Source organism: Paenibacillus harenae (assembly GCF_030812415.1).
Lineage (GTDB): Bacteria > Bacillota > Bacilli > Paenibacillales > Paenibacillaceae > Pristimantibacillus > Pristimantibacillus harenae_A.
This window is the reverse complement of record NZ_JAUSST010000006.1, coordinates 517,763-631,244: the sequence shown is the minus strand read 5'-3', so window position 1 is coordinate 631,244 and position 113,482 is coordinate 517,763. Positions and strand designations below refer to the sequence as shown.

The following is a 113,482-nucleotide window of genomic DNA, read 5'->3' as shown; positions in this document are numbered from 1 at the left end:
TGGGGATTTAATGGTGGTGGCCAACTGGGCGATGGAAGCACGACCAACAGATCTTCCCCCGTTCAAGTAACCGAGCTCGATTCGGTGTCCGCCATAGCTGCGGGCTCTTCGCATACTTTGGCGCTCAAAAGCGATGGAACCATCTGGGCGTGGGGATTTAATGGTGGTGGCCAACTGGGCGATGGAAGCACGACCAACAGATCTTCCCCCGTTCAAGTAACCGAGCTCGATTCGGTGTCCGCCATCGCGGCGAATGGTAACAGTTTTGCGGTGAAAAGCGACGGAACCGTTTGGGCGTGGGGGAATAATTCGATTGGCCAACTCGGAGACGGAACCACAACAGACCGTTATACTCCCGTACAAGTTGCCAATCCTGAAGCGCCACAGTGGCCTGCGGGCGACGTGCTGACGGTTACCGATGTGACCTATAACAGCGTACAGCTGAATTGGCAGCCGGCTACGGATGAAACGGGCGTAGACAAGTACAAGGTATACCAAGACAACACGCTGCTGGCTACCCTGAACGGGGATGTGAACAGCTATGAAGTGAAGGGGCTTTCTCCAAACACGTCCTACTTCTTTTCATTGGTCGCCGTCGATGCCGATGGCAATCAAAGTGTGAAAAAAGAAGTAAAGGTCGGCTCTTTTCAGCTTTCCGATTCCAAAACTTATTCATACGGCGGATCCAGTTATGAGTTTTTGTTATATTACGGGTACATTTCGTCTCCAGGCCAAGTATTGAGTGGATCTTGGAGCCCCCCTGAGGGTTATCATGGGGTCGTTAATGTCTCCATGGGTTCTCCGTATGGAGAAAATTATGACCTTAGTCTGGAGACCGTGGGCGAGGGTAACCGATTGCCGGAAGATACGACGTTACTTACAAATGGTACTGAGTACAGTGCTACCGAGGTGCCCAGTGGTTACAGAGCGGAGTGGAGAGTTAAGGGACATACGGGCAATGATTTTAGTCCGGATAAGAAAGTTTTCGTCTATGTAAGCATCAAATACGACAATCACTGAAGATATTGCTATGTTCTCAGCATGGTAACAGGAGCACGTAAATTAATGTCTTAGCGTGGGTTTTAAGTCATTTGGTTGCGGGACCTCTTGAGGGAAGGGAAACGATAGAACAATAAAAGCAGCGGCAGTCTAGGCCATTTGGGCACCTAGTCCGTCGCTGCTTTTTTTTTTAACGAAAAAAGGCTAATAAATGGAATTTAATATTCGGCTTATCCGGGTGATCGTACCGGATTAGCTTAGAGTAAGAAAAAACACCAATCACGACATGACAAAGGCTTAGCGTATATATTCGATAAAATGTTGGCAGGACCCCATGCCCATCAAGCTAAAGGAAAATACTACCTCCTCAAAACGAAAAAACGTTATTCTTTCGGTAGACTGACTAATGAAAGGATAACGTTTTATGATGAATCTTGGTATTTCAGACGACCTTCATTTGTTTTCACAAGAACTGGAACGACATTTGTCTCCTCTTGCTCTCACCCAACTAGCCAAAGAAACAGGATTCGTCACACGAACCAGTAAATATCGTGCGCAAGATTTAGTCGCCTTATGTGTATGGGTGAGTCAACGAATAGCTACGACCTCTCTCAACCAGCTTTGTAGTACGTTAGAGGCAACGACAGGGATTCTTATGAGTCCAGAAGGACTGAATCAGCGTTTTAATTCAGCTGCTGTACGTTTTCTACAGTAGATCGTTTCGCTTTTACTCCAGCAAACACGCTATTCGTCTCCCGGACAGCTTCGCTCCGTCCTATCAGGGTACAGGAGGATGCAGTCACACCGCTGGTGTTAAAATCCAACTAGAATATGATCTGCAAAGTGGACAGTTCATCCATCTGCATACGAGTCACGAAAAGGAAAATGATAAAATCCCCATTTTCCAAATCGATCATTCTCGCTCATCCTCCACTACGGTTTATTCTATCCCCATAGGTTCATTTACCCCGTTAACCATTATTCGCGCTAACTATTCATTATCCTTTTAATATAACTCGAGCTTGCACACACTCTCTCTCACCCACCTCCGTTACGGACACCAGCGACGCTAAAACGCCAAATTAACCTTCGTTTTGCGAGGTTGCGAACCAAGGTGACCTTATTGGCTCCTATTCCTAACAAACCAGTGCAGCATGTCGCAGATAGAGTCCAGCGTGTCCGTAAGAGATAGGCTCAGCGGGTAAAACAACAATTAAGGTCTCTGCTGTCCGCAGCTTCGATTAGGCAAATGCAAATCTAAAATCAACATCAGACGATAGCCAAAACAAAAAGATAACCCGGTCCCCTTCCCTATCGGAAGACAACCAGGTTATCTACGGCCTTGCCTTTGCTTTTAAGCTTAACAAGCTCAGCTACGCTTTCTTACCCTTTAACCGAGCCGGCAGCCATGCCTTCAACGATGCGGTCGCTCAGGAACAGGAATGCGACCAGGATCGGCAAAATGCTGATCATGAGCGTAGCGCCAATCGCGCCCCAATCGGTTGTATACTGGCCGATGAAGTTTTGCACGCCGACCGTAAGAGTCTTGAAGGAATCCGAGCTAATGAACGTATTGACGAAAATAAACTCGTTCCAGTTGTAAATCATGTTAATAATCGAAGTTGTTGCAATCACGGAGCCGGTCATCGGCAATACGATCTGGAAGAACATCCGGTTGACCGAGCATCCGTCAATGATCGCCGCCTCCTCGACCTCGCGCGGCAGCGCATAATAGAATCCGAGCAGAATCATAATGGTGATCGGCATATTGAATGCGACGTACGTTAAAATGAGCGACAGCGGATGATCGATCAACCCCGCCTTATTGAACATGCTGAACAGCGGGATGAGCGTCGAATGGACAGGGATCATCATTGCCACCATGAACAGGCCAAGGACAAGCGAGCTGCCCTTCCATTTCATCCGGGTGATGGCATACGTCACGAGACTGCCAAGGACGACGGTAAGCGCAGTAGCGACGACCGTAATCCATACGCTATTCAGAAAATAAGTGTCGATATTGCCTGCGCTCCATACCTTGCCGTAGTTCTCCCATCGAGGGTTGGTCGGCAGCGACAGCGGAGGAAGATTGAACACTTCCTGATTGCTCTTCAGCGAGAAAAACAGCAGCCATACAAGCGGGAACAGCTGCAGGGCAGCGACGACAATCAACACGATATAGAGCAGTGCATATCCCAGCTTAAGCAGGACGCTCGAACCCTTCCCCCTCGATGCGCCGCCTAGTTGTCCAGCGGTTGTGCTCGTCATGAAGCTTCCTCCTTCCTTATGAATATTGAATCGTATCTTTCGTAACGGTCATTTTGCGGATAATCCACGTAGCTATCAAGCAAATGACGAGCAGGAAAAATCCTACCGCGCTGCCGTAGCCGAAATCGTAAGCCCGGAAAGCCTGATGGTACATGTACGAGGCCATGACTTCGCTAGCTCCGTTCGGTCCGCCGTCCGTCATGACATAGATCAGGTCGAAATATTTGAGCGAGCCTACAACAGCCAGCACGATCGTCACTTTGATAACTTCCATTGCGAGCGGAAGCTTGATTTTGTATGCGATTTGGAACGCATTCGCGCCGTCGATCTTCGCCGCCTCTTCCAGCGACGTCGGGATATTCTTAAGCGCAGCATAATAAATCAGAATATAGAAGCCCGCATATTGCCATAGAATCGGGATGAACAGAGCGAACAGCACAAGCGACGGCTCTGCCAGCCATGCGGGAGGATTAGCGACCCCAATAGATTCTAGAAAGCTGTTCATAATACCGTTCGTAGGATGATAAATTTTGAGCCATAGCTGCGCGATCGCAACCGAAGACAGAAGCATCGGAATCAAGTAAATTTTGCGGAACAAGTTCGATCCTTTAAGGCGTGCGGATAATACCATAGCAACGATTAAGTATAAAATAAGGCTGAGTGCCGAGAATACGGCGAGCAGCAAGGAATGTCCGGCACTACTCCAAAAATTGTCATCTTGAATGAGGGCGCTGTAATTGTCCAGTCCGACAAACTTCATAGCCCCAATGCCGTTCCATTCGTTAAGGCCGTAATAACCCGTCAGCACGATTGGAATGTATACGACGGCCATAATCAACAGCAGGGAAGGCAGTACGTAGAGCGCAATCATTTTTTTATTCGACATTACCTTATCCAAATGGGCCGACTCCTCTCTCTAAGGTCATAACGCAAGAGGCCGCTTATCCGGCTGCCGCAGCCGGATAAGCAAAGCTTCTTATGCTTTATTGCTTTATATTCGTCCGCTTATTTAGCTACGGCAGCGTCGTGCTCCTGCGCGAATTTCTCTGGCGTTACAGCTTTGCCGAACAGCGATTGAATCATGTTCAGATGCGTTTCAGCCGCATTAGCCGGCATTTGAACGTCTGCGAACAAAGTAATGCTGCTTGCTTGGTTCATTTCGTTGAACAGATCGATGTAGAGCTGCGGAAGCTCAAGCGCCGATGTGTCCACTTTCGTAGCAGGAATAACGCCTGCGCCCGTTACGGATTGCTCGCCCCACTTCGTTACGAAGTATTCGACGAAAGCTTTCGCTTCTGCTTTTACTTTGGAGTTTTCTGCGACGAACAAGCCTACTCCCGGTCCGCCTACCCAGCTATTGATGTCGCCTTTGCCGCCTTCAACCGTAGGGAATTTGAAGAATCCGACTTTGTCGCGGAACTCTTGCGGAATATCGGCGTTCGTCGTCCAGTTCGGAAGCTCCCATGTACCCATCAGGTACATTGCCGCTTTCTCGTTCGTGAACTCGGACTTCGCTTCTTCGTTCGACAAGCCGTTGAAGCCTTTCACGAAGGCATTGCCGTCAACGAGCGATTGAACCTCGGTAGCAGCTTTCATCAGGTTTTCGTCCGTGAACGAAGCTTCGCCTTTGATTGCTTTGGACAACGTCTCTTGACCGGCGAAGCGGTCAGCCATGTACATGTACCAAAGCGAGCCCGTCCAGCGGTCTTTGTTGCCAAGCGCGATTGGCGCTACGCCGTTGTCGCTAAGCGTTTTCACGACTTGCTTGAACTGATCGTAAGTTTGCGGAACTTCAAGGTTGTATTTCTCGAAGATCGCTTTGTTGTAGTAGATTGGAGCAATGTTGAACTCTAGCGGCAGCGCGTACGTTTTGCCGTCAACCGCATAGGCTTCCGTTGTGCCCGCTACGAACTTGCCGTTCAATTCGCCGCCCAGCACATCGTCAACCGGCGTGAACAGGTTGCCTTCAACGTAAGGCTGCAGGAAGCCGGCCGCCCAAGTTACGCCAACGTCCGGAAGCTGGTTGGAAGCTGAAAGCACTTTCAATTTGTTTTTATATTGTTCGTTGTCCAGTACCTCTTGCTTGATCGTTACGTTAGTATGTTCAGCTTGATAATCGTTGATAATTTGGTTAACGATTTTGTTTTGGCCGGCGGATACACCCTCTGGCCATAGATGCATGAAGTTGACCGTCACTTTCTTGGAATCGCTTTCAGCTGCGCCCCCATTTGCTGAGCCTTCGTTGTTAGCGCCATTATTGCCGTTGTTGCCGCAGCCTGCAGCTACCATTGCCAGGCAAAGCGTCGTCATGAGCGTGATGGACCATTTCTTTTTGAACACGTTTACAACCCCTTTTCTGATGTTGTTTGTTTGGTTCGTCTTGCTTCAAAATAATTGTAGCAATGCGGTTGCAACGTGGTAAGGCTATGTGAATTGGGAAAAGTTCTACTTTTATTGGATTGTCTCTTCCGAATGCGCGACGCTCTTGCGATATTGTCCCGGACTCATTCCTTCGATCGAGCGGAATACCTTTACGAAATATTTGGCCGTCTGGTAGCCGACCTGGTCGGAGATCTCGGCAATCGTCTGCCTCGTGCCCGATAACAGCTCCTTCGCCCGTTGTACCCTCCTGCGCGTCAAATACTCGCTGAACGTTAATCCCGTCTGCTCCTTAAACAGCACGCTGAAATAGCTGGCGTTCATATGGAGATGGTCGGCAATATCGCGCATGGAGACCGGTTCATGAAGATGATTGTCAAGGAACTGTATGGCTTCATGCACCTGCGCACCGTATGGCTTCCCTTGGCGGACGGTCTCCATTAGCTTCGGATCTACTAGCCGCTCCATTCGTTCGACCCGGTGTATGTCTTCCTCCCGCTTCAAAGCCAATTCTACCGCTTGAACAAGCTTAGTTTTATCTAGAGGTTTCAACAAATATTCCAATACGCCAAATTGCAGCGCTTTCTGTGCATAATCAAACTCCGGATGTCCGGATATAATGATGACGACAGGCGGATGCTCCATCGCCTTCACTCTTTCAACAAGATCGAGACCGCCCATTTCCGGCATCCGAATATCCGTTATGAGCAAACTTGCCGCGTTCGCCTCTAGCCACTTCAGCGCCTCGACGCCGCTCTCCGCCGTTATTATTTTGTAACGGCCTGCCGCCCAAGCCTCCAACGACTTGCGAATGCCTTCCCTCGTTCTCGGTTCATCATCTACTACCAATATCGTTTTCATAATCAGCTCTCACTCCCGTATTCATTCGGTATTTCGAAAGCAATCGTCGTACCACGGCCCTTCTCGCTGCGGATAACAAGCCCGTCGGTATCCGATTCATAATATAGCTTCAATCTTCGGTCCACGTTAGCAATTCCGACTCCGTTTCCTTTAGCGGAACGGTTATACCCGATTTGCATCGCGGCATACAGCTGTTGAACCTTGTCCGTATCCATGCCCGGCCCGTTATCCGTTACTTCGATTCTCGTATAGCCTGTACGAGCGGATGGCAACACGATGATCTCGACGGTTCCTGGTCCGATTTGCTGTTCAACGCCATGCGTAATGGCATTTTCCACTAAAGGCTGGATAAGAAGCTTCGGAATCGGCGTGCGTCGGCAAATGTCGCCAGCGGCGATTCGCCAGGACAATCGATCAATGAGCCGCATGTCCATAATCTTAAGATACCGTTCCGCGTGGTCGAGCTCATCGCTGATCGTTACCCATTCATCTTCGTCCGGGCGAGCGATGACATAACGGAACAGTCCCGACATTGCCACAACTACTTGCGACAGCTCCTCTTCCCCTTTCTCGTCGAGAGCCCAATAGAAAGCTTCCAACGTGTTGAACAGGAAGTGCGGATTGATCTGGGCTTGCAGCGCTTTAAGCTCCGTGCGGCTCTGAATGATTTCTTTCTGATAGACGACTTCGATCAGCTCATTAAGCGAGCCGACCATCTGGTTGTACGTATTGTTAAGCTCGTTAATCTCCATAGAGGACGTCGAAACGTCGATCGGCTTCAGCGTCCCAAGCTTCGCGATGCGCATCGCTTTAATAAGATTCAGAATAGGCCGAGTAATCATGGTCGATAGGATGAAGGTGAGAATGAGGAACAGCAAGCCACCTACCATGACGGATACGATAATAGCGGTACGCAAGATTAAAATGCCTTCCGTCGCGTACCGGGCAGGCGTTAAGATGATGATCCGCCAATTCGTTTCTTCCGATTTTTTCTGAACCGCAATATATGCCTCTTCGTCGATCTGCACGGTCTCTCCGCTTTGCTCGATCATCGAGCCGATATCCAACTCCTTGGAAAAATCGGATGCGATAATCTGTCCCGAAGCGTCGACGAGCCCCATCGATTCGCGAACATCGTTTTCCTCCGCCTGCCCCGATTCCGTCAGTTCGAAGTAGTTTTTGTCCATATGGACCATCAAATACCCCGCATGGGAAAAAGACTTATCGATCAGCCGGATATGACGGATTGCAATCACGACATTCGGATATCGCGGATCCATGCCGTACCATACGAGCCTTCCCTTCCCCTCGTCGGCAAGCGTAATCCGATCCTCGGAAACGCGGCTGTCCAGACTGACGTCCGTAAGCGGTAATAGCATACGATAGTCCGTCGTGAACAGCTCTAGCGATTGAATGCCCGTCGCATAAGGCGTATATTTGCGAACCTCCTGTTGCAGCAATTGGCGCTCCTCGAAGCTGATTTTCCGGCCTTCGACCTCTTGCGTCAGCAGCCGCTGGATCGTTGCGTTCGTCGCTACTTGCGCGGTCAGCGTGTCGATCTGCTTCAGCAGCGCATCCAGTTTGCCGGATGCTTGCACGGCTGTCTGCTGAATATGCTTCTCGGCATTGTTGCGGAGCAGGACCGACACCTGATCGTACGTAAACAACCCCACAGAAGCCAGCACAATGACCATAACAACCATGAATCCAAGAAAAATCTGGTTGCGTAACGTATTCATCGAGGCAAACTTATTCAATATGCACACTCCAATCTGGATTCAACTATATCGGTAAGGATGAGAGCTTCAGGCAAACTCATTTATAGTTTTGAAATTTAATATACACAATAAAGAGCAGAAAATGAAACGTTACATTTTCAATTTGTTGGTTTAGACGGTCGCCGTAAGAGCGAATTCGCTTTGGCGGACGGCGCATTTCCGCAGCTTGCCGACTATAAGGATACTAGTGCCTCCCACAGCATAATTGTACAACCGCTCGCTCGACGATTGCCCGCCTGTTAGTGCGTATTTGCTCTTACAGACAATATACTTCTACGGTGCGATTACCGTAGCACGCATGCACTCTTACAGCACTACCATACAACCACTCGCTCGACGATTGCCCGCCTGTTAGTGCGTATTTGCCCTTACAGACCGCACACTTCAGCTTCTCCATCCCTGTAAGGGCACATGCGCTCTTACCGCAACGTCTTCTTCTCCACTTCATGAAAACGATTAAGCTCGCCGATGATAAGGCTCCGCCGAAATAACCTTCTCTACTTTGCGATAGACCGCAACCATATCTGCCTAGTTGGCGTCAAACCTTTTATCTAACATCTGGAGGTTGTACCTATGCAGCTAAGAGGGTTTGCGATAGCCTGTGCGATATCAATTGTATTGAGCGGTTGCAGTCTGAACGAGGATCAAGCGAGGAAGGAGCAAGAAGCCGCTCCGGTTGTCGAACCAGCAGTCATCGAAGCAAACGTCACGGATGATCAAAATGCGGGATTCGATGAAAATCAAGCGGTAGCTGCGGTGCTTAAAGAGAAGCCGGATTTTCCGCCATCTGGCCAAGCAAAGGAGATTGAGGTTGTAACAGGAGGCAAGGCGCCAGGAACAAAAGTCAAGGGAACGTTATCCACCACAGTAGCCGCCTCCTCCTCGCCCGGCAAATATACGGTAACGCTTATGAAAAATTTGGATTATACGATCAATGAAGAGGTCCTGCGCGGCTATTGGATCTACGAGGTAACACCGGAAGAGACCCGCCTAGTAGAAAGCAACGACAATACGATCCTCATCGAGACTGTGAAGTAATATGGAAAACAAAGAAGCAGAGCATGGGCGAGTCTCTAACCGCCCTGCTCTGCTTCTATCGTTCTATGCGAAAGATCGTCGATCTAAGCAATTCCATCGCCTGAGACAACTGCTCTAGCTCTTCGCCGGACAAACCCCGGACACGCTCCCCCACCCAATTCTCCATATGAGCAAAAACATTGCCCATCAGTTCCTCCCCCTTAGGAGCGAGACGTACATATTGCTTCCTCTTGTCCTCATCCGCATCGTACTTCCAGCATAACGATTTATCTATCAGCTTCTTAAGCTCACGGCTCGTATTCGGCATGGACATATCTTTGCACTCGCTAATTTCACTAACCGTAACCGGCTGCGATACGGCGATAAATTCAAGAATACCGTATTGGGCAGGCGTAATGTCCTCTATCGAAAATCCCTTAGTCACGTTATGCTTCATTTGGTGAACGTCGGTTATAAACGCAATCAATTGTTGGAACAACTCTTTCTTTTCCACTTCGAATCACCTCTTACCGCGTACAATAACAAATTTGTTGTCACAAAACAATTATCATTTGACAACTATAAGAACCGTGTGATATTTTTTAGTTATCAAATGATAAGTAAAGAGGTGACTGTGACATGAAAACGCTAATTATTTATACCCATCCGAATCACGAGAGCTTAAGCTACGCTTTTTTGCAGAAGACGCTTGAAGGCATTGGCGAGAACCCGAATATCGAGGATGTCAAAGTGCTGGATCTGTATGCCGAGAACTTTAACCCTGTCCTCATCTTCAATGCAAATAAACGCCGACGCGATATGCACGCCGACCCGGCTTTAACCAAGTATCGCGAACAATTGTTATGGGCAGACAAGATTGTATTCGTCTATCCGATCTGGTGGGGGCGCCCCCCTGCCATGCTGCTCGGCTACATTGATCAAATGTTCGCTTCCGGCTTTGCCTACCGGGATAAGGGAGGACTGCTGCCCGAAGGTTTGTTGAAAGGAAGATCAGTCGTATGCATTTCCACCATGAAAGGCCCGGCCTTCTATCCGCTCTATTGGCTCAACAACTCGCACCAGGTACTCATGAGAAAAGCGCTCTTTAAATATGTAGGCATCAAAAAGGTCAAGTTTTTCGAATTCGGCAGCATGGAGAGCGCGAAGGGGAAGCACGAGCAGAAACTGAACAAAATTTATCGCTATTTCAGAACGTTAACGAGCTGACGCAAGCATAAATAGACAGCCATTACTCCGGGAGAAGAATGGCTGCCTAACGCAATCTATTAGACGTTCTGCGGCAGGGCAACTACGAATTCCTGCTCGTTGTATGTGAAGTAATCTTCCAAGATTGTTTGCCTATCGTCGAGAAACAACTGCTCTGCTACCGCCGATGCGATCTTCGGCACGCCGAAGCGCATACCCGATAACGCTGAGGCTGAGACTCCAAAGCTAATGAGCGCGGAATAGCTGAACGAGAATAGTCCGTGCAGAGGCTTCCTCCCTTCTTCGCTCCGGCTCATGAAGGCGAAGCCGGGGCTTAAGTATGGATGGGCATCAAGCACCGGACTCGCTACCTCCGCAGGAGCTTCATAGCGGTCGCCCCAGCGTGCAATATGGCGCTCCACCAATCTCAATTCCGGCCGGTAGGCAGGGTCGGTCAGCAGTCCCGTACTAATAATAAGAAAATCGAAGGAGTGCTTGCCTTGCGGCGTCGTTACGAGTGCCTGACCTCCAACTGCTTCCACCTCAAGCCAAGGTGCTCCTAGATGCAAGCGAAAGCCCGGCCAGGATGCCGCTCTCTCGAACGTATCGTTCGTCGGCGGTTGATTGTGCTTGAAGAAATGCGCCATGACCTCGTATTTATCTTTATCCTCCAGAGCTGCGAACCGCTCGATCATGCCCGAGCCTTCCATCTGACGAATCGGATTAATGCGCGGGAGTTCCTTGCGGCGTACGAATACGTGAACCTCGCCGACACCTTCCGTAAGGGCGAAGTTGGCGTTGTCGAACGCTGAAGCGCCGCCGCCGAGTATGGCGATTTTTTTCCCTTTGAGCGCATCGAAGTCCATTTGAGCCGATGTATGCGCATATAGCATAGTCGGCAGGTTCTCCGAGATCATCTCCGGCACATGCCATTCTCCCCCGCCTTGAATCCCCGTAGCAAGGACTACTTTCCTGGCAAGCAACGTATCCGACGGGGCGCCGTCGCCATTAATATGAAGCCGGTGCACACCGTCCTCCGTCGGCTCGATCAGTTGAAGCTTGACGTCGTTAATGACAGGCAAGCCGAGTACGCGACGGTACCAGCGCAAGTAGTTCATCCAGTCGCCGCGCGGGATTTTGTCCACCTGCTCCCAGCCCTTCACCCCATGCTGCGCTTCCCACCAGGAACGGAACGTCAATGACGGGATGCCCAGATCGACGGACGTCAGATGTTTTGGCGTGCGTAGCGTCATCATGCGCGCATACGTCTCCCACGGACCTTCATAGCCTTCCGGATTTTCATCGATAACCAATATATTCGATACACGTTCGCGCAATAGCGCGAAGGCGATGCTTAAGCCGCTTTGCCCGCCGCCGACGATGACAACATCATACACATGACCTTCTGAATGGCTGCGTGGACGCACCCAATTCGGACCTCCATAAGCGAGATAAGAAAGATCGGTAGCTACTCGTTCATTCAACGCTTCCAGACTCATATCCTCACACCTTTCTCCTGGCTCCCACCACAAACTTAACGCCCAACACTTTCACTCAACTATGCATGTTAAGTTTTTAGACATAGCGTGTTAAGTTAATGTTCATTCTATCTTATCTAGCTTGTCTTTGAAAGATTTCAGACAATTTTCATAATCATGCATAAAATAACCGCCTTTTATTGTTCACCATGACTATAGCGCTGAAGCAGGATAGCATAAATGAGGAGGTATTCATAATACGATAGGCCGCACTTCGATTCAGACGGTAATATTCGCTTTAATCTGAATTGTACCTTGTTCTTGTGAAGGTACTGACCGACAATGTTCAACGAGGGAGTTAGTACAAACGGCAGGAACAATCCCCCCCCTCCCTACTACGACCTGAAGGAGTGATGGTGTTGAACACGATTCATAATAGACAAGAGCCAATGAGAGGTCGTATGGCATAATAGAATGCAACTCTCATTAGGCAATGGGAGGCCATTAGGGCAATGATGCATTTAAACAATATGATTCGGGGTACGGTGAGTTCTATCCCATCCAAGCTATTGCTTCAATTATGGGAGCATGATGCAGGTACGTTGAAGTTTTGGAGAGCAAGCAGCAATTTTGTTTACACGTTCGAGCGAGACGGAGCACGATATTTTCTCCGCTACATCCACGAGGAAGATAACACAACCCAGCAGATTGAAGCCGAGCTTGATTTCATCCTTTATTTGATCGGCGAAGGCTTTCCGGCCGCGGTGCCTGTTCGTTCCAGGAATGGGCAATGGATGGAGACCATTGAGACCGAGCAGGGACGTTATTTCGGAACGGTCTTCGAACAGGCCAAAGGCTCGCATATTCCTCTTGAGCAAATGTCCGACGGCCACCTGACTAGCTGGGGCAAGGCGCTAGCGTCGCTGCACCATCTATCCGAAAAATATCGTCCGGAAACGCCGTCGCGCAAAAGCTGGGAGGATGCGCTAACATTCATCTCGTCAGTCTTGCAGCGTTACCCTAAAGAAACCGTTCTTAGTCATGAACTTTCACTCTTGCGGAAAGAGCTTCAAGCGCTGCCGGGCGGCGAGGGACTTACCGGCCTTATTCACTATGATTTCGAGACCGACAATATGTTCTATTCGGCGGAGGAAGCGCAATTTTACGCCATTGATTTCGACGATGCGATGGTTCACTGGTTCATAATGGATGTGACTTCGGCTATATCCGATCTGCTTGGCCAGGAAGGCAGCGAAGAAGCAATGCGACAAGTCCAGCAGTTTCTTGCTGGATACAGATCAATCAAGCCGCTAGATGAATTTTATATAGATCGAATCCCCCTCTTCCGAAAGTTCGCCGATCTCTATACATTTGCCAGATTGCTGCGCAGCGTCGAGGGAATGGACGAAACACAATCGCCCGAATGGGCCATCACGCTTAGAGATAAGCTGTTGCGGATCTGCGATCAAATTCGCGAGCGGCATTGCCCAGCAGTCAGACTCGCGCCGATTGATCATGACAATTGGCATGAATGCACCTTGCTTGAAGTGACGGATGAGCAGAAGAACGTCTTCCCCGTCCCGGCCGTCTATTGGCTTGCAGAATCCGCGTATTGCGGATTCACTCCGCTAGCAATTTATGCAGGCGAACAATTAATTGGCTTTACCGTTTATGCCGTTGATCAAGCCGATGGCGCTTATTGGATTATGGCTTATATGATCGATCATAGATACCAGAATAAGCGCTTCGGGAAAGCCGGCATGATCGAACTCATCCAATATATGAGAGAGAGGCATAGCTGCGGCAGCATCTTTCTCGGACACCGAACGGGCAATGAGCGGGCAGCCCATCTATACGCTTCTCTTGGATTCCGGATTGCAAACCAATCCGAACAAGAAATCATTCGCGAGCTATCCGAGTAATTCGGGAGCCTTCATCGCTGCAAAAGCTTATAACCGCCGATACAAAAAATAAAGGCTGTCTCAAAAGTGTTGGGCGAAGGGGTCGTTCATGGCATGGAAATTGCGAAGTGGCCATACTGGATCATTGCAGTAACTTTAGGCTGTCTCGCGCCATAACGAGAGCTATATTGGATTTCGCAACATAGACCTCTGTTTTGCACTTAAAATCCCGTCAAACACTCAAAGTTACTGCGAAAAATCCAACATAGCAGCAAGAGGTTGGCTGTGCAAGCACAAAGGGGCCGTCCCTAAGCCATCGGCTTTTGGGACAGACCCCTTTCAATTCTATAAAGTTGCAGACGCTTCTCTTATGAGCGGGATCAACAAGTCAGCATCAGCGGACTGGCCGCGCTTTAGCTTAATCGTCTTGCGCTCAGGCGGACCTTCGAATAGCTCGTCCGGCATCGTAAGGCCGGAGGTATTGAAAATAACAAAACTCACCGCATCCTTAGATGTCGAGATAACCGCAGCGTACTTGCCGTTTTTGAGAAAATGGGGCTTCTTGTACTGTATGCGCTCCTGAACATCCGGGATGGCGCGATGAACGATTTCACGCAAAGCTTGGCTTAGCTCAGCGTGCCACGACTCCGGCAATGCTTCAATAAAATCCGTCACTTCTTGATTCATTTCTTCATTCTCCTCCGTTATCGTCATAACCAAGCTTACTTCGTCTCGTGCACAATCATCCAGGTTACGCCGAATTTATCCTGCAATTCTCCGTATGAAGCACCCCATGGCTGCTTCTCCAAAGGATAATTCACTACTCCACCCTCACTCAGACCCGCAAAAGCGTTCCTTGCTTCGTCCTCGCTCTCGAAGCCAAGCGATAGGTTCAAGCTTCTGTTGCCCGCCACCGGCTCGAAGGAATCGGACATGAACAGCGTGTTGCCGCCTGCAACCGTCATCGCCAAATGCATAACTTTGTCCTTGAACGCCTCCGGAATGCCGGGAGTATGCTCATGCGTCATGACGGATGCAATCCCTCCTCCTAGCGATTGCTTATAGAACTCCGCTTGCGCTCTTGCATCCTCCGACATTAATTAAGGGGTTAGTTGAACGTTCATTTTTTTCATCAACCTTTCTCTCTTCGTTTTAGTTGAAAATCCGCTTTCTACTATGACGACGAATAAAGAGAAATGAAATCGACATGCCTCAGAAAAAAATTCAATATTTCTATTTCAGTTCGGTTAGATCGCATTCAGCCGCACGTTTCAGCAGCAGCTCGCGTTCTCGCTCGTTGCGCGTTAGTGCTGCTGCCAGTTCGAATTGCTCGCGCGCCTCGGCGGCTCGTCCCAGCTTAACGAGCAAATCGCCCCTTACGCTCGGCAACAAATAATAGTTTGCGAGAGCTGGCTCCGAGGCAAGCTCCTCGACAAGCTGCAATCCAAACGCAGGGCCGAAAGCCATGGCGATCGCTACAGCCCGGTTCAGCTCCACGATCGCCGACGGTTGGACGCGCGACAACGCTTCGTATAGGGCGGCAATTCGTACCCAGTCGGTGCTTGCGGCGACCGTTGCCTGGGCATGGCAGGCTGAGATCGAAGCTTGCAGCGCATACGGACCAAGCGGTCCTCCTAGCGCCCGAGCACGCTCCAACGCAGCTAAGCCGCGGCGAATGAGCAGATGATCCCACAAACCGCGGTTCTGATCCATTAGAAGGATAGGCTCGCCGTTTGCGCCTACGCGGGTTCTGAATCGCGAGGATTGAAGCTCCATCAGAGCAACAAGCCCGTGCACCTCCGACTCGGCCGGAGCAATCTCGGCAAGAATACGCCCAAGCCTGAGCGCCTCCCGACATAACGTCGGGCGCAGCCATTCGCCTCCCGATGTCGCCGAATAGCCTTCATTGAACATTAAGTAGATCACTTCCAACACCGCCGATAGACGCCCCTTAAGCGCTTCGCCCGATGGGGCTTCGAAGCCGACCCGTTCTGCGCTCAGCGTTTTCTTCGCGCGAACGATCCGCTGCGCAACCGTAGACTCCGGAACGAGGAATGCGCGCGCAATCTCATCGGTTGTAAGCCCGCCGAGCAATCGCAGCGTCAGCGCTACCCTCGCATCGCGCGACAATACAGGATGACAGGAAGTAAATATGAGACGGAGGAGATCGTCGCCGACCTCTCCGTCCACGGCTCTGTCCACTTCATCCTCCGTATACAATTCGCTCCCGCGAGCCATCTCTTCATACTTCTGGTCGCGCAGCTTGTTTCTGCGCAGCAGATCGATCGCGCGACGCTTCGCCGTCGTCATCAGCCACGCGCCCGGATTATCGGGAATTCCCGTCTCCGGCCACTTCTCCAGCGCGATCACAAGCGCATCCTGAGCCAAATCCTCGGCGAGGCCGACATCGCGGACCATCCGCGCTAATCCGGCGATCAACCTCGCCGATTCGATGCGCCAGATGGCGTCTATCGTACGCCCCGCCAACGAATCGGTCATTATGGTTTAGACCTCTCAAGCTGCTCGCGAAGCGCAATCTCCTTGGCCAGCGTTTCCGGATCTTCCATCAAATCATGCAGGTCAATCACCTGTCTAAGCTCGATCTGACCTTCACCGAAGCCGTGAGGATCCGGCATGCGAAGCGCCCATTCGATCGCTTCCTCCTTCGACTTCACCTCGATCAGCGTATAACCCGCAATGATTTCCTTCGCTTCCGTGAACGGTCCGTCCGTTACTTTCGGCTTGCCGCCCGGCTCCGGATACGAGATGCGAATGCCCCCGGAGCTCGCATGGAGCCCATCTGCCGCAAGCAGCACGCCGGCTTTGACCAGCTCCTCGTTATAGCGCTGCATGGCCTCGATCAGCTCCCGGTTAGGCATTGTCCCTGCCTCCGAATCCTTGGTTCCTTTAACGATCATCATAAATCGCATCACATGACCTACCCTCGTTATAAATGTAAGACTTCACTGCTCGTTCAGCCTTCATATAGACGACGATCAGAATTTCCTATAATCGACATCGAACAAACAAGTTTCCGCAATTCTTCTTCATAATACTGGATAATGAAGGATGATGCACTATCAATCCTACGTCCCCAAACGCAAAAGAAGATTGCAGTTGCCTGCCATTTGGCAGCCCTCTGCAATCTCCTAATTTATACATGATTAAATGTCAAAATCAAGCTCGTCAAGGCTCGTGCCTGACTGTTCCGCCGGCGTAAGCAAGCGGTCCAGAATCAGCTTCTCGAAGTGAGCGAACCCGCTGTCCTTCACGCGCGGACGGGCAAGCGTGATCGGAATATCGAGCGCTGCCCGCCCTTCATCGATTAGGATGACCCGGTCCGCCAAAGCAACCGCTTCGCTGACATCATGCGTGACGAGAACCGCCGTGAAGCCGCGCGTCTGCCATAACCGTTCGATGAGCCGCTGCATATCAATACGGGTTACTGCGTCCAGCGCTCCTAACGGCTCGTCGAACAGCAATAAATGCGGATGGCCCACAAGAGCTCTAGCAAGCGCTACGCGCTGACGCTGTCCGCCCGATAGTACCGAAGGCCACTCCTTCGCCCTGTCGGCAAGCCCAACTAATTGGAGCGCGGCATACGCCTTCCGTTCTGCTTCAGCCGACTTATCGACGGTCAGTCCGATCTTCACATTTTCCAGTACGGTCTGCCAGGGTAACAATCTCGCATCTTGAAACATAAAGCGAGTATCCTGATTAATGCCCGCGATCGGCTGATCCTGCCTCGTCAGCGAGCCGGAGGATATCCCATCGAGCCCGGCGAGCAGCCGGAGCAGCGTACTTTTGCCGCAGCCGCTTCGGCCTACGATAGCGATGAACTTGCCTGGCTCGATCGATAGATTAAGGTCATTTAATACCGTCTTCTCGCCGAAACGTTTGGATACCCCGTCTAGCTTGATCGATACGCCGCGAGCTGACGCTTCTTCTTTAAGAACACTTTGTCGCGCCGGCCCTGGTCCTAGCTCGAACTCTTCGACTGCGGCACTGCTTTGGCGAAGTGGGGATGCCATTGCAGCCACCTCCTTTCCAGCCATTTGGCCGTTAGATCCGACAGCTTGCCGAGCAACGCGTATAAGATAATAGCAAGAACGACGACATCCAGTTGGAAAAACTCCCGTGCATTCATAGCCATATAACCGATCCCGGAGTCAGCTGCAATCGTCTCGGATACAATCAAAGTCAGCCACATAATGCCAAGAGCGAAGCGCACTCCGACGAGAATCGAAGGCATCGCCCCCGGAAGGATGATGCGGCGGTACAACTGCCATCGGTTCAGCCCGTACACATTGCCCATCTCAATGAGGCCTGCGTCAACGGACCTGATTCCATGCAGCGTATTCAAGTAAATCGGGAACATAACGCCGAGTGCGACAAGAAATATTTTCGCCGCTTCTCCGATCCCGAACCAAGCAATGACGAGCGGAATCATCGCCAAATGAGGAACATTCCGAATCATCTGCAGTGTCGAATCGGTCAGCTTATCGGATAGTCCAATAACCCCATTCAACAATCCAAGCACGAACCCTATGCCTGCGCCAATTGCGAATCCAATCGCGGCTCTCCAAGTGCTAACGGCGAGTGCCTCAATCAGCTCTCCATTAGCAAGCAGCGAGACCGCGGCTCTGACGACTTGATCCGGCGACGGCAAGGTCCGCGAGGAGATGATGCCCGTACTGCCCAACACTTGCCATACCACTAGAATAAATACGGGAATATACCACGGCAGTGCTACTGTTGTGAACTTGCGAAAGGATCGGTTCATATCTTCCTCTCCATTAATGAGCCGAAGCTCTAGGGGTAGGCTTGGCGACGTTCGCAATGATTTCTCCGAACGGACTAATGGAGGTCGGGCCCGATAATGGCTTCTGGTCCAGTGACAACAACGGGAACAGCAGCTCCGCGACACGATAAGCTTCCTCCAGATGCGGATACCCGGAGAAAATAAAGGTCTCGATCCCGAGTGCTTCATACTCCCGCATCCGCTCTGCGACAATCTCCGGGCTGCCTACGAGCGCAGTACCCGCTCCGCCGCGGACAAGTCCGATTCCCGACCAAAGATTCGGGCTAATCTCCAATTGATCACGGCTGCCCTCATGCAGCTTCGCCATTCGCTTCTGGCCAACCGAGTCGAAGCGGCTGAAGATACGCTGCGCCGCGGCTATCGTCTCATCATCGACATGCTGGATCAGCTTATCGGCCGCTCTCCACGCTTCCTCCTCCGTCTCCCTTACGATGACGTGCAGTCGGATGCCGAAGCGAAGCTTACGTCCTTGCGCCTCCGCAAGCTTCCTCATCTCGGCTATCTTGGCAGCCACGTCGGCAGGAGGCTCGCCCCAAGTCAAGTAGACATCGACTTGTTCGGCCGCGACCTGCTGCGCTACCTCCGAAGAACCGCCGAACCAGAGCGGCGGATAGGGTTGCTGAATAGGCGGATAGAGCACATGACCGCCCTTCACTTGAAGATACTTGCCATCATAATCGACGTGCTCGCCCGCCAGCTCTTTGCGCCATATTTCTAGAAACTCGCTTGTAAGATGGTAACGCTCCGTATGGTCCAGGAACAGACCGTCTCCAGCCAATTCGACCGGGTCGCCTCCAGCCACCACATTAATGAGCAGCCTGCCGCCGGAAATGCGATCCAGCGAAGACGCCATTCGAGCCGCCAGCGTTGGCGACATCAAGCCCGGACGAACCGCGACGAGGAACTTCAGCCGTTTCGTTGCCGGTACGAGCGAAGATGCCACAATCCAAGGATCCTCGCAGGAAGTGCCTGTCGGAATCAATACGCCTTCATAACCAAGCCGATCTGCGGCAACAGCGACCTGCTGCATGTAGTCGGCATCCACGGCACGCGCGCCTTGGCTCGTGCCGAGATAGCGACCATCTCCATGCGTAGGTATAAACCAGAATACATTCATCATTAATCACCCTTACCTTTATATTGGATTATTTAAGAATCGCATCGTTAATATCGAGCTTCTTCGGAATCAGCTCCAGATTGAAGAATGTGTCGGCAATCGCTTGCTGCGCCTTAATCAGCTCTTCGTCAATCGGTTGAACACCGTAATTGCGACGTCCTGCCGCCAGCAGCAGCGACTCTACATCAATACCAAGCTGAGGAGACAGCTTCTCCGCCAGCTCCTGTGGATGGTCCTTCGACCAAACATCGATCTTGTCCGCTTCCTCAAGGAGGATATCAACGATATCCGGATATTTCTCTGCGAACGCGCGTGTTGCAAGGTAGAACTCGTGATTCGATACGACGTCCGTACCGTCAACCAATATTGTACCGCCTGTAGCCGTCTGTGCCGCAGCAAGGAAGGGGTCCCAGATGACCCATGCGTCTACGCTGCCCTTCTCGAACGCTGCCCGCGCATCTGCCGGCGGCAGGAACTTCACTTCAATATCTTTGTAATCGACCCCAGCCTTCTCAAGCTGCTTCACAAGCAAGTAGTGAACGTTCGATCCTTTGTTCAGCACGACGGTTTTGCCCTTCAGATCCGCTACCGACTTGATCGGCGAGCCTTTCGGTACAATGATGCCCTCGCTCTGCGGACTAGCCGGTTCATGAGCCAAGTAGACGAGCGGCGCTCCAGCTGCCTGCGCGAATATCGGCGGCGCTTCTCCCGTATGTCCCAGATCGAGGCTGCCTACGTTCAGCGCCTCCAGTAATTGAGGACCGCCTGGGAACTCTATCCATTCAATCTTAATGTTGCGCTCCTCGCTCAGCCGCTTATCAAGGGCCCCATCCGCCTTCAAAATGTTAATCGTCCCGTACTTCTGAAAGCCGATCTTGATCGTAATATCTCTCGTTTCCTTATCTGCTGACCCTTCGTTAGCCTTCTCTCCGCTATTCCCGCATGCCGACAGCGCCAGCGTTAACGCCAGCAATGCCGTCGCCATAATTTTGCGATTAGTCAAATATGCGCCCAACTTCTTCTTCATCGTCCATAACCCCTCTCGTCGCTTCGACCCTCATCCAATCGTTATAAACAGACAAAGGTCTCCCCGCCCGCACGTTAAGTGCGTTTAGAGAGACCTCCGGTGATCCGGTAGCGCCTGATATATTATTAATCCAATGGGTTAACTTGTATTTGATAAAATCATAGCACCAGCTTAAATTGGCGTCAACAATTTTTTCGAACACCGCGAGAAAAACAGATCGGCTCGTTGCAGAATTGCAACAGACTAGCCTCCATCCTTACCTTTCTTCAGTTGCCGTTGCACTAAATGCAACGGAATCGAGAGATAAGCCCGAAATCAGCAGGGATATCCGTTCATCCGTTGCATTTACTGCAACGAAATGCCTCTATCAGTACTCTATAAACAGAATCTGTTGCATAATGTGCAACGAGAGCATGACGCCACTATATGAAAAAGACTTTTCACTCTCACCCGTATTTCACGAGTCGAGCGAAAAGTCTTGCACTCCTTCTATCTAGGACTAACCCGCTTCATTCAGTTCGGACGATCGCTCTCGGCGAAAATATTGCCGAGAAACAAATACAGTTTCAAAGCTTTATCGCGATCGAGCACGATCGCATTCTCGGCGATAAGATTCAGATCGTCCCCGATTGTGGCGGCAATGATCCGTATCTCGCCTGTCTCTTTGTCGTAGGTCAGAACCGTCTCTACTCTATCTCCGTGCGTGCGCGCAGTCGAATCCATGTAAACGCAATCCTCCTCTTTCAATTCGGTATAATACTATACCTATTCGAAGAGTAAGAGATTTACGCCTATTTCTTCTCCAGCCTCGCCATCGCTTCAAGCAGCATGACACCGCTTAGCTGGACGCTCAATTGAATAGGCAGCATAGGCGGATTCACCCAAGATGGACCGCATAGTCCAAGCTCGCGGCTGAGCCCACGGTCCCGCAGCGACAAGGCATTCGCTTCAATGACCGCGAAGATGGCATCGCGTTCTGCGGGTGGAGCAACCTTCTCCATTTCCAATAGATAACGGATCAAGATCCCTTTGAACAGACCCGTATCGTCGATCCCCTCATCCGGCAACAGCAGCGTCTCGGCAGCGCACAGCTCTTCGAAGCATGCTGTCGTCGTGCGGCAAGCATCCTGCAAATACTGCTCATCGCGAGTGGCCAGATACAGCTCTACGCCCGCTCCAATGAAGACGCCTTGGCAATACGTGAACTTCCAGTCCTTGTCGATCCGCCCGTCGCCGAGCCGGTTGATCCCGTCCCAGACGAAGCCGGTTGCGAGGTCTACTAAGTTCTCGCGATTCCACTCATAGATTCGAACCGCCCATGCCAGGTCTTCTGCCTTGCCATAGGCACGATACAGCCTGGCGGCCAGGATAGAAGCAGGGGCATTAGCCGGCGTGTTTTTATAGTCCAATTGATCCTTCTTCCAAGCCATGCCTCCACCCATATGATCGTTCCATGCCGTCTTGATGTCTTCCCACAGCTCAAGCGCGTTTGTCAGATAAGGCTCTTCGCCTGTCGCATCATAAGCCCGCAATAAGGCGAGTGCCGTCCACTCCATATCGTCGTAATAGTTGTGCTTGAAGGTGTCGCCGTTATAACTTCGAACGCCTTCAGCGAGCTCGCTTAGCAGTTCCCTGTAGGCTGCCTCTCCCGTCCGCTCCAAGCCGTCGATAAGCACATCCATAACATGCGCCTGCCACCAATAGTAAAAGTTCTCCTCGCCGAACGCTTTCGCAGGTGGATACCATTGATTCATCATGCCCAGCTTTTCGTTCCAATACCTGTCCTTTAAAGCGGCCTGGGCTTCATTCGCCACAGCGCTCCAAGCTGAAACGGATTGCTCCGGTATCCCCATTATGCGAGCGCCTCCTCCCCAATGAGCCCGGCAGCGCTCAGCCTCGTCGCCGCCTCAAGCAGCTTCACCGCGCTAAGCTGGACGCTCAGTGTAACGACGCCCTCCGGCTTCGCCGACCAATTCGGGGAGAACAGGACCGAGTCGCTCCCTCTGCCCTGTTCCCACAGCAGCTTGGCATTGGAGGCTAAAACATCGGTGACGGCCCGTTCACCCTCGCGGTTCTCAATCGCAAGCTCCGTCAAATAACGCACGTAGATGCCTTTGAACAATCCGCCGTCGCCTGTCTCCTCGTCCGGCAGCAGCATCGTCTCCGGATGCGCAAGCTCGGCAAGGGACGCCGAAGCCGATCGCGACGCATCGGCCAAATACCGGTCATCCTTCGTGATCCGGTACAGTTCGACGGCAGCGCCAATAAACACGCCTTGGCAATACGTGAACTTCCAATGCTTATCGATCTGTCCGTCGCCCAATCGGTTCATGCCGTCCCATACGAAGCCGGTCGCCGGATCGACGAGGTTCTCTTTCTGCCATTCGTAAATTTTCAAAGCCCACGCCAGGTCCGACTCCGACCCGAACGCACGATGCAGCCTGGCGGCGAGAATGGCCGCCGGCGCGTTCGCCGGGGTATTTTTATAATCAAGCTGCGACTTCTGCCAAGCGATGCCGCCTCCCATATGCTCATTCCAGCCTGTCTTAATATCTTCCCATAGCAGGAGCGCGGCTTCCTTGTACTTGACCGCTCCCGTTGCTTGATAAGCACGCAGCCACGCCAGCGCCATCCACTCCATATCGTCGTACAGCTCATTCGGCCAAACGCCGCCGTTGCGAGCCAGCAAGCCGTCGAAGAACACGCTTAACCTCTCGGCATACGAAGCATCCCCTGTGCGAAGAAATCCGTCCGTCAATACATCCGCGGCATGCGCCATCCACCAGTAGTGAAAGATCGTGTTGCATGCGCCGTCCGGGCACGGCGTCTCTATATTGTACATCCCGATCGATTCGTTCCAAAATAAGCTCTCCAGCGCGCTTTGCGCTTCGTCCGCCCGTCTTTCCCAAATCCCATGCACTGCCTGATTCATTTCTCTCTCTCCTCCAATCGCGCCCGTTGCTCCAGAAGCATGACGGCGCTTAATTGCGTGCTAAGCTGTACAGCGTTCTCGGGTGTCTGCGCCCACGAATTGCTGAAGCGTGCCTGCTCCGTGTCTTTGCCAAAATCCCATAAGCTTGCGGCATTGGTCTCCAACAGCTCGATCCATGCCTCCGGCTCGTTGTCCACTTGGATGAGCTCGCCTAAATAACGTACGAATATGCCTTTGAACAATGCCCCGTCGCCGTCGCCCTCCGAAGGCAGCATGCCCGTGGCGGAACTCGTAAGCTCCTCCTTCGCGGCAACGGCTGTCTTCCGCGCATCCGCCAAGTAACCTTCATCGCCAGTTACCCGGTACAGCTCCACGCCCGCGCCGATATAGACGCCTTGGCCGTACGTGAATTTCCAATCCTTATCCACTGCGCCGTCGCCTTGCCGGTTAATACCGTCCCATACGAAGCCGCTGTCCGGATCGACAAGCGTTTTCTTCTGCCATTCATAGATGCGAATGGCCCAATCGAGATCGTCCTGATCCTTCGTATGCTCATATAACCGAACGGCCAGTATAACGGCCGGCGCATTCGCCGGCGTGTTCTTATAATCCAGCTGCTCCTTGCGCCAAGCGATGCCGCCGCCCTGCTCCTCATTCCAGCCGGTCTTAACGTCCTCCCACAGCAGCCGAGCAACATCCATATATCTCTTATCCTGCGTCGCATCATAGGCGCGAAGCCACGCAAGCCCCATCCATTCCATATCGTCGTAATAGTCGTTCGGATATACGCCGGCATTCCGTTCGGCAATGCCCTCGTACATCCTTTCGAGCAGCTTCTCATAACGCTCATCGCCTGTGCGCTCATACCCGTCTACCAGCACATCAACGGCATGCGCTTGCCACCAATAGTTGAACGGATCGGTACAGAGCTGCGCGATGCAGGGCGATACATTGTCATATAGGCCGCGGCTCTCATTCCAGAACGAATCGGCCAGCTCCGCTTGCGCGAGATCCGCTCTCTCCTGCCACACCCCATCCGCCGTACCGCCGCTGAACGGCTTCCATACGCCCGCCGCCCATAGGCTTCCTCCGGCAAGAAGCGCTAACAGAACAAGGGAGGACGCCGCTAGAAAAACAATCTTTTTGGAGCCCATAACCGATCTCCCCCTAACCCTTGATTCCGCTGAACGCGATGCCTTGTATGAAGTAACGCTGCAGCAGCAGGAACATGACGAGTATCGGAAGAATGGCGACGAGCGCCCCAGCCATCATCGGGCCGTAATCGGTCTGATAGTTGTACGAGAAGGCTTGCAGTCCCATCTGAATCGTCGCTTTGGCCGGATCGTTAAGCACGATCATCGGCCATAGGAAGCTATTCCAGCCCGCTTGGAAGGTGAAGATGCCAAGCGTAGCCAAGGCCGGCTTCGTCAGCGGCAAGTAGATGCGCCAGAAGATCCTGAATTCGCCCGCTCCTTCGATGCGTGCCATCTCCATCATGTCGCTCGGCAGTGTAAGGAAGAACTGACGCATGAAGAACACCGCGAACGAACCGGACGCGCCCGGCAAAATAATGCCCCAGAACGAGTTCAACAGCCCGTTGCCGCCGGCGCCGAACAAGTCGTTGCCGCCGAACAGCGGCAGATGCTTCAGCACGTAGACGCTCGGGATCATCGTCACGATCCCCGGAATCATCATCGCGGCCAGCAGTACGCGGAACAACGGCTGATTCAGCTTGAACTTCAGTTTCGCGAAAGCGAAGCCCGCCAGCGAGCCGAAGAACAGGTTCATAAGCACGCCCGAAGCCGCGAGAATAAGGGAGTTCGAGAAGAACAATCCGAACGGAACGGTCGTGAACGCTTTAATGTAATGCTCGAACGTGATGTCCGTCGGAAACCATTTGATCGGCATCGAGAAAATATCCGAATCCGGCTTGATCGACGTTAAGACGCTCCAATAAAAAGGCAGGAACATGACGACCGCAATCAAGGTACAAAGGATGTAATACGCGAGCTTTCGGGCTACTCGCAGGGTTGGCGTGCTTCCGATGGTATCCATCGCTTCTCCTCCTTATACGACAGATTCTTCTGCCTTGCTGATTTTCATATTGATAAGCGAGAAAATAAGGATGGCCATGGCAAGCACGAAAGCCTGCGCGGACGCATAACCCATCTGCAGCTGGTTGAACCCTTGCTGATAGATGAGATAGACGGGTGTCTTCGTGACGTTCGCAGGACCGCCCTGCGTCAGCACGAAAGCTTGATCGAACAACTGCAACGCGCCGATAATCGACATCGTGCTAACGAGAAAAGTCGTCGGTCTTAGCTGCGGCCACGTAATATAGCGCAAGCAATCCCATTTCGAAGCGCCGTCCAGCTTGGCTGATTCGTACAAATATTCCGGTACGCCTTGCAGTCCCGCCAAATAAATAATCATATTCGAGCCGACGGATTGCCAGAGCGTCAGCATAATGATCGACATCATCGCCGTTTCCGTTTGCGCTACCCATGCAGGTCCGGTAATGCCGATCGTCGACAACAGTCCGTTAACGAGGCCGTATTCGGGATGCAGCAGCCAGATCCATACGGTAGCTGCCGCGACAGCGGATGTTAAGGTCGGCAAATAATTGAGCGTCCGGAACAGCTTGACGCCTCGCCATGCGCGATTCATCAGCATCGCGAGCGATAACGAGATCAAGATGTTCAGCGGAACGAAAATAACAGAGTAAATGAGCACGTTTTTGAACGTCGTCCATAGCAAAGTATCGTCAATCAGACGCCTGTAATTGTCGAAGCCTACCCAGTCTTTTTTGCTAATGACGTCATAGTTCGTGAAGCTGAGATAAAGCGCCATGAAGACGGGAATAACCGTAAATACGATGAACAGCAGCATCGTCGGCGCGATGAACAAATAAGCGGTTCGCGCCTGATGCCGTTCAAGCTTTCTCATGGAAGCCACTTGGACTACCTCCTTCTCGCTTCGGGCTGTAATGAAGAAAGGGAGGATGACCTCCCTCCTTCCTTCCCGCCGATTATTTCACTTCGTTATCCCCCAGCAGCTTATCGCCTTGCGACTGCGCTTTCGATAGCGTATCCTCAATGCTTTGTTTGCCTTGCTGCAGCAATTGAAGGTTCGGTGTCAGCGCGTCGCCTTCCATGACGGAGTATCCTGGATGCTGCGGACGGATCTTCGCGAATTCCAAAGTATCTAGAATCGGCTTCCAGAACGGATCGTCCTGGAAGAACGGATCTTCAAGCGCCGGCTTATAGCCCGGGATGTTGAAGCTTGTTTTCGCCCATAGCAGCGCGTTGTCCTTGTTCGCCGTCCACCACTTGACGAACTCCCAAGCTTCCGCTTGATGCTTGGAGCCCTCCGGAATAACGAGACCGAAGCCGCCCATGACGCTCGCTTTGTCGCCATTTGGTCCAGCTGGCGGCGGCACGATGCCGAAGTCGAGATCTTTACCGTATTTTTTATAAGTGCTAAGCATCCATGGTCCCGTATATTGCATCGCCAGCTTGCCTGTTACGAACGCGTCCGTACCTTCGCCAAGGCCTTGCTCGAAGCCGACTTTGTATACTTTATCTTTGTTCAGCATGCGATCCCATAGTTCCAGCACCTGCTTGCCTTGCTCGTTGTTGAAGTTCGTCTTGCCGTCATCCGTCAGCATTTGTCCGCCCGCTTGCTGCAGATACATGTTGAACAAGCCGTTGTCGCCCAGCGAGAAGCCGGATACTTCAAGCTTGTTGCCGTTCCACTTGGTCAGCTTAGCCGCCGCAGCTTCCAGCTCCGCCCATGTCGTAGGAGGCTCCACGCCCGCTTCCGCCAGCAGCTTCTTATTGTAAAATAACGCGCGAGCGTCGACAGTCAGAGGCAATCCGTATAATTTATCCCCGTATGAAAGCTCCTTAAGCGATTCCTCGTAAAACTCGCCGCGGGCCAGGCCGTCCTTCTCCATGAATTCGTCGATCGGATGCAGGACGTTCTTCGGCGCGTACAGCGAGGTACGCCATCTGTCCCAGAACAGGATGTCCGGCGATCCGCCGGAAGTCGCCGCGGTAAGGAACTTCGTAATCATATCCTGCTGCAGCACGTACTTGACCTTGATCTTGTCTTGCGATTTGTTGAACGCATCAACCATCGTCTCGAACTGGATTTGGCCTTCGCCGCCCCAGTCGCCCCAGAACGTCAATTCCACTGCGCCTTTGCTGCCGGTGCCGCTGCCATTGTCTCCAGACGGATTCTCCGCCCCATTGCCGTTGTTAGAGCCTGTGTTATTGCCGCTGCAGCCGGCGAGCACGGCCGTCGTTGCCAAAGCGATCGTCCCTATCTTGAACCACTTCTTCATTAGAACTAGCCTCCCTTGAATCTTTGAATGGTTTTCGTTTTCTCTAATTGGCTATGTTATAAGAGGATCGCTCCCCGTCTAACCGTCGTCAGTTGCGGACGCGTATGCCGCATACGTCGAGCACAAGCTCGCAAAACATCATGTTCGCCCAGGAGAACCATGGACGGGTATAAACCGCCGGATCGTCTGCATGAAAGCTTTCATGCATGAAACCCGTTCCGGCATCGGTATGCGCCATTCGATCAAGCAGTCCTTCCTTCTCCGCCTGGTCCTTCGCAGTCAATCCCTGCATTGCCAGCGCGATCGGCCATATGTACCGATCCGGCGTATGCGGACTGCCAATACCTGACGCTGCCGCCCCCTCATAGTAATAGGGGTTGCTTGCGCTCAAGATGAATCTGCGCGTATTCACGTAGATCGGGTCGTCCGCCGAGGCGTAGCCCAAGTAGGGAATGGACAGCAGGCTCGGAACGTTGGCGTCATCCATAAGGTTGTAATGGCCGAGACCGTCAGTCTCGTAGGCGTAAATCGTACCGAATGACGGATGCTCTACCTTCGCATATTGTTCGATCCCATGACGAATCTCATCGGCAAGCGCTGCTGCGCGGTCAGCCAAGTCATCGTCGCCCAACACTTGCCGTGCGATCTCCGTCAACCGGCGAAGCGAGGTGACGGCGAACATGTTGGCTGGAATCAAGTAGCCGTATTGGCAGGCGTCATCGCTTGGCCGGAAGCCCGACCAGGTCATCCCGGTTATGCCGACCGGCGTCCCTTTGCCTTCACGCGGAAGCGTATCGGAGTCCGGGCAGCCGAATCGCTCGAATGTATAATTGGAAGCGTTGTCATGATTCTGTTCAAGCGTCCACAGCTTTAAGATTTCCTCCGCCCCGTTACGGAAAGACTGCCCGAACTGCGAGGTCCGGCCCGTGTTTTTCCATAGCAGGTAGCTCAATTGAATGGGATAACATAAGGAATCGATCTCGTACTTCCGCTCCCAGATCCAAGGAGTCATCTCCGTCTTGTCATCCTGATGTCCCTTGCCGCTTGCTGCTTCGTTGAAAGCATTCGCGTACGGATCGTGAATGATGTACCGGAACTGTCTCTCGACCAATCCTTCGATCATATCGGCAATCTCGTCGTCGCCTGACGCCGCGAGTAGGAACGGCCGTACTTGGGCAGCCGAATCGCGAAGCCACATCGCCGGTATGTCGCCCGTTATTACGAATGTCGTGCCATCCCCCCCGCGCCTGATCGTCGTATTCCACGTATTCGATAAGCATCGCTCGAACATGTCTGCGATCCGCTCGCAATGAGGCAGCTTCTCCCTTACGACGGCAATCAAGTTCTTCACGGATTCGGGCAGCCGTTTCTCCGTCGTTAATTCCATCTCGTTCCTCCGTTCTGCTATGTATAATAAACCGCTTTCATATAGTTAGTATATTAGCATGTTAATGTTATGTCAATAACGGATTTTTAGGTCGAATCTAATATGCTGATATACTAATGTATTTAAAAAATAAAGGGGCTGTCCCAAAAGCCAATGGCTTAGGGACGGCCCCTTTGTGCGTACAAAGCTAACCTCTGACTGCTATGTTGGATTTATGCAGTAACTTTGGGCGGAATGAATGGTAAGTCCAGCACCATTGAGACAGCTTCCTTATGAATTGGCTTGTTATGTCCGAATCGGCGCCTCGCCCGTCGATTGGCCGATAACGAGTTTGGCATCCAGGGTTACTCTGTTATTGGTGGCCGCCTGCCCCTCCTTGATCCTAAGGACATGCTCGATTGCGAGCCTTCCCATCTCCTCTTCGTTCTGCCGCATATGCGTGAACGCATATGCCCCGCCGAGGTCGGTAGGAGGACTGTCGAAGCAGATCACGGAAATATGTTGCGGGATGCGCATGCCTAGCCGCTCGATAGCGGCTTTGGCCAGCAGCGCGATGTTATATTCAATCGCGAATACAGCCGTAATGGAAGGGTTTTGCCTCAAATGCGCCATCAGCCTATTCACGTCCCGCTCCACATTATCGTCATTGCGAAAGGAATCGGGAAGCGTAGAGAACAGATCGGTCACCCACAGCTCCTTGTCCACCATGATGCCTTTCTCGGCATGCGCCTGGATAAAGCCTTCGATCCGGTCCTCCACAGCCGACGTATCCGTTGGCGGAGGACAGAGGAACGCGATATGCCTATGACCGAGGGCGAACAAATACTCCGTCGCCACGCGGGCTGCGGTCACGTTGTCCGTGCTGATTGAAGCCGCAGCTACCCCCTTCAGGTGGCGATCGACAAGCACGAGCGGAAACTTGGCAATGACCAGCTTCAGAATCTCTTCGTTGAAGTACTCGCCCTGCGCCGGGAACACGATCAATCCGTCTACGCCCATCTTAAGCAGCTTCTGTATCGATATTTCTTCATTGTCGGGCACACCGAACGAACGGCGAAGCACCAGAAAACAATCATTGTCTCTGGACGCTTGCTCCATCCCGTAGATTAAACCTGTCCCATAGCTGTTGCCGAAGTCTGTAATGACAAGCCCTATGGTCGTGCAATCGTTCGAATGGCCGGTACGTCCTGCGCTTCTTGGAAGCTGGGATGCTTGTTCCGAATCGGAAGCACCCGTCTTAACGGATGAATCCAATACAAACGAGCCGCGGCCGGGAATTCGGACGATGAGTTTCTCGCCGGCCAGCAGCTCAAGCGCCTTCTTGCTCGTAATTCGGCTGACGTTGTACTCGTCGGCAAGCTCCTTCTCTGACGGTATCCGCTCGCCGACTTCGTATTCCTTGCTCAATATTTGGTTTTTCACCGTTTCAAAAATTTTCTCGTACATCGGCTTCGATGATGCGTCGTTCGCCATTCCTATACCTCCAAACTCCCTGTCCTGCTCTGGTTTTCCTCATATATTAGTTTTATCACATAATGATATATCATGCTATACTAATTTTGATTTTTAAACGTCGCGAACGTTGAATACAAAAAATCTCTCTCCAAAATTCGCCATTATCCGATATAATTATTTGGTGAAAGGCTAGCTTATATGCATATTGAATACGAAGTGGATTTTAATACTTTGCTTTTGACAAAAGGACCTCTCCCCGCATAGCATTGGGTTTCGAGGTCCTTTACAACACGGAAAGTAGACGTCCTCCTTCTTGATGGAAGCCACTTTGCTCTGGAAGAACCAAAATGGAGCAAACAGGATACGGCTTTCTCTAATGACTACGGCTTTGACGTTCTCTATGCGGACAGGCTTGTTAATGAACGCATCTTCGCGGTCAAGGATAACCGCACTCTTTATCTAACGAATACGAAGACTGGGCAGGCAACTGCAATATATTCCGCGGAGAAGCCTGTATAAGGCATAGCGGTTTCACCGGACAACCGTAAAGTCGCCCTTCTGATTGCATCGGAAGCAGCGATTACTACCGATGCTGACTTGATTATTTTAAGCGATAAAGGAAAAGTGCTCTGCAATAAGGAAAAGGCTGCTTACGTATTGCATAGTGATGGCTTCTTATTTGTCTATCCCAAGGCATGGATAGACAGTCATACGATTGCCGTTCCTTATTAAGGACGCAGCGAGCAAAGTTACCGGAGTAAAGTGTATGTGGATATGAACACGGATCAAATCGAAATCCGGGAGCAGGAGGTGCTTCCGGAACATGCTCAGACGCTTCTAGAACAATGGGCACGGAAGCCGGAGTGGAGTGTATTTCCTCGTGTACTGCCGGTAGCCCGTACGGAATCCGCATCAGCTAACCATTACGCCATTCAGGTCGATGACGGACAAAGCTGGCTTCTCGATATGGAGAAACAGCATGCCACTATTCTGGCTGACGCCATTCCGCTGAAGTGGACCTACGAAGGCAACCTGCTCCTCTGGAAACCAAACGCCCGGCTGTCTCACTACTATATTGGACTTGATTACAAGGCAAATTAAATAAGAGCAGCGGGTTGCCGCTACCCTGTTCTATGTTAAGAGGATACGGACAAACCCGTATTCCTGTTAAGCTGGATAACCTGCTCGCGTCTTGGCCCTACCGACACATTCGTAATGCTGACCCCAATGCCAGCCTCGACAAAACGAATATAAGCCTTTGCCGCTTCCGGCAGCTCGTCGAAGCTCCTCGCATGCGAGATATCACTTTTCCAGCCTGTCAACTTCTGCAAGATGGGCTTCGCTCCATTCAGCTTGTTCGTAGCAGGGAACTGGTCCGTTACCGTGCCGTCCTCCAGCTCATAAGCCGTACATACCGGAATCTCGTCCAGATAGCCGAGCACATCGAGATTCGTTAACGTTGCTTCCGTCGCGTCTTGGAGCAAGCAGCCGTAGCGCGTCGCGACCGCATCGAACCAACCCATCCGTCTTGGGCGTCCTGTCGTTACACCGAATTCGCCGGCGTCCCCCCCGCGCCGACGAAGCTCGCTTGCCTCCTCCCCTTCGATCTCGGATACGAAAGGACCTGCACCCGCGCAGCTTGAGTAAGCTTTGACGACACCAATAACATCCGTAATCGCCCGCGCAGGAATGCCGCTGCCTACTGGACCATAACCCGCGATCGTCGAAGACGAGGTAGAATACGGATAGATGCCGTGGTCCGGGTCGCGAAGCGCACCGAGCTGACCTTCTAGAAGAATCGATTCTCCCTTCCGGCATGCCTCCTGAAGCATCGACGTCGTATCGCCTACAAAAGGAAGAAGCCATTCCGCTTCCGTCTTCAACTGTTCCATGATGGAATCGACTTCAATAGGCTGTCTCTTATAAAGATGCTGAAGCAATACGTTTTTGGAGGCGAGTAATTGTTCGAGCCTTTCCCGAAGCCTGACCGTATCGAACAAGTCAGCTGCTTGAATGCCGAGCTTCGCAAACTTATCGGCATAGAATGGCGCTATGCCTCGTTTCGTCGAACCAAACCCTTTCTCTCCAAGCCGCTCCTCCTCCAGTTCATCAAAAAGCCGATGTACCGGCAAAACGACTTGGGCACGCTCGGATACGTATAGCTTAGGCTTCGGCACGCCTCGATCTACAAGTGATTGGTACTCTTGTGCAAGCATACCGATATCCAGCGCAACTCCTGGACCGATCACGTTGTTAACCGATGGGTAAAATACGCCAGACGGCAGCATATGCAGAGCGAACTTCCCGTAATGGTTAATAATCGTATGTCCGGCATTGCTCCCGCCTTGATAACGTACGACAAAGCTCGATTTTGCCGCCAGCACATCCGTCATCTTCCCCTTGCCTTCATCTCCCCAATTTGCACCTACAATTGCAGTTACAGTCATCGAATCGGCCTCCCAAGCTTGTTGTTGGTTACGATCCCCATTATAATGAGACGATTGATATAAATGAAATTAATATTAGTAATCATAGATATAAACGGAGGTAATGGTTTGGACATTAATCTCGAATGGTATCGCGTCTTTTATTGGATTGCGAAGTCGGGCAGTTTAACCGCAGCGGCGGAGCAGCTTCATATTACGCAACCGGCCGTAAGTCATACCGTCAAGCAGTTAGAGGATAAAATGGGAGGCGCTTTGTTCTTCCGGACGTCCAAGGGCGTCAAGCTGACAGCGGAGGGCGATGTGCTGCTGCGGTATATCGAGCAAGCTTTTCATAGTATATCGAACGGGGAAAAAGCCATCGCCGAGATGAACAATCTGAACAGCGGGGAGATCCATATCGGGGCAAGCGATACGCTTTGCAATCATTATTTGTTGACTTACCTGGAACAATTCCATGAGCAGCATCCTTCTATCCGCATTCACGTAACGAACCGGACAACGCCGGAGACGCTTGCTCTGCTGAAGCAGGGAAAAATCGATTTCGGTATTGTAGGATCGCCCTCCTCCGACAAACAAATTCACTATCTCAGAACCGCGCTCGTTCATGACTGCCTCGTCGGCAGCAAGAAATACGCCCATTTAGCCAGGACTCCCATTGCTCTGGATAACATCCGTCACTATCCGTTGTTGATGCTGGAGAATGGCGCTAGCACTCGTGCATACATCGATGAATATGCCGCCTCGAGCGGTATCAAGCTTATGCCCGAATTCGAGCTTGGCAGCATCGACCTGCTCGTCCAGTTCGCTTTGCGCGGCTTCGGGCTTGCTTTCGTTATTCGCGAATTCGTTCAGGAGCGACTGCATAAGGGCGAGCTCATCGAGCTAACATTGAACCCGCCATTACCGGATCGCAGCATTGGCGTAGCCACGCTTCACGGCGTGCCGCTCTCGGCAGCATCGAAGGCTTTCCTTGCGTTGCTGCCCAGCTATGATGAGCAGGCAGCAAGCCGTAAGTCAGACGCTTAAAATCACGAAAGCCGACGCTTTCCGTTCGACGACTAAACCGTGATTGACAGGAAAAGGAACGTCTCATATAGTTGCAAATACATACGTTCGGCAAACCGACGAATATCTAACCGGAGGAATAACGATGATACGAAAGCTCGAAACGGATCGCTTGCTGCTTCGCCCCTTTGAATTATCCGATGCGAATAAAGTGCAACTGCTAGCTGGAGACAAAGAGGTTGCCAGTACGACTCTCGCTATTCCTCATCCCTATCCCGATGGTGCGGCGGATCAATGGATCGAGGCGGCTCGTCAAGCCGCCGAGAATGGCGATCGGTATGCTTTTGCAGTTGTTCGAAAAGAAGACGAAGAGTTGGTCGGGAATATGAGCATCGGCATCGCACGACATCATAATCGAGCCGAGCTGGCATATTGGATCGGCAAACCTTATTGGGGACAAGGCTATGCAACCGAGGCCGCACGCAGAATGGTTCAATTCGGATTCGAGGAGCTGGAGTTGAACCGCATCCATGCCGCCGCGATGACCAAAAATCCCGCATCCTATAAAGTAATGATTAACGTCGGCATGAAATATGAAGGCACTTTCCCTCAGCATATTATGAAATGGGGACAATATGAGGATCTCGTCTTTTATGGGATGATACGAACCGACTTGCCTAAGCAGATGACCTTCTTTATCTAATCAGACAATAGAACAATAAGGGCAGTCCCACGGGACTGCCCTTATTGCTTCTCTTGAATTAGCCGGGTTCCGCATATCGGGCCTGCAGCTCGGAGAGCCGTCTCCGAATCGCCTCGCGCAACTCCCGAGGCTCCTCCAGTACGACCCCATCCCCTAGACCGATGAAGAACTCCGCGTAGAAGGGAATATCATCGCGTGACACATCCTTATCGATCGAGCCGCTTCCGTCTTCTCGTACCGCAAGCATAGAAGCAAGCCACAGCTCCGCCTCGCAGCGCTGGACGCCTGATCGGCTTAGTTCTGCCCGAAGGCGAATCGGATTCCTCGGCACAGCCTCCTCTCGCCTGCTTAGGCGAACAGCACCCAGATCGAGCGGTTCGGTGCCGGACTCGTCATACGACGCCTCGCTAACCCGATCGCAGCGGAATACGCGGAATCCTCGGCGCAGAAAGCAGTAGGCCGTACAATACCACAGGCCAGTATTCGCATAGATGCAGACCGGCTGGATTAGGCGGCTGCGCTCCCCCTCTTCCTTCGACTCATATTGAATGGCAAGCACCTTCTGCTGAACGGCCGCTTCGAGCAGTATGGACAAGCAGGGGGCTTCGCTCCTTCTTGTCGGCGTAACGAAATCGACCCGATCCTTCATGCCGTCGATCCTGTCCCGAACGTCACCGGGCATATGGAGGTAGAACTTATTCAGCGCAGAGGCAGACTCCGTTTCGAACGGCAATGAGGAGTAGTGGCGCAGGGCATGCACCGCGAAAAACATCGCCACCGCCTCTTCTTCCGTAAAAGCGATCGGAGGCAGCACTCTCTCCCTTATGACCTGGTAGCCTCCATGCGGACCTACTTCCGAATAGAGAGGCACCCCAAGCTCGCTTAACTCCTGCAGGTCCCTAAGGATGGTACGCGTGGAAACGCCGAATTCATCGGCAAGTTCTTGAACCTTGAACCGCCGCTTCCGGTTGACGGTCATCATGAGCTCCATTAATCGTTTGGATTTCGGAATCCGGACCGCTTCCCTTCAAATATATTTTATCGATGCTCCAGGTTTACGACATAATCTGTCACTATTATATTTTACGATAGAAATCGCCAGCTATACAAATCCATTAGGATAGGAGTGATTGACTATGCGTAAATATACCGTCTTGTTTTTTCTCATTATGTTCTTGATCGGCACCGATACGTTCCTCGTCTCGCCCTTGCTGCCGACGCTGCAGTCGGAATTCGGCGTTTCGACGGGAATCGCGGGATGGATGGTCGGCGCTTACACGCTCGGCTCTGCCGTATTCGCCTTGATCGCCGGGCCGCTATCCGACGGGTGGAATCGCCGAATCGTTTTGCTGAGCGGCTTGGTCGGATTCTCCATCTCGACGATTCTGTGCGGCTTTGCAGACAGCTTCTGGACGATGTGCCTGTTCCGCCTCCTTGCGGGCATTAGCGCAGCCTTCACAGCTCCTCAAGTGTGGGCATCGATCCCGGCTGTCATGCCTGTGGCAAGCATACCGAGAACGATGGGCATTGCCTTCGCAGGACTGGCTGCCGCTCAGGCGCTCGGCGTGCCGATCGGCAGCTGGCTGGCGATTAGCCATTGGTCCGTTTCGTTCTGGACGATCGGAATCGTCTCGCTGCTGCTGGCCCTGGCCGCGTTCTTCCTGTTGCCCGACATGAAGCCAAATGCCGGCACGAGCGTCCGCTCTTCCATCCTTCGCCGTTATGTCCCTCTGATCCGAAGCGGCAAAGCAAGGAGCGGCTTCCTTGCTTACCTGCTCCTTCATTTAGGGAGCGGCACGGCATTCGCCTTCGTCGGCAAGTGGATGACCGACCGCTTCGAGCTTACGATCGGGCAGATCGGCATCGTCATGATGTGCCTCGGGCTCGGTTCCCTGCTGGGCAGCTTCCTAAGCTCTCATGCAACTCGCAATCTTGGCAATGCAAACGTCGTGGCAGCGGGCATGTCGTTACTCGTCGTACTGTATGCGGTTATGCCCCAACTGACGAAGCTATCTTTTGTAACGACGGTCTATTTTATTATTTTCATGACGCTTGGGGTTGTTTTCCCGATTGCCATGGGAGCACTTACTTCGCTGAACGCCACTATCCGGGGAACGATCTCCAGCTTGGCCAACTCGACCATGAACGGCGCGAACACGCTTGGCGCATGGCTGGCGGGCCTGATCTATGTCCAGTTCGGCGGATATGCTACGATTGGACTCTTCTCGGCAATCTGCTTGGCCCTTTCGCTCGGGATGTTCCTGTTCGGCGGCGTCCTGGGCAAACGTTCGACGCAAATCAACCAAGAGTCGACATCCGCCTCTTAAGAAATGAAAGAAGAACCGTAAACCTCTGCGCGGAGATTTACGGTTCTTTCGCTGCGGATCATAAATTAAGTTCGACCATCGACTGGGCTCGAACCGGATAATCGGTTATGATGCCGTCGATCTGAAACTTCAGCACTTCCTTCATATTGCGCTGGCTGTTGACCGTCCATACCCATATTTCGCGACCTGCGGCATGGACCCGCTCGACGAGTTGCTCCGTCAGCATCACTTTCTCGATCGTATAGAAATCGACATCAAGGGCAGACAGATCGCCTAGCGCAAAATAAAGAATTTGTCCGATCTTAATCTCAGGCGCGATCGCCCGGATTTGCTGCAGCGTCTGGCTGTCGAACGACTGAATGTAGACATCCTCCTCCATACCGAAATATTGCACGAGACCTACGACGCTCCGCACCAGGTCGCCGCTCGGACCGTACGGCTTCAGATCGAGCAGCAGCTTGATTCGGCCTTGCGACTCTGAGAGTGCTTCGCTCAGCGTCGGAATAGGAATGGGATCGCCGTTCGCATCCCTCCCGATAACGATATCGCTAAGCTCTACGTAGGTGAGTTCCGATACGCGCTTCGTTACACCGGACACCCTTCTCAAATTATAATCATGATTCAGTACCGCTACTCCGTCCTTCGTCATCTGAACGTCGATCTCCACCGATTGGATGCCTTTCTCAATCGCGGATAGGATCGAAGGGAGTGAATTTTCCGGCGCGTTATCCGTATCCCCGCGATGGGCCGAGATGAGCACGCTCCACTTCGCATAGACGAGATTATCATTTGCCTTGAAGCCCAGGAACAACGCCAGACTTAAGTATACAGCGGCAATAGCTATATAAATCAGCCGAGTCCTCCGTCGCCCCTTGTCCCTCAAATAAGCAGAGATTCGCTCCTCCAACCTCCCCAGCCTGCTGCGGTATACGCGAACGCGATTCAGCGGCTTCACCCCTTTATTTCGCCCCAAATAATAGAAGAGCCGGGTCAGAAAGATCATATTGATCGGCAAGAGCAGCAACGTCAGCATATACGTCAGAATAGTGGACAGCGTTAGCGAATAATGGGCGGTAAATACTTTAAGCACATTAATATCGAGCCATGAAGGCAGCAATGAAAGGGTGTGGATCGATACGAAGCCGAAGCCGAAGATAGCTGCATTAAGCAGGAATAGCGAGAAGAAGAGCTGAAGCCTTCTCCCACGCGTCAATGCAAGACTGCTGCGGATCGCCTCCGTAATCGTCTTGCCCTCCAGCATCGTGAAGTGCAGCACGAATATCCAGCGCAGTACCGTATACAGTGCGGCGATCAACACGAGAATGTAAACGATCGTCATCGTCGTCGAAGCGGACATCACCTTGCTGCGCAGGAAGATCGGCACGTTGAACAGCGCGTAGAACGATGCGGACAGCGGCGAGTCGATGAACGGAATCAGAACAAGCAGGAATACGAGCAATTGCACGACACCGAAGCCGAGCAGGCGCGGCGTCTGGCGCAAGGTCGTGAAGAGCGCGTCCATTATGGTCACCTCTCTGCCGAAATACCGCTGCTGTACCATAATAATAAGCACGCATAATTCAATGAACAGCGCAAAGGAAGCGACAAGGCCAATCAGGATCAGTCCAAACACGCCTTCATAGCTGAGACCCAGCCGATACACCTCGCCGTTAAGCAGCGAGCCTGAGCCAATGACCGTCAGTACCCGGTTGAAAATAAACGTAATAACGGGAATGATGACGGCGCTCGTCAGCAGCATATATAAATATTCGAAAAGAAGCAGTTTCGGGTACGAGGCGCGAAAATCTCGAACGCTTTTGCCCAGCAGCCTCAGCATGGCTATTCATCCTATCTATTTAAGGGATGGTCGACGTACGAACGCCCACTATTTTAAATTATAACAAACGCATAAGCAGTATTCATTGCTCGGTAAGAGCGAGAAGAACGAAGAAGATGTTCCTTTTCGCGCAGTCTCAGTATAGCAATGTTCTCATCGCAGTCCAAGACACACAAAAAAGTAACCGCCTATTAAAGGAGGTTACTTAATTATTATTAGATCGAGGAGCTAGCCATGTTGCCGAGCTTATCCCTATCCCCATTGCTATAATCAAAATATACATAGCCTATTTCTTTTACATATATTAAGATATTATCGTTATATTTTTCGCTTATCACGCTGCATTCGGGGGGTTATTATGCTTCAAGCTTATTGGTACATAACGAAAATGAAGCTTCTTACCAATCTGACTTACCGCTTTGAAGTATTCACAGCCGTAGCCACCAACCTCATTCTTACGCTGGCATCCGTTTTCCTGTGGCAGACCGCCTATAAAGGCGGCTCCGGAGCCGTCGAAACGCTTACCCTGCAGGATGTCACGACTTACACCATTCTATCGATCACACTCTCGACGATCTTCGTTTGCGGCGTACAGGACACGATCTATTACAAAATAAGAGAAGGCCAGATCGTCACCGACTTTTACCGCCCGATTCCGCTTCTTGCCTGCTACCTCGCCGACGATATCGGCGATATGCTCAGTTCGCTCATGAACAAAGCGCTTCCGCTCATCATGTTCGCTTCCATCTTTTTCGGCATTCCTTGGCCCGCTTCCTTCCAAAGCTTCCTCCTCTTTCTCCCGAGCTGCCTGTTAAGCTATGCCATTCTGTGGCTGCTCAGCGCGCTCGTCGGACTGATCGCGTTCTGGGTCATGGAGCTCGGCAATATGGGGATGGTCAAAGACAGCATCGTTCGCGTATTATCCGGCAGCATCGTACCGCTATGGTTTTTTCCCGACAGCGTCCAGACCGTCTCGAAGTTTCTGCCCTTTCAATACACGTACCAGACACCGCTCGGCATCTATATCGGCAATACGAACGCGGGCGACGCCTTAACCGCTATGTCTGTTCAAGCCGCGTGGATCGTTATCCTCTTTCTTTTCCTTGCAGCCGGATGGGCGCGCACGAAGAAAAAAACATTAATTCAAGGAGGATGATGACCTGTTATGGTCTCCTCGATCAAGCACTATGTATCCGTCGCTTCCTGCTTCGCGCGCCTGGCCGTTCAGCGGCAGCTGGAGTACCCGCTTTTTCTATTCAGCTGGCTCCTTATGATCCCGATTCAATATTTCTCCGGCATTTGGATGCTCAAAATTATCGTCGATCGCTTCCAACCGCTGAACGGTTGGGATTTTCCCCAACTGACGTTCCTATACGGACTCGGACTGATCAGCCATGGCATCTTCGTCGTGTTCTTCATTAATACATGGAGTATCGACCATATGGTCATTAACGGCGGCTTCGACCGCCTGCTTCTGCGGCCCATGAATGTTTTTTTCCAGCTGATCGCCAGCTATGTGAACTTTATCGGTCTTATCGATTGCATACCGGGCATTATTATTTTTATCTATGGCTGCGAAATAGCCGGCTTCGAATGGTCGCTGGTCAACATCGGCAAGCTCATTCTTGTTCTGATCGGCGGTATTCTGATTCGAGCCGCCATGTTCACGGGCTTGGGCGCGATTGCTTTCTGGACGAAGCGGAACGGCTCCATGGTAAGCTTCGCCCTTACGATGCTGGAACGCGCAACGATGTATCCGCTCAGTATGTACCCTTATTTTCTGCAAGCGCTATTTACTTTCGTCATTCCGATCGGGTTCATCAGCTTCTACCCTGCAGCCGAGTTTCTCGGCACGGATAACGGCGGTCTCGAACTTCCGCTCAGCTTCGCGCTCTGGACGCCAGTTGCCGGATTGGTGTGTTTCTTGCTCGCGAGCGTTATTTTTAGATACGGCATGAAAAATTACGAGAGCGCAGGCTCATAGGGGGACATAACGAGCATGGAAGCGGTTATTGAAGTAAAGGATCTCGTGAAAGAATATATCATCGTGAAAAAAGAAAGCGGACTGCGCGGCTCGCTCAAAAGCCTGTTGTTTCCCAAAAAAACGAAATTCAACGGCGTAAACGGCATCAGCTTCTCCATTGCGCCCGGTGAAATTGTCGGCTACATCGGCCCTAACGGCGCAGGTAAAAGCACGACCATCAAGATGTTGACCGGTATTCTCCATCCAACCGCAGGATCGATTAAGGTATGCGGTATTTCCCCGCAAGCGGACCGAAAGGCGGTCGTCCGCAAGCTTGGCGTCGTGTTCGGGCAGCGTACGCAGCTGTATTGGGATTTACGGCTTGGCGAGTCGTTCGAGCTATTGCGGCGCATCTATCAGATCGACAAGGCGGCCTACGAGGAGAATCTCGCCGTGCTGACCGAAGTGCTTAAGCTTCATGATTTCATGAATACGCCCGTTCGCCAGCTTTCGCTTGGCCAGCGCATGCGCGGCGATATCGCGGCGGCGATGCTGCATTCTCCTTCCGTACTGTTTCTGGATGAGCCTACGATCGGGCTGGATGCCGATGCCAAACATGCGATCCGCAATTTTATTAAGGAAATTAATCGTACGCGAAAAGTGACGGTTATTCTAACCACGCATGATCTCGACGACGTCGAGCTGCTATGCAGCCGTATTATCGTCGTGAATAACGGGAAAATCGTCGAGGATGGTCCCATCGATTCGATCATTCATAAGTTAACGCCACACCGTATGCTCGTCGTAGAGCTTCAGGAGCCTTGCGACGATCTTTCCACCCCCAACGCCACCGTGATCAAGCAAGAAGGGCTCAAAATATGGTACCAGTTCGAAAAAGATCTCGTGTCCGCACCCGAACTGATCGCTGCGCTTTCGCAGAAGCTTCCTATCCAAGATATAAGCGTGAAAGAGCCAAACGTAGAAGACGCGATCCGGGAAGTGTATAAGACAACGGCGACGGTATAGTCGGGTATGCTTGTGCCTCTTTGACAGCCTCTTAGCTCAAAAGTTAGTGCAGGAATCCAACATAGCCTTCCAACCACGCTCCCATCGCGCGAAGTTGCTGCAGATATCCAATAGAGCTAACTCGTCGCACTACAATGAAGGAGGTGCCCCTAAGCCTATGGCTTTTGGACACCTCCTTCTTTCATCAGTACTTTTTGCTATAATCGACAAGGTTGCGCAAGCTGCCGGTCTCGCCTGATAAGTAAATCTTAATATTGTCCGCGAACAGCTTCACTAACCGCTCCGTGTTGCGAACGGTCATGCCGCCCGCATTATGCGGCGTAATAATGACGTTTGGCATCGACCAGAGCGGGTGGTCCGAGGGCAGCGGCTCCTGCTCGAACACATCAAGTCCAGCGCCGGCGATCTTGCCCTTTTTCAACGCCTCGATCAGATCTTCGGTCCGAACCGTCGCGCCTCGCCCCACATTGATAAAGTAAGCGCTGCGCTTCATGACGGCGAAACGTTCCGCGCCAAATACATGCTCGGTCTCGTTCGTGAGCGGCAAAATATTAACGATATAATCCGCTTCGCGAAGCGCATCATCGAGGCGGGTTGTATCGTAGACAACATCCGCCTCCGGCATGGCGCCGCCCGAGCGGCGTACGGCTAAGACGCGCATATCGAAAGCGCGTGCAATTCGGGCGACCTCGCGGCCAATCTCTCCGGCACCGACGATCGCAACCGTACCCCCGTTCATTTCCGCGAGCGTCGATGGGCTTTCCCATAAGCCCGTCTGCTGATTGCGAACGGCCGACGCAGTGCCCCTCGCCAGTCCGAGCATCATAGCGACCGCGGTCTCGGATACCGATCTGGCATGAACGCCGCTGGCATCGGTAAGCAATACGTTCCGATCCTCCAGCAGTGCAAGCGGCAAAGAGTCGATGCCCGACGACCAGCTCTGCACCCAGCGCAGCTTCGTGCCCTCCTGCAGAGCCTCCGTGTTCACCTTAGCATCCCAGCCGAAAATAATTTCCGCTTCCCGGTAATCGCGATCCTCGAAGCTTGTTAACGCGTTACCGAACTGTATCGATAACCCTGGCGCAGCGCTCCGCACCGCCTCCTGCTGCTCCGCCGTTAAATCAGGAAGGCAAAGGATTGATCTCATTTTCAAATTACCTCCTAAGTCATTGCACTCTCACTTATTCTAATCCGAACGAATACTCCTTCTCGACCTTGCAGATTCGTACCGTATAATTGTCATACCAGAACTGCTTGCCCTTATCCTGGGCTACTCGATGGGCCTCATTATTCTTCCAGTTGCCAATTGGCTCAAGGCTCTCCCAATAAGAAACGGTAATACCGACTCCGGCTGCATCCCTTGCGCTTTCGATTCCAATGAAACCCGGTTGCTTGCCCGCAAGCTCCTCCATACGGTCTGCCATATGGCCGTAGCCTTGATCGCCTCCTGTACGCTTGCTCGTAAAAATGACTGCGTAATAAGATCCATCCGGCTTATGCTCCATAACGGCCGCTCTCCTTCTGTCTTCTTCTTCTGTCTAATGCTGATTATAACACTTTAAAGGAATTTGTTTACACTTGGGCAATAAGTATCGGACAAGCTTCGTTTCCATTAAAACAAAATTAACGCCGTTTCCATGGCACCGTTATTTTCAGCTGGTCGGCTTTACGGAATCTATAGAAAGACGGGCAAAAGATTGATATACTGTTTTTGCATGCGTAAATAGATGGGGGCATAAATATGTTTGCGAAGCGACTGAAGCAGATGCGGAAGAAGAGGAAATTGACCATGCAGGAAGTGGCCGATTATGTTGGCGTTGCCAAAAGCACCTATGCCGGCTATGAGTCGGGATACCGTCAGCCGACGATCGAGTCCATACAAACGATATCACGAAAATTGCGTACGTCGGCTGATTATTTAATAGGTCTTACGGATTACTCCGAACTGCCGGCGGAGGTTAACCATAATGCAAAAGAATACTTAAACGTTGAGCAGCTTCATTGGGACGGCGTCCCTCTGGAGAAGGACGATCTCGATCTGATTCGCAATCTGCTCGACCGCGTGCTTCGCGACCGGGCTTTGACCAAAGAAGAATAAACCCCGGGGAATATTATATAATGATGCAAACGCTGCAAATATCAAACAGGTCAGTTAATGGTCAATCACGCCATTAACTGACCTGTTTTTATATGCAGGACAGCTACACCCGCCGCTGTACCCCAATAACCGCGATTCAGCAGTCTCTCCTCATTTTATACAAAAAAGCCCTCCATTCTACGATTCGCCGGCAAGTTTCGAAAGCGCCATTCGGAATGAGAAATCCTCTATCGAGACCTATTCAGGATGATCGACCGCGTTTAGAGGTAGGATTTATCGCCAAATAGAATTTCGGTTTTCGAATGCTCGAAAACTTATCCATTCTATTGTGGTAACAAATTACCCATGATGTGAATATAATTGTCGCGATGTATCGAATTGGCAAGTTTTTGTATCCGCTTTCATATCTTCTACTAGGGGATTTACCTTTGCTGCGTTCCGGAGATGTCGTTCTATCGGATGGTCATCTGCAAATAAGGAGGAATAATGGCATGAACAAATGGTTGAAACTCGTCGCCTTGGCCGTTATGCTGCTTGCGTACGATTCTTTTTACAACTTTTGGCCGGCTCGTGCCGAGTCGGGATTCTCACACTATATTACGCGCAGCGGAGATACGTTGATGGAGGGAACACTCGCGTTTCGTTTTATCGGAACCAACCAGCCTTTACTGAATAGAGCATGGACGGATCCGTCTGAAATCGAGGATGCAATTCGCGCGGCAAGCAGCTCAGGGATTAATGTCATCCGCTTATATCCGTTTGAAGTGTCAATGGGCAGCGATCCCGCAGGAACTTTTCGTCATGTGATGGGGCCTAATGAATATAATGAAAGCGCATTCAAGTTGCTGGATAAAATTATACAACTGGCAAACCATTACGATGTTCGGCTAATCGTGCCTTTCGTCGATAAGTATAACTACATCGGAGGGATTGCCGATTGGTCGGCTTTCCGCGGGAAAACGGCGAATGATTTTTGGAGCGATCCGACCATAAAGCAGGACTTCAAAAATTTCATTAAATTTGTGGTTCAGCGGACCAATACGTATACGGGCGTTCCGTACAATAACGATAAAGCCATTCTGGCCTGGCAGCTGGGGAACGAACTTCCCTCCACGGATAGCTGGATAAGCGAGATGGCCGCGTATGTAAAGAGCCTCGATTCCAACCATCTTGTAGCCGATGGAGGATATGTCCGCGCACAGGGAATAAGGACCAATGCACTTAATGACAGCCATATTGATATTATCGTTCCGCACATTTACAGATATCACAATGTCGACATGGTTACAAAGCTCAATGAGTGGAGAAATAGCACCAAAGGAAAAAAAGCGCTGATCATTGGCGAATTCGGCGACTTTTCCCCGGCGGATACGGAACAGCTGCTCGACATCGTTCAGAACAATGGAACATCGGGTGCCATGTTCTGGGGCAGCATGCATCATCACAAGATGGGCGGATGGCATTGGCCTCCGGTTGGGGCGTGGTCCTATTTGCGCTATCCCGGATTCGCAACCGGCGATTGGGCGAACGAAAAGGCCGCCATCGATCTGCTGCGCAAGTATGCCTACTCGATGAAAGGCCTGGTCGTACCTCCTTGGCCGACACCCGATGCGCCTGTTATGTTCCCTGTCGATTCCGTTCATACCCTCTCCTGGATGGGTGTCTCGGGGGCAAGCACTTATGACGTTGAACGTTCGACAAGTTCTTCCGGTCCATGGACAGCAGTAGGCAGCGATGTGACGGATGATATTACCGCACCGCGCCATCATACGTTTACCGTGCCGATCTTCGACGATGCATCTGCTCAGGACGGCACAAGCTACTACTATAGAGTGAAAGCGAAAAACGTGCACGGTTCCTATTCTCCGTATTCCAACATCATCGGTCCGATTAAGGCGAAAAGCGGGGTCATTGTCGATAAAGACAGCAGCGGCTACGCTGAGACGGGCACATGGGGGACTAGTACGCTGGGCGGCAGTTACGGCGGCAGCTCCCGTTACAGCAGTACCATTGGAAGTACGGCTACGTGGAGGCCGAACTTCGCGACGCCTGGATACTACAATGTGTATGTCCGATATCCTTACCATCAGGGTTCAACGAAGTATGCTCAATATTCGGTCTATCACAATGGGATAACGAACACTGTAACCATCGATCAGACGAATATAGCGGGCGGTCAGTGGCGCCTGATCGATACGGTATATTTCGCTGGCGGACCGGAAGAATATGTGAAGCTCGCGGCCGTTGGAGGCGGATCCAACAGAGCCGATGCGGTCATGTTTGAACCGCATAACTTTGGCGACAGCTTTCAAAACAATAGTTCCGGCAGCTGGACCCCTCTGAGCGGCAGCTGGTCTTTATCCAATGATGTCAGTCACGACAGCATTCCCCTAGTCAATAAAGTGTTGAAACAATCGGGCACAGGCATTGCCGAAACCGTTATCAATTCGACCTATTCCAACGCCACCGTAACCGTAGCCTTAAAAGCGTATGACAATCATATGGCCAACGCTTCTACCGGCTTAATCGCCCGGGCAAATTCAGATTTCTCCAACATGTACACCCTGCGCATCAATTATGATCTGAATAAAGTCCAACTGTACAAGAAACTGGGCAATAGTTGGACCAAGATCGGGGAAGCGAGTATGATAGCCACTCCAGGCACTTGGTATCTGCTTAAGCTGGTGATGGAAGGAAGCTCATTGCAAGCCTATGTGGACGGCGTGAAAAAAATCAGCGTTAACGACTCCAGCTTGAAAAACGGGTACATCGGTTTGCGGACGTACGATCAGACGGCTGTTTTCGATAACATCCTTGTTTCGTCGGACTGATCTTATAACAGCCTGCCAGCAGAATAAGCTGCCGTCGCCGGCAGCTTTATTATTTTCAACCCTTATTTCTATATAAGTGCTTTGCGCCGTTTCCGGTTTTAGCCACCGTTCGCATGGATCGTTTCCAGCCCTTTATTGACGGTCTTCATGATATTGACCATATCCGTGTAGGGCTGATCCTGCTGATTTACCAAGCCTGTATTGAAATTCTCGTTGTCTCTGCGTCCGGTAACCGCTTGATCAAAGTACGCGAACCAGCCCGATCCGACAAATAGCGGATGTGCCGTTTGGCTTTCGATGAAAGCTTTGAAGGCCATGCCTCTGTCCGCTATGCTGGCTGTAGCCGCATTGATGGGCGATAACCCGCGCTCGCTAGTGCTAAATGTATATTCCAGATTCAACAGCGGTTTTCCGAAAGCTTCATATCTGGAAAGCCAGCCTGCATCTTTCGCATAATTATCTACGGAAAAAGCATCCACAAATTCCATGGCTGCCGAATCCCAATCCAGACTGGTCCGCCAGGTGGGAACGATAGAAGAACCTAAGAACAAATGGTTCGCGTCATATTTTTCGATAATATTCCGGATCGTCTGGAAGTACGTTTTGGAAGCCAGCTTGATATAGTCCGATACATCCGCAGCCGGAACGCTCGCGACCGCGATCGACGTATTCTTTAATGCGTCAAATGATTCGGCGCCCGTGCCAAGAATCTGGTTGACGGCGGCAATGTCATTGTTATATCTTGGCGCAAGAAAATCCACAAAGGCGCCCTTCGCCGCAGAGGTCGAATCATACGTCAATATTTCTTTTACAATATCGGCCGTCCATCCGGCCTCGTTATCGTAAGTGTAGCCGATCAGCCACCGGTCATTCCTCGCCTGTTGAAGCCGTGCGCTCAAGGCGCTGTCGATAATGGATTCAGCCTGCGGATCGAACACATCGTACGTCCATTGAATCCTTTTCAAATTTAACGGATCTTGCAGAACCTCTATATAGGGAAACGTCACATTATTAGGCCTGGTCCACTTGCTAAAGGCGTTAAAGCCCCAATCGATCAACCGCTTCTTGGTGATTTCCTCCCACTTCGATTCATAGTTGCTGCCGTATTTTTTCATGACGTTGGCGACGACGAAGCTGACTCTTTCGCCATTTGTGTCATTGGCGTAAGCGGGAGCATAGACGCTAGGATCGGGAAGCTCCTCGAACACATTCCGGGGAGTGCCGTCCGTTTTATTAAACGGCGTTCCGTATCCCCACTCCCATATGCTTGTCGCATCCACGCCCTTTAAAATGAATTTATAGCCGTCCGGCGTAATAAACCACCATTTATTATCGATTTGTTCAAGTCGGAAAAATCCGGTGCTTTCGTACTGTCCCCCGCTTTTAATCCCACCGTACTGATCATATTTATTTCGGTCCAGCGAAACTTTCTCCAGCGCTTTCGCCTCATTCGCATATTCCTGCCGTAATTGTGCGTCGGTTGCAACCTTTCCCGTCCACGTTTCATAAATCCACTGTCCGTATTTATCCGCCATCATAGCGTCTTTCTTAAGCTCAGCCTGCATCTGCTCTACGGTAAAAGCAGCAGCCGGATTCTGCCCTTCATCGCCTGTGCCTTTATAGATTTGCACTTCCGTAAGCGGGATATGCTGATAGGCGTGCGACCGCTTCATATCGATGACAATAAACCTGGCCGTCTTGTTGTTCATCGGGATGTTTACCGAATAGTTCAAGGCGGTTCCTGATTTTGCATGCTTTCCGGCAATATAGTAATAATCCGTTGTAGCCTCGGAGCGGTATTTGACCGTAAATTCCTTAAATCCCCAATAGCTGTTAGGCGAATTCAATACGATGTTTATGCTGTCCAGCGGGTAGTCCTTCAGCAGGTCAAACACCACCTGCACCGTCCCTTTGGCGGTCGCGCTTCCCATCCATCCGGCATAGGTCGTCGTTAAGGCGTCAAGAAGTACGCCGTCCTCCGATGATACCAAGCCGGTTGCCCCTTTGTCGGGAGAACTGCCTGCATTCGGGGCAGGGCTGTAGTAATAGTTTCCGGTTCTAAGCAGCGTACCTCCCGCGAGAGCTCCTCCGGCAGGGATGAACGACGACACCAGCAGGATGACTAGAAAAAGTCTAAAAGCATCACCTCGATACCATCTATACCATTTCCTCATAACTAACCTCCACCATAATAGTCTCGACATTGTTGAAACGGTTAATCAATCCTGTAAAGCGCTTACATATAAATCACCTCCCCGCCGTATTAGAGTAACCGCGAGAACCGTGTTTAACACCTCCGTCACTCCACCTTCCGGCCTTCTGCGTCAAATTGCTTAATATACTCCACCAGCTCGGCAAAATTCACCCAAGAAATGCCTGCCTTCTGATCGGCTGCTCCATAAGACATAATCAGATCGTCTCCTATAACTATTCCTCCCGTTGTAAATAAGCAAGGCGTTGGATAATCGCTCGGCATCTCCCATTCCTGGCTGGCATACATCAATCGCTCGGAGCATCGATGCGCCACAACAGGGAAATCGTTATCCTGCTCGCGCAAAATCATGAAGGATTGCGTATATCCGAAGCTGGCATCTTTTTTGCCATGATAAGAAACCAGCCATTCGCCAGCCGAAATTCGGAGCGGCGCCCAGCTTGCCCCGATCCGATCCTCTTCCCAGTCGAATATACACGTCGCCAGCAGACGGTGGATTGCCTGCCGCAAGCGAAATCCTCCAGCTTTTCCGCCGCAGCGAGATAGATCGACGGTTTCTTTGCCCTGGCTCCTTGAGGGAATAAGGCAGACGTCATCGGGCGATGCAGCATCACATATTGCAGCTTCCCGCCAATCAGCATCTTGTTCGGGAACAGGAAGGCGTCGCGGTTATCGCTGACGTAGCCCTCCGTCAACGGGCATACATAGGCAAAGGCTTCCTCATAGCATCCCGATTTCAACTTATCCAAGTCCAGCTTATACAGCACGGTTACGGTCGGGTTGGAGCAGGCGGTCACGCGGAAAGGATCATCCCCCTCATGCACCCATTCCGGCACATAGTCGTTGCGCGTATCCACAGGCGGCTCCCGATCAATAAGCCAATACGGGCCGGGCGGAAACAGTCGGCATGCCGCGGACAGATAAAGCTCATCTTCTACCGGAAAAATTCGCGGATCTTCGATGCATCCGTTCGAATAATCGCGTACGCGGTTGCCGTGTATATCCGTAATATAAATGTCTTCATACCGCTCATTCAGGGCTGGGGCAATGGCCGGCCGGGAGAAATCGGCAGTCCACGTTCTCCCAAGGTCGCTGCTCGCCGCATAACCGAGAAAGATCGGATACGGGTCATGCTTGCCTTTCTTTCGCTTCCGGGACCATGGGCCCGTCGCCCGGAAGAGCATATGCAGCCGTTCGGAAGCCGGGTCCTTGACAATAGCCGGGTTCAACACCATTTTGCTTGCCCACTCGCAGCCCGGAACCGGCTCCAGCACCGGCTCCGGGGAATACCGGAAATGAGGCTTCATCCATCCGTTCCCCCCTATCCCTTAATGGCTCCGATCGTCATCCCCTTGATAAAATAGCGCTGCAGAAACGGATATAGGAAAATAATCGGCCCAATCGTAATAACTACCGTCGAAAGCTGAACGCCTGTCGCCGAAACGGGAATATTGATATTCGCATTCAAATAATCCAGATTCTCCGAATTGGAAACGATTCTTCGCAGCATCATCTGCAGCGGATGATTGTGCGGATCGTCAATAAACATCAGCGCGTTAAACCAGTCGTTCCAATAAGAAAGCGCGTAGAACAGGGCGATCGTCGCGATAACCGGCATGGAAATCGGCCAGATGATCCGGAAGAAGATATACATTTCATGCGCACCGTCCACGGTTGCCGCCTCATTCAATTCAAAGGGAAGCGTGCGGAAATACGATGTCATCAAGAAGGCGTTGAAGGCCGAGAACAAAAGCGGCAGCAGCAGCGCGAGCAATGAATCCCGCAGGTTCAGCCAGTTGGAAATAAGCAAATAATAGCCGACCAGACCGGGCGGAAACAGCATCGTGAAATAAATGTAGAAGGAAAGGACATACCGGTACTTCACCTTCGGATGGGCCGCTACATAGGAGAACATGGAAGTCATTAGCACGGCTGCGACGGTGCCTGCCGCCGTAATAAAAATGGAAACGAAACTGCTGTAGTACACCTGGCTGCCCTGGAATAAGAAACGGTAGGAATCAAACGTAAATTCCGTCGGGAACATTCGAAAGCCTTTGACAATCTGACTCTCCGCCGTGAACGACCCGATATACATAAGCCAGAAGGGAATAAAGCATATCAGAGCGAACGAGCCGATGCATAGATAAGCCGCTGCGGACACGGCGAGCTGCGAAGTATCCCGCTGTGCCATTTTCATGCAATCACTCCCTTTCTAGAACAGCTTCGAATCGTTATCGACCCGGCGGACAACCCAATTGAAGAACAGAATGGTGATGAGTCCCATAACCGACTGGAACAAGGCGACTGCCGCGGCATTGCTGTAACTGTTCATATTCGTGGACCTCAAGGATCGATACGTATACGTATCGATCACATCCGTAGAATCGAAGAGCAGCGAATTGTCTCCGATGATGCCGTAAATTAAGCCGAAATCGCCGTAAAAGATGCGTCCCAGCGAGAGAAGCGTCAGCACGATAATGGTCGGCCTCAGCAGCGGCAGCGTAATATACCAAATCTGCTGCCACCGCTTGGCGCCGTCGATTTTAGCGCTTTCATAATATTCCTCGGAGAAACCCGTCAAGGTTGCAAGATAAATAATCGATCCCCACCCTGCTCCCTTCCATACGAATATGATCGTGAGCAGCCAAGGCCAAACTTCCGGCGTTTGAAACCAGGAAATCATCTGAAAACCGAATTCCTTCAGCAAGCGATTAATCATGCCGTCCTGCCCGTTAAAGAAATTCACGACCATCAGATTAACGACGATAATGGAAATAAAATGCGGCAGAATGACAAGCGATTGCGTCACCTTTTTGATAAAGGAATGATGGATTTCATTCAGCAGCAGCGCAATGCATAAGGAGCATACGGTACCCGAAACAATGAACAGAAGATTCAAGTAAATCGTATTCAACGTAACCCCCAGCCAATCCGGACCGGTGAAAAAAAACGTCAGATTGTCGAGGCCCGCCCATTCGCTCCCCCATAGCCCCTTTGCCGGCATAAACTGCTTGAAGGCCAATATATGAGCGGACATCGGCAAATAAGAAAAAATAAAAACATACACAATAACGGGAATCGACATCGCATATAGCCATTTGTTCTTCCTCAGCTCCTGCAGAATCCCCATGGCCTACTTGTTCTTCCCAGCCAGATATTCATCCAGTTGCTTCTGATACTCCTCTTGGACTTTCTTCACATTGTCGTAAGCCTTTTCCTTAAACTTGGCCAGACCCTCGTTCGGTTCCACCAGCCCCATCACGATCGGATTATAAAACTCCGCGCCCGCATTGCTGAGTTGTGCCACTTCATTGGCTACCGGGCTTGGATTGAAGGTGAAGCCCGTCAGAATATCCGTTGTGAAGTTACCGGGATCCCTCTGCCACTTATTCAGCGCAATGTCATCTTCAGGCAGGCTGGCATCGATTCGATCCAGCTTCGGATTCCAGCCCCATGCGAAAGGAACGCCCGCATAAGGGTTATCTTTGATCGGTCTATAAAGACCTTCGCCCGCATCTTCCCAGTTTTTGCCCTTTATACCGTAGGCAAGAAGATCGTAATTATCCTTCTGGTTCAGCCAATTAAGGAATTGAACGGCGCGTTCTTTATTTTTGCTTACCACCGGAACGGCAATAAAATTGCCCGCTTTGTAGGTTGAGCTCAGCTTCATGTTGGGGTCGTATAAGGAGAAAGCTTCGGCAGAAGCTCCCGGAACCGATTTTTCAAGCGCCGTGCGGGTATTCAGATTGACGCCGAAATCGAAAAACGTGGAAACAGCCGCCTTTCCTTTGGCAAATTCCGCATTTTTAAGCGTAAGGGCGTCTTTGGCCAAAATTCCGTCCTGATACAGCTTGCGATATTGCTCGAAATTTTTCATAATCATGGGGTCCATGTTATCGAAAATATTATAAACCTTCCCGTCGTTCCCTTTGGTGTACAGTCCGGGATAGTTCAATACGGCGGCAATGTTGGCTGACGGATCAAGCATGTTTGCAAGTCTCAAGCCGATATGTTCCGTACCGTTAGGAATGAAGGGAGTGACTTCCGGAACCTTTTCTTTCACCAAATACATAAATTCGATCAGCTCGTCATAGCTCTTGATCGGTTCGACACCCAGCTGCTCCCGAATGTCCTTGCGAATGACGAACGTCCATGGGCGTATGAAATTCACTTCAAGCGGAACCGCATACAATTTACCGTTTACCTTATTGGCTTCCATCAGCTCTGCAGAGCGATTGGCCTTGATATCGGCCCCATATTTCTCGATCAATTCGTCCAGCGGTTCATAGAGGCCTGCGGCTATATTTTGCACCGGATTATTGTCCCAGATCAGATCGTAGTCTTCCGCGGAGGATAATGAAACTTGACGCTTCTGAAGAACGTCCGTCCATGGGATAAACACCACGTTCAGCTTCACATTAAGCGTACCAGCCAGACGGTTCTCCATCTCCGCCTTGACTTCATCCCAGCCCGCCGGCGGATCTCCGGGGAACATGATCTTCAATGTAGCCGGATTCAATCTTCCGTCTTCGGAAGCCTGCGGCAAATCGCCTGTTTCGGAAGGGCCCGGCCCATCCGAACTGCAGCCGGCCAATATTCCTGTCAGAATTAGCGATACCACCATTAACAAGAACCTTCTTCTTCTTAACTTCATGGTCTAACCCCTCCTGCTTGATGATCATCCGGACGGCGGCCGCGACGATTTCCGCCCTAGACCATCTCATCCCGCTTCTGTCTGATCATACTCGGGTTGTTCTGCTTCCGTACAGTCCGGTATCTAACAATGGGTACGAAAGTTGATAAATGGCAAGTATCCTTTTTCCAACTATGAAGTACGGATTTCTACGCTTTGTCTTGCGTATTTTCAGTACGGTATTGGTTCGGCGTCATTCCTGTTGCCCGTTTGAACAGGGAATAGAAGGTGCTCTTGGTTTGAAAACCGGACTGTTCCGTTATATCGGCTACCGTCCAATCGGTCGTTGTAAGCAGCTTGATCGCGTACTCGATCCGTTGGTTTGCAATATAGTCGGATAATGAGAACTCAAAACGCTCTTTGAATATTTGCCGGGCATAGTTTACGGATATGGACACATGAGTGGCAATATCGTCCACGGAAAGCATCGGATTATGAAGATGGTTGCGCACATATTCGATCATCTCGGCGGCGACCTCGTCCTTTCGGGTCGAAGCATTCTTCTTCCGGTGCTGGTCCATGATCTGCAGCAGCTCCCCGTACAGCCAAGAGTTCACTTCTCCAATGGTTGCGAATTGCTCCAGGAAAGTATGGATGCTCTTCATTCCTTGGAACGTCTTATAGTTCTTGAAGCTCTTCATAATCGAATAAATAATATGAGTCAGCTGCAGCTTGCATTCCTCATAGCTTAGCGCCTGCATATGCAAGGTAAGTTCATCCAAGTAACTCTTTAGAGCCTTATCGTTCCTAAGATTAACGGAATAAATCACCTGCTTCAGCAAGTCTTCATCCAGATTGCTGTCTTCACCCAGCTGATACCGCTCCAGATCTTCGGAGGTGAATACCCGATCCTCGTTATATATGAATCCGATCAGAGTCAGTTCGTACATCCGGTTATAAACGGTGTGAACATTGTCTTCCATATGAAGCACGGAGCTGACAGCCGCATGTAATTCCAGTTTCAGCCACCGTCTGATCTGAGCTCTTACCTCCTCCATCGCTGCGATGGCCAGCTCCGTATCTTCCCCTGAAGCGGACGAAGATATAAGCGCCACAAGGTGATCCGAGCTGAAATCGGCCGTTTCCGCGGCAAAGCCGTGATTCGCAAGGACTTCGACCATAATATTGCCCAGTGCATAGCGGAGCAATTTTCGCGAAGCGAAATCGTAACATTCCTTGAACCGCACATATGACTCCAGCCGTACGACCGCCATGCGGAAAGAGCCCGTCTGGAGGATTTTCGTTTCGCTTCTAATAAACGCTTCGACAGGTTCGGAAGCTTTCGAATTGAGAATCCATTGGCGCAAGAAATCCTCCTTCACCAAAGCTTTGCTGCTCTTGATCGACAAGTCCAATTGCTCGATCTGCTCGACCAGCAGATGAAATCCGGAATGAATCCACTCAATCTCATTATTGGCATTCGTTGTCTGCGCCATCGGATGCTTCTTGCCGAGCTTGCTTTGCAATTGAAAGGCCAAATCGCTAATGGGCTTCAAGCTGCGGTAGGATTGCCAGAACAAGAACAACAGTAAAGCTAACAGCAGAAAGATCGAGGATCCGATAATTTCCGTCCGGATCTTGGTTATTTTCGCTTGCCACAGAGAGATCGGCGACAAATGATAAACCTTCCATCCTTCAATAGGAAGCTGTGCCGTCTGAATAGACCAGGTTTCATTGCCGGACTCCCATTTCCAGCCCTGTTCTGCCGCCTCCGGCGTATCCGTCCCCATGAGAACTTCCGTCAACGCGGTATCCGTATTGCCCAGAATGAACTCCTTGTTTTTGCCTTCAATAAAAATTTTGTTCTGATCTTCCTTCGATATTTGCAGCATGTGCTCATTCAGCAGCGGCTTGCTGAACAGAATCGCCACGAATCCATGATAGTTCTGATTAGGCCCGGCTGCCGGCACGACAAGCGCTAGATGCGATTCGCCCTTCACCTCATGGTTGAAAAACTGCAGATACGGCGTTTTCTGACTCTTAATGTAATTAAGCATGGCTTGATCATAGAAATCCTGTATCGTATAAATACTTGAGTCTGAAGTATAGATTTGGCCGAGATTGAAGTTGAATAAATAAATGCCGTCTATGAAAGGCTCGCTGCTCCTAAACTCCCTTACGCTTTCGGCCGCTTTATTTAACGCCAGGGCGGAATAATCATTTTCGCCCATGTTGATCCACAGTGCGATATTTTCATCCGAATAAATTCTGAGTGCAAACTGACGCAATTTCTGCAAAGTAAATTCCGAGGTTTTCACGACCTGGTTCATTTTCTCTTGGTTGGACTTATTGATTTCATCCATTGCGCTTTGAGCGAACTGCCGGCTCAGGAACATGGTAAACACAAGGGTGAGCAAGCTTACGGCTATGCAAGAGTATAGAAAAATGCTGGAATACGTCTTCTTCGGCTTTATCCGGCTCCACATTTGCATCCCCCTGCTATTCGCGCAAGCGTAACGGCTGTCGCCGTTCTTTGGCGGCGTAAGCTAACGTTTCGCGGTGAATTCCAACTTGTCCAGTATGAAATTTATTAAAGAAGTCCGGATTTTATTACAATAGAGTAGAGCTTTCGCATCGGTAAACCTAATCCATTGTCACCTCCCCGAATAAAAAAGGCATGCGGAACGCAAAAAGCGCCATAGAGGATCATAGCTTAAGCTGTGATCCTCTATGGCGCTTTTTGGTGTATCCGTTAAACTGGTTGCTCAACAAAAAAAGCGCCGTAAAGGCACAGCTAATGCTGTGGTCCTTTACGGCGCTTTCTAATGCAGCATTTAAAGAAGATAAATCCTAGGAATCATAAACGTCGAGGTCTACGAGCTTGCCGTCAACATAAGTAAAATCCATTTTCGATACACCAAAACCTGCCATCGTTTCCGATACTTCCAACACTTCCAGGGATAGTGCCGTCCATTGTTTTTTCATTGTACTCCACCTCCTTTCAAGCCCGATTTCTGCCGTTTGAGAAACCGATAAGCGATCTAGCAGCATAAGTATATTTAAGTGAGGCTTTCAGTCTGCTCCGGCTTTAGGGCCGAAGAATCCTAGGAATCATAAACGTCTAGGTCTACGAGCTTGCCGTCAACATAAGTAAAGTCGATTTTCGATACACCAAAACCTGCCATTGTTTCGGATACTTCCAGCACTTCCAGCGAAAGAGCTGTCCATTGTTTTTTCTCCATTCTATTCACCTCCTTTCAAGTACAATTCGAATTCCTAAATCAACCTTTTGAGAAAACGATAGGCAATCAAGCTGCGCATAAGTAACTTTAGGTGAGGGTTATCAGCATCCTCGGGCTTAATTCCCGAACTCACCTTGCTCATCGATTCCTTCACTTGCATCAGATCCAAATAGCGGGAAGCCCGCTCATCCCTGCACAGTGCACGAAGCTCTTCATCTATCGACGGCCACCGCGGAATAATCCGATGCACCCAATCCATGCCTTGAACGCCCCGTGTCCGTTGATTCAATCGAACCTTGTCCGGCAGAATATTGTTGGTTGCTCTTCGGATAAGAGAACGCCCGAAGCCATCCTTCACATATTGTTCCACGGGGATCGACAGGCAAAATTTGATCAGACGTATATCGCTGGTCGCATCCCGCTCCCATATGCCCAGCCGGTAGGATGACTTCGCCGAAATGGTGCCCTGCATGCTTAAAACCGCCTGATTGCTGAAGTAATCCTCGCGTTCCCTCAGCATTCGATATGTTGACTCCCGCAAACCGACATCATACTGCGACAGCTTCTCGAATACCCCGGAGCTCCTTGCAAAATCAGCTTGAATGATGGGAGGTACCCCCGGTCGAAAAGAAGCCTCTTTTTCAGGAAAAACCTGCTGTCTAATCGCGCGAATGATTCGTTTCCGGCCGGTACCCAGCTGCCTGCCGTACAATGAAATCTCTCGGTATAATTGGAGCCATTGAAGCTTCTTCACCAGCAAGCTGTAATAACCGATAGCAGAACCCCAAGATATGGAGTAATTCCCTCTGGCTCCCGTGAGCAAGACGCCTATTCCTTGACTCGCCGCTTCTTCATGAATGCCTTTCACCCAGAATGCATTTTCGAAATTTTTGTATGGTCCTTCCAAACCGTCCATCCATTCATCAATCTCCGTAAAAGGACTTATCCCCGGGAAATCTAATAAGTTCGCCTTAATATTTCCTACATAATCGACGATGGACTGAATATAAGGACTTTCATCCGCAAACATGCTTCTAGGCGTCCAATCTTTGAAATCCCGCTCCGGAATATAGCTGAAGGCTTGCAAGCTCTTGCCTTCCTTGGCGAGCATCCTCGCTGCGAACCCTGACACCGAGCCGGAATCAAGTCCACCGCTAAGGGTTACTCCTACCTGCTTGAAGGTACGCAGCCTGGAGCGAACCGATTCTTGGAAAATTTCCTGAAAAGCCTCCACGTATTCGTCATCAGAGCCTAGAGATAGTCTCTCTTCCGGGATTAATGAACCATACTTTGCAACCGTAAGCTTCCCCTCTTGCAAAGTAAACGCGTGTGCCGGAGGCAGCTGCAAAACATCTGCGTAATAGGTCGTATGGACATCGACTGCATCCAAGAGCGTCGGTATCGCCAAAAATTCGGCAAACCTTTCTTCGCAGAGTCTCTTATCTATTCCCGCTAGGGAGAATAGCGGATGGATCACACTGCAGAACGAGAATTGATTCGAACTGCGGTGATAATACAGGGTCCTGCTGGCAAGCTGATCTCTCGCCCCATACAGCAGCTTTCTGCTTGCATCCCATATAACGAAAGCAAAGTCTCCAATTAGATAACGCGGCATCTCCGGACCCCATTTGCGATAAGCAAGCAGAATGAGCTCGCTGTCCGTAATCCCGCTTCTTCGGTCCCGCCCAATCTCAAGCTGCTCGAACAATTGCCCGCGATTGTCAATGATTGCATCAGCGGTTATAACCAGTCCGGATTGCTCATCCCGAAAAGGAAGCCGTTCATTAACCGATTCCGGTGTTATCCATTGGGACCGGCAGCCAAGAAGAACCGACGTTTCCTCCCAAACTTCAAAGCCATCTCCCGGAAAACGTTGTACGGCTTCCATGAAATCTGCAGTCCCATCTTCCGGATGCAGTGGCCTATCGAATTGTATAACACCGGCAATAACGCTCATGCAATCACACCCTATCGACTTATGATTCATTACACCTATTTCTTCTTGCCTTCTTAACGATAAAGAAAGCTTCCGTGAACTTAAACCTTCTTTATCTTTAAGAAGGGCCCTTATACGTTATAAAAGTATAAGGGCCATGAAAATAATTGGACTAGTAGTAAGTCATCCTAGGAGTCCTCATGAGGGTGACCATTATTGTTGCCTTTACCGTTTCTGTCAGGATACACGCCATTCTTTCCACCCATGGTGGCGCTGACATCAAGGAGTTCCAACGTCAGTGGCTGCCATTCTTTCTTGATTTCCTTTGTCATTTGCTTCACCTCCTTTCATGCTTGGCGTTAAGAAAATTGCCTTATAAACCGGTAAACAATTAAGCTCTGCATTAATAGTCTTACATTCGGATCAAAGGCTAATTCAGGTTTGGGCGAGTTTCCGATTTTCGAAAGCGATTCTTTTATTTGTTTCACATTCAAAAAATACGAAGCCCCGGCATCTAGGCAAAGCTGATGAAGTTCTTCCGTAAAAGCGCTCCACGATGGAATCATGCGATGGATCCAGTCCGCCCCCTGCACACCCCGAACGCGAAGATTGAAACGGACTTTATCGGGTAAATAATTTTCGGTCGATCTTCGAATTAAAGAACGGTCCATACCATTTTGAACATACTGTTCTACGGGCACGGATAAACAAAATCGAACCACCCTGGGATCACAGGTCGGATCCCTTTCCCTGACGGCATAACGTAACGATAATTTCGTTGATGACGTCCCCTGATGGTTTAAGAACGACAAATTTTCGAACTGATAGATCCTTGCCTCAAATTCGTTCATTGAAGAATCGGTTAATCCGACATCATGGTTTTTAAGTTTATCGAACACTTTGGTTCGATCCGCTAAATCCGGATGGATTAAAAGCGGGATATCCGGCGAGGGCTTCGAGAAAAAAGTCGGAGCCGGAAATGCCATTCTGCCGATTATAGGCAGCAATCGGGATCTCCCGATTCTCATATTTCTACCATAGAGCTTCAGTTCCTGGTGAAAACGTATCAAACGCAGCTTTCTTAAAAGCTGAGCGTAGTAATCCAGCGCCGGGCCCCACGAGATGGAGTAATTCCCGCTCCCTCCATTCAGCAATACTCCGACTCCGTCCTTCTCCGCTTGCTCGAGAATCCCTTTGATCCAGAATGAATTTTCAAAAAACTTATAAGGCGCCTCCATCAGCTCGAGCAGGTCATTCATTTCCTCAAATGAGTTTCGACCCGAGAAGTCTAAATTGTTGTGCGCGATATTTCCTACATGTTGAACCGTGGCCTCGATATACGGTCTCTCATCGGCAAGCAAGCTTTTCGGTGTCCAATCCACAAAATCAGAGGGAGGGACATAACTGTAGGTTTGTAATGTTTTCCCTTCCTGTCGCAACGGGTTTGCGGCAAAGCTTACGACAGCCCCCGAATCCAACCCCCCGCTTAAGCTTGCGCCGACCTTCCGGTATGTCCGGAGCTTCGATGTAACGGCTTCCTGAAAGACTTCACGAAATGCTTCTTCGTATTCGCCGTTTGTTTTTAGCTTCAGATTCCCGCCAGGAGTTATGAATGTCCCGTATTGCTCCAATGCAAGGTTTCCGTCCGACACCGTAATCGAATGGCCGGGAGGAATTTGATCGATATTATGATAAACCGTAGATTGAACATCGATCGTATCCAAAATGATAGGGATCGTGAGAAACTCGGTCAACCATGACTCATTCAGCTCCTTCTTGACACCGGAAACAGTAAACAGCGGATTCATCGCCGTGCAAAAAGCAAACTGTCGTGAATGGTGATAATAATACAGCGTTCGATTTCCCGACAGATCGCGTGCGCCGAAAAGTTGGCGTTTTTGCTCATCCCATATGATGAATGCGAAGTCTCCTATCAGGTATCGCGGAGCTTCCTTCCCCCATTTCAGGTATGCCGCCAAAACAAGCTCGCTGTCCGTCATCTGTTTCCGCCGGAAATGCTCCACCTGCAACCGGTTAAATAATTCCTCCCTGTTGTCAATGATCGCGTCTGCGGTAATGGCAAGCTTATGTTGTTCGTCGTAGTAGGGCAGCCGTTCTTTAGTCGATTCGGGTGTAATCCATTGCGCGTGACAACCTAAAAATACGAAACGGTCATGCCAAACCCGCACATCATGGGCAGGGTATTTTTGCAAGGCTTGCATCATGTTTTCGATCGTTTCGACAGTTACAGGTTCTTCATTACAATTAAAAACACCGGTTATCGCACTCATTATTACTCCAATCATTTCTAGTTAGATTTAATAGCGTCTGGAGTGACCGAACTAACTGTTAACGCCCGTTTGATAGTTAAGCAGTTGTCTGAACTTTCCTTTGGCCTCTTGAGACAGCTGTTTATAGCCGCCTTGCTGAATAACCTCGCCCTGCTCTATGACAATGACCTGATCCGCATTGCGGATGGTCGATAATCGGTGCGCAATGACGATAATGGTCATGCTTCCCTTAAGACGGTCAAGCGCCTCCTGAATCAGCCGTTCGTTCTCGCTGTCCAGTGCGCTGGTCGCTTCATCCAGCACTAGAATGGAGGGACGCTTCAATATGGCTCTCGCGAGTACAATCCGCTGCCGCTCTCCCCCGGACAACCGGATGCCCCTGTCACCGATGACCGTATCCAAACCTTGCGGCAGCATGCGTACGAATTCATCGGATACGGAGAATTTCAAAGCGTTCCACAGCTCGGTGTCCTCGGCATCAGGGTCAACCAGCTTCAAGTTATCCCGAATGCTTGCATTGAAGAGAAAGGGATCCTGTGCCACATAGCCGATTGCGCTCCGTAGCGAGAGAAGCTGTTTCTCGTCTCTCAGCGTAACGCCGTCAATCAGCACTTGCCCTCTCTCCGGTTGAATAAGCCCCATGAGCATATCAATCAGCGTGCTTTTCCCCGCACCGGACATGCCTACGATAGCCGTCATGCGATTCGCGGGAATATAGACGTTAATATCACGCAGAGCGAACACCGGCTCTTTAGGGTCGTACCGGTAGTTGACTTTTCTGCATTCGATCCCTTCCTGCAATTGAAATGGCTTTCCCCCGTCCGAGGACCCCGACAAGGTGAGCTCCTTCTCCTGCTCATATTCCTGCTGCAGCTTACGCATGGCTTTGAAAGCGGGCAGATTGGTCGCCAGCTGTTCGATATTCGACTGAATCCCGATAAACCTCGGCCACAGCCGCGAGAAGATGAGAACAACCAGAATCAATTGCTCAGCCGGCGTGTGGAAGACCTCTAGAGCTAAATAGACGAATCCGGCAATAAGCGTTATGGACGAGATCCGGTAGATGAACTGGGACAAAGAATTGACTCGTACTAATTGGATAACGTTGCTCTCCAGCTCCTTGCTCATGTTGTTGAACCAACCGATATGGGAGCGTTCCAGCCTGTTGCTCTTAATATCCTTGATGCCGTTGAAATGATCGCTTATTCCTGCAAAATAGCTCTGGGACAGCTCCGATGTCTTATCGCCAATATGTCCCGCCTTCTTAATAAACTTGCGCGAGAATAGAGCGAGTATTCCGCCGCTTATAAGCACGACGGCCGTTAACAACGGGGACAGCCAGAAGGCCAGACCGATTTGGATAACCGTAAAAATAATGCCCGTGACCATCTGCAGGAAGAGGGAAGTGCCGTAGCTGACCCGTCCGAGCTCGTTCACCATGACATGATGAAAATCCGACTTCCGCTTGCGGAGAAAGAACTCCCATTTCGCCCCAAGCAGCCCCTGATACGTTTCCGTCCGGAGTGAACGGACGAACCCTTGCAGAATCCGTGAGTTCAACACCATCTGGCTTCGTTGAAGCAATGCTTGTCCCCCTACGATCATCACGTATATCGCTAGTACGACAGGCAAGTTTAACTCGATCGACGATGACTCGATGAATTCGAATAAGGAAGAGACAAGCGGCACTTCATCCATATTCATTTGAAATACGCCTATAATGCTAAGCATGGGAACGATCATATAGATTCCGATGCCGTCCAGACAGCTGATCACGAATGTAGTGAACATATTGAGGTGCAGACGGAATCCTGAGACCTGGTGCATTTTTCGTATAAAATAGAATAAATCCTTCATAAGAAAAACCCCTAATGCGGATTACCGCTCAATTGGCGACAGAACCGCAGCTTCTGTGTGATTCCCGAACACGGCAACGACAGCATACCGTTCCAGTCTTTCATTGCCGGTTACATAATACGACCCGCTGCGCAGCCAAGCGTGAGCAATCATTTTCCCCGTCTCATCCCTGCCGCTGCCCAGATAGAGCGTACTCGCGATTCCTCTTCGCCGCAGCATCTTCATCGCCGCGACAGCCTTGACCATGCACTGACTTTCCCACCATGTGACGCGGCTCATCGCATGAACGGCCTTGGATACCTTACGATGGATGAGATCCTGCTCCATCGTGCTCGTATATGGCGTCTCCCTCATATGCTCGCCAAGAGAAGGAGCTACTTTTGCGAATGGCAGCAGCTTAAGTACCCTCGCCAAAGCTAAGTATAAATAAGCCTCCACATACATCCGCTTCAAGTCTGCGGGGTAAGCTATGAATCTCTTGACTTTTCTTATCGCTTTCCTATACAAGTTCATTATTCCTTTCTAACTTGTATGAGTCCTTCGGATTTAAGCTGCTGCAAGTAAGTATGAACTTGCTGTTCGCACGCTCCGGGCTCTATCTCATATTCGGTCACCAGTTGCTTAACCATATCTTTTACGGACACAGGGGATGCCATCAGCTCCCACACTCGGCCCCCGAGCTGGCCTAAGTTGTAGTATTTGCCGTTCTCGATGCTCAGCATGATCTTCTCCCCGTTCATTTCGCTTACGAGGTAACCATCCGACTGTACAACAAGTTCGTTAGCGGTAATGATGTCGACGCTCATGAAATAACAACCTCCCTTTTATTAGTCAGACTGACAATTTGATCAACTAAGCCAAAAGCAGAGAAACCGTCTGCGGGGCGGCGGAGCTGGTACACCGGAAGCCCGGAAGCAAGCCGGGAAATCGATTGAAATTGCCATTGCTGCAGGTTCAACAGATGGAGAAGGGAACTTCGATAGGTATGCACATTCAAGACATGAAGCCCTTCTAATCTGTTATAAGCTTTAAGAGACGGTTCTGGTTCTGGTTCTGATTCGGAAGCTTTGATAAGCTCAACTACCCCGGCGAGAGGGAGAGGCTCTTTGCAAAATTGGGACCGTATAGGCACCGCGTATTTGTTAACCCTTTGGTAAATCGATGAATAGTTGTGGGAAAGCATTCCTAATTGTTCTATGCTTTCCTCCCACAGCTTTTGCTGCGGATAGGACGGATAGACAGTAGCTGCTGCCGAATCGTTGGACAAGGAGACCGCGATAACGTCATCCGTCATCAATGGATATCCACTGCGTACAAACGCTGCGGCAAGAGTCGATTTGCCGGCACCCGATTCTCCGACAATGGCGTAAACCTTCCCGTCAATGACGACTGCACTCCCGTGCAGGGGCAGAATCCCTCTCTGCATGAGCAGTACGCCCATACAGGTTCCGAGCAGGAAAAGCCGAATCTTCGCCTCATCCGCTCCCGGGTACGGGGTTACCGTGATATGGGCACCGGATGTAATGCTATAAAAGGCTGTTTCGGGTACATGAAAGAGAAATCGACCGTTATCGAAACGATAATTGGCCGTTGTATATTGATCCTGGCAATCTTCCAGCGGTGGATTCAATTCAATTTCTACATCGAATTCCGAAATAATTCCATGTATTTCATATGCTTCAGGCAGAACAATTTCACTTCCAATGTTCAAACCAAATATTCGATAATAGTTCAGAGTAAACACCCCGTTTAGCAAGTCGTATAAATCTTGTATTTATTTATACTATTCGTATTAAAAATTCATTTTATGTCGCTTTTTTCTAAATAAAAATTAATTATTTATGATATTTCTCCAGAACCATAGAAACGGCCGGAGCGGAACATATAGAAAATGAAACGGTTTATATAGCGGCAGCAGAGACATATCTTCCACGTTTGGTTCCAGGTGATTCAGAAGATACCTCGCTCTCTGCCTGCCTGTCATTAGGGATAGAGTGTATCGAAAATAATGCCAAACGACGCTTTTCTCCGGTACCGGGTTTAATTTAACTATCCTTTTGATAAAAAACAAAGATGTTTTCGCCAGCCGAAGAGCCTTCTTATTATTCGTCACTTGATTCATAGAATGAGGAATCTTTGAATCAAGCAGATTAGAAGCTAAGATGAAAGCCTGCCCTGTGAATGATTGTCCACCGTACTGTCTAAAATAATCATGCATTTTCCCGCTATCTATTTTAGGCATTAAACGATCGATATCCATTAACCAGCGCAATCGAAACCAGGCATGCCTGGCACCGTGATCAGCAAGATAATAGAGCAGGTCTTCATTTCCTAAGCAATGAAATTCCCGATTCAATAAAAGAACATTATTTCTGCGTCCCCACAGTCGATTGAATGAATGAGAATCACTGGAGTTAGGATTTAATCGCCAATGAATTTCAACTTGTACGGAATTTTCTTTATGACGGAAGGAAAGATGATGCATCTTCTCTTTCCACTTATGATTTAATGAATGCTTATCCTCTAATTCATATCCAAGCCGTGTCATGACTTCCTCTGCTCTTTCCACATCTTCGACATCGAGCAGAATATCCAGATCCTTGGATGTCCTATGCGACATATCGCCGTAAAGCTGAATGGCCAAAGTAGGACCTTTCAACAAAATGGTGCGTATACTGTCGTCTGATAATTTATCGCAAATTTTATTCATCTCTCTAGTCAGCTGCATCATCTTAATGATATTGGAATTGTAATGATAGCGGAGCGTCTCCATAATATCGGCAGGAATAAGAGATGAACGGATTTGATTTAGTTTCAAGTAAACGATAGGATAAACACGATGATGCAAGGTTAATTGTATGAATGAATCCCACTTCATATTATTTGAAGCGTATTCTCGTATCCTCTTCTCATCCAACTCTTGAACGTCGCGCAGAATGAATAACAGAAATGACAATTCATTCGAAATATCGCTTAAATCAATTTTCGCTGCTTTTATCATGAAAGAACCCCACTATCATTAGAATTACAATTGCATGACAGGAATTTGCTGTTTAACGCCTTTATTCAGGCTCGGGCGTCCGACGGAATAATAAACGAATGCGGTTCCGAGCAAATCTTCCTCATTAAACACATTGCGTCCGTCGATCAGAATGGCCTGATTCATGACGGATTGGAGCAGATTCAAATCCACTTCCGCGAATTCATCCCATTCCGTTAGCAAACAAAGCGCATCGGAGTCCTGAGCGGCATCAAGTGCCTGATCGCACCATTTGACGCCTTCCTTGCCGTATAAGGCCTTGAAGTTTTCCATGGCAATAGGATCGTATGCTTTCACCTTTACGCCGTTTTCTACCAAATATTGAATGATTTCAAGGGCCGGCGAATCGCGGACGTCATCGGTATTCGGCTTAAAGGCCAATCCCCATATCGCGACCGTCTTACCTCTCAGCTGGCCGTTAAAGATCGTCTCCAGCTTTCGGATCACATTAAACCGTTGATCTTGGTTCACTTCCACAACCGACCGCAGCAGCTTGAACTCGTAATCGACGTTACCGGCAATTTGGATCAGAGCTCTGGTATCCTTCGGAAAACAGGAGCCTCCATAGCCGATTCCGGCTTTTAGGAACGACTGACCGATCCGCTTATCGTAGCCCATCCCTTCCGCAACCTTCGTTACGTCTGCGCCTACCTTCTCGCAAATGTTCGCGATCTCGTTGATGAACGAAATCTTCGTAGCGAGAAAAGCATTGGACGCATATTTGATCATTTCAGCGCTGCGGATATCCGTCACGATGATTTGCTCCGTCAGCGGCCGATGCAGCTGGACCATCGTATCGGCAGCACTTTGGTTATCCGCGCCGATGACGATCCGGTCCGGATTCAGCGTATCCATGACGGCAGAACCTTCGCGCAGAAATTCCGGCAGTGAAATGCTGTCGAACGGCTCGGAGGTGCGGGTGCCGATCAGCTCCCGGATTCGTTCGTTCGTTCCGACCGGCACCGTGCTTTTTACGGCGATGATTTTATAGCCGTTCATCGCTTCGGCGATATCAAGGGCGGCTTGATTGATATAGGCCATATTTGCCTCGCCGCTTGGCATCGGGGGCGTTCCGACAGCCAGAATGATAATGTCCGACTGCCGCACTGCATCGTTCAGATCGGTTGTGAAAGCGAGCTTTCCGGCGGAGCTGTTCTTTTCCGCCAATTCCTTCAGCCCCGGCTCATAGATGGGAATCTCGCCAGCCTGCAGCATCTCGATCTTCCCAAGATCCTTGTCGACACAGATGACCTTATTCCCCAGTTCCGCATAACAGACACCCGATACAAGCCCGACATATCCGGTGCCAATGACCGTAATGTTCATTCTCATCACTCCCTCTATCAAGCGTAAACGGCTTTCGCTACGCACGAACCGTTAGCTGCGTCTTTGCGCAGCTCGGTTCTGTGCCGTCCTCAGGCGGCAAAAGCTCGTTTCGCAGTGGAATATAGGCTGAGTCTAGGATTCAAGCTTATACTTTCCTATATTCTGAAAAATCGTCACCTACACCGTACATAATTGCATAATTTCATTCCAATCAAAGGCAAGCCGTACGATATCTTCTTCAATAAGCTCCGAACCGGTTTGCACCTCAATGATGTCCATTTCCGTCTCCGCCCGCAAACTGTGCTTGCTCTGTTTCGATATAACGAGCACATCTCCGGCCTTTACCGGGAATCGCTTATCGTTCAGTATCATCTCCCCGTTGCCGGAAACGACGGTCCATACCTCGTTCCTTAGCAGATGGTACTGGTAGCTTAAATTTTGGCCCGGGCTTATGCATATCCGTTTGGTCAGCACTTCATTCCCGTCGGAATATTTCAAGTAATCAAGCACTCTGTAACGGCCCCAGCGCCGCTCCTCGTACATCGGACGCTGATCCGAGTGCTTCATGACCTCTTTGATCATCGGGCTTGATGCCTTGTCCGAGACGAGAATGCCATCCGGACTCGCGGCGACGATGACATTGGATAAATTAAGCAGAGTAATCGGAATTTCCAGTTCGTTGATAATATGCGTATTGGATGAACTTTCGGTAATGATTCCTTTGCCGATCAGCGGAGTCGCAATTTGCTCCGTCAGCGTGTTCCACGTCCCAAGATCCTTCCAATCCCCCTCGTAGGGCAGCGCGACGATAAGATTGGCTTTCTCCACCACCTCATAGTCGAAGCTGTTCTTCGGAAGCTTGTCGTACTGCTTCACCATCTCGTCGTATTGAATCGGAAGCCCGTTCGAAAGCAGGATATTAATGATGAAATCCAGCTTGAATGCGAACACGCCGCAATTCCAGAGCGCTGCCTGCTCAATCATGGCCGCCGCTTCTTCCTCGCGGGGTTTCTCCCGGAAGCTCTGTACATTCATATATGGCGCATCATGCGCAGTCCCGCTTTGCGGAACGATATAGCCGTACTTTTCGGAAGGATAGGTCGGTTTTACCCCCATAAGGGCCAAATCCGCGCCCGACTCGTTCAACACCCGGCTCAGTTCTTTGGTCTTGTGGAAGAACGACTCCTCCACGTAAGGGTCGACCGGCATGACCACGACCGTTTCATTCAGGCTGACGCCTTCAACCGAATACAAATAGGTGGCTGCCAGCGCGATCGCAGGGTACGTATCCCTTCTTTCCGGTTCGACGACCACTTCAATCTCGCTTCCCAGCTGGTTGTAGATCATTTCCACCTGAGGCTTGCTCGTTGCGATCAATGCATGTTCGCGAAGCCCGGCACTGGCAATCTGCCCCCAAACCCGCTGCACCATCGACTCAAGCTGCCCTTCCGAATTCCTGAGCACCTTCAAGAACTGCTTGGACCTAGAATCGTTCGACAGCGGCCACAGGCGTTTGCCCGAGCCCCCTGAGAGTAGAACAATTTTCATGGAAACTCCTCCTATTTATAGTAGTTAACTGATTTGCGAAGCGTTCGAATTTGTTGTTTGCCCCTCATTCTTCACAATCAATCGGGCGGACCCTATGCCGCTTGTCCATGTATGATAATAGTTGGAGTTCTTGCCGTAAGAATTGTCCAGCAGCGTATTCGGCTTGTCCATTAGGCAGGACAAGATGTGGCCGTGAAGCCTTGACGTCTGCACCGTCCGGTAACCGCTGAAGCGCTTGACTGCTTTATCCACCAGATAATCGGTGTACCTGCCCCAAATCGCCTGCATCGGCAGCGGAGTGCCGCCTTTCTTAATCATTTTGACAATGAGATTAATCGATTTCTGCTCCACCTTGTTGTACAGGGAGGCCCAGTCCAATAAATCGCCGCGACCCGTGGATTCGAGCTGCTCCTGCTCCGTCGTTTTCTCGATATCCGTACGGAAGAAGCAGAGCAAATCTTTGTCAGGGCTGTCTTTATGCCGGATCGGCCATAATTGATGGGCCATGTCAGGCGATAAATAAACGTTGCATCTATGGAATTTCTCGGTTGCGGCGCTAAAGGACAACGTGTCGCGGACGTAGAGATGAATATCTTTATGTCCATTGAATATTTGCGCCGTTCGGTCGAATTCAGACTCTTTTTTATAGAATATCGTCTGTGGAAGCATCACGATCCGATGGTACGGATAGCTGGTAATCATTTTCTCGCGCAGCTTCTGATGCGCCGGATACAGGTCGCCGAAGTTCCCTCCTCCATGCAGTACGATGATATGATCTTTCGGAATAGCCAGCGAATCGGGAAAATCAAGCACGCTGTAGCGTGCGCGGACGTGAATATTATAGTCCTTGAAGAACGCTTCCGTGCCTTTCATGATGAGCAGATCGCCGCCGTTGCTGTGAACGGGAATATCGATATAGTAAATATTGGAGCCCGGCGGAATAACTTCCGAAATTTGGCCCAGCTTATTTTTCAGTACATCCATAGTGTGAATATTCTTGCTCTGCATGATAGCCCTCTCCTCTACCTTTTTTTCTCTAACTTACACTGGAGCAAGAAATGAGAATCATTTCTGCCATCGATCCTAGAGAATCCACTCCACATTCCGTTTGACTTCCTTTGCCGGTACTCCCGCCACAAGCGTATAGGGCTCCACATCCTTCGTTACAACGGAACCCGCCGCGATAACGGCACCGTCGCCAATTGTGATGCCTTTCAAAATCGTCGATTTACAGCCGATCCAAACCTTATCTCCAATGAAGACCGGCTTCGTCGATTCGGTACCTAGAAGTTGATGATAATCGGTATCTATGATGGATACATCCCAGGAAATCGCGCAATGATTCCCTATCTTTACTTGCTCCTTGCACCTGATTTCCGATCTTCGATTTATGAAGGTATGATCGCCGATCTCGATCCTCGCTTTTCCCGATTCCAAATAAATGCCGATGTCTTGATGCAGGATGACGTTTTTCCCGATAATTAATTTGGAATTTTTAGCTTTGGATACGACGACCCTCCCGCAGACCCGAAGCAGGCTGCCTCCCTGGTCCAGCCTTGTTCGAAAGAACATGCCGAGCAAAATACGGTAGCCGTATCTGACATATTCCTTAAGGCTTCTCTTTCTTTGATCCATGCTCTCCTTCACCTCCATGGGGTGAAAATCCATCCTTCGTTCACAGCCCGCGGCAAGTCCGCTCATTTGCTGCTGAAATCGTAATAAAATTCAGAACGTTCCCCTAGCATCACCTTGTAGATGTCGTAGTTGGTGGCCATGACCTCTTTCAAGTAATCCTTATAAGGACGATCGGCTACATTCACAAGGCCCGAGTTGTAACGTTCTCCCCAAGCGCCTTCCCAGTATCTGCCCAGAGCAGCCTGGTCCACGTAATTGAACACATGCGCGCCCACAATGTTGTCAAGACTGGCCGCCGCCTCTACAAAGTTCCGGTAACGCGTTCCCCTCTGGAACTGATTCTCGGCCGAATTCTGAAGGAGCGGATCCAATCCTTGTTCCGTCGTACCGAAACCGAATTCGCTGATCAGAATCGGTTTGCCGCCTGATTTCGTGTACACATCATTCAATAGATCGCGATCCAGGTTATAACTGTAATAGTTGATACTGATGACATCCACGTATTTCCCTTCTACCTCTGCCATAACGCTCCGAAACTTCTCATTGTGGAACGGCGTCGTTAACCAGCGGTCTCCGAGAAGAAGGTGATTCGGATCATATTTGCGGTAGAGCCGCGAGACCGTTCCGTAGAACGTATCGAGATAGTACCTGAAAAAGGCGTCCATATCGCGCCAAGCCTGCGATGTCTCGATCGGCAGCTCCGCTTCTTTCAATTCTTCAAAGGATTCGAAGCTTGTCCCCCATTCGCTGTTGAATTTGTATATTTCTTGATACTTGTCCTTCAGCCTTTTAACCCAATGTCCTTTGATCGCCGCTTCGCTTGCCTTCAGCTTCGGCACATGGGAATAAAACTTATGGTATTCGTATTCGTTGTCGATGAAATATCCGATCAGCATCGGATCGTCCTTGCTCGGCGTAACTGCTTTGGCAAACGCCGCATCGAGCTTGGTTACCGCATCCGGCGCAAAAATATCGAATAGCGAAATCCCGTCTATCTTAGCCCAGCTCATGCTGCTCAGCGGAAGCATCTTCACGTAAGGCAAGTTGTTCCCATTGCCGTATTTTTCGGGCGAGAAGCCTCCCGCACTGTTAAATCCCCATTTTCTGATGCGCACGGCCGCTTCCGAATAGATCGCATGCTCGGTTGGAACGACCCCTGTTTTCCGGTATTTGTTCGCCAAATAGAACGAAAAATTATCGGTCCCTTTGTAAGCCGTTTTATATTCCTCCCGAATAGATGGAATCGATTCGAACAGCTCCTCCCGCCCCTTAACCATCGTATAGGTTTCATTGGCCGTAAGTCCGTTCACGCCTAAACTGAAGAAGAGATTGCCTTCCGGTGTTGTCATCGCTTTGCGGCTGCCCATCTGCTGAATGGCAAAAAAGCCCTTGTTCTGCAAGCCGTATTTTGCCGCGCTGCCTGCCAGACCGCCGAAACGGTCCCGGCCCGAAGGAGGCGTTAGACCGGCGTAATAGGAGGCGTCGGCCTCGGCATCCGCTTCCAGCTGCTGATCGGTTATCACCTTCTCGGGAAAATTAGCCGAAATCAGTTGACCGAACCGGTCCACTTGAATTTTATCGCTTGCGTTGAGCGTATACTTACGGATTGGACTTGGATCCATGCCATCCTTGACGGCATAGGTTTCCAGCACGTTATAACCTGTGAGCTCGAGCGGTTCGGAATAGTGCTGGAAAATTGACCCCTTGTTCAAACGGTAATAAATCTTTGCCCCGCTCGAAGCCGTGGTCAGTACGGTATGCAGCGATTCGGTGCTTCTGGTTGACTGGACCTTCACGGACGCGGTGCTTCGATTGAAAGTAACATTCGAAACTTGGGGCGACCAAGACCTCGATCCGTGCAGCTCGATTTTCAAATACCTCGTGCCCGCCGGCAGCGACGAAGCCTCGTAAGCGTACTTCTGCCAATTGGATACGGGATAGCCTACCGCGTAAGTTTCAGCAGAAATTTCCGTATAATCCTTTCCATTCACCGAGGTAAAGATCCGATGTTTCATGGTGGCATGCCCAGTGAAGAAGTAGCTGTCAACCATAAAAGAAGAAATATCGAAATCCGTCTGATAAACGATGCTCCCGGGATTCACTGTGGTACGTGCCATCCGATGCGAATCGTTGCCGAAGTAATAAGGCTTGTCTTTCGCAATATAAATGCTCGATTTGCTGTAAAGCTGCTCGAAATTGTCGAGCGGATCGTGCAATCCGATTGCCGTATCCAAAGAACCTTCGGGAATATAATGGTAAGCGGAAACCCTGCTTGCCGCTTTTTTGCCCGAAGCCGAATTCTTCACGGCGATCGTCTTTAATTTGAGCTCGTTCACCACTATAATCGGTGAAGTATAAAGCTTGCGCGTAAGAGACGTTCTAGGGTCGCTGCCGTCCGTGGTGTAATAGACGGTGTCGCCTGCAGCTGCCTTTTCCAACATGACCATAGAGCCGTAAGGGACGGACCCTGAAGGCAGATTGGCAGTTACGCCTAATGAACCATTCAGTACCGCTTTCCCGATTACCGGCGATTTAGCGATATCGCTGCCAGTGAATTCTACCTTCAAATATTTTGCGTCCCCGCGAAAGTTTCGCAATTCATACACGACCAGATTCACGTTATCCCCGTCATTGTAAATTTGCGGAGTCACTTCTTCATAATCGCTGCCATCGTGGGAGACATAAAAATTCGGCTGATTATACGGCCCGTTGTCATCGCGATAGTACGTATATAAAGAAAAAGTGTTTAGAGGTCCGTCTGTCCGGTAGGTCATGTATTCCTTAGGCATGAAACTTCGGACCACCCGGGTGGGATCATCGGCGCCGGCATATTCCTCCAGAGAAAGAGTCTCCGAACGTTTGTGAACGTGACTCCAATCCGCAAGATCGTCAACTACGATTTCAGTAGAAGTAGCAAAACCGTGTATGGGTATAAGGGTTATAAGTAATGTTAAAACCAATAACCAATAAAACAGAGTACGGCTGCTTTTCTTTATGTTTGCTACCCACTTCACCTCTTTTCTCCTTTCTCCCTTTGCTAGTTATAGGTTCGCAATACACCGCTGATTAAACCGTTATTGTACATAATTTTGCTAATATTGCGAAAAATCCGATTCTTATCGAAGAAGAAAATGACCGTCAACAGCATAAATACCGGAACCTTCATGACGGATTTGACGAAAATGCCCGTTTTCCGCTCCGAGCTGACCGCACTGCTTACTCCCTGCCAATAAATTCTCCGCAGCAGCCATTTCCGGCTAACTCTGCTGCGCGGAATTTTGTGCCGCACCCAGGCATGAGGCGTATAATAGACGGTATATTGGCTGCGGATTCGATCAATGAGCTCGGCCTCCTCGCTTGAAAGCAGGTTGCTTCCCACCCTGCCCAGATCCTCGCGGAAGGGTTTAAGCGAATTGAACACGGATTTGCGGAAAGCTACATTGGCTCCGAATGGGATGGCCGGCTTTTGCATTTCGACAATTTCATGGGAATAATCCAAAATGGTATAGAGCGTCCGGTTTTCCGGTAAAAGCCAAGTCGGCTCCTCCCCTTCCCATGCCGGTTCGATCCTTCCTCCAAGGCAGCCGATCCGGGGATCGGTCTCGAATAAGGAGACAATGCCGCTGATCCATTCCTTGGAAGCCACAGCATCATCGTCCAAGAACAGGATATATTCGCCCTTCGCTTCGCGAATCGCACGATTTCGGGCAACGGAGAGCCCTAGCCGTTCTTCGTACGCATAAATAATCGGAATATTTGTCATCTGATTGACTTCTTGAACAACCTGTTTGGTGTTGTCGGTGGACCGGTTGTCGACCACGATCACCTCAAAAGCATCCGTAAAATTTTGCCGTAAGAGACTTAGAAGCGCTTCTCTCACATCCTCTGCCCTGTTATGGGTGCAAATCGCTACTGTCGCTTTCATGCGTTCACCTCGTACCGTTTCGTTCCGGTATAAACTTTTATCATTTTCCCGGCTATCCCCTGCCAGTCCAGTTCTGCCAGTTTTTTCGAGATGTTCTTTTCTACCTCGTTCATATTCATATGGACTGACATCGCCAGCGCCTTGCGCAACCCGTCGGGGTCGGCAGGGTCGTATAAGATTCCGCAGCCTTCGGAAACATATTCGCTGAGCGAACCGAGCTTAGGCGCAACGACCGGCTTATAATGGGAGAGAGCGAGAATCGCGCTGCCGGAAGTCGTAATCTGGTTATAAGGCAGCACCATCACATTGCCCGCCCGTAAGTAGTCGACAAGCTCGCAATCATCCACGAAATGAGGATAAACCTTGATTCTGCCGTTATTAATCGGATCGATGTAATCCAATTTATAACCGGCGTCCACTTTTCCCGCTATGAGCAGTCCGGCCGATTCCAGATTCAGCGATAAGAAAGCTTCGACCAGCTTCTCAACTCCTTTGTAAGAGTTGATTCTGCCGATAAATAAGAACAGGAACTGTTCCGGCGGAATGCCGAATCGCTTACGGATATCCGTCCCATTGCCGACATAAGCATCCACGTAATGGCCATGCGGCGTAACAATCAGCTTACCTTCGCTCACTCCGAACGTTTCGATAACCTCTTGCTTTACCGTTTCACTCATGACGAATCCTTTGTTGCAGACGGATAAAATAAACTTTCGCATCATATAATCCCACTTCTTTTTGCCCGTGGAATGCGGCCAAATATTGTGAACGGTCCAAAATAACCGTACACCCCGTACTTTCAAAAACAAAAGAAGTCCGGCAAATAACATTGATTTCACGACCGTCAGCGGGAAAGTGGACGACTGATACGAGTAACTGGGCCAATGCATATGGACAATGTCTCCCTTTGCGGGTTTAAGGGTGTTCTTCGTATCGTAATGCTCCACCCGCATGCCCTTATCTACGATGGACTTCGTCAGCAATTCGGAGTATTTGTTATATTCGCTAACTTTGGGCCACATATAAACTGTTGGGTTACTCATCCATTCCACCTGCTCTTCCAGCTCTTTTGATGATCTTTTTTTCTCTCAGACGTTTGATCAGAAAGCGGAAATCGTCCTTGTCAAAAAGCATACCGGCAAACCGCACCTTGAACACGACCCGCATCGCGGCTATCGTGATCAGCATTCTTACCATCGCACCGATTAATAAAGATAAAGCTATTCCGTTCAGACCGTATAAAGGGGTAAACACGAAGAACAGTCCGATCGTAATCGCAAGCGCTATAACTTGCCGGATTAGCACAAGACCGGGACGACCCAATGAGTTGAACGAAGCAGCCAGAATCCATGAGCCGCCGCCGAGAATGCATTCGAACGACAGAAGATAGAAAGCGGTGCTGGCTTCCAGAAATTCCTTGCCGAATAAAATACCCATCAGGAATTTGCCGATGAACATGCTCGGTACGACCACGATCGTCATCAGGATAAGCGACAACCGGAAAGCCCGGCCGACCGTCGAAATAATCTTGTCCTTATCCAGCCCTGTCAATTTCGGAAAGATGACATTCGAGATGGCCATCTGAACCGTATTGAAGACGCGGGATAGCGCATAAACGACGCTATATAGACCGAAATCCCGCGGCGTGAGCATCGATAATATAATGATTTTGTCAAACTGCGAATACAAGGTTCCCAGAAGCTCAACCCCAAATACCCTGCTTCCGTAACCGAACAACGACTTGGCCGCAACCCGGTCAACCATACGTTTGAACCAATCGATCTTCAGCTCGCCCCTCAATTGGAGCAAGGACCAAATGACGACGAGCAGCGTGGTGACCAGGAAGACGAACGAGGCAGCGTGGATATTCAGCACTCCGACCATAAACAGGACGACGATACCCGCTAAATTAAACAGCGGAACAAACAGCCGCACACCGTTATAGACTTTGAAGTTGTCCGTGCTCTGCGCAAGCGCCGCAATCAGATTGACCGCAAGCAGCAGCGGAAGCATCAGCACGGTGTACCACCTGGCGGTCTGAATGACGTCAACAGAATAGTTGCCCAGCCAAACCGGCAGATAGATCCATGAAGCCACGCCCACAATGATGCTGACAGGGAGCTGGAAAAGAAATCCTGCCCTGATGTATTCCGCCCCTTTGCCGGCATGCCGCTTCATGTTGTAAATAAGGGAAGTGGGAAGCCCGAATCCTACAACTCCTACCAGGAAGGTCGACCAGAACAGAATCGCCGATAATTCCCCTTTGCCTGCGACGCCGAACATTCTCGCTGTCACGATGGAGATCAGCGTGGTTATGACCATCACCATAAAATTAGTTGCGCTGGTACGCAAAATCGTTTGAACCAAACCATTTCCATTTAATATTTTACGGATTGCCAATTGTGCCATAGACTACCTTCCCACGCCGGCCTTTATTTTTTTTCCGATGATATTCTCCGATTGCGCTGTACCGGTTACTTGATGCATGACGGATTGATATAATTCCGTATGCCGTTCAAGCAGCGATTGTTTGGTAAACCTGCGGCTATGTTCCAGACATTGTCCTTGAATCGTTCTTTTTTGTTCAGCCGTGAGTGAATAATATTCCATTAACTTGTCTTGAATCGCTCCTGAGCTGCCTGGCGCAAACAGATATTGCTTACGATTCAGCACAACGTCAGGAATTCCGCCTACAGCAGAGGCGTATACGGGCGTGCCGACTTGATAGGATTCGATGATGACCCGCCCGAACGGCTCTTCCCAAATCGAAGGAACAACGGTAGCATCTACTTGAGCCATAAGTTCCCGCGCCTCATTCGGCTTTACTTTACCGGTGAACACGATGCGTCCGTCATTCCGGCACGCTTCCGAAAGCTCCTCTTTCAGCTTGCCTTCACCGCATACATATAGCCGCTCGACTACTTCTTCCGGTAACGAGCGGACGGCTTCGATGATTTCACGAACACCCTTCTCCGGTTCGATTCTGCCGAAATAACCGATGCGCAGCGGTTTACGCTCGAAATCTTTCTCTCCCGCAACGATATCGCCATCCACGACGTTCGGAATGACCAGGTGTTCAGCATTCGGAAACAATCCCGCTTCCGTATGACGGTTTAAAATATGCGAAGATATGCCGACAACCGCGGATACCCGTTTGCTGAATCCAAGAGAGGTCAGTCTGTATAACCTCGCAATCAGCGGATTGGATATCGGCGAGCTAACCGGTGAGATGAGCGAGTAATCTCTTAATGTATGAACGATCGGTACACCCGCTTTAAAGAAAGCGGTCCATATCCCGGCTCCGAAACCGGATAAATTCTGAGTATGGACCAAATCAGGTTTGATTTCCTTCAATAGGTTCGCAACAGTCCCGATCTGCATAGGATTGTAAATATCGATAAGTCTGCGAGCCACCTTATTCAGCTTGCCGTGGTGTTCCGTATCGCCGATCCAATACAGATTGTTGTAAGGCAGACGATGAACCGTAACCCCGTTAATCAACTCTGACGTTATACCGGCGTTTCTCTTTTGTCCTCCGGTCGTAATGACATGCACATCGGCAACCGATTCAAGCGTTTCGGCTAAGATTTGCGTCGATATTTCCGCACCGCCAATAATATGAGGACTGTACAAACTATTTACAATAACGATTTTCATGCCTTTCGTCTCCATTCGCTATAGATAGGTCTAACGGGTAGTATCTGACCTTTAACCCGAACGGGAACTCGTACAGGCATACCGGTACGTATCGCTTCCGTCTCGAACCCTCCCCCGCGGATGAACCCGAACAACAACCAGAAATCCAGAAAAGCATAAGAATCAAAATTCATGACGAGTGAGATGCATAACGCAAAAGCGAATTTCGAATACGAATTTGCCCCGCAGCTGCGAAAAATCGAAACCAGAAATCCTCCAAAAAGGATAACCCCGATAAGGCCTTCCTCAGCGAACACCTTCGACACCATATTTCTCGACGTGGCTGCATCGGGTTTAATAAATACCAGATCGTACACTTCACTGAACTTCAATCCGCTGCTGAAATGCTGCTGTAGAAGGGAGGCAAACTCCGTATAATAAAAACCGCCGCCTACTCCAAAGATCGGATGTCTGGCAAATTCCATAAAACCGATGGCCGGAAACACCAGCCTGATAAAAAATGAATTATCATTATTTATTAATTGATTAAAATCGAACTGAAACCGATCCGTGAAATAGCCGCTTATCTTGAACGTTTCGATCAGAAAAGGCACGCCTACAACAACGACTAAGGCGCAGGCCGCCAGAACGACCAGCATCCGGCCTCTGTTCTTGTTCGTGACCAGTACATAAAAGAACAGTGCGGTCAGCAGCACGGTGTAAGCGTAAGCGGAGAATGAAAGAACCATAAGCAGCATAGTTGCGAAAAGCAGAAGCAGCTGCTTGCGGAACCCCTGCTTATACAGGAAGAACATAATTAACCCGCCGCTCAGCATATGAATCGCCGCCCATGAAGGCTCGCCGGACAACATCTGAATTCTCCGGAGATACACCTTATCCGCGAACAGTCCCGTAAAGACTCCAGAAAATCCGTTGCGTACGAAAAAGGAGTCGAAAAGCTGAAGAAAACCGGCAAAAAGCGGAGGAATAAAAGCTATCGCAATACTTTTTGCGATGCGCTTTATAATCTCCGGATCTTCCTTCGCTTGCCCAGTGACGTAGACCGATACCCGATACATAGAAAGACCGAACAGAAGCGTGATAATATGCGACGCGCTGCTGCCGATATCACCGTTGTTTGTTGCAACGATTAAGGAATGCCCGACGCTGTACATCACGAAGAGAAGAAAGAAAATATCACCCTTCTTGAACCTGAAGTCGGTAAACAGGAGCAAGACGGATGCAAGGAACATCGGAAACATAGATATCGGCCGATAGACCGAGAACTGGAAATAGGGCAAGCTGTCATACGTCAGCAGCATCAGGGATAACATAAAAAGCGCAATTACAAGATTTCGCATAACCAACACCTGCTCTTTGCGCAATTGCCCTACGATAGAATCAACTCCAGATTTTTACGGGTCACGGAGCTGCTGAAATGATGGGTCACGTAACGGATCGAATTGCGCGATACTTTTTCGTTTATCTCATCGTTGTCCAATAACAAGAGTACATTTTGTACCATCTCCTCATCCGTTTCGCAGACGAACAGATCCTCATGATTAATTGCATTGATGCCTTCGCTGCCGATCGGATTGGTTACGACTGGCACTCCCCAAGACATCGCCTCGACGATCTTCGTTTTGATTCCTGTGCCAAAAAGCAGCGGAGCGATCATTAAAGCGGCATCGCTTACGACCCGCTTAACGTTATCCACTTCGCCCGTTACGATAATGTCAGGATAGGCCTGCTGAAGCCTAAGCACTTCGGCAGTCGGATTTTTCCCGACGATATAGAACTTTGCTTTCGGTGCCTGCTGCTTTATCCTGGGCCATATCTGCTCACAGAAATAAACGACGGCGGAGCTATTGTGAGGGATGTCCATTTTCCCTACAAAGACGATCTTGTCCCTGTCATACGACCTTGGATTCCCCGTTGTTTTCTTATCCGGGTCGAATCTCATCGGGATGCCGAGACAAGAGTCATGGCTCACAATTTGCCGGAAGCTCTCCGCTTCTTTGGGTGAAGTAAAGATAAGGTGTTCGAAATTTCGGGCTGCGCTTTTCTCGTACTTGTGCAGCAGCTTGCTTTCGAAAGCGACAAGCCATTTTTGAATGAACTTCAAATTCGCAAACCGCTTGATGCCGGATGGGAGCTTGTCCGAAAAACCGCCGAATATGGACGGAATGTACTGAAACCATTGCAACTGCCGTTCATAACGCAATGACAGTAGATCATCGTAGCTGAGCACCTTTTGCGAGGCTCCGTCCGAACGGTATTCCGCTACGCGCACCATATCGTAAAAGATGAATTCCGGCTGCTCTTCCTCGATCTTTTCTTTGATCAGCCTATGCGTTTTCCGGGAGTAATAAACGGATACTTGCAGCGGCCACCTTCGCATGAGCAAGGAATAGACCAGCACATTGAACAGCTTCTCGGCCATACCCGGCAACTCCAGACTCACCAGGCGGGAAATCGCAGCCGGCTGATCCTTCAGGTACTTTTTGTCATCAATAAATGACAAGTTCACGATCTGGCAATCGGGATAAATATCCTTGATTTGCCCAATGTATTGCTGAAGCAGGTTTTTTCTGCCGTCCGTATTTGGAAAAGGCAGCCTGTTCGTAATAAACATCATCTTTTTCATTCATTTTCCGCCTTAGAAAGCATCTTTTGCCCCAAGAAGCACTTTGAATGTCTTGAATATGATTTTCAAGTCAAACCCAACGCTTCGATCTCGGATGTACTTCAAGTCCAGCTCAACCATTTCTTTAAAGCTTAATTCATTACGGCCGCTTACCTGCCAAAGTCCTGTACAACCGGGCTTAACGGTTAAACGCAGCTTATCGTAATCCGTATACTCCTTGACTTCCCTTACGAGAGGTGGTCTTGGACCGACCAAGGACATTTCTCCCCGGAGCACATTGATCAGCTGCGGGAGCTCATCGATGCTTGTTTTCCGTATGAACTTCCCGATTTTAGTAATTCGCGGATCGTTTTTCATCTTGAACATAGCGCCTTCAATTTCATTTTGAGCGAGCAAATCTTTCAGCTTTTCTTCCGCATTGCTTATCATGGAGCGGAATTTATACATACGGAACGGCTTCTCGTTCTTGCCGATCCTTGTTTGATAGAACATTACGGAGCCTTTCGGATCTTCAAATTTGATCAGAACGGCAACGACAACAAACAGCGGACTTAACAGAAATAATCCAACCAGCGAACCGATTATGTCGATGGCGCGTTTGAGTATCGAATTCACGGTATTCCTATATTCATTTGGAGTGTTCAATACCACTTCATCGCGATACTGCGGTTGCATAATTACTCAACCCCTATCCCTAGTAATTGTTTCCCAAGTTCCCTCTCCAACAATTCCCCAAGCTCGCTTAAGAGCTGATGCCGAAGTTCGTTATTCCGGAGCGCAAAATCGACCGATGTCATAATAAAACCGAGTCTTTCACCTACATCGTAGCGCTTGCCTTGAAAGTCGTAAGCGTAAACGCCTTTATCCATATTCAGCTTTTGAATGGCATCGGTCAGCTGAATTTCTCCGCCTGCGCCAATCTCCTGCAGCCCTAAATAATCGAATATATCCGGGGTCAGAACATAACGGCCCATAATGGCCAAGTTGGATGGAGCTTGTCCTTTCGGCGGCTTCTCCACAAAACGGTTCACTTGATAAAGTCGGCCCATCGTCTCGCCTGGATCGACAATCCCGTATCGGTCCGTCTGATCCGCATTAACGGTTTGAACGCCGATGACCGAACGTCCGGTTTGCTCGTACTGCTCGATCAGCTGCCTGGTGCAAGGAACGTCGGCCTCTACGATATCATCGCCAAGCAGAACTGCGAACGGTTCGTCTCCGATAAAATTGCGGGCGCACCAAACGGCGTGACCTAGCCCTCTCGCTTCTTTTTGCCTTATATAGTGAAGATTCACATTGGAGGATTTTCTGACTTTTTCTAAAATGTCAAATTTCCCTTTGCTCTCCAACGTATATTCCAGCTCAAACGCAATATCAAAGTGGTCTTCGATCGCACGTTTACCTTTGCCAGTCACGACGATTATGTCTTCTACTCCTGACTCAATGGCTTCTTCTACGATGTACTGAATGGTGGGCTTATCAACGATTGGAAGCATTTCTTTCGGCATTGCTTTCGTCGCCGGCAAAAACCGGGTACCGAGTCCCGCAGCAGGAATAATAGCTTTTCTCACTTTTTTCAATTGACTTCACCCTATCCTATATATATTTTTTTTCGCATTGCAGCGAGATGCTAAAAATGCGAGCTATGCTTTCGTGATCTCTGAGAGCATAGCTCGGATTTTTAGATAAAAATCCGAGGTAAAAAAGCAAAAAATAAAAATAGAAAAAAAATTGCTAGGGCATTTAACCCTTCCTCACGTCACGCCCTTGACGATAAACGTCTAAGGTCATTTGACCCACAGCATGACCGAGTGCCTCCGGTGGTAGAGGTGCAGGAGACATTACCTTCCCATTCAACCTATCAACTTGGAGTAATGACGCTAAGCGTCGCTGCTAGCTTCGTATGTAGTAGGAATAGGATTCCGATTGTTTTCGGTTAATGTTATTGAGAACAACGCCGATAAGATTGGCTTGCACATGCTCGAGAGAGGCCTTCGCTTTGATCGCGACTTCTTTTTTCACTTTTCCCGAATCGATGACAAGAACAACGCCATCGCTTTGGGTCGCAACGATTTGAGCGTCCGTTACGGACATGATCGACGGTGTATCGATGATGATTACGTCATACGTTTCCCTCAATTTATCAAGCAGCGCCCCCATGTGCTCCGACGACAGCACCTCTGACGGATTAGGAGGAGCCGGGCCTGCGGCAATGACCGACAGATTGTCCGTACTCGTATGCTGGATGACATCCTGCGGCTCTAACCGTTGCAATAAGGCTGACGTCAAGCCTTTATGGTTGGATATTGCAAAAATGTGATGCTGCGCCGGTTTCCGCAAATCCGCATCGATCACCAGCACCCGTTTGTTTGCTTGAGCGAAAGAAACCGCCATATTGGCGCATGTTATGCTTTTCCCCTCGCCCGGTTGGGATGAGGTGACCATTATGATCTGAAATTTATGGTCGATCGACGAAAACTCGATGTTTGTCCGCAGCATCCGATACCTCTCGGAAATCGGCGAATTTGGATTTCTTTCCGCGATAAGGTTCCATTTACGTATCAAGCGAGACATTGCTTCCCCTCCCTGCTCTTGGTGTTAGATTGGCTTTGCTGCCCCGATCTATGGCATCACTCTCTTTAAACTTCGGAATCGATGTCAGTACCGGAACCCCAAGCAGCGTCTCGACGTCTTCTTCGTTCTTGATCGTTTCGTCCAAATATTCCAGCAGGAAGGAAATGCCTACGCCCGCCATCAAAGCCAGGATGAACGCGACGGCAATATTCATAATCGGATTCGGGGCCACAGGGCCGCGCATCTCATTCGGATCCGCCTGATCCAAGACGGATACGTTATCAACCTTCATCAGCTCGGGAACCGATTTTTGAAAAACAGTCGCAACGGCATTCGCGGTATTGGCCGCCTTCTCATAGGAGCCGTCCCTGACGGTTATGGTCATGATCGGCGTTTCAATAACCGAGCTGACGCTTACCTTGCTTCTAAGCTCACCGTATGTATCAGCAAGGTCTGGGTACTCATTGATAACTTTTTTCATCATGCGAGGCGTTGTAACGATTTCTTTATAGGTTTTGATGAGTCCGATCGTGGAGCTAATGGAGCCTACGTCTATGCTTGGAAGCAGCGTACTGCTGTCCTTGTAGTCATTGACGATTAGGGTAGCGGAAGCTTCATACTGCGGTTCGATGAAATTGAAGGAGTAAAAGCCGATGGCTATGCAACTTACCGAAATAATTAAAGCAATCAATAGCAGCCTTCTTTTGATGATGATCCAATATCGTTTTAATTCCAAAATCGTCTCCTCCGTTACTCGTTCAGTCTACTTCTATTAGCATGCAATCAATGATTCATAACGAGAATATTATTATTATGTTATTCAAAACGAGAACATTTCGATGTGAGAAATTGTTGATGCGTCCCGCGTCATCATTTCTCGATTCTTAGATGGCCTTTGATCTCCCCATCTTCATAAAATCATCCACTGTACCGCCGTTTAAGACATGCTGCATCATATCCTCTGAACATGCATCAATTTCATTTCTCTTTAACAGAAGCGATACGAGCTCCGCCATGTCGATCGGCTCGTTTCTCGGATTATAGCCGGTCAATACAAGCAGTTCGGCCAATGATCCCCAATATCTCGCCATATTTTGATTGGCCATGGAAGGATCCTCGGATAATCTTTTCAAAAACTGCTTTAGCCGTAACTGTTTTTGCTCTTGATTCAAATTGTCCATTTCAACGAAATCCTCCATTTCCGAGCTTACTCGTTCTTATCCGTAAGTTCAGATTGCTACAGATCGACATATTACACAACAATAATTAGGAGGTTTTAATATTAGTAAAATATAATTTTTGATTTGTTACATTATGAACTTTGAAACTAGTATGGCACAGATTATATAAATTCTTGAGGGAATAAAGACATGTTGTGCTTTAGATATTCCTTCTCATTTTGATATTGATTCTCATAAGAACTTACTCCTAATTTATCCAGTTCTCCGATCATATACCATTGCGTTTCAGTGAAAAAAAATAGAAATTCACCAAATGAAAGCGCTTAATGATTTTCATAGTCATTCCGATTAAAGTCTCATTTCAGTATACCTTTAAACTGACCGAATCCCTTGTGGAATAAAGGCTGTAAACGGTTTCCATTTTTATTCAGGCACCCTTTTTCCGCAAAAAATAGGCCATGATTTCAATGCAAATCCAGGACTAATGTCCAGTGTCCTATAAAAACATGACACGAAAATGCATTCGACATTATTCGCAATCGATATATTTAGTTCGTTATAAAAAATGAAAGCGGTTTTTTGTCTAAAAAAAAGAAAAAAACGAGCTGTTTCACTTCAAAAGAGTTTGCTCGAGCTCTTAAAACATCGATATATGATAAAAAATTACAATTATTGCATCACGTTTCCGATTGTCTCTAGTATTTCTTTCCCAGCCCGAAATATGAAAGCAGTCGTCGCAACGCCCCTTGTGATAAGAAAAGCGTCGTAGGCATGTTGGGAATGGCTGGTCTTCAATGATGCCATTCGCATTGTCTTGAAATAACTCACCCCATCTTCTCCCATGCGTTCCCGTATGACACCGAACGATTCGCGCAGCCATTCCGTCTGCATTAAAGGAATTTGTTGACACTTAAGTAACCATCGGTTATATTATAACCAACGGTTACTTAAACGCAAAGTGAAACGAGGAGTTCCATAATGACGACAAGACAACGACTGCGCTCGGAAGAGACGAAGCAAGCGATTTTGACTGCTGCAGGCAAGATGTTCACAGGCCGAGGCTTCGAATTCGTAACGATGAGGGAAATAGCCAAAGAGGCTGGCTGCTCGCATACTACGATCTACATCTACTTCAAAGATAAAGAAGTACTGCTGCATGAGCTTTCCATGGCGCCTCTGCTCGAACTGAAAGATCGGTTCGAAACGATTGCCAGGCAAAGCGAACTAACACCGGAAAGGAAGCTCCAGCAAATCAGTGTAGCGTTCATCCACTTCTGCTTGCAGAATAAATCGATGTACTCGGTTATATTCATCACAAAGGGAACAAGAGTAGATCAAGAGCCTGATCTCCCCATCAATAAACTTCGCTTTGATTTATTTAACCAACTGGGGCATATACTTCAAGATTGCTTGCAATTGCAAGCACATGACGAGCGGCTGCTCACCTGCAACCGCATCTTTTTCTATATGCTGCAAGGGATCGTCAGCACTTACTCACAGACCGACGAACCTCTTCAGGACATCATGTCCAGACTTCATTCAACGTTCGAGGAAGCCTTCGATTCTCTTCTTATCGGTTTTAAATCCAAATTAACTAATGGAGGATGATGAAAATGAAAGCAACGCAAATCTCGAAGCATATTTGGAGCTTGAAGACGTGGATCTTAATCCCGGTTACGGTGTGGGTTGTTGTAGAAGAGGACGGGGTCACATTGATCGACACGGGGATTCCGACGATGGCGAAGGGCATTATGACATTCATTGAACGACTGCAGGCCGGTCCGCTCAAGCGCATCATTCTGACACACGGACATTCCGATCATGTGGGGTCTCTGAAGGCTATCCTGCGCAAATATAATGTGCCGGTATTCGCTCATCGCAAGGAAATTCCGTATATCGAAGGCGAGCTTCCTTACTCGGGCAAGAAGCTGATGACTACCTTGCAGAAAGGGACGACGCATGCTTTGCCGGAAAATGAGCAAGGTCAATTGCAGCCGATCGGCGGCTTAACGCCCTACTTCACGCCTGGACATTCGCCGGGGCACGTCGCCTACTATCAGGAGCAAGATCAAGTGCTGCTTGCCGGAGATTTGTTCTCGTCTAAAAAAGGAAAGCTTCGCAAGCCCCTCTTCACTCCGGATATGAGCGAAGTGTTGCAGAGCAGCACGATCGTCAGCAAACTGCTCCCTGCCAGACTGGAAGTTTGCCATGGCAGCTCGGTGTCTCAGCCGGCGGATCAGCTCGACGCATATATCGCCGGAATAAACAAAACCCATCCTAGCGTTACAGTGAGTTAACCGACACGTACCCTAAGTATCGATAATTAGGCGAGAACACCGGATTGCGATAACGCCGCTTGTCCTTGAAAGACGGCATTGGTCGCTCCCAGGGAATTCCCATCGGGGTCAAAAAAACCGAATCCGCTTATTTCACCAGGGTTAAGAACAACATGTTCACGGTTAGTCTTAACGCCGTGCGATGCGAGTTTCCGATGGAAGGCGGATAAATCCGGTACATAGAAATCAATGATGCTTTGCGTATACCCGCGGTTCGTGTTGTAAAAGCCTAAGCGGTCATCCGATTCTGTCTTGACGAGATAAATCGTTGGCACTCCGGCTACGTGGCCTGGGAACTGCATCATGGCTTCCTTCCATGATTGTTCATACTCGCCAAGCAATTCTAATCCGAGAAATTGGCAATACCAATCGACTGCACGTTTGAGGTTCGATACCGGAATTTCAATACTCGCAATGCGGGGAACGGGAATAACCGACATATGGGAAACCTCCTACATAACGTTTTTTGTAATCATAATAAATAAACGACAATTAGAAACAAAACCAAACAAACCTAGATGTCTTTTCATTTCTATAGCCCTGCTGGACAAATCGATTTAACACAAAGGGAGCGCGGACATCGTCCGTGCTCCCTTTTGCACATATTCGCTATGCACTGGACCGCCGCTATTTCCTAGCCGGCGCTTCCCAAATCCCTTGCAGCCAGGAATCGAACTCCTCGCCTTTGTCGCCTTCGTATGTATCGTAAATATCCGAACGCATCTTCTGCAGCTTTTCCTTAAACTGTTCGAAGGTATGCCCCTCCGGAAGACTTTTCTTGATGCGCAGCAAAATTTTGTTAAGCCCCTTAAAGAGCTCGCCCTTGTTCTTCGCTGGCATTTGCACATTTTCACCCAATTGCTTGAGCTTGCGGTATGCCGCCTCGCGCACCTGGAATACTTGATCGCCGGCCATGACATGATGCAACAGCTTAATGGTTGCGTCTGTATCCCATTGACCGAGTTCGTTCACGGCGTTCAAACGGTCTCTCCAGCTTGCCGTCCGATTGACCGCTTTCTTAAGCTCCTCGAAATTGTCCGGCAGCTCATTCACAGCATCAATGTTATTGTTGTTCAACGTTTAATCTCCTTAATCATCGCCATATTGGCAAAATGATGAATTTCATACTTGCGGCTTCTATTATAGCATGAACCTAACCAGCCTACCCGTATACCCTTAGTCCGGACAACAATTATTTTGTAATAACAAAGCGAGCTTCGGCTATGACGCTTAAATTGTAGCAAGCACAGCGAAGGGGCTGTCCCCAAAGCAATAGCTTAGGGACAGCCCCTTTTGCGCGAATGCAGCTAACCTTTGGCTGCTATGTTGGATATTCGCGGTAACTTTGAGCGTTTAACGGCATTTTGCGTGCAAGACAGAGGTCTATGTTGCGAATATCCAATATGACTCTCGATATGGCGCGAAACAACCTAAAGTTGCTGCAATGATCCAGTATAGCCACTTCGCACATTCCACGTCATGAACGACCCCTTCTTCCTCCGGTAAAAACAAAAGCAACCATTTCTTGAAGCACCAATCGAGCAATCTATGCTGCGACCTTCACTTTTTGAGACAGCCTCATCCTGCGGTTTATTTCTTGGTAACGGGAATCCAAATTTCACTGCGGTATTTCGGCAAGCTTGTGTCCTTGCTTTCATTCCACAACATCTCGGGACCCTCGCTGAGCTCATAGCCCGACATGGCGAACCACTCCGAGTAAATTCTCCCCCATACATTCTGCAGCGTGTCCGGGAATGGCCCGATTGCGGTAAAGACTGCCCATGTCGAGGCAGGCACGGACAGCGTATGCCACTTGCCGGAATGAGATGCGCTCGCAGCCACGCCGATCATATGATCGAGCTCCGTGTTCTCCGACCTGCCTTCCGTAAAGTTAAAGGAAGCGCTCAGAAACCCCATTGGTTCCACGTCCGACATCTGTCTCAGCTCTTGGATATCGGCCTCCGTGAGGGTCTGCGCCATGGCGGCAATCTCGGGATTAACGCCATGATAAATCAAAGGAACCCTTTTCTTAAGCCCGATAATCCAAAATTCGCTTTTTTCCACGATACGATAGTCCATTTCGTCTCCTCCTTGGATGGTGAGTTGGAAGGTCATAGGAGGGACGGCTTTGAGAGGAACGCCGCTGCTTCTCGCTTCCCTTGGGGTGACGCCATGCATCGTTTGAAACGCTCTTGCGAATGAATCAGGCGAATCATATCCGTACTTCATCGCAAGATCGATAATCTTGATGTCGCTCTGGCCCAATTCCAATGCGGCCAGCGCTAATCGCCTGCGACGGATATATTCGCTAATAGACATTCCGCACAAAGACGAGAACAATCTTCGAAAATGATATTCCGAGCAGCAGGCAATCTGTGCCGCCCTTTGAAAATCGATTTCCTCCGCCAAATGATTCTCGATATACCGCATGGCTAGATTCAACTGCTTTAATGGCTCCATCCCCTACGACCTCCCTTCACATCCATCTTAACAGCGGCGAAACGCGACTACCCGACATCGCGGGTATCGATTGTGCAGGGTGATCTTAAGAAGCCCGCGGCAAGAGAGCCGTGTTCGCGCTTCCCGGAGCGCTCTGCGAGAGCGCGGCAACCATCTGATCCGTCGGCTGCGTCAGCAGGGCGAAGAGAATAGCCGCCAGTTCCTGCTTGTTCAATATGTTCTTGGAACCGAAATCGGCTGCTCCGTCCGCATTCCGCTGAACCTCCGGCCCATGGATGCCAAGAGCGATCATCATCTGAACGGCTGGGATCGCCCATGCGTCGGTCTTGCCTGCAAGCTTCACATTCTCGAATAGCTGCGGCGAATACTGAAGGCTATACATGCGCCACAAGATAGCGGCTGCTTCTTGACGCGAAATAACGCGTTCAGGCTGGAATTTGCCAGTTCCCGTTCCTTTCACCATGCCGAGCTCGTAAGCCGTCTGGATGAAAGATGCCGAAGGATGCCCGTCCAAGTCGCTGAAAGCAAGTTCGGTCGTTTCACTGCCCTTCAAATTGCTCGATTCCAAAATAAATTGCACGTATTCCCCCCTTGTTACCTGCTGTTCAGGCTGGAAAGCCACGCTCGCGTCATTCGAATAATAACCAAGCGATTGAAGTGCTAATATTTGTTCCGCATAGGCGTGTTCGCCAGTCACATCGGCGAAGCCGGCAGGCGTTACGCCCTTGCTTGCGTAGCCGAGCGGGTTAATATAAGGCTCTTTCATATAGAGAACGTTTCCGTTCTCATCCAGCTTGAACGCGGTGAACTGATTCGTTAGCCCATCCACGAACAAGTTGGCATCCACTTGCTTCAACTGGCGAGGTCCGATAAAAGCGTCGGCAATCGTCAATCCCGCTTCACCCGTCTTCAAACCCGATACGAAGCTCTTGATTCGAAGATCCGAATAGTAGCCGGTGAACTTGCTCAGCTCATCGCTTGATGACGGCTTATATTCAGCAAGCTGAGCCGGAGCCGCATATTGCGGGAAGAAGGTCTGGATGAACTGCGGATAGAACAGGTTGCGGAGCACGCCTTGTTGGTTGTACGTCAAGAACACGCCGGTATTCTGCTCTGGAATCAGGAATAAATAAGAGCTGAAGTCGGTCAGATCGCCGGCTTTCGTAATGATCTTGGAGCTGCTTCCCGCACCTGGAATCTGGAACGGCGCTTCAAAGCCGTAAGTCGTATCCGGCATAAGCGGATGAATGGAAGAACGGTACACTTCCATCTGATCTACCGTCTTCTCCGCGAGTACTCGGCTCGTTTCGCCTGCCCCGCCACTCAGGAAGGCGATCATGAATTTGCCGATATCCTCGGCAGTCGAAAGCATGCCGCCATGCGGCATAACGGTCGGCGTAAGCGCATATGTCTCAACTTTCTGACCTGCCGCATCGTAGCCGGCAGCCAGTTGTTCCTTCAGCGAACCTTCAAGCTTGAACCCGCTGTTTTTCATGCCTAGCGGCTCGAAAACATTTTGCTTCATATAAGTCTCGAACGGTACGCCGCTTGCTTTCTCCACGGCTAGTCCGAGCAATAGAGAGGCGAAATTATCATACATATAGGAGCTGCCTGGTTTCCGGACAACCGGAGGCAAATTGGCTTGTACATAATCTTCAATGGAGACATTTTTGTCGAAATCAAAATGAAAATCTTCCGGATTCGGGTCCTGAATCTCGAATCCCGTCGTGTGCGTCAACAGATGCTCGATCGTAACGGGGATATTGAACGGATTAACAAGCTTCAAGTTCGGTACAACCTTCAGAACATCGTCCGTTAAGTTAAGCTTGCCTTGTTCGATAAGCTGCATGGCGGCCACGGCCGTAAACGTCTTCGATACGGAAGCGATACGGAAGACGGTAGAAGCCGGGTCTACCGCCTTGCCGGATTCTTTATCGGCAACGCCATAACCCTTCTGCGCGATGACCTTGCCATCTTTTACGACAACGACCGATGCGCCCGTGTAATGAGGCTTGGCCGCTTCCGACGCGAAGAACGCATCAAGAAAGGCAGCAGCGCTTTCCGCGTTCAGTTCTTTGCTTTGTCCGTTGCCTTCCGCACCCGATGCCGCGCCATAGACGGTTGTAGTCATCAGACATACGATCAACAATGCGGCAGCAAATGATTTGATCCATAGAGCGGTTCCAGGCATGTACGAAATCTTGTTCATTACTTCACTATCCCTCCCAAGTTTTAGGTGCCACGGTTAATACGCACCCAATTATTGGGAGGTTTCGCTTTTTGGAGGAAAATACTATAAACCTTTGCCGCCGATTGGACGCACGGGAACAGCGCTTGCTCCAGCAATCAAAGGCCGGCAGCGCTGAATGAGAGCCATTACCTTCTCGTTCTTCAACGATGCGGCATGCGCTTCGGCGCTTTCCCATAGTTCCATGATCCACAGTACGTCAGGATCGTCTACCGCCTCGTTCAAAATATAGAAAACACAACCCTCCATGCCCTGCAGCGTTTCGGAGGACTCCAGCATCGCCTTCGACAGCTCGTCTCGCTTGCCCGGCTGCGCCTTCAATTGACCGAACATCGTGAATTTACTCATGTTCATCTCCCTTTCTACGTTCAAGATCAGCTAACATCGCTTCATAATGCGCCGTTATTCCCGCCCCCGCTTCCGCCATTCTGCGAACGAGCAGCTCGGATTCTATCGTAAGTGCCGTACTGTACGGCATTAGAAAATAAGGCACATAAGTCAATAATGTCGAACGCTCCAACCGAAATACGGCCAGCTCCGGCTCTCGCTCAGTCAGCGCATGCCCGAACAGCCAATGCCGGCACAATTCGTTCAGCACCTGTTCCTGTCCGCCGATCCGCACGATCTCATACTCTGCCGTCCCATCGGAACCCGGAAGCAAGTTCCCGAGGAGAAATTGTTTAGCGGAAAAGCCCTGCGGGCGCCTGAATCTGTTCTCCGTCTCACGCAACCGGACAATACGATCCACGCGGAAGCTTCGCAGCTCCCCCCGATAACCGCAATGGCCGACCGCATACCAGCTCCCTTTCCAATAAACAATACCGTAAGGGTCGAACAGGCGCGAAGGAGACGCCTCCCCTTTGCCCCGGTCGTATTCCATCTCCAACGTTCGCCCCTGTCCGGTCGCTTCTTCCAGTAGCTGAAGAAAGGAGCGATACTTGCCATCGATAGGCGGATAGATGACTGACAAGCCTTCGCCATGCCGCTCGAGCTCGTCCAGCTGCTTCTCGTTCGCGTAGCGTTTCAGCTTATCCATCGCGCGGGTCAGCGCCTCCGAATGCGGATATCCGGCTTCCCTCGCGAACACGGAAGCGTGCAGCAGCCCCTTCTGTTCGTCCGCGTCGAAGACGAGCGGAGAATCGACGAACCGGCTCAGAATGCGGTATCCCCCATTCGGTCCCGAATCGGCGACGATCGGCACACCGCTCGCGCATAGCGAGTCCATGCAGCGATAGACGGTACGTACGTGAAGCTCCAGCTCCTCTGCCAGCTGCTTGGCGGTCATCCGCTTGCCCGAACGAAGCATCCAGAGAATCGATAACATATTGTCCGCTTTCGTCATGATCCAAACCTTCTTCCTTATATTCGGCGCGGCCTGGAATCGCTTATCACTTCCATCAAGCCAAAGGCGTCATGCCCCTCTCGACCCAACCTTCGTAGGTCGGTCCGTAGATATCCGGCGGAAGCAATCCAGCCTGCCTCATGAGTACCGTCATCTGCCCCCGGTGATGGGCTTGATGCATAACGGAATACCGCAAGGAATCCCCATTTCGATATTCCTCGCCCATGATCGCGATCGTATCGCCAAGACGGTCATCGCTCCATTGCGCCTTCATCGCCCGAAGCAGTGCCGCGTTAATCCGGCGGTATTCGCTTGCGATCTGCTCCGCCGATTCCGGCGTGGAGGCGCCTAATTCTACCCCTTCGAACTCCAGGCCAAGCGAGGACACATAATGGACTGAAGTGACCAAATGCCAAGCCAAGTCTCCCAACGTTCGGCGACCAGAGACAACTGCCTGCCGCAAGGACATATCGGTTAATGCGCTTAGCACCCGATCGGTCAATTCCGCCTCTTTCTCCCAATCCGCTACGAAATCCTCTATTGTAGTAAACATACCCATTCCTCCCGGATCGTTTTGAATTCGCCTTCCAGTGAATTATAACGCTCGATCCTTGACAGAAGCGGTCAGTCATTATAGACGGCAATAAATTTATTTTACTCGAATCGGAAGTCACAGGTCTTCCCTGATTTCCGACTGCCGCATATCGAGATTTAATATTCCTTGACAGGAATATTCCGTATGGGGTATATTAATTTTAAGCTAAGACAATGTGCGCTGGTGATGGGATATAGGATTAATTAAATATACATTTGGAGGAATGACTGAACATGACGGAAAGCCAAGCGACGAACGCCAATCAAGCGAACACGGAGGAAGGCAAGCTCATTATTACCCGTACGTTCAACGCACCGAGGGAGCTAGTATTTAAAGTATGGACGGAATCCGAGCACTTGAAGCACTGGTGGGGACCGACAGGCATGGATCTTGAAGTTAAGAAGCTTGATCTGCGTCCGGGCGGCATATTCCACTATAGCATGACCTCTCCTGAAGGCGATCAAATGTGGGGCAAGTTCATCTATCAGGAAATCGTTGCACCTGAGAAACTCGTATTCATCAACGCCTTCGCCGATGCAGAGGGCAACACGATACGTCCTCCGTTTAGCTCGGAATTCCCGCTTGAAATCTTGAATATCGTAACGTTCATCGAACATGACGGCCAAACGACCCTCACGCTTCAGGGCGGTCCTCAACACGCAACCCCTGAGGAGCACGCATTCTACAGAGGGATGTTCGAATCGATGCAGCAGGGCTTCGGAGGCACGTTCGACCAACTGGACGAGTATTTGGCGAAAATCTAACCTATCCGATTTTGAAAATAAGAAGGTCGTCACAGTCACCGATAAGGCGGGCTTGTTACGACCTTTTGTCTTTTGATGGCGTTATGTTTTTATTCCGGTCATGTCTATCGCGGTTAATTCGTACAGTTCATTCACCGTGCATCCCACTGTATCGGCAACCGAAATAGCCACCGCTAAAGGCATCATCCTCTTATTTTCTATATAATCGAATATCCGCTCCCGTTTATATTGCAGGGCTTTCATGAGTTCTTCTACGGTTATGCCGTATTCGACTAATCTCTCTTGCAGCAAGCAACGGCCAAGTTCAAATTTCATATCAAATACCCCCATGCATATATCGTTCAACAACATCCTAACCATTTCATTAAATATTAATCCTATTCTCCCCAGGTAGGCAGCGTTCAAGCATCATGGGGGAGAACAAGCCGATTCCATACAGGAGACGACAGGATGACCGACGTATTGACGTTGCCGTATGGCATAAGCCGCTCCACGAGCAAAGTCAGCGCATCCATCCCCGTAACGGCCGCCTTCATCACATAGCTAACTGTACCCGTTACGCGATGGCACTCCAATATCGCCTCATCGTTCACAATCCGTTTCTCGAATTCGATCGGCGATACCTTCAGCTCGCTCATCTGAATGATAAGCTGAATCGATCTTCCGACGGCGACGGGCGATACCTGAGCACGGAAGCCGGCTATGATGCCCTTCTCCTGTAAACGCAATAGACGTTCCGAGATGCTCGGGCGGCTAAGCGCCAACCGTTTGGAAAGCTCGCTTACCGTCATCCGTCCATCCTCCTGCAGCAATCGAAGCATCATCCGATCTAGTCGATCCATCGCTGCGCCCCCCTTCGTTTTGCATATTTTATGAGGGCAATTTGTTCATTGTTACATAAACTCACACGATTTCGATTCAGTTTCTTATATAACGGAATATGGCCGCGCAGTATCCTTATAATAACAATCAGCAGCGGGCGGTGCATCCTGGATGAGACCAACAACGGTTACCAAAATGAAGGCGCGGCGAACAAAATGGCTTCCTATTGCAATCGGTTGTTTTCTAACGGCCGCGGGCTTGATTATGCTTAAGCATGCTCAGGTCGTAACAGGCGGGACGGCCGGGCTCTCCTTGAGCCTGGCTCATATTTTTCATTTGAAATTTCACTATTTGCTGCTCATGATCAATGCTCCGTTCCTGGTGTTCTCCTATGCGGTGATGGGTCGCGCATTCACTCTGCGCACGATAATCGCCATTGCGCTACTCTCCCTTTTGACCTCGGCATACCCTCTCATTCCATACCCTCCCGTACCTCCCTTGATCGGCGCAACCGCAGGAGGCATCCTGATCGGAACCGGCGTATGCCTTTTATTCCAATACGGAGCTTCACTAGGCGGGTCCAATATCCTCGCGCTCTACCTCGGCAGGAGATACCGGATCAATCCGGGCAAGACCAACTTCCTCTTTGATTGCTTCGTACTGCTTATCAGCCTATCTGCCTACTCCCTCACGAGCATTGTACTCTCCGCGATATCCATTGCCGTGACCTCTGCCATAATCGCCATTTATAAGAAGACAAATAGCGAACACCGTCACAAGGACCTGCGTTCGCTAAAGGCCGTATTACACAACAAACGATCTGATCGATAACTCAAGTTGAAGCTATTTGCTGCTCATGCTTTCCTTTCAGGAATGCACTCCTCTAAATTTGTAAACGGTCGCATGCCTGTATAATTGACCCGGGACCAGCACGGTGGAAGGAAACTGAGGCTGATTCGGCGAGTCGGGGTAATGCTGCGTTTCCAAAGTCAAACCGGCGTATGGCTCATAGGCGATGCCCTCTTTCTCTGTATCGCTCCCTCCCAGCCGGTTACCCGTGTAAAATTGAATGGCGGGCTGCGTGGTATACACCTCCATCAATCGACCGGAAACCGGATCATGGACGCTGGCGGCAAAACCTCCGGAATGCGCGCCGTGATTAATGACGTAATTGAAATCGTAGCCCCCAGCCAGCCGCATTTGCGGATCGTCCGAACGAATTCGGGCTCCGACCGGCGTCGGCTCCCGAAAGTCGAGCGGCGTTCCGCCGACGCTTTGCACCTGCCCCGTAGGGATGAGCCCTTGCGTTACCGGAGTGAATCGGTCCGAGTGGATTCTGACGATATGGCCGAGAATATTCCCTTTGCCTGCGCCCGATAAATTATAGTAATTATGCTGAGTAAGGTTCACCACCGTTTTTTTATCGGTCGTTGCGGCATAATCGATTCTCAGATCATTGCCGTCCGTAAGCGTATAGACGACGGTTGCATCGACGTTACCGGGAAAACCCTCCTCCCCGTCTTTGCTTAGATAGCGCAGGGAAAGTCCGACAGCGCCGTTGCTCCATACTTCCTCGGCATGCCAGACGCGTTTATCGAACCCCCTCCTGCCGCCGTGCAGCGTATTCGGGCCGTCGTTGACGGACAACCGGAAGGTAACGCCATCCAGCGTGAACTGCCCGCCTGCGATCCGATTCGCGTAGCGCCCGATTAACGCTCCGAAATAGTTTTTATTGCCGGTTCTCCAATAGTCCTCCATTGACGGATAACCGAGAACGACATCCTCCAGCTTGCCGTTTCGGTCCGGCACCGTAAGGCTTGTCATAATGCCACCGTAAGTCATAATGGCCGCCTGCATGCCGTTCTTGTTGGACAAGACGTATTGATAAACATCTTGCCCTTCGGCCGTTTGGCCAACATATTGCTTGGTTATGCCGCCGCTGCGCAGCGCTTTATTTTGCCAGCCCGCGGCCGCTCCAGCGTGGATGATCGGCTCCAGCGGCGCCGTATTTCCGTACACCGGCTCCGGTCCATGGGGACTTGCTGCCCACCGTACGCCATTGGCAATGACCCGTAATACATGTTTGTTGTAGTAAGTAGGATATACTTGGTCCCCCGGACGGAAATAAAAGATTTTACCGAGCCCGCGTGAATACGTACATCCGCTGCGGAATACTTCCCCGCCCTGGAACCAGCTTATAAATATGAGCTCTTCGGGTGCAGGGATATCAAAAAACTCGCCGTACATTTCCTCGATCGGCAGCTCGAAGAATTCGCCTAACCCTTCCGTGATCGGATGCGAGGGATCGACCACCCACAACCGCTCCCGTTCGGCATCCGACCTCCATTTCAAATCGCATGTCGTTCCCATCAGCTTCTTGAATATTTTCGAGCGGTGTCCGGAATGAAGAACGATAAGTCCCATGCCGGAAAGCACTCTATTATAGATGCGCTCGACGATCTCGTCGGATACTTGCTCGTGAGCGAGATGCCCCCACCAAATCAATACGTCGGTATTTTGCAGTATTTCCTGCGACAAACCATGGTCCGGCTGATCGAATGTCGCTATACGGATCTCAAAATCGTTCGTTCCGATTCCAACAGCAATCGCCGCGTGGATTCCATGCGGATAAATGGCCGCGACCTTCGCTTCCGTTCTTTCATGAATAAACTCGTTCCATATCGTCACTCTGATCCTTCTTGCCAATTCCGATCCCCTCCTTTCTCGATGTATATGTCTCGCCCGCAGCAAACAATCGCGTTATTTGCACAAAGCCATCGCATATATTTTCTATATAGAAAGGAAGGGATACCATTTGAAACTTTATGTTGCGCGTTCGGGAGATACGCTACTGAAAATCTCCCGTCGATTTCAGATCGAGCCGGAACTATTGATGTCGGCCAATCCGCATATCTTGAATCCTTTTATGGTTATCGCAGGCCAGAGCGTGAACATGGATACGCAATTCACGCCGGCAAAGAACCAAAGAGTCGTCGCCCCTTTTTGCCCGCCTGTGCCGGAGTCCGAGTTTCTTCATACCTGGATTCCTCTAACAGATGCCGAGAAGATGGCCGAAACCGAATACGATGTGCTGATTGTCGGCTCGGGCGCGGGGGGTGGCGCAGCGCTTTGGCGGTTATGCGAGCAATGGGGAGATAATGGCAAACGGATCGGAATCGTAGAGAAAGGACCTATGTTCCTGCCGACACACGTCGCAAATATAGCGACTATCGACGGGGACAGCTTCAGATTGTACGCGCCTCCGGAAATAACCGATTTGATCGGGAACAGGCTCCCGGAATATCCCGGCATGAAGCTGATTTATGCTTTAGGCGGGCGAACGCTATTATGGGGGGCCGTCTCTCCCCGCGTTCCGGAATATATGAGGATAGGCTGGCCTGTTTCCAATGAAGAGATGGAGCTCTATTATAATATCGCCGAAGAGGTAATGAACGTGACGACATCGTATACGAAGGATTCGTCCATTACCCGCATTCTCCTCGAACGGCTACGGCAAAACGGTTTTTACAACGCGGACCATATTCCCGTAGCGACCGATCTGGATCAAACCCGTTACGGGAGGCTGAATTCCAACGTCTTTTTCAGTTCGATTCTTCTGCTTGCGAGAGCGTTAAGCCGGCGCCCCTTCGACCTTGCCGTCAATACCTATGCCGCACAAGTGGTTACGGAAGGCGGCAGGGCAACCGGGGTTCGGGTAATCACGCCCGATAGAAAGTCTCACATCATCCGGGCGAAGACGGTCATCGTGTCGGCAAGCGCTCTGCAAACCCCGCGTATATTGCTTAATTCCGGCATCCCGGGCAATGCGATCGGCCATTTTCTCACGAACCATTCCTACTTGGTCGCCACGGCAAGCGTAAACACCGAAGGCTTTCCGGAGCCGCTCGGCGCGCTCGGGATTGTCGTTCCAGCGCTTCCGAATCGTCCATATCGGCTGCAGCTCCAAGGACCGGAAAAGTTTTTCAACTACAGTTATGATAAAAAGCCGATTAAAGATGAATGGAAAATCAGCTTTTACGGCGCTTCGGGCAGAGTGGAATCCCGTTATGAGAACAGGGTGTATATCGATCCAAGCAGGGTCGATGCATACGGAATGCCGGAATTGCAGGTCGACTTCTCCTACAGCGAGAAAGACGAGGCCGTTATTCAAGAGATGTATACGTATATCCAGCAGGCTTCCTCGGCGATGCAATTGCGCCTGGAATTGGTGGACGGCGTGCCGGCTATTTGCCTAATGCCTCCAGGAGCGGACAATCATGATTTCGGAACATGCCGGATGGGCGATGATCCGCTTACTTCGGCAACGAATCGATATGGGCAAATTCACGGGGTAGAAGGTCTTTACGTCGCCGACAACAGCGTGCTCCCTTCAACCGGCGCCGCAAATCCGACATTGACAACCATAGCAATGGCAATCCGTACGGCGGATCATATCGCATATGGCCAATCGGATTAAAGGCCTCTCTTACACTATAGGAAAAACTGCATAACTATGGATAAAAAGCCACATACTAATGCCAAATCGAACCAGGCAAGGGGGTGACATTCCATGTGTCCGGATACTATGGGCGGTACGACTCCGAGCAGCGAATCAACGCAAGCGGCGGCCCAGCCGCAGTTAAGCGGAAACCAAGCGAGCAACGGCAATCCACAGCGGCCGATATCCGATCGGCTGGAGGCTAATCTCAGCCAGCTTGAACAGATCTTTGCCAAAAACTCGGACATCGTATTCCGGCACTGGAGTTACGGCCCCGATCTGCGGCATACGGCTTGCTCCGTCTACTATGAAACGCTGATGCAAGGCGAGATTATCAATTACATGAAATCTTCCCTGCAGGACCTCGTCACTCACGAGGTCGGACCGGGTATTACCATTACGCCGGAGCATGTTCGATCTTTTTTTGAGCATGACGGGGTCTCTGAGAAGAAAGCCGAGCTGCTGGAAGACTTGGATCAAGCGGTGGATCAAATTACGGCAGGCAATATCGTCATTTTTTTCAATCAATGGAATAAAGCTTTGACCTATAGATCGCTAACCATAGAATCGCGGCCGATTTCGGAGCCTGCCAACGAATCCGTTGTTCAGGGCCCCCGTGAAAGCACCGTTGAGAACCTGCAAAAAAATATCGGGCTTCTTCGCGTGCGCCTGAATACGCCGAAATTCAAAACGGTGTCGCTAACCGGGGGCGGCGAAACCAGGACGCGCGTCATTTACGGCTATGTGGAAGGCGCCGCAGACCCTGAGATGCTGAAGGACTTCGAGAAAAGAATCACAAAAATCAGCGAGACGGAAATTTTGGAAACCTCCTATATCGAGCAATTGATCGAGGATTCCACGTGGTCTCCTTTTCCTCAGCACCGATATACGGAACGCCCGGACACGGCGGTTGCCGCCCTGCTGGACGGCAAGATTGTGATCCTTGTGCAGGGTACGGGAAGCATACTGTTATGCCCGGGATTGTTTACGGAGTTTTTCCAATCCAGCGAGGATTACTATCAAAGAACCATTTACTCAAGCATGATCCGCTTCCTTCGAATGATTGCTTTTGCATTGGCATTGACGCTGCCCAGCATCTATATTGCCTTATCGACCTTCCATACCGAGCTGATTCCGACAGTGTTGCTGCTTGCGGTCATCGATACGAGGGAAGGCATACCGCTGCCGGCTTTCTTCGAAGCGCTTGTTATGGAGTTTTTCTTTGAACTGCTGCGGGAAGCCGGCGTCCGGCTGCCAAAGGCTATAGGAGCCACGGTCAGCATCGTCGGGGCTCTCGTCGTCGGCGAAGCGGCGATCAATGCCGGCATCGCGTCGCCGATCATGGTTATTATCGTAGCGTTGACAGGCATCGCTTCCTTTACGATTCCTCAATACAACATCGCTATCGCGTTGCGGATATTACGATTTCCGCTCATGGTCTCCGCTTCGGTAATGGGGGGATTCGGCATTATGATCGTTTTTTTGCTCATTTTGCTTCATCTTTGCAAGCTTCGTTCACTTGGACAACCTTATTTGACCCCTCTCGCTCCGTTACGGATGAAAGAGTTTCGGGATGTCCTCGTAAGAGCTCCTTTAAAAACGTTGCTTAAACATCCCCGCAAGCATACGCCTAAAGGCTAAACAGCAACTTGCAACCAATATGAACCAAGAAAGAATGAGCTTATGATGATGAAAAAAAGCATGATTGTTACAATATTGTGCGCCTTTCTGATCATCCTTCCCGGCTGCTGGAACAAAAGAGAGCTGGATCAATCCGGGTTTGCGATGGCTATTGCGATCGACCAAGGAAAAAACAAGCAGATCGAATTGACAACGCAAATGTACCGCCCGACCGCCGGACAAAAAGGCGGCGGCGGCGGCGGCCCCTCGGCGGAGACCGCGAACCTGCTGATTAAGACATCGGACGATTCTATATTCGAAGCGATCCGAGATATCCCCATTCATTTGGGAAGAAAGGCCAGCTGGAGCCATATGCGCGTTATTCTGATCGGCGAGAAGCTGGCAAGGTCGACCGACATCGGCAAGCTGATCGACTTTTTTTACCGGGATCATGAGCCGAGGCATACGATATCCATCATGATTGCCAAAGGGCGCGCGGATAAAATATTGGAAGTAAAGCCGGCTATCGAGCAGACGATCGGCCAACAGCTTTTGTTGACCAAACAGGTTACGTACCAAAGCGCCGCCAAGTCGATGGATACCACGCTGCTCAAATTTGCGCTGCAGATGAACAGCCCGCATAACGATTCGTCAATCACCTATATTTATAAGGACAAAAAAGAAAAGGATGAATTAAATGCGGCCGGTCTGGCCCTTATCAAAAAAGGGAAGATGATAAACATCCTGCCTCCCAAAAAAGTGGAGGGGCTTTTGATGCTGCGAGACGAGTTTAAATTCGGAGTTATCGAGATCCCCTGCCCGGACAAAGCGCAAACAGAATCGATCGAAGTGGTTAGCTTGAGTACAAAGATAAAGACTAAGCTGGCGGGGGACAAGGTGCACATACTCGTTAAAACCTCCGTGGAGGGGATCATCGCGGAATTGAAGTGTACGGACATCAAAACAAGAAAGGATGAAGAGGCGTTCGCCCGCAAAGCGGAAGAGGAGATAAAGAAACAAATGCTGTCGACCATCCGTTTCCTTCAAAAGAATAAAACGGATATTATCGGTATCGGAAATACAATTGCAAGATGGCATCCCAAGCAATGGAAAGGAATAAAGGAGAACTGGGATAGCCAATTTGCCGAAGCCCCCTTCGATATTCAAGTCGAACTACAGCTCTTAACGACAGGCACGACGATCGGAAAACCGGCTGTATCGGGAGAAGGCAAATAGCGAAGTTTCAGGAGGGATGCATGTGATAGAGCGCATAATTATATTGCTGCTTGCATACGGCTCTATTTCTCTTTACGACAGGTCTCATTTGAAAAGCGTGTCGAACAAGGCGGAAAAGGCTGTTTATATCGTTCTCATGCTCGCCTCGCTATATCTCGCTATCGACTACGCCCTGGCGTCTCCATTCGATTTCCCCGGGCTTTACGATACGATCGATCTCGTATTCACGGACTTGGCCCGGTTGATCGATAAATGGCTGACTGCGCCCAAACAATGACTTTACAGCAGCGGAGGTAATGCGTGTGGACAAACCGGAAACGATTAGCGCCCAGCAGCTGGGCGTGCTATTCTTCACCTTTATGACCGGATCGTCGATCATAAATATTCCTGCCCCGCTCATCGGCAAAGCGGATAACGGCGCCATACTGTCCCTTCTTATCTCCGGGGCAATGGGCATGGCGCTGCTAGGCTGCATGCTCTATCTGCACGCGCGTTTTCCCGCTATGAGCTTTGTGGAATACAGCCGCAAACTGATCGGAGTATGGCCGACCATCATTATTTCCGTGCTTCCTCTTTCTTTTATGATGCATATGCTGACGGCGATCGTTCTGGATATAGGCCTGTTCATGAGAAGCTCTATGCTTAGGGAAACGCCGATCTACGCTTTCACTTCTTTGATCTATATGGTTTCAGCCCTGACCGTTCGCGCAGGTCTTGAGGTCATGGCCAGGATGTTTACGATCATCATGATTCTGGTCGTCTTATTCGTCTCCTCCGTTCTGCTGTTGGCCATGGAAGATTACAATCCCGGATTTCTCGTTCCGGTCATGCCTGAGGGCATACAACCGGTGCTCAATGGCGCTTTTTTCACGTTCGGTTTTCCATACGCCGAGGTCTTTCTGTTCGCGATGCTCTTTCATTTCGTTCGCAAACAATCAAATAAACAAGCAAACAGCGGGCTGAACCGCCATATGTTCTTATCGTTGCTTATGAATATACTCACCCTGTGCATCTCCACCGCCTGCACGATCATGTTATTCGGACCGCTCGCCGGGATTAAAAAGTATTCGTTGTACGAGCTTGCCCGTACGGTCGAGGTTCAGGAAATCATAACCAGAATCGAGTCCGTTATCGGGATGTCGCTCATAGCCGGCTCCTATATGAAAACGACAATTACGCTGTACGTACTGTGCCTATACGTGACGCATCTGTTTAAGCTGAAGGATTATCGAACGATCGTGATGCCGATCACGCTAATCGCTTTCCTGAATACGCTGGTCGGCTTTGAATCCGATATGCAATGGGTTGAAATCGTTTCGATCGTACATCCGTTATGGGATACATTTGCTTTTGCCGTCCCTCTTCTACTCTTAACGGTCATCGCCGCGTTTCGAAAACATACAAACTAGGGCAAGCATGACGTCCCTGTCTGCCGCATATTCACCGATTCTCCCGAATAGATCATACTATGCGGCTCACTAAGGAGGAGAATCCAACATGCATCCCGCAAAATCATATGCCTTGTCAGCCAGTCCCCATACGATCGCGACTTTCCGCGCGCTTGTCGAAGCGATCGTTCCGAATACGCCGGAGCTGGCGCCGTTCGGAGCGGAGCAAACGATAGGCGCGTCGGAGCTGGGCGTTCAGGATTACATGATTTGGGAATTGGATCATACTCTTGCGCTATTTTTCGGCATGGAGTTGACTAATTTCCCTCTCTCCGCCCCTACCGCAGGCATGCTTAATTCGGGCGCTGTTCAGCTTGTCGCTTCGGGACATGCACAGCATGTTCCAAACGAATCGCTTTGGGAAACCAGTCCTTATTCCGCAATTGCGCCGCCTGATCGAATACGAGTGCTTGCCATGCTGGAAGAGCTCATAGTCGATCTTGGAGCGCTGCCTCCCCCTTACCGGGACGACGGCGGATTCGTCAAATTCATTGTGGATTATCTGGTCAGGGGTACCATGTTCGGACACTATTCGGAATGGTCGGCTTACGGAACGACCCGGCTCGACACTCCGACGGAACGAAGATTGGAACATTTCCCGATCGGTTGGCGTCAGGCGGGGTATCCGGGCGTCTCGTTAGGGTATCGCGCGCTTATGGGATTTCCTTTAACCATAGTGCGTAAAGGAGGAGAATCGACCATTGTATGATGCGGACGTCATCGTAATCGGCTCTGGCGGGGGCGGGGCAGTCATCGCCAAGGAACTGGGGGAAAAAGGACTCAAAGTATTGGTCCTTGAAGCAGGACCCTTCTACGGAAACAAGAAATGGCAAAATCCGAACAGCGAGCGCGGCGGAGAGTGGAGCTCCAGTTATAACGATCTGGACGTAGACCTTTATAAAAAAACCTATAACTCGTATGAGAACAACATGAACGATGTCGTATCGGGAGCGTTTCGCTTTGGACCGGCCGACCGCCGCCGCGACCCGTGGCATCGGGTTATGAAGCAAAAAGGCGATATTTGGCAGGTTTCCGGAGTCGGAGGAACGACGCAGCATTATTGGTCGCAATCCCCGCGCGCTTTCCCTTCGGCGGTTGACGGGATATGGCCGATCAGCTACCGCGAGCTGATTCCTTATTACGAGAAAGCCGAAGCCACCCTGCCCGTTCAATTCTCGCCGACGACTCCAAAGGAAGAGCTATTCTATTACGGCGCCAAAAAGGCCGGATGGACGCTGATTCCGACGCTTAACGTCGACACGCCCGGCTATCGTCCGAATCCCAATGCCATTCTTCGCGCGAACGAGCATCTGATGGACCCCAATTACTCGATGGAGCAGCTCAGCCATATGGAAGGCTGCACGCTTAGAGGGCATTGCGTGAACGGCTGCACCACCGGTCCCACAATGGACAAAATCGCTAAACGAGGCACGCTCGTCAGTTATATTCCGCTCGCTCTCAAGACCGGAAACGTCTCGATCCGGCCCAACTCCTTCACCATCAAAATATTGACCGAGCATGATCCGAAGGAAGGGCTTCGCGCAACCGGCGTGCAATTCAGGGATACTTGGACGGGAGAAATAGGCGAACTCAAGGCAAGAACGGTCGTCATGGCAGCCGGCTGCATCGAATCGCCGCGTTTGTGGCTGAACTCGGCGCTGCCCTATAATGCCTGGGTAGGCAGAGGACTGACCAATCATTACTTCGATTGGGTCGGAGGCGTTTTCGACGAGAAGGATTTGATGAGCATCATGGGAATGCCTGCCGTTTATCCTTATGTAGGGCATACGTCCGGCGCCAGAGTCGACATTCCGGGCATTGGAATCTTCCAGGTTTCCTGCCTCAGTCCCGGATTAATGTCCTTCTTGACCTACGGCTTTAGCGGAGCCGGATTCGATGCCTTCAATCCGCCCGAGCCCGGAGAGCCATGGGATATGAGAGGCAGAGTCGTAGGTCCGGAGTTGAAAGAATTAATGATGAACTATAGCCGGACGATGACGATGCTGCTTCTTACCGACGACGAGGTGCAGTTCAGCAATAGAGTCGAAGTCGACCCGCTGCTGAAGGACGAGAACGGTCCGATCCCGATCATCCATTATAAACCTAGCCCCAAAACGCTGCAAAGGCGCGATCAGTTGGCCAGATATGCCTGCGAGACCTTGCAGGCTGCCGGAGCCAAAAAAATTATCCGATCGGATCTGCCGACCGGCTTCCTGCTTCATCTGGAAAGCACCATGCGAATGGGATTTGTAGTCGATACGAACTGCGAAGCCTATCAAGTAGGGCGTCTGTTTATCGCCGATAACAGCGTGCATTTCAACGGAATCGGCGGACCCAATCCTACGCTTACCACGCAAGCGCTGGCAACGCGCACCGCCGAAAAGCTTGCCGGCAAATATTTCGATCAACCCGCCGAAATCGTGAAATAGAGGACAGCCCCCGACAACGCTACGATGAACAAAAAGGCGACAGCTTTTCCAAACGTCTTCATCCTATCCATCCTCCCTTTCGCTCCTATTTATTCCATATCCTTAATATGCTCGCCTCCTGGCGAGCATATTCCTTTTTATGAATAATCAGGAAAATTCCCGGGCAAATTATGCGATAAACAACCTAGGAGAACCTTCATATGATAAGAATCAAAGCTAGTCCGAAACGAATCGATAAACGCGTTACGGATCTCGTCCATATCGCCGAAGAACCGCTGTCCGACAATCTCGACGACAATGAGAAGGTGCTTCAGCAAATTTTCTCCAATTGCAACGACTTAATCATACGAAAACTGACTCTGTACAAATCAACCCGCTGCATAGCTGCTTACCTCGATGTGTTGGTCGACGAATCGCTGTGGAACAACGGTTTGCTCAATCCATTAGTGAAGCAAGAATTGGAAGATTTCGATAATCAAGGCGAGCTATTCGAGCAATTAAAATATCGACTGGCTTCTTTCGTAACGCCTCAGGTCATAAACAACCGCAAAGAAGCCGTTCAACGCATCGTCAGCGGAGATGTCGTTTTATTCATTGAATCATCTAATGCAGCGCTTTCCTTCAGCATTAAAGATCAATTGCAGCGCCAACTGGAAGAGCCAAGCTCAGAGGCCGTTATTCGAGGACCTCGAATCGGGTTTATCGAGAAGCTCGATGTCAATATGGCCTTGATCCGCCAACGGATCCGCACGCCTCAGCTGAAATTCGAAAAGGTCATCTTAGGCGCTGCTTCCCGTACCGACATTGCGATTGTCTATTTTGAAGGCAAGACACCTCAGAAGGTCGTTGAAGAGGTAAGGCAGCGCGTTTCCAAAATCGAAATGGACAGCATCCTGGAGTCCGGTTATATAGAAGAATCGATCAGCGATCATCCCTACTCGCCGTTCCCTGTCATGCAGACGACCCAGAGGCCCGATGTGGTATCGGCGGCCCTTATCGAGGGGAAAGCAGCGGTGCTTGTCGACGGTTCTCCGATTGCGCTGGTCATGCCGATCACGTATTGGTACGGCTTTCAGACGGTCGAGGATTATTATATGAACTTCATTTTCGCTTCGTTTCTGCGGTGGCTAAGATTTTTATTTGCCTTTATGGCGTTGACTCTGCCATCCATCTACGTGGCGGTAACGACTTTCCATTCGGAAATGATCCCGACCGGCCTTGCACTCAGCCTTGCGGCTGCGAGGGAAGTCGTTCCGTTTCCGGCGATGGTGGAAACCTTGATCATGGAGATTACGTTCGATGCGCTCCGCGAGGCGGGAGTTCGTCTGCCTCGTCCGGTAGGACAAACGATCAGCATCGTAGGCGCGCTAGTCATTGGACAAGCTGCGGTTCAGGCAGGCATCATATCCGCCCCAATCATTATTATCGTTTCCTTGACGGGAATCGCATCGTTCCTTATCCCCCACCCGGAGATGAACCAAGCCGTCAGCATGCTGCGCTTTCCAATGGTCGTTTGCGCCGGCACTTTCGGCCTGTACGGTGTCAGCGCGGCCGTGATCGCGATCTTGATCCATTTGACCAACCTGAATTCTTTCGGTGTTCCTTACTTGTCGCCGCTCGCTCCGCTGAACCCCTCTGAATTATGGGATGTATTGATCAGAGCTCCATGGAAGATCATGCACAAACGGCAGCGACGTATTCGACCGAAAATGGAGTTGGAAGAAAAATGAATCTCCGACGAATTTCCTTTAGTTGGCTGACGGTTTTCCTTATGCTCGCGCTGCTTACGGGATGCTGGGATCGAACCGAGATGGATGAACTTGCGTTTGTCATGGCTAGCGGCATTGATCTCGCGGATGACGGGCAGGTCGAGGTCACACTGCAAATCGCGCTTCCAACCGGAATTCCAAGCTCCTTGACGACGGGAGGGAAGGCCAAGAAACCAGTCCTGGTTGTATCGGCTAAGGGGAAGGACGGAATGGAGGCTTTGGGCAAGCTGCAGCAGCAATTATCCAGGCGAATCAATCTAGGTCACCGGGGGGTATTCGTATTCGGCGAAAAATATGCCCGCAACGGCATCGTTGAGGCTGTGGATACGCTTTTGCGCTCGTCGGAAAGCCGGTTCAATAGTTTTATCTTGACCTCATCCGGAACGACGGCCAAAGAAATTTTAAACTCTCCCTATCAGTTGGAGTCCATTCCGTCTATTGGCATAAGTAATATGCAAGATAATGACTTCAGCTTCTCGGTTAAAACCGATAAATTTATTGAGATGTCTGCTTCCTTGGAGGTTAGCGCCGTTACCGGAGCCATACGGACGATTAATAAGAAAACCGACAGCGAAACTTTCATGATCGATAAGTCGGCGGTGTACCGCAAAAATAAACTTGTCGGCTTTTTATCCGGGAAGGAATTGAAAGCATTCCGCTTGTTTAAAGGGAATTTCAACGGTATGCGATTCACTGTCCAAATGGAGCCTCCGAAAGAAAGCTACAAAGGAACCGTGGCCATACAGTTGTTGCAGGCGAAGACGAAAATACGCACTCGCATCCGTAATGGAATGCCTGAAATAGCGGTCGCATTGAAAGCGACGGCACAAATCATGGCTAACGATACACCCACGGATTTTAACAAAGAAACCAATCTCCATTCCCTCGAAAAGAAGTTTTCGGAAGAAATGCAAAAAGAGATGACGTCCATGATCTCGCGAACGCAAAATAAATTTAAAGCGGATATTGTTGGTTTTGGAAGGGAAATCCATATCGAGCATCCTTACTTTTGGAAAAAGGCAAAGTCCGTGTGGGCAGACCTCTATACAAAGGTTCCCGTTAGTGTAAAGGTTGATATTACAATCGAACGGATCGGCAGAACGCAAGCCCATCCGAATGTGCAAGCGAAATAATGAACGGGTGAGGATGGTTTGGGATGAAAATAACCGGCATACAAGTTTTTTGGATGATCGCCATCATGGATATTGGCATGACTTTAATCATGACGCTTACGCCGAGCTTGCAAGCCGCCAAACAGGATGTTTGGATTTCCATTCTGGTTTCCGGATGCATTACGCTGCTGGTTACTTTGATTACGACGAAGACTGCGCTGCTTTATCCGGGCCAGAATTTAATCCAATTCAGCCAGACGATATTGGGCAAGTGGCTTGGCAAAGCCGTTGTCATCATCTATTTTGTCCAGTGGTATACCATCCTCCCGATCGTTCTTCGCCAATTTACCGACGTCATTCACATCATGATCCTGCCGGCTACGCCGAAAGCGGCGGTTATGATCATCATGATTATTTTAATCGTCTATGTAACGAATTCGGCAGGAATCGTATCCATCGCCCGCACGACCGAAATTCTGGGGCCGCTCATTATATTGATGATCCTGGTTACCTTGATTTCAAGCATCAACAATGTGGACTTGCGTTACCTGTTGCCGGTCTTTGCGGACAGCGGGCTAACCGGCATTATAAATGGAGCGATCCCCCCCGCCTCCTATCTCGGGCATTCCGTCGAATACCTAATGCTTGCATCGTTTCTCTACCAGCCGAAGAAAGGGGCGCCTTATGCCTATTGGGCAATCATTACGGCTGTCTTTTTCGTGCTTATCTCTATGACGATGGCCACCGTAACGCTCGGCCCAAGCCTCGCGCCCAAAATGTGGTATCCTTTTTTCGAGATGTCCCGAAAAATATCTCTCTTCGGTTTTATCGAGAACTTCGATCCGCTTGTGATCGTGATCTGGGTAGCCAGCGTCTTCGTTAAACTAGCGATCTACTTATTTATTACCAGCTACGGCACAGCCCAATTTCTGAATATCAAAAACTGGAGAACCCTGACCTGGTTTATTGCTCCCGTGGTCTTGCTATTTGCATTGATCCCTAAAAACGTTACGGAAGCGACCGCCAACTACTTGCTCCACTATTGGGTCCCTTTCGTGCTGCCCGTTAACATGATCGGCTTGCCTTTGCTTTTGCTAATCGTCGGAAAGGCGAGATTGAGCAGCACTCAGGCAAAGTGAAAGCGAGTGCGGCCGGTTCAGGCTGCAATTCCTCTTCCGTTATCTAGTAAATAGCTTCTCTGCGTCTTCCAAGGCCATGGCGTGGCCGATAGAGGAGTAATCCAGCCATTTTTGCCCATCAAGCACATACACGCGGTTGTTTTTCACGGCTTTCAGGTTTTGCCAGACCGGATTATTCTCCAGCTCATCGAAGTTGGCTTTAGCCTCGTTGCCCTTGCTGATAATTACGAAGATGGCATCCGCATCGAAATCGGGAAGCACCTCCTGCGAGATGACCGCATACGGCTCGTCCGTGATTTTCTCCACTCCGTTAGCCGGTTTCAGCTTCAAATCCTCGAACATGATCGGTCCGACCGGACGTTTCATTCCCATCACGCGCAGCTCTTTGGCGGTCATTCGAATGGCCATTACCTTTGCTTCCGCGCCAAGCTCTTCATGAATCAATGCGCTTGTCTGTTCCGCCTTGGCTTCATAGCCCGTAATAAACGTTTCCGCCTCGGCTTGCTTGCCCACCTGCTCGGCAATTCTTCTCAAATGATCCCGCCATGTTCCTTCGTCCATGTCGATGCTGACCACCGGTGCGATTTTCTCGAATTTAGCAACGTCGTCTCCCGTTAGTACTTCATCGAGATAGATAACGTCAGGCTTCGATGCCAATACGGCTTCCATATCCGGATCGGCTGCGACGCCGTATTTTGCCACCCCTTCCAGACGATCCTTCACGTGAGGCAGAAAATCTTTTACATCGCCGCCAATAACCGAGCCGATCGGTTTCATGCCCAGCGCCAGAAGATTATTGGTAATATGAATCGAAAGCGATGCGATCTTTGCATTCGAATCCTGCTTCGCCGGCTCAAGCGATGGCGATGGTGCAGCCTCTTCCGTGCTGCCGGCGTTTCCCCCTGAGTTCGTCCCCGAATTAGTCACTTCTCCACATGCAGACAACAATCCTACCAGTAATACTACCGCCAACAAGAACAACCATTTCTTCAACTTCATTCATCTCCAATTCCATGATTAATCATTTACGATCTAAAATTTAATTTTAAACAACAGGTACAGAAAATACGGCCCGCCCACCAAAGCTACAACGACCCCCGCCGGTATGGCAACGGGTTGAAAAACAGACCGGCCGATCGTATCCGCCGTAACGAGTACGAGTAAACCGACAATTCCCGCGATCGGCAAAAAATAACGATGCTGCGGACCGGCGAGCCGTCTCGCTATATGCGGAGCGACTAATCCGATGAAGCCGATTCCCCCGGCCATCGCAACGCTCGCGCAAGACAAAGCTACCGCCGATGCAAGCAGTACGATGCGGTTTCTCGTTACGCGGCTGCCGATGCCCGCGGCGAGTTCGTCGCCAAGCGCGAAAACATCCAGTTTCTTCGATTGGCTGTAGATGAAAGGAGCCAGCAGCGCAATCCAAGGAAAAAGCGACCCTACATGAATCCATTCTCTTCCCCATACGCTCCCCGCCAGCCACCGGGAAGCGAACGAATAAATATCTTCATCAAGACGCAGTGACAAGAAGAGCGTCACCGCCCCGATTCCGGCTTCGATGGCAATGCCGACGAGAATTAGCCTAATCGGAGAAATGCCCCTATTACGGTCGTAGGACAGCAGGAAAATAAAGATTGCCGTCAAGACTCCGCCTGCGAAAGTGAACATCGGAATAAGCAATGCCGTCGGCCCTTCCATGGATCGAAAAAAAGAGACGAACACGATTAATCCGAACGCCGCCCCCGCATTAAGACCAAGTATACCGGGATCGGCAAGCGAGTTGCGGGATACCCCCTGAAGCACAGCACCCGCTACGCCTAAACCGATGCCTGCAAGAGCCGTTATAATAATTCGCGGCAGCCGGTATTCGAATAAGATCAGCTCCTGCTCCTCCGTGCCATTGCCGAGCAGCGTGCTTAAAACGTTCAAGGGGGACAGGCGAATCGATCCCGTATTCAAAGCAAAAACAACGACGCCGACAGCCGCGAGAAGCAGACATAAGGAAGCTGCGACCGCACGGCGCGCTCGGCTCTTCTCCAAGGACTCCATCTTACAGCTCCCTCCTTTCCTTGCGGGCAAGGTAAAGGAAGAAAGGAACGCCTACCATTGCAACCATGCCGCCAATCGCGAATTCGCGGGGCGGATTCACCATCCGTGAAGCGAAATCCGCCCATACTAGCAAAATAGCGCCAAGCAAAGCGGAGAACGGAATGCTTAACCGGTAGTCCACGCCGATTAACCGGCGCGCAATATGGGGAACGACGAGGCCGACGAAGCTGATTGCCCCCGCTACGGCCACGGATGAACCGGCCAAAACGACCGCCGCCGCCATCCCCAGAAGCCTGGTCCGTCCTACCCGAACGCCAAGGCTCGCGGCCGTAACGCTGCCCAAAGACATGGAGGTAATCGATCTTCCCATTCCAATGGCCCAAGCTATTCCAATGAATACGATAGGCGCCAACCATTTCAGATGCTCCCATCGTACCCCAGCGACGCCGCCCGCATACCAGAAAGCCAAATCCTGGCTGAGCTCGAAATAAATCGCTATGCCCGTGCTAAGCGCATGCAGAATCGAAGAAATGACCGCTCCCGCAATCGTGAGCTTAAGCGAGCCCATTCCGCCTCTCGTCGCTTTGCCGAGCAGCACGATCGCAGCTGTACTTAAGGCCGCTCCCAGGAACGATAAAAGCATGAGCTGCCCGTAAGTAAGATGAGGAAGCAGCGCGAAGCTTAACGCTACAGCGAATGCGGATCCCGCATTGATGCCAA

Annotated in this window: 101 protein-coding genes and 3 pseudogenes (1 of these 104 only partly in view); 28 read left to right on the top strand and 76 right to left on the bottom strand. The window is 50.3% G+C overall.

The features are described 5' to 3' along the window. The coding region (locus J2T14_RS23820) for a fibronectin type III domain-containing protein (protein ID WP_307474799.1) at positions 1–1,020 on the top strand (1,020 nt) is incomplete at its 5' end. 406 nt (positions 1,021–1,426) lie between these two features. Next, a pseudogene (locus tag J2T14_RS23815) lies at positions 1,427–1,892 on the top strand (IS4 family transposase); the annotation flags it as partial. A 490-nt stretch (positions 1,893–2,382) separates the two neighbouring features. Here the strand turns inward: J2T14_RS23815 and J2T14_RS23810 are convergent. From J2T14_RS23810 to J2T14_RS23790, 5 genes are all read right to left on the bottom strand, one after another. Further along, positions 2,383–3,267, bottom strand: a complete 885-nt coding sequence (locus tag J2T14_RS23810; protein ID WP_307474797.1) for a carbohydrate ABC transporter permease — start codon at positions 3,265–3,267, stop codon at positions 2,383–2,385. A 16-nt stretch (positions 3,268–3,283) separates the two neighbouring features. Continuing rightward, on the bottom strand, positions 3,284–4,165 hold the full coding sequence (locus tag J2T14_RS23805) for a carbohydrate ABC transporter permease (RefSeq protein ID WP_307474795.1): 882 nt from the start codon (positions 4,163–4,165) through the stop codon (positions 3,284–3,286). Between the two features lie 107 nt (positions 4,166–4,272). Further along, positions 4,273–5,607 (bottom strand): extracellular solute-binding protein, encoded by a 1,335-nt coding sequence (locus tag J2T14_RS23800; RefSeq protein WP_307474793.1) that lies wholly within the window; start codon positions 5,605–5,607, stop codon positions 4,273–4,275. Between the two features lie 111 nt (positions 5,608–5,718). Beyond that, positions 5,719–6,507 (bottom strand): response regulator transcription factor, encoded by a 789-nt coding sequence (locus J2T14_RS23795; protein ID WP_307474791.1) that lies wholly within the window; start codon positions 6,505–6,507, stop codon positions 5,719–5,721. 2 nt (positions 6,508–6,509) lie between these two features. Then, positions 6,510–8,264 carry a cache domain-containing sensor histidine kinase gene (locus J2T14_RS23790; RefSeq protein ID WP_307474789.1) on the bottom strand — a complete coding sequence of 585 codons (1,755 nt, stop codon included), beginning with the start codon at positions 8,262–8,264 and terminating at the stop codon, positions 6,510–6,512. Positions 8,265–8,858: 594 nt separating this feature from the next. On the opposite strand from J2T14_RS23790, the gene J2T14_RS23785 reads away from it, so the two are divergent. Then, positions 8,859–9,323 (top strand): hypothetical protein, encoded by a 465-nt coding sequence (locus J2T14_RS23785; protein WP_307474786.1) that lies wholly within the window; start codon positions 8,859–8,861, stop codon positions 9,321–9,323. 55 nt (positions 9,324–9,378) lie between these two features. Here the strand turns inward: J2T14_RS23785 and J2T14_RS23780 are convergent, their stop codons facing one another. Next, positions 9,379–9,816, bottom strand: coding sequence for a MarR family winged helix-turn-helix transcriptional regulator (locus J2T14_RS23780; protein ID WP_307474784.1), 438 nt, complete (start codon positions 9,814–9,816; stop codon positions 9,379–9,381). Positions 9,817–9,941: 125 nt separating this feature from the next. Here J2T14_RS23780 and J2T14_RS23775 point away from each other — a divergent pair, with 125 nt between their 5' ends. Continuing rightward, positions 9,942–10,529 (top strand): NAD(P)H-dependent oxidoreductase, encoded by a 588-nt coding sequence (locus J2T14_RS23775; protein WP_307474782.1) that lies wholly within the window; start codon positions 9,942–9,944, stop codon positions 10,527–10,529. A gap of 59 nt (positions 10,530–10,588) precedes the next feature. On the opposite strand, the gene J2T14_RS23770 is transcribed toward J2T14_RS23775, so the two are convergent. Next, entirely contained in the window at positions 10,589–12,007 is a 1,419-nt protein-coding gene (locus tag J2T14_RS23770; protein WP_307474780.1) for a flavin-containing monooxygenase, read from the bottom strand. Positions 12,008–12,498: 491 nt separating this feature from the next. Here J2T14_RS23770 and J2T14_RS23765 point away from each other — a divergent pair, with 491 nt between their 5' ends. Further along, positions 12,499–13,908 carry a GNAT family N-acetyltransferase gene (locus J2T14_RS23765; protein WP_307474778.1) on the top strand — a complete coding sequence of 470 codons (1,410 nt, stop codon included), beginning with the start codon at positions 12,499–12,501 and terminating at the stop codon, positions 13,906–13,908. A 324-nt stretch (positions 13,909–14,232) separates the two neighbouring features. Here J2T14_RS23765 and J2T14_RS23760 read toward each other — a convergent pair whose 3' ends face one another. The 17 genes from J2T14_RS23760 to J2T14_RS23680 all read right to left on the bottom strand — a co-directional run bounded on the left by J2T14_RS23760 (position 14,233) and on the right by J2T14_RS23680 (position 30,990). Further along, positions 14,233–14,574 (bottom strand): DUF1801 domain-containing protein, encoded by a 342-nt coding sequence (locus J2T14_RS23760; RefSeq protein ID WP_307474775.1) that lies wholly within the window; start codon positions 14,572–14,574, stop codon positions 14,233–14,235. A gap of 35 nt (positions 14,575–14,609) precedes the next feature. Then, the gene (locus tag J2T14_RS23755; protein WP_307474773.1) at positions 14,610–14,984 is read right to left on the bottom strand and encodes a VOC family protein; all 375 of its coding nucleotides are present in this window, start codon (positions 14,982–14,984) and stop codon (positions 14,610–14,612) included. Positions 14,985–15,120: 136 nt separating this feature from the next. Beyond that, positions 15,121–16,386 (bottom strand): RNA polymerase sigma factor, encoded by a 1,266-nt coding sequence (locus J2T14_RS23750; protein ID WP_307474770.1) that lies wholly within the window; start codon positions 16,384–16,386, stop codon positions 15,121–15,123. Continuing rightward, positions 16,386–16,817, bottom strand: a complete 432-nt coding sequence (locus J2T14_RS23745) for a YciI family protein (RefSeq protein ID WP_307474846.1) — start codon at positions 16,815–16,817, stop codon at positions 16,386–16,388. Before J2T14_RS23745 ends, J2T14_RS23750 begins: the two co-directional genes overlap by 1 nt. 234 nt (positions 16,818–17,051) lie before the next feature. Next, positions 17,052–17,918, bottom strand: coding sequence for an ATP-binding cassette domain-containing protein (locus J2T14_RS23740; protein WP_307474769.1), 867 nt, complete (start codon positions 17,916–17,918; stop codon positions 17,052–17,054). Next, entirely contained in the window at positions 17,867–18,670 is an 804-nt protein-coding gene (gene ssuC / locus J2T14_RS23735; protein ID WP_307474766.1) for an aliphatic sulfonate ABC transporter permease SsuC, read from the bottom strand. Before ssuC ends, J2T14_RS23740 begins: the two co-directional genes overlap by 52 nt. A 13-nt stretch (positions 18,671–18,683) precedes the next feature. Beyond that, positions 18,684–19,826: an FMNH2-dependent alkanesulfonate monooxygenase gene (ssuD, locus tag J2T14_RS23730; protein WP_307474844.1), complete on the bottom strand. Its 1,143-nt coding sequence runs from the start codon at positions 19,824–19,826 to the stop codon at positions 18,684–18,686. Between the two features lie 28 nt (positions 19,827–19,854). Further along, positions 19,855–20,853 carry a sulfonate ABC transporter substrate-binding protein gene (locus tag J2T14_RS23725; RefSeq protein ID WP_307474764.1) on the bottom strand — a complete coding sequence of 333 codons (999 nt, stop codon included), beginning with the start codon at positions 20,851–20,853 and terminating at the stop codon, positions 19,855–19,857. 513 nt (positions 20,854–21,366) lie between these two features. Further along, positions 21,367–21,576 (bottom strand): hypothetical protein, encoded by a 210-nt coding sequence (locus J2T14_RS23720; RefSeq protein ID WP_307474762.1) that lies wholly within the window; start codon positions 21,574–21,576, stop codon positions 21,367–21,369. A gap of 68 nt (positions 21,577–21,644) precedes the next feature. Next, on the bottom strand, positions 21,645–22,706 hold the full coding sequence (locus J2T14_RS23715) for a glycoside hydrolase family 76 protein (protein WP_307474760.1): 1,062 nt from the start codon (positions 22,704–22,706) through the stop codon (positions 21,645–21,647). Continuing rightward, positions 22,706–23,785, bottom strand: coding sequence for a glycoside hydrolase family 76 protein (locus J2T14_RS23710; protein ID WP_307474758.1), 1,080 nt, complete (start codon positions 23,783–23,785; stop codon positions 22,706–22,708). The genes J2T14_RS23715 and J2T14_RS23710 overlap by 1 nt, the downstream gene beginning before the upstream one ends. Further along, entirely contained in the window at positions 23,782–24,939 is a 1,158-nt protein-coding gene (locus tag J2T14_RS23705; RefSeq protein ID WP_307474756.1) for a glycoside hydrolase family 76 protein, read from the bottom strand. The genes J2T14_RS23710 and J2T14_RS23705 overlap by 4 nt, the downstream gene beginning before the upstream one ends. A gap of 13 nt (positions 24,940–24,952) precedes the next feature. Further along, entirely contained in the window at positions 24,953–25,840 is an 888-nt protein-coding gene (locus tag J2T14_RS23700; protein ID WP_307474754.1) for a carbohydrate ABC transporter permease, read from the bottom strand. Between the two features lie 12 nt (positions 25,841–25,852). Then, a complete protein-coding gene (locus J2T14_RS23695) occupies positions 25,853–26,731 on the bottom strand; it encodes a carbohydrate ABC transporter permease (protein ID WP_373458195.1) in 879 nt (292 codons plus the stop codon). Positions 26,732–26,813: 82 nt separating this feature from the next. Then, the gene (locus tag J2T14_RS23690; RefSeq protein WP_307474752.1) at positions 26,814–28,130 is read right to left on the bottom strand and encodes an ABC transporter substrate-binding protein; all 1,317 of its coding nucleotides are present in this window, start codon (positions 28,128–28,130) and stop codon (positions 26,814–26,816) included. Positions 28,131–28,218: 88 nt separating this feature from the next. Beyond that, a complete protein-coding gene (locus tag J2T14_RS23685; RefSeq protein ID WP_307474750.1) occupies positions 28,219–29,517 on the bottom strand; it encodes a glycoside hydrolase family 125 protein in 1,299 nt (432 codons plus the stop codon). 285 nt (positions 29,518–29,802) lie between these two features. Then, a complete protein-coding gene (locus tag J2T14_RS23680; protein WP_307474748.1) occupies positions 29,803–30,990 on the bottom strand; it encodes a GntR family transcriptional regulator in 1,188 nt (395 codons plus the stop codon). 750 nt (positions 30,991–31,740) lie between these two features. Between J2T14_RS23680 and J2T14_RS23675 the strand changes: the two genes are divergently transcribed. Beyond that, positions 31,741–32,073 (top strand): hypothetical protein, encoded by a 333-nt coding sequence (locus J2T14_RS23675; RefSeq protein ID WP_307474746.1) that lies wholly within the window; start codon positions 31,741–31,743, stop codon positions 32,071–32,073. A 35-nt stretch (positions 32,074–32,108) separates the two neighbouring features. Here the strand turns inward: J2T14_RS23675 and J2T14_RS23670 are convergent, their stop codons facing one another. Beyond that, entirely contained in the window at positions 32,109–33,419 is a 1,311-nt protein-coding gene (locus J2T14_RS23670) for an adenylosuccinate synthase (RefSeq protein ID WP_307474744.1), read from the bottom strand. Positions 33,420–33,527: 108 nt separating this feature from the next. On the opposite strand from J2T14_RS23670, the gene J2T14_RS23665 reads away from it, so the two are divergent. Beyond that, the gene (locus J2T14_RS23665) at positions 33,528–34,445 is read left to right on the top strand and encodes a LysR family transcriptional regulator (protein ID WP_307474742.1); all 918 of its coding nucleotides are present in this window, start codon (positions 33,528–33,530) and stop codon (positions 34,443–34,445) included. A 124-nt stretch (positions 34,446–34,569) separates the two neighbouring features. Further along, the gene (locus J2T14_RS23660) at positions 34,570–35,127 is read left to right on the top strand and encodes a GNAT family N-acetyltransferase (RefSeq protein ID WP_307474740.1); all 558 of its coding nucleotides are present in this window, start codon (positions 34,570–34,572) and stop codon (positions 35,125–35,127) included. Positions 35,128–35,185: 58 nt separating this feature from the next. Here the strand turns inward: J2T14_RS23660 and J2T14_RS23655 are convergent, their stop codons facing one another. Then, positions 35,186–36,139, bottom strand: a complete 954-nt coding sequence (locus J2T14_RS23655) for a helix-turn-helix transcriptional regulator (protein ID WP_307474841.1) — start codon at positions 36,137–36,139, stop codon at positions 35,186–35,188. 124 nt (positions 36,140–36,263) lie between these two features. Here J2T14_RS23655 and J2T14_RS23650 point away from each other — a divergent pair, with 124 nt between their 5' ends. After that, positions 36,264–37,454, top strand: coding sequence for an MFS transporter (locus J2T14_RS23650; RefSeq protein WP_307474738.1), 1,191 nt, complete (start codon positions 36,264–36,266; stop codon positions 37,452–37,454). A 58-nt stretch (positions 37,455–37,512) separates the two neighbouring features. Here J2T14_RS23650 and J2T14_RS23645 read toward each other — a convergent pair whose 3' ends face one another. Further along, a complete protein-coding gene (locus tag J2T14_RS23645) occupies positions 37,513–39,291 on the bottom strand; it encodes a glycerophosphodiester phosphodiesterase (protein ID WP_307474736.1) in 1,779 nt (592 codons plus the stop codon). 358 nt (positions 39,292–39,649) lie between these two features. Between J2T14_RS23645 and J2T14_RS23640 the strand changes: the two genes are divergently transcribed. From J2T14_RS23640 to J2T14_RS23630, 3 genes are read left to right on the top strand one after another with little or no spacing between them, the layout of a single operon-like run. Next, a complete protein-coding gene (locus J2T14_RS23640) occupies positions 39,650–40,447 on the top strand; it encodes an ABC transporter permease (protein WP_307474734.1) in 798 nt (265 codons plus the stop codon). 9 nt (positions 40,448–40,456) lie between these two features. Continuing rightward, positions 40,457–41,275 (top strand): ABC transporter permease, encoded by an 819-nt coding sequence (locus J2T14_RS23635; RefSeq protein WP_307208088.1) that lies wholly within the window; start codon positions 40,457–40,459, stop codon positions 41,273–41,275. A gap of 15 nt (positions 41,276–41,290) precedes the next feature. Continuing rightward, positions 41,291–42,280 (top strand): ABC transporter ATP-binding protein, encoded by a 990-nt coding sequence (locus J2T14_RS23630; RefSeq protein ID WP_307474732.1) that lies wholly within the window; start codon positions 41,291–41,293, stop codon positions 42,278–42,280. Between the two features lie 184 nt (positions 42,281–42,464). Here the strand turns inward: J2T14_RS23630 and J2T14_RS23625 are convergent, their stop codons facing one another. Further along, positions 42,465–43,427 (bottom strand): D-2-hydroxyacid dehydrogenase, encoded by a 963-nt coding sequence (locus J2T14_RS23625; protein ID WP_307474731.1) that lies wholly within the window; start codon positions 43,425–43,427, stop codon positions 42,465–42,467. A gap of 34 nt (positions 43,428–43,461) precedes the next feature. After that, positions 43,462–43,785 (bottom strand): antibiotic biosynthesis monooxygenase family protein, encoded by a 324-nt coding sequence (locus tag J2T14_RS23620; protein WP_307474729.1) that lies wholly within the window; start codon positions 43,783–43,785, stop codon positions 43,462–43,464. 236 nt (positions 43,786–44,021) lie between these two features. On the opposite strand from J2T14_RS23620, the gene J2T14_RS23615 reads away from it, so the two are divergent. Further along, a complete protein-coding gene (locus J2T14_RS23615; RefSeq protein WP_307208093.1) occupies positions 44,022–44,378 on the top strand; it encodes a helix-turn-helix domain-containing protein in 357 nt (118 codons plus the stop codon). Between the two features lie 491 nt (positions 44,379–44,869). Next, a complete protein-coding gene (locus tag J2T14_RS23610) occupies positions 44,870–47,209 on the top strand; it encodes a golvesin C-terminal-like domain-containing protein (RefSeq protein ID WP_307474727.1) in 2,340 nt (779 codons plus the stop codon). A 98-nt stretch (positions 47,210–47,307) separates the two neighbouring features. Here the strand turns inward: J2T14_RS23610 and J2T14_RS23605 are convergent, their stop codons facing one another. From J2T14_RS23605 to J2T14_RS23445, 33 genes are all read right to left on the bottom strand, one after another. Beyond that, complete coding sequence (locus tag J2T14_RS23605; protein WP_307474725.1) at positions 47,308–49,383, bottom strand: hypothetical protein; 2,076 nt, start codon at positions 49,381–49,383, stop codon at positions 47,308–47,310. Between the two features lie 125 nt (positions 49,384–49,508). Continuing rightward, complete coding sequence (locus J2T14_RS23600) at positions 49,509–49,826, bottom strand: glycoside hydrolase family 130 protein (RefSeq protein ID WP_307474839.1); 318 nt, start codon at positions 49,824–49,826, stop codon at positions 49,509–49,511. Then, positions 49,769–50,728: a hypothetical protein gene (locus J2T14_RS23595; RefSeq protein WP_307474723.1), complete on the bottom strand. Its 960-nt coding sequence runs from the start codon at positions 50,726–50,728 to the stop codon at positions 49,769–49,771. Before J2T14_RS23595 ends, J2T14_RS23600 begins: the two co-directional genes overlap by 58 nt. A 14-nt stretch (positions 50,729–50,742) precedes the next feature. After that, complete coding sequence (locus tag J2T14_RS23590; protein WP_307474721.1) at positions 50,743–51,618, bottom strand: carbohydrate ABC transporter permease; 876 nt, start codon at positions 51,616–51,618, stop codon at positions 50,743–50,745. Between the two features lie 15 nt (positions 51,619–51,633). Then, positions 51,634–52,551, bottom strand: coding sequence for an ABC transporter permease (locus J2T14_RS23585; RefSeq protein WP_307474719.1), 918 nt, complete (start codon positions 52,549–52,551; stop codon positions 51,634–51,636). A gap of 3 nt (positions 52,552–52,554) precedes the next feature. Continuing rightward, a complete protein-coding gene (locus tag J2T14_RS23580; RefSeq protein ID WP_307474716.1) occupies positions 52,555–54,075 on the bottom strand; it encodes an extracellular solute-binding protein in 1,521 nt (506 codons plus the stop codon). Between the two features lie 188 nt (positions 54,076–54,263). Beyond that, complete coding sequence (locus J2T14_RS23575; RefSeq protein WP_307474714.1) at positions 54,264–56,540, bottom strand: AraC family transcriptional regulator; 2,277 nt, start codon at positions 56,538–56,540, stop codon at positions 54,264–54,266. 364 nt (positions 56,541–56,904) lie between these two features. Beyond that, entirely contained in the window at positions 56,905–57,039 is a 135-nt protein-coding gene (locus tag J2T14_RS23570; protein WP_307474712.1) for a paeninodin family lasso peptide, read from the bottom strand. Between the two features lie 119 nt (positions 57,040–57,158). Continuing rightward, entirely contained in the window at positions 57,159–57,296 is a 138-nt protein-coding gene (locus J2T14_RS23565; protein ID WP_307474710.1) for a paeninodin family lasso peptide, read from the bottom strand. Between the two features lie 34 nt (positions 57,297–57,330). Next, positions 57,331–59,253, bottom strand: coding sequence for an asparagine synthase-related protein (locus J2T14_RS23560; RefSeq protein WP_307474708.1), 1,923 nt, complete (start codon positions 59,251–59,253; stop codon positions 57,331–57,333). A 167-nt stretch (positions 59,254–59,420) separates the two neighbouring features. Then, the gene (locus tag J2T14_RS23555) at positions 59,421–59,564 is read right to left on the bottom strand and encodes a paeninodin family lasso peptide (protein WP_307208106.1); all 144 of its coding nucleotides are present in this window, start codon (positions 59,562–59,564) and stop codon (positions 59,421–59,423) included. A gap of 27 nt (positions 59,565–59,591) precedes the next feature. Then, positions 59,592–61,523: an asparagine synthase-related protein gene (locus tag J2T14_RS23550; RefSeq protein ID WP_307474706.1), complete on the bottom strand. Its 1,932-nt coding sequence runs from the start codon at positions 61,521–61,523 to the stop codon at positions 59,592–59,594. A 51-nt stretch (positions 61,524–61,574) separates the two neighbouring features. Then, the gene (locus J2T14_RS23545) at positions 61,575–63,380 is read right to left on the bottom strand and encodes an ABC transporter ATP-binding protein (protein WP_307474704.1); all 1,806 of its coding nucleotides are present in this window, start codon (positions 63,378–63,380) and stop codon (positions 61,575–61,577) included. A 21-nt stretch (positions 63,381–63,401) separates the two neighbouring features. Next, positions 63,402–63,893 (bottom strand): lasso peptide biosynthesis B2 protein, encoded by a 492-nt coding sequence (locus J2T14_RS23540; RefSeq protein WP_307208109.1) that lies wholly within the window; start codon positions 63,891–63,893, stop codon positions 63,402–63,404. Continuing rightward, complete coding sequence (locus J2T14_RS23535) at positions 63,893–64,186, bottom strand: lasso peptide biosynthesis PqqD family chaperone (RefSeq protein WP_307474702.1); 294 nt, start codon at positions 64,184–64,186, stop codon at positions 63,893–63,895. Before J2T14_RS23535 ends, J2T14_RS23540 begins: the two co-directional genes overlap by 1 nt. Further along, a complete protein-coding gene (locus tag J2T14_RS23530; protein WP_307474700.1) occupies positions 64,183–65,136 on the bottom strand; it encodes an ATP-binding cassette domain-containing protein in 954 nt (317 codons plus the stop codon). The genes J2T14_RS23535 and J2T14_RS23530 overlap by 4 nt, the downstream gene beginning before the upstream one ends. Positions 65,137–65,211: 75 nt before the next feature. Further along, a complete protein-coding gene (locus J2T14_RS23525) occupies positions 65,212–66,381 on the bottom strand; it encodes a nucleotidyltransferase domain-containing protein (protein ID WP_307474698.1) in 1,170 nt (389 codons plus the stop codon). A gap of 24 nt (positions 66,382–66,405) precedes the next feature. Beyond that, positions 66,406–67,746, bottom strand: coding sequence for a UDP-glucose dehydrogenase family protein (locus J2T14_RS23520; protein WP_307474696.1), 1,341 nt, complete (start codon positions 67,744–67,746; stop codon positions 66,406–66,408). Between the two features lie 177 nt (positions 67,747–67,923). After that, positions 67,924–69,294, bottom strand: coding sequence for a sugar phosphate nucleotidyltransferase (locus J2T14_RS23515; RefSeq protein ID WP_307208115.1), 1,371 nt, complete (start codon positions 69,292–69,294; stop codon positions 67,924–67,926). 24 nt (positions 69,295–69,318) lie between these two features. Further along, entirely contained in the window at positions 69,319–70,302 is a 984-nt protein-coding gene (locus J2T14_RS23510; protein ID WP_307208116.1) for a polysaccharide pyruvyl transferase family protein, read from the bottom strand. Positions 70,303–70,377: 75 nt separating this feature from the next. Continuing rightward, entirely contained in the window at positions 70,378–70,929 is a 552-nt protein-coding gene (locus tag J2T14_RS23505; protein WP_307208118.1) for an acyltransferase, read from the bottom strand. 62 nt (positions 70,930–70,991) lie between these two features. Beyond that, positions 70,992–73,718 carry a chitobiase/beta-hexosaminidase C-terminal domain-containing protein gene (locus tag J2T14_RS23500; protein ID WP_307474693.1) on the bottom strand — a complete coding sequence of 909 codons (2,727 nt, stop codon included), beginning with the start codon at positions 73,716–73,718 and terminating at the stop codon, positions 70,992–70,994. A gap of 248 nt (positions 73,719–73,966) precedes the next feature. Beyond that, positions 73,967–74,854 (bottom strand): glycosyltransferase, encoded by an 888-nt coding sequence (locus tag J2T14_RS23495; protein ID WP_307474691.1) that lies wholly within the window; start codon positions 74,852–74,854, stop codon positions 73,967–73,969. Then, positions 74,851–75,897 (bottom strand): glycosyltransferase family 4 protein, encoded by a 1,047-nt coding sequence (locus J2T14_RS23490; protein ID WP_307474689.1) that lies wholly within the window; start codon positions 75,895–75,897, stop codon positions 74,851–74,853. Before J2T14_RS23490 ends, J2T14_RS23495 begins: the two co-directional genes overlap by 4 nt. Beyond that, on the bottom strand, positions 75,890–77,263 hold the full coding sequence (locus J2T14_RS23485) for a lipopolysaccharide biosynthesis protein (RefSeq protein ID WP_307474688.1): 1,374 nt from the start codon (positions 77,261–77,263) through the stop codon (positions 75,890–75,892). The genes J2T14_RS23490 and J2T14_RS23485 overlap by 8 nt, the downstream gene beginning before the upstream one ends. A gap of 3 nt (positions 77,264–77,266) precedes the next feature. Continuing rightward, positions 77,267–78,511, bottom strand: a complete 1,245-nt coding sequence (locus tag J2T14_RS23480; protein WP_307474686.1) for a glycosyltransferase family 4 protein — start codon at positions 78,509–78,511, stop codon at positions 77,267–77,269. After that, positions 78,508–79,851: an O-antigen ligase family protein gene (locus J2T14_RS23475; RefSeq protein ID WP_307208125.1), complete on the bottom strand. Its 1,344-nt coding sequence runs from the start codon at positions 79,849–79,851 to the stop codon at positions 78,508–78,510. The genes J2T14_RS23480 and J2T14_RS23475 overlap by 4 nt, the downstream gene beginning before the upstream one ends. A 29-nt stretch (positions 79,852–79,880) precedes the next feature. Next, on the bottom strand, positions 79,881–81,137 hold the full coding sequence (locus J2T14_RS23470; protein WP_307474684.1) for a glycosyltransferase family 4 protein: 1,257 nt from the start codon (positions 81,135–81,137) through the stop codon (positions 79,881–79,883). 12 nt (positions 81,138–81,149) lie between these two features. Beyond that, positions 81,150–81,812, bottom strand: coding sequence for a sugar transferase (locus tag J2T14_RS23465; protein ID WP_307208127.1), 663 nt, complete (start codon positions 81,810–81,812; stop codon positions 81,150–81,152). Positions 81,813–81,814: 2 nt separating this feature from the next. Next, a complete protein-coding gene (gene galU, locus J2T14_RS23460; RefSeq protein WP_307208128.1) occupies positions 81,815–82,717 on the bottom strand; it encodes a UTP--glucose-1-phosphate uridylyltransferase GalU in 903 nt (300 codons plus the stop codon). A 313-nt stretch (positions 82,718–83,030) separates the two neighbouring features. Beyond that, positions 83,031–83,711: a CpsD/CapB family tyrosine-protein kinase gene (locus tag J2T14_RS23455; RefSeq protein ID WP_307474682.1), complete on the bottom strand. Its 681-nt coding sequence runs from the start codon at positions 83,709–83,711 to the stop codon at positions 83,031–83,033. Beyond that, a complete protein-coding gene (locus tag J2T14_RS23450; RefSeq protein ID WP_307474680.1) occupies positions 83,692–84,447 on the bottom strand; it encodes a YveK family protein in 756 nt (251 codons plus the stop codon). Before J2T14_RS23450 ends, J2T14_RS23455 begins: the two co-directional genes overlap by 20 nt. Before the next feature lie 148 nt (positions 84,448–84,595). After that, positions 84,596–84,892, bottom strand: coding sequence for a hypothetical protein (locus tag J2T14_RS23445; RefSeq protein WP_307474679.1), 297 nt, complete (start codon positions 84,890–84,892; stop codon positions 84,596–84,598). Positions 84,893–85,870: 978 nt separating this feature from the next. On the opposite strand from J2T14_RS23445, the gene J2T14_RS23440 reads away from it, so the two are divergent. Then, positions 85,871–86,500, top strand: coding sequence for a TetR/AcrR family transcriptional regulator (locus J2T14_RS23440; RefSeq protein WP_307208141.1), 630 nt, complete (start codon positions 85,871–85,873; stop codon positions 86,498–86,500). 5 nt (positions 86,501–86,505) lie between these two features. Next, positions 86,506–87,189, top strand: a complete 684-nt coding sequence (locus J2T14_RS23435) for an MBL fold metallo-hydrolase (protein ID WP_307474678.1) — start codon at positions 86,506–86,508, stop codon at positions 87,187–87,189. 26 nt (positions 87,190–87,215) lie between these two features. On the opposite strand, the gene J2T14_RS23430 is transcribed toward J2T14_RS23435, so the two are convergent. The 7 genes from J2T14_RS23430 to J2T14_RS23400 all read right to left on the bottom strand — a co-directional run bounded on the left by J2T14_RS23430 (position 87,216) and on the right by J2T14_RS23400 (position 93,831). Continuing rightward, entirely contained in the window at positions 87,216–87,668 is a 453-nt protein-coding gene (locus J2T14_RS23430) for a VOC family protein (RefSeq protein ID WP_307474677.1), read from the bottom strand. A 187-nt stretch (positions 87,669–87,855) separates the two neighbouring features. Then, on the bottom strand, positions 87,856–88,305 hold the full coding sequence (locus J2T14_RS23425) for a HEAT repeat domain-containing protein (protein ID WP_307474676.1): 450 nt from the start codon (positions 88,303–88,305) through the stop codon (positions 87,856–87,858). A 513-nt stretch (positions 88,306–88,818) separates the two neighbouring features. Then, the gene (locus J2T14_RS23420; protein ID WP_307474675.1) at positions 88,819–89,688 is read right to left on the bottom strand and encodes an AraC family transcriptional regulator; all 870 of its coding nucleotides are present in this window, start codon (positions 89,686–89,688) and stop codon (positions 88,819–88,821) included. Positions 89,689–89,773: 85 nt separating this feature from the next. Continuing rightward, the gene (locus J2T14_RS23415; protein ID WP_307474674.1) at positions 89,774–91,897 is read right to left on the bottom strand and encodes a serine hydrolase; all 2,124 of its coding nucleotides are present in this window, start codon (positions 91,895–91,897) and stop codon (positions 89,774–89,776) included. An 84-nt stretch (positions 91,898–91,981) separates the two neighbouring features. Continuing rightward, the gene (locus tag J2T14_RS23410; RefSeq protein ID WP_307474673.1) at positions 91,982–92,284 is read right to left on the bottom strand and encodes a putative quinol monooxygenase; all 303 of its coding nucleotides are present in this window, start codon (positions 92,282–92,284) and stop codon (positions 91,982–91,984) included. Beyond that, the gene (locus J2T14_RS23405) at positions 92,277–93,278 is read right to left on the bottom strand and encodes a helix-turn-helix transcriptional regulator (protein WP_307474672.1); all 1,002 of its coding nucleotides are present in this window, start codon (positions 93,276–93,278) and stop codon (positions 92,277–92,279) included. The genes J2T14_RS23410 and J2T14_RS23405 overlap by 8 nt, the downstream gene beginning before the upstream one ends. 55 nt (positions 93,279–93,333) lie before the next feature. After that, the gene (locus J2T14_RS23400) at positions 93,334–93,831 is read right to left on the bottom strand and encodes a DinB family protein (protein ID WP_307474671.1); all 498 of its coding nucleotides are present in this window, start codon (positions 93,829–93,831) and stop codon (positions 93,334–93,336) included. A 275-nt stretch (positions 93,832–94,106) separates the two neighbouring features. Between J2T14_RS23400 and J2T14_RS23395 the strand changes: the two genes are divergently transcribed. Next, positions 94,107–94,637: an SRPBCC family protein gene (locus J2T14_RS23395; RefSeq protein WP_307474670.1), complete on the top strand. Its 531-nt coding sequence runs from the start codon at positions 94,107–94,109 to the stop codon at positions 94,635–94,637. A gap of 81 nt (positions 94,638–94,718) precedes the next feature. On the opposite strand, the gene J2T14_RS23390 is transcribed toward J2T14_RS23395, so the two are convergent. Together J2T14_RS23390 and J2T14_RS23385 are read right to left on the bottom strand one after the other, a co-directional pair. Next, positions 94,719–94,952, bottom strand: coding sequence for a helix-turn-helix domain-containing protein (locus J2T14_RS23390; protein ID WP_307474669.1), 234 nt, complete (start codon positions 94,950–94,952; stop codon positions 94,719–94,721). Between the two features lie 86 nt (positions 94,953–95,038). After that, positions 95,039–95,479: an Lrp/AsnC family transcriptional regulator gene (locus J2T14_RS23385; RefSeq protein WP_307474668.1), complete on the bottom strand. Its 441-nt coding sequence runs from the start codon at positions 95,477–95,479 to the stop codon at positions 95,039–95,041. A 151-nt stretch (positions 95,480–95,630) separates the two neighbouring features. On the opposite strand from J2T14_RS23385, the gene J2T14_RS23380 reads away from it, so the two are divergent. Beyond that, entirely contained in the window at positions 95,631–96,290 is a 660-nt protein-coding gene (locus J2T14_RS23380; RefSeq protein ID WP_307474667.1) for a YitT family protein, read from the top strand. Between the two features lie 36 nt (positions 96,291–96,326). Here the strand turns inward: J2T14_RS23380 and J2T14_RS23375 are convergent. Together J2T14_RS23375 and J2T14_RS23370 are read right to left on the bottom strand one after the other, a co-directional pair. After that, positions 96,327–97,358 (bottom strand): annotated as a pseudogene (locus tag J2T14_RS23375) (aldose epimerase family protein); the annotation flags it as partial. A gap of 87 nt (positions 97,359–97,445) precedes the next feature. Next, positions 97,446–98,165 (bottom strand): annotated as a pseudogene (locus J2T14_RS23370) (ThuA domain-containing protein); the annotation flags it as partial. A gap of 109 nt (positions 98,166–98,274) precedes the next feature. Between J2T14_RS23370 and J2T14_RS23365 the strand changes: the two are divergent. The 10 genes from J2T14_RS23365 (at position 98,275) to J2T14_RS23320 (ending at position 110,710) form a co-directional block, all read left to right on the top strand. After that, the gene (locus tag J2T14_RS23365; protein WP_307474665.1) at positions 98,275–99,936 is read left to right on the top strand and encodes a GMC oxidoreductase; all 1,662 of its coding nucleotides are present in this window, start codon (positions 98,275–98,277) and stop codon (positions 99,934–99,936) included. A gap of 93 nt (positions 99,937–100,029) precedes the next feature. Further along, positions 100,030–101,598: a spore germination protein gene (locus tag J2T14_RS23360; protein WP_307474662.1), complete on the top strand. Its 1,569-nt coding sequence runs from the start codon at positions 100,030–100,032 to the stop codon at positions 101,596–101,598. Positions 101,599–101,640: 42 nt separating this feature from the next. Continuing rightward, entirely contained in the window at positions 101,641–102,813 is a 1,173-nt protein-coding gene (locus J2T14_RS23355; RefSeq protein ID WP_307474660.1) for a Ger(x)C family spore germination protein, read from the top strand. Between the two features lie 22 nt (positions 102,814–102,835). Next, on the top strand, positions 102,836–103,090 hold the full coding sequence (locus J2T14_RS23350; protein WP_307205862.1) for a hypothetical protein: 255 nt from the start codon (positions 102,836–102,838) through the stop codon (positions 103,088–103,090). Between the two features lie 25 nt (positions 103,091–103,115). Continuing rightward, complete coding sequence (locus tag J2T14_RS23345; protein ID WP_307474658.1) at positions 103,116–104,222, top strand: GerAB/ArcD/ProY family transporter; 1,107 nt, start codon at positions 103,116–103,118, stop codon at positions 104,220–104,222. An 88-nt stretch (positions 104,223–104,310) separates the two neighbouring features. Further along, positions 104,311–104,970, top strand: a complete 660-nt coding sequence (locus J2T14_RS23340) for a hypothetical protein (RefSeq protein ID WP_307474656.1) — start codon at positions 104,311–104,313, stop codon at positions 104,968–104,970. Further along, entirely contained in the window at positions 104,963–106,690 is a 1,728-nt protein-coding gene (locus tag J2T14_RS23335) for a GMC family oxidoreductase N-terminal domain-containing protein (protein ID WP_307474654.1), read from the top strand. The genes J2T14_RS23340 and J2T14_RS23335 overlap by 8 nt, the downstream gene beginning before the upstream one ends. A 200-nt stretch (positions 106,691–106,890) precedes the next feature. Continuing rightward, positions 106,891–108,420: a spore germination protein gene (locus J2T14_RS23330; RefSeq protein ID WP_307474652.1), complete on the top strand. Its 1,530-nt coding sequence runs from the start codon at positions 106,891–106,893 to the stop codon at positions 108,418–108,420. Then, the gene (locus J2T14_RS23325; RefSeq protein ID WP_307474650.1) at positions 108,417–109,592 is read left to right on the top strand and encodes a Ger(x)C family spore germination protein; all 1,176 of its coding nucleotides are present in this window, start codon (positions 108,417–108,419) and stop codon (positions 109,590–109,592) included. Before J2T14_RS23330 ends, J2T14_RS23325 begins: the two co-directional genes overlap by 4 nt. A gap of 23 nt (positions 109,593–109,615) precedes the next feature. Continuing rightward, positions 109,616–110,710: a GerAB/ArcD/ProY family transporter gene (locus J2T14_RS23320; RefSeq protein WP_307474648.1), complete on the top strand. Its 1,095-nt coding sequence runs from the start codon at positions 109,616–109,618 to the stop codon at positions 110,708–110,710. A 39-nt stretch (positions 110,711–110,749) separates the two neighbouring features. Here the strand turns inward: J2T14_RS23320 and J2T14_RS23315 are convergent, their stop codons facing one another. The 3 genes in view from J2T14_RS23315 to J2T14_RS23305 are tightly spaced (at most 39 nt apart) and all read right to left on the bottom strand, a layout consistent with a single transcriptional unit that may run on beyond the window. Next, positions 110,750–111,703, bottom strand: a complete 954-nt coding sequence (locus J2T14_RS23315) for an ABC transporter substrate-binding protein (protein ID WP_307474646.1) — start codon at positions 111,701–111,703, stop codon at positions 110,750–110,752. 39 nt (positions 111,704–111,742) lie between these two features. Beyond that, the gene (locus tag J2T14_RS23310) at positions 111,743–112,762 is read right to left on the bottom strand and encodes a FecCD family ABC transporter permease (RefSeq protein WP_307474644.1); all 1,020 of its coding nucleotides are present in this window, start codon (positions 112,760–112,762) and stop codon (positions 111,743–111,745) included. Between the two features lies 1 nt (position 112,763). Continuing rightward, a protein-coding gene (locus J2T14_RS23305; protein WP_307474642.1) for a FecCD family ABC transporter permease crosses the window boundary here: on the bottom strand, positions 112,764–113,482 show its 3' portion. 286 nt of this gene lie beyond the right edge of the window; 719 of the gene's 1,005 nt are visible here — the last part of the coding sequence; its start codon lies off the right edge, out of view; the stop codon is at positions 112,764–112,766.

Excerpts from the sequence above, each read along its gene's own strand:
- J2T14_RS23810 (WP_307474797.1), bottom strand. The coding sequence starts at position 3,267 with ATGACGAGCACAACCGCTGGACAACTAGGCGGCGCATCGAGGGGGAAG.
- J2T14_RS23795 (WP_307474791.1), bottom strand. The coding sequence starts at position 6,507 with ATGAAAACGATATTGGTAGTAGATGATGAACCGAGAACGAGGGAAGGC.
- J2T14_RS23785 (WP_307474786.1), top strand. The coding sequence starts at position 8,859 with ATGCAGCTAAGAGGGTTTGCGATAGCCTGTGCGATATCAATTGTATTG.
- J2T14_RS23775 (WP_307474782.1), top strand. The coding sequence starts at position 9,942 with ATGAAAACGCTAATTATTTATACCCATCCGAATCACGAGAGCTTAAGC.
- J2T14_RS23770 (WP_307474780.1), bottom strand. The coding sequence starts at position 12,007 with ATGAGTCTGGAAGCGTTGAATGAACGAGTAGCTACCGATCTTTCTTAT.
- J2T14_RS23765 (WP_307474778.1), top strand. The coding sequence starts at position 12,499 with ATGATGCATTTAAACAATATGATTCGGGGTACGGTGAGTTCTATCCCA.
- J2T14_RS23760 (WP_307474775.1), bottom strand. The coding sequence starts at position 14,574 with ATGAATCAAGAAGTGACGGATTTTATTGAAGCATTGCCGGAGTCGTGG.
- J2T14_RS23755 (WP_307474773.1), bottom strand. The coding sequence starts at position 14,984 with ATGTCGGAGGATGCAAGAGCGCAAGCGGAGTTCTATAAGCAATCGCTA.
- J2T14_RS23750 (WP_307474770.1), bottom strand. The coding sequence starts at position 16,386 with ATGACCGATTCGTTGGCGGGGCGTACGATAGACGCCATCTGGCGCATC.
- J2T14_RS23745 (WP_307474846.1), bottom strand. The coding sequence starts at position 16,817 with ATGCGATTTATGATGATCGTTAAAGGAACCAAGGATTCGGAGGCAGGG.
- J2T14_RS23740 (WP_307474769.1), bottom strand. The coding sequence starts at position 17,918 with ATGGCATCCCCACTTCGCCAAAGCAGTGCCGCAGTCGAAGAGTTCGAG.
- ssuC (WP_307474766.1), bottom strand. The coding sequence starts at position 18,670 with ATGAACCGATCCTTTCGCAAGTTCACAACAGTAGCACTGCCGTGGTAT.
- ssuD (WP_307474844.1), bottom strand. The coding sequence starts at position 19,826 with ATGAATGTATTCTGGTTTATACCTACGCATGGAGATGGTCGCTATCTC.
- J2T14_RS23725 (WP_307474764.1), bottom strand. The coding sequence starts at position 20,853 with ATGAAGAAGAAGTTGGGCGCATATTTGACTAATCGCAAAATTATGGCG.
- J2T14_RS23720 (WP_307474762.1), bottom strand. The coding sequence starts at position 21,576 with ATGGATTCGACTGCGCGCACGCACGGAGATAGAGTAGAGACGGTTCTG.
- J2T14_RS23715 (WP_307474760.1), bottom strand. The coding sequence starts at position 22,706 with ATGGGGATACCGGAGCAATCCGTTTCAGCTTGGAGCGCTGTGGCGAAT.
- J2T14_RS23710 (WP_307474758.1), bottom strand. The coding sequence starts at position 23,785 with ATGAATCAGGCAGTGCATGGGATTTGGGAAAGACGGGCGGACGAAGCG.
- J2T14_RS23705 (WP_307474756.1), bottom strand. The coding sequence starts at position 24,939 with ATGGGCTCCAAAAAGATTGTTTTTCTAGCGGCGTCCTCCCTTGTTCTG.
- J2T14_RS23700 (WP_307474754.1), bottom strand. The coding sequence starts at position 25,840 with ATGGATACCATCGGAAGCACGCCAACCCTGCGAGTAGCCCGAAAGCTC.
- J2T14_RS23695 (WP_373458195.1), bottom strand. The coding sequence starts at position 26,731 with ATGAGAAAGCTTGAACGGCATCAGGCGCGAACCGCTTATTTGTTCATC.
- J2T14_RS23690 (WP_307474752.1), bottom strand. The coding sequence starts at position 28,130 with ATGAAGAAGTGGTTCAAGATAGGGACGATCGCTTTGGCAACGACGGCC.
- J2T14_RS23685 (WP_307474750.1), bottom strand. The coding sequence starts at position 29,517 with ATGGAATTAACGACGGAGAAACGGCTGCCCGAATCCGTGAAGAACTTG.
- J2T14_RS23680 (WP_307474748.1), bottom strand. The coding sequence starts at position 30,990 with ATGGCGAACGACGCATCATCGAAGCCGATGTACGAGAAAATTTTTGAA.
- J2T14_RS23670 (WP_307474744.1), bottom strand. The coding sequence starts at position 33,419 with ATGACTGTAACTGCAATTGTAGGTGCAAATTGGGGAGATGAAGGCAAG.
- J2T14_RS23660 (WP_307474740.1), top strand. The coding sequence starts at position 34,570 with ATGATACGAAAGCTCGAAACGGATCGCTTGCTGCTTCGCCCCTTTGAA.
- J2T14_RS23650 (WP_307474738.1), top strand. The coding sequence starts at position 36,264 with ATGCGTAAATATACCGTCTTGTTTTTTCTCATTATGTTCTTGATCGGC.
- J2T14_RS23645 (WP_307474736.1), bottom strand. The coding sequence starts at position 39,291 with ATGCTGAGGCTGCTGGGCAAAAGCGTTCGAGATTTTCGCGCCTCGTAC.
- J2T14_RS23640 (WP_307474734.1), top strand. The coding sequence starts at position 39,650 with ATGCTTCAAGCTTATTGGTACATAACGAAAATGAAGCTTCTTACCAAT.
- J2T14_RS23635 (WP_307208088.1), top strand. The coding sequence starts at position 40,457 with ATGGTCTCCTCGATCAAGCACTATGTATCCGTCGCTTCCTGCTTCGCG.
- J2T14_RS23630 (WP_307474732.1), top strand. The coding sequence starts at position 41,291 with ATGGAAGCGGTTATTGAAGTAAAGGATCTCGTGAAAGAATATATCATC.
- J2T14_RS23625 (WP_307474731.1), bottom strand. The coding sequence starts at position 43,427 with ATGAGATCAATCCTTTGCCTTCCTGATTTAACGGCGGAGCAGCAGGAG.
- J2T14_RS23620 (WP_307474729.1), bottom strand. The coding sequence starts at position 43,785 with ATGGAGCATAAGCCGGATGGATCTTATTACGCAGTCATTTTTACGAGC.
- J2T14_RS23615 (WP_307208093.1), top strand. The coding sequence starts at position 44,022 with ATGTTTGCGAAGCGACTGAAGCAGATGCGGAAGAAGAGGAAATTGACC.
- J2T14_RS23610 (WP_307474727.1), top strand. The coding sequence starts at position 44,870 with ATGAACAAATGGTTGAAACTCGTCGCCTTGGCCGTTATGCTGCTTGCG.
- J2T14_RS23605 (WP_307474725.1), bottom strand. The coding sequence starts at position 49,383 with ATGAGGAAATGGTATAGATGGTATCGAGGTGATGCTTTTAGACTTTTT.
- J2T14_RS23595 (WP_307474723.1), bottom strand. The coding sequence starts at position 50,728 with ATGAAGCCTCATTTCCGGTATTCCCCGGAGCCGGTGCTGGAGCCGGTT.
- J2T14_RS23590 (WP_307474721.1), bottom strand. The coding sequence starts at position 51,618 with ATGAAAATGGCACAGCGGGATACTTCGCAGCTCGCCGTGTCCGCAGCG.
- J2T14_RS23585 (WP_307474719.1), bottom strand. The coding sequence starts at position 52,551 with ATGGGGATTCTGCAGGAGCTGAGGAAGAACAAATGGCTATATGCGATG.
- J2T14_RS23580 (WP_307474716.1), bottom strand. The coding sequence starts at position 54,075 with ATGAAGTTAAGAAGAAGAAGGTTCTTGTTAATGGTGGTATCGCTAATT.
- J2T14_RS23575 (WP_307474714.1), bottom strand. The coding sequence starts at position 56,540 with ATGTGGAGCCGGATAAAGCCGAAGAAGACGTATTCCAGCATTTTTCTA.
- J2T14_RS23570 (WP_307474712.1), bottom strand. The coding sequence starts at position 57,039 with ATGAAAAAACAATGGACGGCACTATCCCTGGAAGTGTTGGAAGTATCG.
- J2T14_RS23565 (WP_307474710.1), bottom strand. The coding sequence starts at position 57,296 with ATGGAGAAAAAACAATGGACAGCTCTTTCGCTGGAAGTGCTGGAAGTA.
- J2T14_RS23560 (WP_307474708.1), bottom strand. The coding sequence starts at position 59,253 with ATGAGCGTTATTGCCGGTGTTATACAATTCGATAGGCCACTGCATCCG.
- J2T14_RS23555 (WP_307208106.1), bottom strand. The coding sequence starts at position 59,564 with ATGACAAAGGAAATCAAGAAAGAATGGCAGCCACTGACGTTGGAACTC.
- J2T14_RS23550 (WP_307474706.1), bottom strand. The coding sequence starts at position 61,523 with ATGAGTGCGATAACCGGTGTTTTTAATTGTAATGAAGAACCTGTAACT.
- J2T14_RS23545 (WP_307474704.1), bottom strand. The coding sequence starts at position 63,380 with ATGAAGGATTTATTCTATTTTATACGAAAAATGCACCAGGTCTCAGGA.
- J2T14_RS23540 (WP_307208109.1), bottom strand. The coding sequence starts at position 63,893 with ATGAACTTGTATAGGAAAGCGATAAGAAAAGTCAAGAGATTCATAGCT.
- J2T14_RS23535 (WP_307474702.1), bottom strand. The coding sequence starts at position 64,186 with ATGAGCGTCGACATCATTACCGCTAACGAACTTGTTGTACAGTCGGAT.
- J2T14_RS23525 (WP_307474698.1), bottom strand. The coding sequence starts at position 66,381 with ATGATAAAAGCAGCGAAAATTGATTTAAGCGATATTTCGAATGAATTG.
- J2T14_RS23520 (WP_307474696.1), bottom strand. The coding sequence starts at position 67,746 with ATGAACATTACGGTCATTGGCACCGGATATGTCGGGCTTGTATCGGGT.
- J2T14_RS23515 (WP_307208115.1), bottom strand. The coding sequence starts at position 69,294 with ATGAAAATTGTTCTACTCTCAGGGGGCTCGGGCAAACGCCTGTGGCCG.
- J2T14_RS23510 (WP_307208116.1), bottom strand. The coding sequence starts at position 70,302 with ATGCAGAGCAAGAATATTCACACTATGGATGTACTGAAAAATAAGCTG.
- J2T14_RS23505 (WP_307208118.1), bottom strand. The coding sequence starts at position 70,929 with ATGGATCAAAGAAAGAGAAGCCTTAAGGAATATGTCAGATACGGCTAC.
- J2T14_RS23500 (WP_307474693.1), bottom strand. The coding sequence starts at position 73,718 with ATGCCTAAGGAATACATGACCTACCGGACAGACGGACCTCTAAACACT.
- J2T14_RS23495 (WP_307474691.1), bottom strand. The coding sequence starts at position 74,854 with ATGAAAGCGACAGTAGCGATTTGCACCCATAACAGGGCAGAGGATGTG.
- J2T14_RS23490 (WP_307474689.1), bottom strand. The coding sequence starts at position 75,897 with ATGAGTAACCCAACAGTTTATATGTGGCCCAAAGTTAGCGAATATAAC.
- J2T14_RS23485 (WP_307474688.1), bottom strand. The coding sequence starts at position 77,263 with ATGGCACAATTGGCAATCCGTAAAATATTAAATGGAAATGGTTTGGTT.
- J2T14_RS23480 (WP_307474686.1), bottom strand. The coding sequence starts at position 78,511 with ATGAAAATCGTTATTGTAAATAGTTTGTACAGTCCTCATATTATTGGC.
- J2T14_RS23475 (WP_307208125.1), bottom strand. The coding sequence starts at position 79,851 with ATGCGAAATCTTGTAATTGCGCTTTTTATGTTATCCCTGATGCTGCTG.
- J2T14_RS23470 (WP_307474684.1), bottom strand. The coding sequence starts at position 81,137 with ATGAAAAAGATGATGTTTATTACGAACAGGCTGCCTTTTCCAAATACG.
- J2T14_RS23465 (WP_307208127.1), bottom strand. The coding sequence starts at position 81,812 with ATGCAACCGCAGTATCGCGATGAAGTGGTATTGAACACTCCAAATGAA.
- J2T14_RS23455 (WP_307474682.1), bottom strand. The coding sequence starts at position 83,711 with ATGTCTCGCTTGATACGTAAATGGAACCTTATCGCGGAAAGAAATCCA.
- J2T14_RS23445 (WP_307474679.1), bottom strand. The coding sequence starts at position 84,892 with ATGGACAATTTGAATCAAGAGCAAAAACAGTTACGGCTAAAGCAGTTT.
- J2T14_RS23440 (WP_307208141.1), top strand. The coding sequence starts at position 85,871 with ATGACGACAAGACAACGACTGCGCTCGGAAGAGACGAAGCAAGCGATT.
- J2T14_RS23435 (WP_307474678.1), top strand. The coding sequence starts at position 86,506 with ATGAAAGCAACGCAAATCTCGAAGCATATTTGGAGCTTGAAGACGTGG.
- J2T14_RS23430 (WP_307474677.1), bottom strand. The coding sequence starts at position 87,668 with ATGTCGGTTATTCCCGTTCCCCGCATTGCGAGTATTGAAATTCCGGTA.
- J2T14_RS23420 (WP_307474675.1), bottom strand. The coding sequence starts at position 89,688 with ATGGAGCCATTAAAGCAGTTGAATCTAGCCATGCGGTATATCGAGAAT.
- J2T14_RS23415 (WP_307474674.1), bottom strand. The coding sequence starts at position 91,897 with ATGAACAAGATTTCGTACATGCCTGGAACCGCTCTATGGATCAAATCA.
- J2T14_RS23410 (WP_307474673.1), bottom strand. The coding sequence starts at position 92,284 with ATGAGTAAATTCACGATGTTCGGTCAATTGAAGGCGCAGCCGGGCAAG.
- J2T14_RS23405 (WP_307474672.1), bottom strand. The coding sequence starts at position 93,278 with ATGACGAAAGCGGACAATATGTTATCGATTCTCTGGATGCTTCGTTCG.
- J2T14_RS23400 (WP_307474671.1), bottom strand. The coding sequence starts at position 93,831 with ATGTTTACTACAATAGAGGATTTCGTAGCGGATTGGGAGAAAGAGGCG.
- J2T14_RS23395 (WP_307474670.1), top strand. The coding sequence starts at position 94,107 with ATGACGGAAAGCCAAGCGACGAACGCCAATCAAGCGAACACGGAGGAA.
- J2T14_RS23390 (WP_307474669.1), bottom strand. The coding sequence starts at position 94,952 with ATGAAATTTGAACTTGGCCGTTGCTTGCTGCAAGAGAGATTAGTCGAA.
- J2T14_RS23385 (WP_307474668.1), bottom strand. The coding sequence starts at position 95,479 with ATGGATCGACTAGATCGGATGATGCTTCGATTGCTGCAGGAGGATGGA.
- J2T14_RS23380 (WP_307474667.1), top strand. The coding sequence starts at position 95,631 with ATGAGACCAACAACGGTTACCAAAATGAAGGCGCGGCGAACAAAATGG.
- J2T14_RS23360 (WP_307474662.1), top strand. The coding sequence starts at position 100,030 with ATGTGTCCGGATACTATGGGCGGTACGACTCCGAGCAGCGAATCAACG.
- J2T14_RS23355 (WP_307474660.1), top strand. The coding sequence starts at position 101,641 with ATGATGATGAAAAAAAGCATGATTGTTACAATATTGTGCGCCTTTCTG.
- J2T14_RS23340 (WP_307474656.1), top strand. The coding sequence starts at position 104,311 with ATGCATCCCGCAAAATCATATGCCTTGTCAGCCAGTCCCCATACGATC.
- J2T14_RS23330 (WP_307474652.1), top strand. The coding sequence starts at position 106,891 with ATGATAAGAATCAAAGCTAGTCCGAAACGAATCGATAAACGCGTTACG.
- J2T14_RS23325 (WP_307474650.1), top strand. The coding sequence starts at position 108,417 with ATGAATCTCCGACGAATTTCCTTTAGTTGGCTGACGGTTTTCCTTATG.
- J2T14_RS23320 (WP_307474648.1), top strand. The coding sequence starts at position 109,616 with ATGAAAATAACCGGCATACAAGTTTTTTGGATGATCGCCATCATGGAT.
- J2T14_RS23310 (WP_307474644.1), bottom strand. The coding sequence starts at position 112,762 with ATGGAGTCCTTGGAGAAGAGCCGAGCGCGCCGTGCGGTCGCAGCTTCC.